At 72.0% G+C, this 115343-nt stretch carries 102 protein-coding genes, 1 tRNA gene and 1 pseudogene (2 of these 104 running past the window's edge); 84 read left to right on the top strand and 20 right to left on the bottom strand.

Annotated elements, in window-relative coordinates; translation table 11 throughout:
- The 37 genes from ACZ7MY_RS17220 to ACZ7MY_RS17040 all read left to right on the top strand — a co-directional run.
- A protein-coding gene (locus tag ACZ7MY_RS17220) for an SDR family NAD(P)-dependent oxidoreductase (RefSeq protein WP_499602760.1) crosses the window boundary here: on the top strand, positions 1–2540 show its 3' portion. The gene continues 538 nt to the left of window position 1, outside the view; 2540 of the gene's 3078 nt are visible here — the last part of the coding sequence; its start codon lies beyond the left edge, outside the window; the stop codon is at positions 2538–2540.
- Between the two features lie 50 nt (positions 2541–2590).
- A complete protein-coding gene (locus ACZ7MY_RS17215; RefSeq protein WP_499602629.1) occupies positions 2591–10096 on the top strand; it encodes a beta-ketoacyl synthase N-terminal-like domain-containing protein in 7506 nt (2501 codons plus the stop codon).
- Between the two features lie 28 nt (positions 10097–10124).
- On the top strand, positions 10125–11747 hold the full coding sequence (locus tag ACZ7MY_RS17210; protein ID WP_499602627.1) for a PfaD family polyunsaturated fatty acid/polyketide biosynthesis protein: 1623 nt from the start codon (positions 10125–10127) through the stop codon (positions 11745–11747).
- Between the two features lie 227 nt (positions 11748–11974).
- A complete protein-coding gene (locus ACZ7MY_RS17205; RefSeq protein WP_499602625.1) occupies positions 11975–13735 on the top strand; it encodes an acyl-CoA dehydrogenase family protein in 1761 nt (586 codons plus the stop codon).
- Positions 13732–15489, top strand: coding sequence for an acyl-CoA dehydrogenase family protein (locus ACZ7MY_RS17200; RefSeq protein ID WP_499602624.1), 1758 nt, complete (start codon positions 13732–13734; stop codon positions 15487–15489). The genes ACZ7MY_RS17205 and ACZ7MY_RS17200 overlap by 4 nt, the downstream gene beginning before the upstream one ends.
- Positions 15490–15511: 22 nt before the next feature.
- Positions 15512–16282, top strand: coding sequence for a 4'-phosphopantetheinyl transferase family protein (locus ACZ7MY_RS17195; RefSeq protein WP_499602623.1), 771 nt, complete (start codon positions 15512–15514; stop codon positions 16280–16282).
- Positions 16279–20607 (top strand): non-ribosomal peptide synthetase, encoded by a 4329-nt coding sequence (locus tag ACZ7MY_RS17190; protein ID WP_499602620.1) that lies wholly within the window; start codon positions 16279–16281, stop codon positions 20605–20607. Before ACZ7MY_RS17195 ends, ACZ7MY_RS17190 begins: the two co-directional genes overlap by 4 nt.
- A complete protein-coding gene (locus ACZ7MY_RS17185; protein ID WP_499602618.1) occupies positions 20604–20864 on the top strand; it encodes an acyl carrier protein in 261 nt (86 codons plus the stop codon). Before ACZ7MY_RS17190 ends, ACZ7MY_RS17185 begins: the two co-directional genes overlap by 4 nt.
- A complete protein-coding gene (locus ACZ7MY_RS17180) occupies positions 20861–21607 on the top strand; it encodes a thioesterase II family protein (RefSeq protein WP_499602616.1) in 747 nt (248 codons plus the stop codon). Before ACZ7MY_RS17185 ends, ACZ7MY_RS17180 begins: the two co-directional genes overlap by 4 nt.
- Positions 21601–22206: a LysE family translocator gene (locus tag ACZ7MY_RS17175; RefSeq protein ID WP_499602614.1), complete on the top strand. Its 606-nt coding sequence runs from the start codon at positions 21601–21603 to the stop codon at positions 22204–22206. Before ACZ7MY_RS17180 ends, ACZ7MY_RS17175 begins: the two co-directional genes overlap by 7 nt.
- A 292-nt stretch (positions 22207–22498) precedes the next feature.
- The gene (locus tag ACZ7MY_RS17170; RefSeq protein WP_499602613.1) at positions 22499–22687 is read left to right on the top strand and encodes a lysine biosynthesis protein LysW; all 189 of its coding nucleotides are present in this window, start codon (positions 22499–22501) and stop codon (positions 22685–22687) included.
- On the top strand, positions 22684–23574 hold the full coding sequence (locus ACZ7MY_RS17165; protein ID WP_499602611.1) for a RimK family alpha-L-glutamate ligase: 891 nt from the start codon (positions 22684–22686) through the stop codon (positions 23572–23574). The genes ACZ7MY_RS17170 and ACZ7MY_RS17165 overlap by 4 nt, the downstream gene beginning before the upstream one ends.
- 26 nt (positions 23575–23600) lie before the next feature.
- Positions 23601–24236, top strand: coding sequence for a degT/DnrJ/EryC1/StrS aminotransferase (locus tag ACZ7MY_RS17160; protein ID WP_499602609.1), 636 nt, complete (start codon positions 23601–23603; stop codon positions 24234–24236).
- Positions 24233–25552 (top strand): DegT/DnrJ/EryC1/StrS aminotransferase family protein, encoded by a 1320-nt coding sequence (locus tag ACZ7MY_RS17155; RefSeq protein WP_499602608.1) that lies wholly within the window; start codon positions 24233–24235, stop codon positions 25550–25552. Before ACZ7MY_RS17160 ends, ACZ7MY_RS17155 begins: the two co-directional genes overlap by 4 nt.
- Positions 25545–26609, top strand: coding sequence for an N-acetyl-gamma-glutamyl-phosphate reductase (gene argC / locus ACZ7MY_RS17150; RefSeq protein WP_499602607.1), 1065 nt, complete (start codon positions 25545–25547; stop codon positions 26607–26609). The genes ACZ7MY_RS17155 and argC overlap by 8 nt, the downstream gene beginning before the upstream one ends.
- Positions 26606–28468, top strand: a complete 1863-nt coding sequence (locus tag ACZ7MY_RS17145; RefSeq protein ID WP_499602606.1) for a M20/M25/M40 family metallo-hydrolase — start codon at positions 26606–26608, stop codon at positions 28466–28468. Before argC ends, ACZ7MY_RS17145 begins: the two co-directional genes overlap by 4 nt.
- Complete coding sequence (locus tag ACZ7MY_RS17140) at positions 28465–29277, top strand: thiamine pyrophosphate-binding protein (RefSeq protein ID WP_499602604.1); 813 nt, start codon at positions 28465–28467, stop codon at positions 29275–29277. The genes ACZ7MY_RS17145 and ACZ7MY_RS17140 overlap by 4 nt, the downstream gene beginning before the upstream one ends.
- A 451-nt stretch (positions 29278–29728) precedes the next feature.
- Positions 29729–30673, top strand: coding sequence for a transketolase family protein (locus ACZ7MY_RS17135; RefSeq protein ID WP_499602603.1), 945 nt, complete (start codon positions 29729–29731; stop codon positions 30671–30673).
- Positions 30661–31914, top strand: coding sequence for an ATP-grasp domain-containing protein (locus ACZ7MY_RS17130; RefSeq protein ID WP_499602601.1), 1254 nt, complete (start codon positions 30661–30663; stop codon positions 31912–31914). Before ACZ7MY_RS17135 ends, ACZ7MY_RS17130 begins: the two co-directional genes overlap by 13 nt.
- Positions 31911–33260 (top strand): hydrolase, encoded by a 1350-nt coding sequence (locus tag ACZ7MY_RS17125; protein WP_499602599.1) that lies wholly within the window; start codon positions 31911–31913, stop codon positions 33258–33260. Before ACZ7MY_RS17130 ends, ACZ7MY_RS17125 begins: the two co-directional genes overlap by 4 nt.
- On the top strand, positions 33257–34480 hold the full coding sequence (locus tag ACZ7MY_RS17120; RefSeq protein WP_499602597.1) for an MFS transporter: 1224 nt from the start codon (positions 33257–33259) through the stop codon (positions 34478–34480). Before ACZ7MY_RS17125 ends, ACZ7MY_RS17120 begins: the two co-directional genes overlap by 4 nt.
- A 165-nt stretch (positions 34481–34645) precedes the next feature.
- Positions 34646–35335 (top strand): RNA polymerase sigma factor, encoded by a 690-nt coding sequence (locus ACZ7MY_RS17115; RefSeq protein ID WP_499602596.1) that lies wholly within the window; start codon positions 34646–34648, stop codon positions 35333–35335.
- A 5-nt stretch (positions 35336–35340) separates the two neighbouring features.
- On the top strand, positions 35341–35751 hold the full coding sequence (locus ACZ7MY_RS17110; RefSeq protein ID WP_499602595.1) for an acyl carrier protein: 411 nt from the start codon (positions 35341–35343) through the stop codon (positions 35749–35751).
- Complete coding sequence (locus ACZ7MY_RS17105; protein ID WP_499602594.1) at positions 35744–36166, top strand: hypothetical protein; 423 nt, start codon at positions 35744–35746, stop codon at positions 36164–36166. The genes ACZ7MY_RS17110 and ACZ7MY_RS17105 overlap by 8 nt, the downstream gene beginning before the upstream one ends.
- Positions 36163–37575 (top strand): aldehyde dehydrogenase family protein, encoded by a 1413-nt coding sequence (locus ACZ7MY_RS17100; RefSeq protein WP_499602592.1) that lies wholly within the window; start codon positions 36163–36165, stop codon positions 37573–37575. Before ACZ7MY_RS17105 ends, ACZ7MY_RS17100 begins: the two co-directional genes overlap by 4 nt.
- A gap of 75 nt (positions 37576–37650) precedes the next feature.
- A complete protein-coding gene (locus tag ACZ7MY_RS17095; protein WP_499602591.1) occupies positions 37651–38115 on the top strand; it encodes a DUF4188 domain-containing protein in 465 nt (154 codons plus the stop codon).
- A 17-nt stretch (positions 38116–38132) separates the two neighbouring features.
- The gene (locus ACZ7MY_RS17090) at positions 38133–39845 is read left to right on the top strand and encodes an acetyl-CoA carboxylase carboxyltransferase subunit alpha (RefSeq protein WP_499602589.1); all 1713 of its coding nucleotides are present in this window, start codon (positions 38133–38135) and stop codon (positions 39843–39845) included.
- Positions 39829–40413, top strand: coding sequence for an acetyl-CoA carboxylase biotin carboxyl carrier protein (locus ACZ7MY_RS17085; RefSeq protein WP_499602588.1), 585 nt, complete (start codon positions 39829–39831; stop codon positions 40411–40413). The genes ACZ7MY_RS17090 and ACZ7MY_RS17085 overlap by 17 nt, the downstream gene beginning before the upstream one ends.
- A gap of 12 nt (positions 40414–40425) precedes the next feature.
- Positions 40426–41799, top strand: coding sequence for an acetyl-CoA carboxylase biotin carboxylase subunit (gene accC, locus ACZ7MY_RS17080; RefSeq protein WP_499602586.1), 1374 nt, complete (start codon positions 40426–40428; stop codon positions 41797–41799).
- Positions 41800–41827: 28 nt separating this feature from the next.
- Positions 41828–42814 carry a helix-turn-helix transcriptional regulator gene (locus tag ACZ7MY_RS17075; RefSeq protein WP_499602584.1) on the top strand — a complete coding sequence of 329 codons (987 nt, stop codon included), beginning with the start codon at positions 41828–41830 and terminating at the stop codon, positions 42812–42814.
- Between the two features lie 119 nt (positions 42815–42933).
- The gene (locus ACZ7MY_RS17070; protein ID WP_499602583.1) at positions 42934–43533 is read left to right on the top strand and encodes a cobalamin B12-binding domain-containing protein; all 600 of its coding nucleotides are present in this window, start codon (positions 42934–42936) and stop codon (positions 43531–43533) included.
- Complete coding sequence (locus tag ACZ7MY_RS17065) at positions 43533–44837, top strand: methylaspartate mutase (RefSeq protein ID WP_499602582.1); 1305 nt, start codon at positions 43533–43535, stop codon at positions 44835–44837. The genes ACZ7MY_RS17070 and ACZ7MY_RS17065 overlap by 1 nt, the downstream gene beginning before the upstream one ends.
- On the top strand, positions 44834–45760 hold the full coding sequence (locus ACZ7MY_RS17060) for an amino acid ABC transporter substrate-binding protein (protein ID WP_499602581.1): 927 nt from the start codon (positions 44834–44836) through the stop codon (positions 45758–45760). Before ACZ7MY_RS17065 ends, ACZ7MY_RS17060 begins: the two co-directional genes overlap by 4 nt.
- 32 nt (positions 45761–45792) lie before the next feature.
- Entirely contained in the window at positions 45793–46770 is a 978-nt protein-coding gene (locus ACZ7MY_RS17055) for a DMT family transporter (protein ID WP_499602580.1), read from the top strand.
- Positions 46767–47825 carry an aspartate-semialdehyde dehydrogenase gene (locus ACZ7MY_RS17050; RefSeq protein ID WP_499602578.1) on the top strand — a complete coding sequence of 353 codons (1059 nt, stop codon included), beginning with the start codon at positions 46767–46769 and terminating at the stop codon, positions 47823–47825. The genes ACZ7MY_RS17055 and ACZ7MY_RS17050 overlap by 4 nt, the downstream gene beginning before the upstream one ends.
- Complete coding sequence (locus ACZ7MY_RS17045; protein WP_499602577.1) at positions 47822–48925, top strand: amino acid kinase family protein; 1104 nt, start codon at positions 47822–47824, stop codon at positions 48923–48925. Before ACZ7MY_RS17050 ends, ACZ7MY_RS17045 begins: the two co-directional genes overlap by 4 nt.
- A gap of 3 nt (positions 48926–48928) precedes the next feature.
- Positions 48929–49924 (top strand): TauD/TfdA family dioxygenase, encoded by a 996-nt coding sequence (locus ACZ7MY_RS17040; protein WP_499602575.1) that lies wholly within the window; start codon positions 48929–48931, stop codon positions 49922–49924.
- A gap of 152 nt (positions 49925–50076) precedes the next feature.
- On the opposite strand, the gene ACZ7MY_RS17035 is transcribed toward ACZ7MY_RS17040, so the two are convergent.
- Positions 50077–50274 (bottom strand): hypothetical protein, encoded by a 198-nt coding sequence (locus tag ACZ7MY_RS17035; RefSeq protein WP_499602573.1) that lies wholly within the window; start codon positions 50272–50274, stop codon positions 50077–50079.
- Between the two features lie 153 nt (positions 50275–50427).
- Here ACZ7MY_RS17035 and ACZ7MY_RS17030 point away from each other — a divergent pair, with 153 nt between their 5' ends.
- Both ACZ7MY_RS17030 and ACZ7MY_RS17025 read left to right on the top strand, forming a co-directional pair.
- Entirely contained in the window at positions 50428–51471 is a 1044-nt protein-coding gene (locus ACZ7MY_RS17030) for a helix-turn-helix transcriptional regulator (protein WP_499602572.1), read from the top strand.
- A gap of 111 nt (positions 51472–51582) precedes the next feature.
- Entirely contained in the window at positions 51583–52479 is an 897-nt protein-coding gene (locus tag ACZ7MY_RS17025) for a LysR family transcriptional regulator (RefSeq protein ID WP_499602571.1), read from the top strand.
- Between the two features lie 62 nt (positions 52480–52541).
- Here the strand turns inward: ACZ7MY_RS17025 and ACZ7MY_RS17020 are convergent, their stop codons facing one another.
- Together ACZ7MY_RS17020 and ACZ7MY_RS17015 are read right to left on the bottom strand one after the other, a co-directional pair.
- On the bottom strand, positions 52542–53246 hold the full coding sequence (locus tag ACZ7MY_RS17020; RefSeq protein ID WP_499602569.1) for a 4'-phosphopantetheinyl transferase family protein: 705 nt from the start codon (positions 53244–53246) through the stop codon (positions 52542–52544).
- Positions 53243–53692, bottom strand: coding sequence for a RidA family protein (locus tag ACZ7MY_RS17015; RefSeq protein ID WP_499602567.1), 450 nt, complete (start codon positions 53690–53692; stop codon positions 53243–53245). The genes ACZ7MY_RS17020 and ACZ7MY_RS17015 overlap by 4 nt, the downstream gene beginning before the upstream one ends.
- A 119-nt stretch (positions 53693–53811) precedes the next feature.
- Between ACZ7MY_RS17015 and ACZ7MY_RS17010 the strand changes: the two genes are divergently transcribed.
- Both ACZ7MY_RS17010 and ACZ7MY_RS17005 read left to right on the top strand, forming a co-directional pair.
- The gene (locus tag ACZ7MY_RS17010) at positions 53812–54027 is read left to right on the top strand and encodes a DUF6296 family protein (RefSeq protein WP_431965720.1); all 216 of its coding nucleotides are present in this window, start codon (positions 53812–53814) and stop codon (positions 54025–54027) included.
- 185 nt (positions 54028–54212) lie between these two features.
- Positions 54213–55055 (top strand): acyl-CoA thioesterase, encoded by an 843-nt coding sequence (locus ACZ7MY_RS17005; protein WP_499602566.1) that lies wholly within the window; start codon positions 54213–54215, stop codon positions 55053–55055.
- 156 nt (positions 55056–55211) lie between these two features.
- Here ACZ7MY_RS17005 and ACZ7MY_RS17000 read toward each other — a convergent pair whose 3' ends face one another.
- The 6 genes from ACZ7MY_RS17000 to ACZ7MY_RS16975 form a co-directional block, all read right to left on the bottom strand.
- Positions 55212–56297 carry a S1 family peptidase gene (locus ACZ7MY_RS17000; RefSeq protein WP_499602564.1) on the bottom strand — a complete coding sequence of 362 codons (1086 nt, stop codon included), beginning with the start codon at positions 56295–56297 and terminating at the stop codon, positions 55212–55214.
- 354 nt (positions 56298–56651) lie between these two features.
- Entirely contained in the window at positions 56652–57590 is a 939-nt protein-coding gene (locus tag ACZ7MY_RS16995; RefSeq protein ID WP_499602563.1) for a serine hydrolase, read from the bottom strand.
- A 165-nt stretch (positions 57591–57755) separates the two neighbouring features.
- Complete coding sequence (locus tag ACZ7MY_RS16990; RefSeq protein ID WP_499602561.1) at positions 57756–58385, bottom strand: alpha-ketoglutarate-dependent dioxygenase AlkB; 630 nt, start codon at positions 58383–58385, stop codon at positions 57756–57758.
- 34 nt (positions 58386–58419) lie between these two features.
- Complete coding sequence (sigJ, locus tag ACZ7MY_RS16985; protein WP_499602559.1) at positions 58420–59310, bottom strand: RNA polymerase sigma factor SigJ; 891 nt, start codon at positions 59308–59310, stop codon at positions 58420–58422.
- A gap of 123 nt (positions 59311–59433) precedes the next feature.
- On the bottom strand, positions 59434–60144 hold the full coding sequence (locus ACZ7MY_RS16980) for a DUF2470 domain-containing protein (protein WP_499602558.1): 711 nt from the start codon (positions 60142–60144) through the stop codon (positions 59434–59436).
- A gap of 217 nt (positions 60145–60361) precedes the next feature.
- A complete protein-coding gene (locus ACZ7MY_RS16975; RefSeq protein ID WP_499602557.1) occupies positions 60362–60772 on the bottom strand; it encodes a hypothetical protein in 411 nt (136 codons plus the stop codon).
- Between the two features lie 117 nt (positions 60773–60889).
- On the opposite strand from ACZ7MY_RS16975, the gene ACZ7MY_RS16970 reads away from it, so the two are divergent.
- On the top strand, positions 60890–62809 hold the full coding sequence (locus tag ACZ7MY_RS16970) for an alpha/beta hydrolase family protein (protein ID WP_499602556.1): 1920 nt from the start codon (positions 60890–60892) through the stop codon (positions 62807–62809).
- Positions 62810–62821: 12 nt separating this feature from the next.
- On the opposite strand, the gene ACZ7MY_RS16965 is transcribed toward ACZ7MY_RS16970, so the two are convergent.
- Positions 62822–63472, bottom strand: a complete 651-nt coding sequence (locus ACZ7MY_RS16965; protein ID WP_499602554.1) for a cysteine hydrolase family protein — start codon at positions 63470–63472, stop codon at positions 62822–62824.
- A 473-nt stretch (positions 63473–63945) separates the two neighbouring features.
- On the opposite strand from ACZ7MY_RS16965, the gene ACZ7MY_RS16960 reads away from it, so the two are divergent.
- The 5 genes from ACZ7MY_RS16960 (at position 63946) to ACZ7MY_RS16940 (ending at position 71160) form a co-directional block, all read left to right on the top strand.
- Complete coding sequence (locus tag ACZ7MY_RS16960) at positions 63946–65172, top strand: DUF6777 domain-containing protein (RefSeq protein WP_499602552.1); 1227 nt, start codon at positions 63946–63948, stop codon at positions 65170–65172.
- Between the two features lie 103 nt (positions 65173–65275).
- A complete protein-coding gene (locus tag ACZ7MY_RS16955; RefSeq protein WP_499602550.1) occupies positions 65276–67792 on the top strand; it encodes a DUF4132 domain-containing protein in 2517 nt (838 codons plus the stop codon).
- Entirely contained in the window at positions 67789–68142 is a 354-nt protein-coding gene (locus tag ACZ7MY_RS16950; protein ID WP_499602548.1) for a hypothetical protein, read from the top strand. The genes ACZ7MY_RS16955 and ACZ7MY_RS16950 overlap by 4 nt, the downstream gene beginning before the upstream one ends.
- Before the next feature lie 173 nt (positions 68143–68315).
- A complete protein-coding gene (locus tag ACZ7MY_RS16945) occupies positions 68316–70400 on the top strand; it encodes a TPM domain-containing protein (protein ID WP_499602545.1) in 2085 nt (694 codons plus the stop codon).
- 46 nt (positions 70401–70446) lie between these two features.
- On the top strand, positions 70447–71160 hold the full coding sequence (locus ACZ7MY_RS16940) for a PspA/IM30 family protein (RefSeq protein WP_499602544.1): 714 nt from the start codon (positions 70447–70449) through the stop codon (positions 71158–71160).
- A 436-nt stretch (positions 71161–71596) separates the two neighbouring features.
- Here the strand turns inward: ACZ7MY_RS16940 and ACZ7MY_RS16935 are convergent, their stop codons facing one another.
- Positions 71597–72814, bottom strand: coding sequence for a DUF4365 domain-containing protein (locus ACZ7MY_RS16935; protein ID WP_499602542.1), 1218 nt, complete (start codon positions 72812–72814; stop codon positions 71597–71599).
- A 486-nt stretch (positions 72815–73300) separates the two neighbouring features.
- On the bottom strand, positions 73301–74356 hold the full coding sequence (locus ACZ7MY_RS16930) for a hypothetical protein (RefSeq protein ID WP_499602540.1): 1056 nt from the start codon (positions 74354–74356) through the stop codon (positions 73301–73303).
- Between the two features lie 642 nt (positions 74357–74998).
- Between ACZ7MY_RS16930 and ACZ7MY_RS16925 the strand changes: the two genes are divergently transcribed.
- Complete coding sequence (locus ACZ7MY_RS16925; protein ID WP_499602539.1) at positions 74999–75706, top strand: PaeR7I family type II restriction endonuclease; 708 nt, start codon at positions 74999–75001, stop codon at positions 75704–75706.
- An 87-nt stretch (positions 75707–75793) separates the two neighbouring features.
- Here ACZ7MY_RS16925 and ACZ7MY_RS16920 read toward each other — a convergent pair whose 3' ends face one another.
- The 4 genes from ACZ7MY_RS16920 to ACZ7MY_RS16905 all read right to left on the bottom strand — a co-directional run bounded on the left by ACZ7MY_RS16920 (position 75794) and on the right by ACZ7MY_RS16905 (position 80278).
- Positions 75794–76519: a PaeR7I family type II restriction endonuclease gene (locus ACZ7MY_RS16920; protein ID WP_499602537.1), complete on the bottom strand. Its 726-nt coding sequence runs from the start codon at positions 76517–76519 to the stop codon at positions 75794–75796.
- Positions 76520–76531: 12 nt separating this feature from the next.
- Positions 76532–78208: an Eco57I restriction-modification methylase domain-containing protein gene (locus ACZ7MY_RS16915; protein ID WP_499602535.1), complete on the bottom strand. Its 1677-nt coding sequence runs from the start codon at positions 78206–78208 to the stop codon at positions 76532–76534.
- A 323-nt stretch (positions 78209–78531) separates the two neighbouring features.
- A complete protein-coding gene (locus ACZ7MY_RS16910; protein ID WP_499602533.1) occupies positions 78532–79224 on the bottom strand; it encodes a HEPN domain-containing protein in 693 nt (230 codons plus the stop codon).
- On the bottom strand, positions 79217–80278 hold the full coding sequence (locus ACZ7MY_RS16905; protein WP_499602531.1) for a GmrSD restriction endonuclease domain-containing protein: 1062 nt from the start codon (positions 80276–80278) through the stop codon (positions 79217–79219). The genes ACZ7MY_RS16910 and ACZ7MY_RS16905 overlap by 8 nt, the downstream gene beginning before the upstream one ends.
- A gap of 567 nt (positions 80279–80845) precedes the next feature.
- Here ACZ7MY_RS16905 and ACZ7MY_RS16900 point away from each other — a divergent pair.
- Positions 80846–82014 (top strand): annotated as a pseudogene (locus ACZ7MY_RS16900) (IS30 family transposase).
- Between the two features lie 70 nt (positions 82015–82084).
- Here the strand turns inward: ACZ7MY_RS16900 and ACZ7MY_RS16895 are convergent.
- Together ACZ7MY_RS16895 and ACZ7MY_RS16890 are read right to left on the bottom strand one after the other, a co-directional pair.
- Positions 82085–82867: a hypothetical protein gene (locus ACZ7MY_RS16895; protein WP_499602530.1), complete on the bottom strand. Its 783-nt coding sequence runs from the start codon at positions 82865–82867 to the stop codon at positions 82085–82087.
- Positions 82852–83937: a DUF1152 domain-containing protein gene (locus tag ACZ7MY_RS16890; RefSeq protein WP_499602529.1), complete on the bottom strand. Its 1086-nt coding sequence runs from the start codon at positions 83935–83937 to the stop codon at positions 82852–82854. Before ACZ7MY_RS16890 ends, ACZ7MY_RS16895 begins: the two co-directional genes overlap by 16 nt.
- Before the next feature lie 85 nt (positions 83938–84022).
- On the opposite strand from ACZ7MY_RS16890, the gene ACZ7MY_RS16885 reads away from it, so the two are divergent.
- The 14 genes from ACZ7MY_RS16885 to ACZ7MY_RS16820 all read left to right on the top strand — a co-directional run bounded on the left by ACZ7MY_RS16885 (position 84023) and on the right by ACZ7MY_RS16820 (position 93016).
- The gene (locus tag ACZ7MY_RS16885; RefSeq protein ID WP_499602527.1) at positions 84023–84763 is read left to right on the top strand and encodes a GntR family transcriptional regulator; all 741 of its coding nucleotides are present in this window, start codon (positions 84023–84025) and stop codon (positions 84761–84763) included.
- 279 nt (positions 84764–85042) lie between these two features.
- A complete protein-coding gene (locus tag ACZ7MY_RS16880; protein ID WP_499602525.1) occupies positions 85043–85489 on the top strand; it encodes an ATP-binding protein in 447 nt (148 codons plus the stop codon).
- Between the two features lie 101 nt (positions 85490–85590).
- Positions 85591–86319, top strand: coding sequence for a GntR family transcriptional regulator (locus ACZ7MY_RS16875; protein WP_499602523.1), 729 nt, complete (start codon positions 85591–85593; stop codon positions 86317–86319).
- A gap of 137 nt (positions 86320–86456) precedes the next feature.
- Entirely contained in the window at positions 86457–86810 is a 354-nt protein-coding gene (locus tag ACZ7MY_RS16870) for an SCO3933 family regulatory protein (RefSeq protein ID WP_499602522.1), read from the top strand.
- Positions 86811–86815: 5 nt separating this feature from the next.
- Positions 86816–88192, top strand: a complete 1377-nt coding sequence (locus tag ACZ7MY_RS16865) for an FtsK/SpoIIIE domain-containing protein (RefSeq protein WP_499602520.1) — start codon at positions 86816–86818, stop codon at positions 88190–88192.
- Positions 88193–88273: 81 nt separating this feature from the next.
- Entirely contained in the window at positions 88274–88480 is a 207-nt protein-coding gene (locus ACZ7MY_RS16860; protein WP_499602518.1) for a hypothetical protein, read from the top strand.
- A gap of 3 nt (positions 88481–88483) precedes the next feature.
- Positions 88484–89107 carry a DUF2637 domain-containing protein gene (locus tag ACZ7MY_RS16855; RefSeq protein WP_499602516.1) on the top strand — a complete coding sequence of 208 codons (624 nt, stop codon included), beginning with the start codon at positions 88484–88486 and terminating at the stop codon, positions 89105–89107.
- 16 nt (positions 89108–89123) lie between these two features.
- Complete coding sequence (locus ACZ7MY_RS16850) at positions 89124–89309, top strand: hypothetical protein (RefSeq protein WP_499602514.1); 186 nt, start codon at positions 89124–89126, stop codon at positions 89307–89309.
- On the top strand, positions 89309–89500 hold the full coding sequence (locus tag ACZ7MY_RS16845) for a mobile element transfer protein (RefSeq protein ID WP_431965683.1): 192 nt from the start codon (positions 89309–89311) through the stop codon (positions 89498–89500). Before ACZ7MY_RS16850 ends, ACZ7MY_RS16845 begins: the two co-directional genes overlap by 1 nt.
- 10 nt (positions 89501–89510) lie before the next feature.
- Positions 89511–89705, top strand: a complete 195-nt coding sequence (locus tag ACZ7MY_RS16840; protein ID WP_499602512.1) for a hypothetical protein — start codon at positions 89511–89513, stop codon at positions 89703–89705.
- A gap of 14 nt (positions 89706–89719) precedes the next feature.
- Entirely contained in the window at positions 89720–90001 is a 282-nt protein-coding gene (locus ACZ7MY_RS16835; RefSeq protein WP_499602510.1) for a SpdD protein, read from the top strand.
- Positions 89998–91452, top strand: coding sequence for a replication initiator (locus tag ACZ7MY_RS16830; RefSeq protein WP_499602508.1), 1455 nt, complete (start codon positions 89998–90000; stop codon positions 91450–91452). The genes ACZ7MY_RS16835 and ACZ7MY_RS16830 overlap by 4 nt, the downstream gene beginning before the upstream one ends.
- 20 nt (positions 91453–91472) lie before the next feature.
- Positions 91473–91646 carry a helix-turn-helix transcriptional regulator gene (locus ACZ7MY_RS16825; protein ID WP_026251821.1) on the top strand — a complete coding sequence of 58 codons (174 nt, stop codon included), beginning with the start codon at positions 91473–91475 and terminating at the stop codon, positions 91644–91646.
- The gene (locus tag ACZ7MY_RS16820; RefSeq protein WP_499602506.1) at positions 91643–93016 is read left to right on the top strand and encodes a tyrosine-type recombinase/integrase; all 1374 of its coding nucleotides are present in this window, start codon (positions 91643–91645) and stop codon (positions 93014–93016) included. Before ACZ7MY_RS16825 ends, ACZ7MY_RS16820 begins: the two co-directional genes overlap by 4 nt.
- A 109-nt stretch (positions 93017–93125) precedes the next feature.
- Here ACZ7MY_RS16820 and ACZ7MY_RS16815 read toward each other — a convergent pair whose 3' ends face one another.
- Together ACZ7MY_RS16815 and ACZ7MY_RS16810 are read right to left on the bottom strand one after the other, a co-directional pair.
- Positions 93126–93758 carry a hypothetical protein gene (locus ACZ7MY_RS16815; protein ID WP_499602504.1) on the bottom strand — a complete coding sequence of 211 codons (633 nt, stop codon included), beginning with the start codon at positions 93756–93758 and terminating at the stop codon, positions 93126–93128.
- Between the two features lie 525 nt (positions 93759–94283).
- Positions 94284–94355, bottom strand: a tRNA-Arg gene (locus ACZ7MY_RS16810).
- A gap of 249 nt (positions 94356–94604) precedes the next feature.
- On the opposite strand from ACZ7MY_RS16810, the gene ACZ7MY_RS16805 reads away from it, so the two are divergent.
- The 21 genes from ACZ7MY_RS16805 to atpA form a co-directional block, all read left to right on the top strand.
- Positions 94605–95039, top strand: a complete 435-nt coding sequence (locus ACZ7MY_RS16805; RefSeq protein ID WP_499602758.1) for a response regulator — start codon at positions 94605–94607, stop codon at positions 95037–95039.
- Positions 95040–95115: 76 nt separating this feature from the next.
- Entirely contained in the window at positions 95116–96093 is a 978-nt protein-coding gene (nrtL, locus tag ACZ7MY_RS16800; protein WP_499602503.1) for an ArgS-related anticodon-binding protein NrtL, read from the top strand.
- Positions 96094–96112: 19 nt separating this feature from the next.
- Positions 96113–97504, top strand: coding sequence for a diaminopimelate decarboxylase (gene lysA / locus ACZ7MY_RS16795; protein WP_499602502.1), 1392 nt, complete (start codon positions 96113–96115; stop codon positions 97502–97504).
- Positions 97505–97630: 126 nt separating this feature from the next.
- On the top strand, positions 97631–98923 hold the full coding sequence (locus tag ACZ7MY_RS16790; protein ID WP_499602501.1) for a homoserine dehydrogenase: 1293 nt from the start codon (positions 97631–97633) through the stop codon (positions 98921–98923).
- A 7-nt stretch (positions 98924–98930) separates the two neighbouring features.
- A complete protein-coding gene (gene thrC / locus ACZ7MY_RS16785) occupies positions 98931–100019 on the top strand; it encodes a threonine synthase (protein ID WP_499602500.1) in 1089 nt (362 codons plus the stop codon).
- A gap of 262 nt (positions 100020–100281) precedes the next feature.
- A complete protein-coding gene (gene thrB, locus ACZ7MY_RS16780) occupies positions 100282–101205 on the top strand; it encodes a homoserine kinase (protein WP_499602499.1) in 924 nt (307 codons plus the stop codon).
- A 398-nt stretch (positions 101206–101603) separates the two neighbouring features.
- Positions 101604–103535: a transcription termination factor Rho gene (rho, locus tag ACZ7MY_RS16775; RefSeq protein WP_499602498.1), complete on the top strand. Its 1932-nt coding sequence runs from the start codon at positions 101604–101606 to the stop codon at positions 103533–103535.
- Between the two features lie 269 nt (positions 103536–103804).
- A complete protein-coding gene (locus tag ACZ7MY_RS16770) occupies positions 103805–104944 on the top strand; it encodes an LCP family protein (RefSeq protein WP_499602496.1) in 1140 nt (379 codons plus the stop codon).
- A gap of 123 nt (positions 104945–105067) precedes the next feature.
- The gene (gene rpmE, locus ACZ7MY_RS16765; RefSeq protein WP_018563536.1) at positions 105068–105292 is read left to right on the top strand and encodes a 50S ribosomal protein L31; all 225 of its coding nucleotides are present in this window, start codon (positions 105068–105070) and stop codon (positions 105290–105292) included.
- Positions 105293–105407: 115 nt separating this feature from the next.
- Positions 105408–106496 carry a peptide chain release factor 1 gene (gene prfA / locus ACZ7MY_RS16760; RefSeq protein ID WP_499602495.1) on the top strand — a complete coding sequence of 363 codons (1089 nt, stop codon included), beginning with the start codon at positions 105408–105410 and terminating at the stop codon, positions 106494–106496.
- 16 nt (positions 106497–106512) lie between these two features.
- Positions 106513–107358 carry a peptide chain release factor N(5)-glutamine methyltransferase gene (prmC, locus tag ACZ7MY_RS16755; RefSeq protein WP_499602494.1) on the top strand — a complete coding sequence of 282 codons (846 nt, stop codon included), beginning with the start codon at positions 106513–106515 and terminating at the stop codon, positions 107356–107358.
- A 31-nt stretch (positions 107359–107389) separates the two neighbouring features.
- Positions 107390–108037, top strand: a complete 648-nt coding sequence (locus ACZ7MY_RS16750; protein ID WP_499602493.1) for an L-threonylcarbamoyladenylate synthase — start codon at positions 107390–107392, stop codon at positions 108035–108037.
- Entirely contained in the window at positions 108034–108666 is a 633-nt protein-coding gene (locus tag ACZ7MY_RS16745) for an arsenate reductase/protein-tyrosine-phosphatase family protein (RefSeq protein WP_499602491.1), read from the top strand. Before ACZ7MY_RS16750 ends, ACZ7MY_RS16745 begins: the two co-directional genes overlap by 4 nt.
- 192 nt (positions 108667–108858) lie before the next feature.
- Positions 108859–110163 carry a serine hydroxymethyltransferase gene (gene glyA / locus ACZ7MY_RS16740; protein WP_499602489.1) on the top strand — a complete coding sequence of 435 codons (1305 nt, stop codon included), beginning with the start codon at positions 108859–108861 and terminating at the stop codon, positions 110161–110163.
- 118 nt (positions 110164–110281) lie between these two features.
- Positions 110282–111589, top strand: a complete 1308-nt coding sequence (locus ACZ7MY_RS16735) for an MraY family glycosyltransferase (RefSeq protein ID WP_499602488.1) — start codon at positions 110282–110284, stop codon at positions 111587–111589.
- Positions 111590–111844: 255 nt separating this feature from the next.
- Positions 111845–112258: a Cg1360 family ATP-synthase-associated protein gene (locus ACZ7MY_RS16730; RefSeq protein ID WP_499602486.1), complete on the top strand. Its 414-nt coding sequence runs from the start codon at positions 111845–111847 to the stop codon at positions 112256–112258.
- A 210-nt stretch (positions 112259–112468) separates the two neighbouring features.
- A complete protein-coding gene (gene atpB / locus ACZ7MY_RS16725) occupies positions 112469–113299 on the top strand; it encodes a F0F1 ATP synthase subunit A (RefSeq protein ID WP_026251816.1) in 831 nt (276 codons plus the stop codon).
- A gap of 78 nt (positions 113300–113377) precedes the next feature.
- Complete coding sequence (gene atpE / locus ACZ7MY_RS16720; protein ID WP_018563527.1) at positions 113378–113620, top strand: ATP synthase F0 subunit C; 243 nt, start codon at positions 113378–113380, stop codon at positions 113618–113620.
- A 44-nt stretch (positions 113621–113664) separates the two neighbouring features.
- On the top strand, positions 113665–114210 hold the full coding sequence (locus ACZ7MY_RS16715; protein WP_499602484.1) for a F0F1 ATP synthase subunit B: 546 nt from the start codon (positions 113665–113667) through the stop codon (positions 114208–114210).
- On the top strand, positions 114207–115022 hold the full coding sequence (locus ACZ7MY_RS16710; RefSeq protein ID WP_499602483.1) for a F0F1 ATP synthase subunit delta: 816 nt from the start codon (positions 114207–114209) through the stop codon (positions 115020–115022). Before ACZ7MY_RS16715 ends, ACZ7MY_RS16710 begins: the two co-directional genes overlap by 4 nt.
- 89 nt (positions 115023–115111) lie before the next feature.
- Positions 115112–115343, top strand: the beginning of a protein-coding gene (gene atpA / locus ACZ7MY_RS16705) for a F0F1 ATP synthase subunit alpha (RefSeq protein ID WP_499602481.1). Its footprint extends 1340 nt past the window's final position; the window shows 232 of its 1572 coding nt (coding positions 1–232); it begins with the start codon at positions 115112–115114; its stop codon lies off the right edge, out of view.

Genomic DNA, 115343 nt, shown 5'->3' with positions numbered 1-115343 from the left:
CTGCCCCCGCCGCCCCCGCCGCTCCTGCCGTTTCGAGCCGTTCGGAGGCGCCGCTGACGGTGACGTACCCCGCCGCGCCCGGGATCGGCCGGACGTTCGCGGCGTTGCGCGAACTGCCCGCGCCGTACGCGGTCGTGGGGGCGTACGCCGAGCAGCGGACCGCGCTCGTGGTGGACGACGGGTCGACGCTGACCCGGCCGGTGGTGGCCGCGCTGCGCGCGGACGGCTGGCGGGTGGAGGTCGTGGGGCTGCCCGACGGGGTGGCGACGGCCGCCGAGGCCGACGACGTACGGTCGCTGCGGACCTGGGACGCCGGTGAGCTGGCCCGCGTCGTGACGGCGGACAGGCTCGACCTCGTCGTCCAGGTGGCGGCGGCGTCCGGGGTGGAGTGGGCCGACGCCGCCCGGCGGCTGGCGCACACCGTGCTCGTCGCCCGGCAGACGCAGCCCGCGCTGAAGGCCGCGGCCGCCGGTGGCACACGGGCCGCGTTCGTCGCGGTCACGCGGCTGGACGGGGCCGGCGGCTACCGCGGCGGCGCGACCGGCGCGTCCGGCTCGGCGCTGCTGGGCGGGGTGAGCGGACTGGTGAAGACCCTCGCCATCGAGGTGCCCGAACTCTTCACCCGGACCGTGGACTTCGCACCCGGCCTGGACGACCACGCGGTCGCGGCCCGCTTCCTGGGCGAGATCAAGGACCTGGCCGCCGACCTCGCCGACGTCGGGCACGACGCCCAGGGCCGTCGCACCGTCGTGCCGTCCGCGGAGGCACCCGCCGGGCCCGCGGCGGCCGTGCCGGAGATCGGCGCGGACGACCTGCTCGTGGTGACCGGCGGGGCGCGCGGGATCACGGCGGACTGCCTGCGGGCGCTGGTGGAGGCCCGCCCGGCGGGGCTGCTGCTGCTCGGCCGCAGCGAGGCCGCCCCGGAGCCCGGCTGGGCGACGGGGCTGGAGGGCGCGGCGCTGAAGGGCGCGATCGCCCGGCGGATCGCCGACCGCGGCGAGAAGCCGACCCCGCGCGGGGTGGAGGCGGTCTACCGGGAGGTGGCGGGCAGCCGCGAGATAGTGGAGAACCTGCGCCGGCTGCGGGACTGCGGCGGCAGCGTCGAGTACGTCGCCGTCGACATCACCGACGCCGCCGCCGTGCGGACCGCCCTGGCCCCGTACGCGTCCCGGGTCACCGGGGTCGTGCACGGCGCGGGCGTGCTGGCCGACCGGCTGATCGCGGACAAGACGGCGGAGGAGGTCGACCGGGTCATCGGCACCAAGGTCGTGGGCCTGGGCAACGTGCTGGACGCGCTGCGCGGCACCGCCGACCTGCGGCACCTGGTGTTCTTCTCCTCCGTCGCCGGGTTCTTCGGCAACCGCGGCCAGTCCGACTACGCCGCGGCCAACGAGGCGCTGAACCGGCTCGCCGTGCGGCTCAAGCGGGAGCTGCCGTCGGCCCGGGTGACCTCGGTCAACTGGGGCGCCTGGGACGGCGGGATGGTCACCGACGACCTGCGCCGGATGTTCGCCTCGCGCGGGGTGGAGCTGGTGCCGGTCGCGACCGGCGCGGGCATGTTCGCCGAGCAGTTCACCGCGGGGCGCGGTCACGACACGGTCGTCGTGGCGGGCCCGCTGAAGCCGCTGTCGGCGCCGCCCGCGACCGGGTCGGACGCGCCGGTGTCGCTGCTGGTGGACCGCGGGCTGGACCGGCTGGCCGCGGAGGCGGTGCTGGCCGACCACGCGATCGGCGGCAGGCGGGTGCTGCCCGCCACCGCCGCGGTGGGTGCCCTGCTCAACGCCGTCGAGACGGCGACCGGCGGGACGGCCGGCGAGGTGAGCGGGTTCAAGGTCTTCAAGGGGGTCGTCCTGGACGGCGCCGAGGGCGAGGTCCCCGAGCGGCTGCGGCTGTTCGTGGAACCCGGCCGCGACGCCGGCCCCGGCACCCTGGACGTGCTGGCCTCCGCCGTCGACACCACCGGGCGCAGCCGTCCCGCGTACGGCGGCACCGTCGGCACGGCCGGACCGGGCCCGCGTCCCGCGGACCGTACCGACCTGGCGCAGGCGGCCCGCGCGACGGGCGGCACCGACGCCGGCTACCTCTACCGCGACGGCACCCTCTTCCACGGTCCGACGCTGCGCGGACTACGCAGGATCATCGCCTCGGACGAGCACCGGCTGCTGCTCGGCGCGCGTCTGGGCGACCCCGTCCCGGCGCACGGCGCGTACCACGGCCTGCGGCACAGCCCCGTCCTGGCCGACCTGCTGCTGCAGGCCGGGCTGGTGTGGGTGCGGCTGTTCCGCGGCCGGGCGAGCCTGCCGATGGAGGTTTCCCGGATCCGGTTCTTCGCCCCCCTCCCCGCCGACGAGGACTTCCTGGTCGCGGTGGAGGACGTCCGGCCGGCCACGACCGGGGTCACCTGCACGATCACCGCGCTGGACCGCGAGGGCCGGGTCCTGCAGGTGCTCGACGGGGTGACGTTGGTCGAGGACCCGGAACTGGAGGGCAAGTTCGGGCCGTCCGCACGGACCGGCGCGACCGCCGTCGTCCCGGTCTGACGACCGCCGACCCGACCGGACCGACTCGGACACTCGGAGGCTGACCCACCATGGGCAAGTACGCGATCGTCGGCCTGGCCTGCCTCTTCCCGGGGGCGGCGACACCCGACGACTACTGGCGGAACCTGACCGGCGGCGTGGACTCGCGCACCGACGGGGACAGCCGGATCTTCGGGCAGGACCCACGGGTCCGCGAGACCGACCCCGACGACCGGCACCGCATCTACTGCACCCGGGGCGGGTTCCTCGCGGAGGGGGACGCGACGGCCTTTGACCCGAACGGATACCTGCTCCCGCCCGACTACCTGGCCCACCTGGACCGCTCGTTCCACTGGGCGCTCCGGGTGGCCGGGGACGCCCTGGCCGACGCGGGCTCTCCCCCCGGCGCCGCGGCCGGCCGGAGCGGACGGAGGACCGGGGTGGTGTTCGGGAACTACCCGTTCCCCACCCCGGCCTCCGGCAGGGTCGCCGGCGAGTTGTGGGACTCGGCGGTGGCCCGGGGACTGGCGGACGCCGGTCTCCCCACGGCGGCTCCCGGCGGCGACCCCGCCGGGGCCGCCGGCCCGGCGGGCACCGCCACCGCCCACAACCTGTGGGCGGGCGGCATGCCCGCCCAGGTGGTGGCCGCGGCCCTCGGCCTCGACGGTCCGCGCTTCACCCTGGACGCCGCCTGCTCCTCCGCGCTGTACGCGCTGAAGCTGGCCTGCGCCCACCTGGAGACGGGCCGCGCCGACCTGATGCTGGCGGGCGGGGTCTGCGCCCCCGACCCGACCGTCATCCACCTGTCCTTCTCCGACCTGCGGGCCTATCCGCCGGACGGGTTCAGCCAGCCCTTCGACGCCCGCTCGCGGGGCATCGTCACCGGTCAGGGCGCCGCCATGGTCGCCGTGAAGCGGCTGGCCGACGCCCGGCGCGACGGCGACCGGGTGTACGCCGTCGTCGACGCGCTGGCGCTCACCAACGACGGCCCCGGCAAGCACATGCTGGTGCCCAACGCCGCCGGGCAGCTCGCCGCGTACGAACTCGCCTACCGCGAGGCGGGCGTGGACCCCTCGGCCGTCCAGTACCTGGAGTGCCACGCCACCGGCACCCCGCTCGGCGACAGCACCGAACTCGGCGGCGTCGAGGCGTTCTTCGGGCGCGGGCCGCTGCTGGGCTCGGTCAAGTCCAACATCGGCCACCTGCTGACCGTCGCCGGCATGACCAGCCTCATCAAGGTCGTCCTGGGCCTGACGCACGGCGCGATCCCACCCACCATCGGTGTCGGGCAGCCCCTGCCGGGCACCGTGGCCGACCGGGTCGTCCGCGAGACGGTGGCCTGGCCGGAGCCCGCGGGCGCCGGGCCGCGCCGGGCCGGCGTCTCCGCCTTCGGCTTCGGCGGCACGAACGCGCACGTCGTCCTCTCGGCCCCCGACCCCGACCGCGCTGTGGAGCCGGCACCCCCGGCGACGCCGGTGCCGCCGCTCGCCGTCATCGGCATGGGCGCGCACTTCGGCTCGTTCACCACCCTGGACGCCTTCGAACGCGCCGGGTACGAGGGCCTGGACGCCGTACGCGCCCTGCCCGGACAGCGGTGGCGCGGCTTCGAGGACGTCGGGGGCGGCCCCCTGGACCGGGCCGGGCTCGCCGGCGCGCACGCCCCGCGGGCCGCGTACGTCGAGGAGTTCGAGGTCGACGCGACCTCGTACCGGATCCCGCCCAGGGACCTCGACCACTTCAACCAGCAGCACCTGCTGATGATGCGCGTCGCCGAGGAGGCGCTGCGCGACGCCGGGTACGAGCGGCCGCGCCCCGGCGCCGGCACGGACGCGGGGCCGCGCCGGGTCGCCGTCGTCGTCGGCATGGAGATGGAACCGAGCGCGCACGGCCACGGCTCCCGCTACGAACTGGGCCGCAAGATCGCCGACTGGTGCGCGGAGGCCGGCGTGGAGCCCGCGCCCGGGCAGCTCGCCGAGCTCACCCGGGCCGCCCGCAACGGCGTCCACGACTCCATCGAGCCCAACGAGGTGCTCAGCTACATCGGCAACATCATGGCCAGCCGGGTCTCCTCGCTGTGGAACCTGACGGGCCCCTCCTTCACGCTCTCCTCCGACAGCTCCGTGGGCGTCGACGCCCTCGACGTGGCCCGGCTGCTGCTGCTCGACCCGACCGTCGAGGCCGTCCTCGTCGGCGCCGTCGACCTCGCGGCCGGCCCCGAGAACACCCTCGCCCGCGAACTGCTGGAACCCGGCTCGGTCCGGGACGGGCTGCGGGTGCTCGGCGAGGGTGCCGGGGCCGTCGTCGTCACCCGGCCCGCGTCGGTGCCGCGGGGACGGACCGTGTACGCCACCGTCGAGTCCGTCGCCGTCCACCACTCCGGCGACGTGACCCCCGGCGCTCGCCCCGAACTGGTCGCCCGCGCAGCCGAGGACGCGCTCGCCGCCGCCGGGCTCACCCCGGCCGACGTCGAACTCGTCGAAGCAGGCGCCGCGAGCGCCGCCGAACTCGACGGCCTGGCCGGGGTCTGGACCCGCGAGCGGGCCGGCGGCGAACTGCGCACCGCACTGTCCGGCGTCCACGCCTGCGTCGGCGACACCGGCTGCGCCTCCGCGCTCGCCTCCGTCATCCGGGCCGCGCTGTGCCTGCACCACGCCTACCTCCCGGCCGTCCCGGGCGGCGGATCCGTCCCGGCGCCTCCGGACGGCTCCGCCTTCTTCCTCCCCGCCGACTCCCGGCCCTGGCTGCGGGCCCGGCGCGAGGGACGGCGCGCGGCGTCGGTGAGCGTCACCGGCACGGCGGGCAGCCACGCCCACGTCGTCCTGGGCGGCGCCACGGTGCGCGGCGAGGTCACCGGGACCGACTGGGCCCGCTCGGGCGGCGGCCTGGTCGTCCCCGTCGGCGCCGACGACATCGACGGACTGCTGCGCGGGCTCGGCGAGCTGCGTGCCGCCCTCGACGGCGACTGGACGGCCCTCGCCGAGGACCGCCCGGCCCGGCTCAAGGCCGTCCTCGTCGCCGCCGACACCGCCGGGCTCGCCCGGCAGATCGACCAGGCCCTCAAGGACCTGCCGCAGGTGTGGCGGTCGGGCGGGGAGTGGACCTCGCCCTCCGGCAGCCACTTCACCTCCCGGCCGATCGGCGCCGGGGCAGGGGCAGGCGCCGGAGCAGAGGCCGGCCCGGGCGCGGGCTCCGGCCCGGCGGCCAAGGTCGCCCTGGTCTTCCCCGGTGCCTTCAACTCCTACCTGGGACTGGGACGTTCCCTCTTCCGCGCCTTCCCCGGGCTGCTGCCCCGCTTCGAGGCCCAGGCCGAGCTCCCGGCCGAACTCCTGCGCAGCGCCGCCCTCTACCCGCGCTCCCGCGAGCCCCTCGGGCGCCGCGAAATGATGCGGCGGGAGGGCGAACTCGTCGAGGACATCCCGCTGATGCTGGCCGCCGGCACCAGCTACGCGCTGCTCTCGACGGACCTGGTGCGGGAGGTCCTGGGCGTCCCCGTGCAGGGCGCGTTCGGCTACAGCCTCGGCGAGAGCAGCATGCTCTTCGCCACCGGCGGCTGGGTCAAGAGCGCCCGCGGCGACGCGAAGATCAGCGCCTCACCGCTCTTCGACGACATGCTGCGCGGGCCCAAGCGCACGGTGCGCGAACTGTGGGGACTCGGCGACGACGTCCCCGACGCGCGGGTGTGGGCCACCCATGTGCTGCTGGCCCCGGCCGACGACGTACGGGCGGCCGTCGAGCGCTTCGACCGGGTCTTCATCACCCACGTCAACACCCCGCAGGAGGTCGTGGTCGCCGGCGACCCCGCGCAGTGCGAGGAGCTGATCGCCGGCCTGGCCTGCCGCAGCGCCCGCTCCCCGGCCAACCACGTCATGCACTGCCCGGTCGTCGACGGCGTCCTCGGCGAACTCGCCGACCTCAACCGCTACCCGACGGGCGACGTCGGCGGCCTGACGCTCTACAGCAGCCGGCACTACGCGCCCGTGACCGACCTCGGCGCGGACGCCGTCGCGGCCAACATCGCCGTCACGCTGCGGGAGACCGTCGACTTCCCGCGGCTGGTGCGGCGGGCGTACGAGGACGGCTTCCGCTGCTTCATCGAGGTCGGGCCGAGCAGCACGTGCGCCCGCTGGATCCACGAGACGCTCGGGGACCTGCCGCACGTGGCGGTCTCCGTCGACCGGCGCGGGGCACGCGGCGCCACCGACATCGCCCGCCTCGTGGCCCGTCTCGCCTCCCACGGCGTCCCCGTCGACCTCGGCGCGTTCGCGCCCCCGCCGTCCGTGTCCGCGTCCGCCGGGCGGCGCCCGGTCGGGCTGCGCACCTTCACCGTGGGCGGCGCGCCCGTCGCGCCGCTCGTCGCGGAGGGGGCCCGCCCGGTGGTGGCGGGGCTGCGGCGGGGTGCGGTCGCGGAGGCCGGCCCGTCGGCGGCTGGCGCCGGTGGGTCTCCCGCCCGGTCGCCCCTTCCCGGTGAGCGGGTGCCGGATGGCGGTGGACCCGTTCCGGTCGCCGCGGCAGTTCCTGCCGAGCCGCCCGTGCCCGTCGCGGTGGAGCGCGTGTCCTTCGTGGCCTCGCCCGGGGGCCGGGCGCTTCCCGGTGCGCAGACGCCGGACGCCGACGCATCCGTGCCCGCCGTCGTGGGGCGCGTCGCACCTGCTTCCGCCGAGGCGCCCGTGCCCGTCGCGGGCCGTACGCACGGCGGGACGGCCGGGCCGTCCGCCGAGAACGTCATCCCTGCCCCGGCGAACGCCGTGGGTGCCGAACCCGCCACGGAATGGGACACCGCGATGCCGACCAGCCCCGCCGCACAGCCGCCCGCACCAGCGCTCGTGCTGGAGCGGGAGCCGATCACGATGATCCCGGCCGCCGCGACCGCGGCCCCGGCCGCCGACGCCCCGCCGGCCCCGGCCGCCCCGCGGCGGGAGCCGCACGAGCCGCCGGGGCCCGCCATCTTCGGGGCGCCGCTGCCCGTGCAGCCGCCGAAGCAGGAGACGACCGCCGCACTCGTGCGGGGGCTGCGCAGCGAGATGCTGGAGGCGCACCGCGAGGTGCTGGACGCCCAGCGGGCGCTGCGCGACCAACTGGCCGCCCTGCTGGCCGCCCCGGCCGCTCCCGCCGCGGTGGCCCCCGCCACCCCCGCCGTGACGCCCCCCGCCCCCGCCCCCGTGCGTCCGCCCAAGCCGGAGGGCGTCGTCTGGGACGAGCACGACCTCCTGGAGTTCGCCACCGGGAAGATCGGCAACGTCTTCGGCCCGCGCTTCGCCGAGATCGACGCCCACCGCCGCCGCGTCCGGCTGCCCGCCCCGCCCTACCATTTCGCCACCCGCGTGACCGCGCTGGAGGCCGAACCCGGCGAGTTCAAGCCCTCGTTCATCCGCACCGAGTACGACGTGCCGCTCGACGCCTGGTACGCCGTCGACGGCCAGGTGCCCCCGGCGGTGACGATCGAGGCGGGCCAGTGCGACCTGCTGCTGATCAGCTACCTCGGCATCGACCTCACCAACCGCGGCGACCGCGTCTACCGCCTGCTCGACAGCAGCCTCAGCTTCGTCGGCGACCTGCCGCGCGTCGGCCAGACGCTGCGTTACGACATCTGGATCGACCAGTTCGTGCGGCAGGGCGACACGACGCTGTTCTTCTTCCACTACGACTGCTACGCCGACGGCGAGCTGATCCTGAAGCTGAACAACGCCTGCGCAGGCTTCTTCACCGACGACGAGCTGGAGAACTCGCTCGGCATCATCCAGGGCAGGGCCGTACCGCCCAGGGGCGACGCCGCGTTCTCCGGGGCGAGCTCCTTCAAGCCCGTGCAGCCCACCTCCCGCACCGCCCTGACCGCCGGCGACCTCGCCGCGCTCGCCGAAGGCCGGATCGCGGACGTCTTCGGCCCCGGCCACCGGCAGCCCGCGGGGTGCAACAGCTCGCTGCGCCTGCCCGGCGAGCGGCTGCGCATGGCCGACGAGGTCACCCTGCTCGACCGCAGGGGCGGTACGCACGGGCTCGGCCGGATCGAGGCCGTCAAGCACCTCGTCCCCGACGGCTGGTACTTCACCTGCCACTTCCCGGACGACCCGGTGCTCGCCGGCTCACTGGTCGCCGAGGGCGCGGTGCAGCTGCTGGAGGTGTACGCGATGTCCCTCGGCCTGCACCTGTGCTTCCCCGACGCCCGCTTCCAGCCCGTCCAGGGCCTCACCACGGAGGTCAAGGTCCGCGGCCAGATCACCCCGGCCACCGAGCGCATCGAGTACCGCATCGACGTCACCGGGCTGACCCTGCTGCCCCGTCCGGCCGTCACCGCGGACGTGGTCGTGCTGCGCGACGGCAAGCCCTCGATCGGCGTCACCGGCCTCGGGATCCGCCTGGTCGAGAAGCCCGGCACCCCGTACCGCCCGGAGACCGGCGGCACGGTGCCGCACTTCCTCGGCCGGCTCAGCCCCGCGAGCGGGAGGCCCGCGCTGCTCAACGAGTTCCACATGGCGCACGCCGCCAAGGGCGACCTGGCCGTCGCGATGGGCCCCGAGTTCGAGGTGTACGCCGACAGCCGGGCCCCGTACATCCCCAACGGCGACTTCCTCTTCGTCGACCGCGTCATGGAACTGGAGGGGACCCGCGGCGTGCTGAAGAAGGGCGCCGTCATGGTCACCGAGTACGACGTGCCGGAGGACGCCTGGTACTACGCGCACAACGGGCACCCCTCCATGCCGAACTGCGTCTACATGGAGTCCAGCCTCCAGGCGGCCATCCTCCTCGGCTACTACCTGGGCGCCACGCTGCCCTTCCCCGACGAGCAGTTCAGCATCCGCAACCTCGACGGCCGCGCCACCCTCGTCAAGGACGTCGACCTGCGCGGCAAGACCGTCCGGCACCGCTCGACGCTGCTTTCCAGCGACCGGATGCCCGGCTCGATCCTGCAGAACTACGCGTACGAACTCTCCGCCGACGGCGAGGTCTTCTACCGCGGCGAGTCCCTCTTCGGCTACTTCAACGCCAAGGCCCTGGAGAACCAGGTCGGCCTCGACAAGGGCGCCCACGTCCTGCCCTGGCTGGACCGGCAGCCGGCCCGCCCGGCCGGCGTCCGCCGCGTCGGCCTGGCCGCCCACCGCGCCGCCGAGGCCGCCCGCGGTACGACCCGGCTGGCCGGCGGCCACCTCGACCTCGTCGAGTGGGTCGACGTGCTGCCCGGCGGCGGCGAGCACGGCCGGGGCTACCTGCGCGGCCACCGCTCCATCCGCCCCGACGACTGGTACTTCAGCTGCCACTTCCACCGCGACCCGGTGATGCCCGGATCGCTGGGCGTGGAGGCGCTGCTGCAGGGCCTGCAGGTGTACGCCGTCGAGGCCGGGCTCACCGACGGGCTGGTCAACCCGCGCTTCGCGCTCGCCGCCGGCACCGAGACGACCTGGAGCTACCGCGGCCAGATCCTGCGCACCGACCCGGACATGGAGTTCGACGTGCACGTCAAGGAGGTGCGCCGCGAACCGGGCCGGATCCTGCTGCTCGGCGACGCGAGCGTCTGGAAGTCGACCCTGCGGATCTACCGGCTGGGCGACATCGGCATCGAGATCCACCACGACCAGGCCTGAGCAAGCGGCGAGCGACAGGAGACGCAGCATGACCACCGACCTCCACCGGCCGCGGTGGACCGGACCCCAGCCGCCCGCGGTCGGCGACACCGGGGTCTACGAAGCCCTGATGCGGCTCGACGAGCCCGTCTACATCCTCCGCGGGCCGCACGGCCTGGGCGCCGCCACCGGCGGCACCGTGGGCGCCGACGGCGAGCACGAGGTCGTCGCCGCCGCCCCCCCGCTCGGGCCCGAACGCCTGGGCAGCGCCGCCTTCCTGAAGGCGCACGGCCTGCGCTACGCCTACATGAGCGGGGCCATGGCCAACGGCATCGCCTCCGCCGACATGGTCGTCGCCATGGCCCGGGCCGGCTTCCTCGGCTCGTACGGCGCGGCCGGGCTGCTGCCGGAGGCCGTGGAGAAGGCCCTGGTCCGCTTCCGCGACGAGATCCCCGGCCTTCCCTACGCCTGCAACCTCATCCACAGCCCGAGCGAGGAGCGCCTGGAGCGCACCGCCGTCGACCTGTACCTGACGTACGGCGTGCCCTGCGTGGAGGCCTCCGCCTTCCTCGCCCTCACCCCGCACCTGGTGCGCTACCGCCTGGCCGGGCTTCGGGCCGGCGGGCCCGGTGGCGTGACCGCGGGCAACCGGGTCATCGCCAAGATCTCCCGCCCCGAACTCGCCGAGCTGTTCATGCGGCCCGCCCCCGAGGCCATGGTGCGCGCGCTCGTCGCGGAGGGCGCGATCACGCAGGAGCAGGCCCGGCTCGCCGAACGCGTCCCGCTCGCCGACGACATCACCGTCGAGGCCGACTCCGGCGGGCACACCGACCGCCGCCCGCTGCCCGCGCTGCTGCCCGTCATCATCCGGCAGCGCGACGCCGTCCAGCAGGAGGAGGGCTACGCCGAGCGCATCCGCGTGGGCGCCGCCGGCGGCATCGGCACGCCCGAGGCGGCGGCCGCCGCCTTCGCCATGGGCGCGGACTACGTGGTGACGGGCTCGGTCAACCAGTCCTGCCTGGAGGCCGACACCTCGCCCCGCGTCAAGGAGATGCTGGCCCAGGCGGGCATCGCCGACTGCGAGATGGCGCCGGCGGCCGACATGTTCGAGATGGGCGTCGAGCTCCAGGTGCTCAAGCGGGGCACCTTCTTCCCGATGCGGGCCAAGCAGCTCCACGAGCTGTACCGGACGTACGACGGCATCGAGGCGATCCCGGCCGCGGTGCGGCAGAAGGTGGAGCAGCAGGTCTTCCGGCGTCCGCTGGACACGGTGTGGGACGAGACCGTCGCCTACTTCCGGCGGCGCGACCCCGACCAGCTGGCCCGCGCCGAGGGCAACCCCAAGCGGCGCGCGGCGCTGGTCTTCCGCTGGTACCTGGGCATGGCCTCGCGCTGGGCCAAGACCGGCGAGGCCGACCGCGCCGTCGACTACCAGATCTGGTGCGGGCCGGCCATGGGCAGCTTCAACGCGTGGGTCCGCGGGACGTACCTGGCGGCCCCCGAGCACCGGCGGGTCGCGGACGTGGCCCGGCAGATCATGACCGGCGCCGCCTTCCACCAGCGCCTGGCGTTCCTGCGGGCGGCGGGGATCGCCTTCCCGGCGGGCATCGCGACCCGTCCCGCCCCGGACGACGCGAACGCGCCCGGCCCCGCGGTGGAGGCCCGGCCGTGACGGCCCCCTCGCCCTCGCCGGGCGGTACCCCCGCGGCCCCGCACGACGCCCCGCCGCCGTCCGCGTCCGCGGGGAACACCCGTGAGGCCGGACGGGGGACGACGGGGCGGGGCTTCCGGGCGGGCCTGCCGGGCGTGGCTTCGCCGGCCGGGGTGGACGGCGTCGTAGCAGCTTCCCCGGATGCGGAAGGCTCTCGGGTCTCCGGCCCGGTGTCCGGAGTCGGGGACGTGCCCGCGGAGCGCCCGCACCGGCCGTTCGCCGCCGCCGAGGTGCTGGACGCCGCGCTCGGGGACCCGTGGGAGCGGGGGAACCCGTACGGGTTCGCCGCGGGGGCGGCGCGGGACGCCGAGGAGGCGTACCCGGCGGGGTGGGAGGCACGGCTGCGTGGGGAGGACTTCCACGTCGCCTACCTCCCCGCGGGGCTGGGCGGGAGCCTGCGCACGCTGGAGGACACCCACGTCCTGGTCCGCGTCGCCGCCCGGCGGGACGTGAACGTCATGCCCGCCACCATGTTCGGCATCTCCGCCGTCATGACCGTGCTGGCCGCCGGCACGCCGGAGCAGCGCAAGACCGTCGCCGCGTGGGCGTGCGAGGGCCGGACCGTCGCGTTCGGGCTGTCCGAGGAGCACGCGGGCAGCGACGTGCTGGCGAACACCTGCCGCCTGGACACCGCCGCCATGACGCTGACCGGCACCAAGTGGCTCGTGGGGCGCGGTGCGAGCGCCGACGCGGCCGTCGTGGTGGCGAGGACCGCCGACCGGGGCCCGGCGGCGTTCACGGCGCTGCTGCTGGGCCCGGAGACCATGGCGGACGCCCGCGTACGGCGGCTGCCCGCGCGCCGCACCACCGGGATGCGGGGGATCGACTTCGCGGACCTGGCCTTCGACGCGGTGCCCGTGCCCGCGGAGGCGGTGGTCGGCGGAGCCGGCACCGGGCTCGCCGCGGCCATGCGAGCCCAGCAGATCGTCCGGCTGATGAGCACCGCGGGCTGTCTGGCGACCGCGGACACCGCGCTGCGCACCGCGCTGCGGTTCGCGCGGGCGCACCGCACGGGCGGCGAGCCCGTCGCGGACACCCCGTACGGGGCGCGGGAACTGGCGGTCGCCGCGGCGGAGTTGATCGCCGCCGACCTGACCGCGCTGGTCGCGGCCCGGTACGCCCACCTCGCGCCGAGCACCTTCGGCCTGGCCTCCTCCGTCGTCAAGCGGGTGGCGACCCGGCTCACCGCCGACTGCGCGGCCCGCGCCCGCGCCCTCGTGGGCGCCCGCGCGGTGCTGCGGGACGGCGACGGCCCGGGCGCCGTCCTCGACAAGGCCGTCCGGGACAACGCCATGGTCGAGGTCATCGACACCAGCGCCCCGGCCACCCTGCGGGCGGTCGCGATGTTCCTGCCGGCGTACGCCACGCCCCGGGACCCGGAGCCCGGGCGGGAGCGCCGGCTCGCCGCCCTCTTCGGCCTCGGCGGCGCCGCCCTGCCGGAACTCGACCCCGCCGCCCTCGACCTGGGGGCCCGGCCCGGCGACGACGTCCTGCTCGGCTTCGCCTCGCATGCCGACACCATCGCCGCCGAGCTCCACCGCAGGGGCGCGACGCGCGCCGCCACGCTGGTCACCGGGGTGCAGACGTCCCTCGCCGGCGCCTTCCGGGAGGCCGCCGCCGCGCCGCGGCAGCGGACCGCCCCCGACCTGCTCGACCTGGCCGACCGCCTGTGCCCGCTGTACGCGGCCGCGACGGCGGCCCTGGCCTGGTGGCACCACCGCGACCGCGGCGGGCTGTACGGCGAGCCGGAGCCCGGCGGCGCCGGATGGCTCACCGCCGTGACGGCGCTGCTGCTCGCGGTGGCCGAGGGTCGCGACCCGCGCACCGCCGGCCGGGACCTCGCGCCCGCGGGCCGGCTGATCGCCCGACTCGACGCCGCAGGACGACTGTTCACCGCGCTGCCGGTACGGCTGTGCGACCGGCCGGGACCGGAGGACGAGGAGACATGACCGATCTGCCCGCGCTCATGGCCGCCCTGGAGCACCACCTGGGGAACCCCAACGACCCCGCCGGCCCGATGCCGTTCGCCCGCGTCCTCGACCTTGACGAACGCGAGGCGTACCCCCATGAGTTCGTCGACCTGCTCGCCTCCTGGGGCCTGTACGACTGGATCGTGCCCGCCGCCCACGGCGGCAAGGCCGTCGACGTCCAGGACGGCTACCACCTGTTCCGGCTCGTCGCCCGCCGCGACCCCACCACCGCCACCGCCATGGTGATCACCAGCATCAGCTACATGCCGTTGTGGATCGCGGGCAGCGACGAGCAGCGCACGGCCTTCGCCGGCCACGTCCGCGCCGGCGGCAAGATGGCCTGGGGCCTGTCGGAACGCCGGCACGGCAGCGACGTGCTCGCGGGCGAGCTGGCCGCACGGCCCGTCGAGGGCGGCTGGCTGCTCGACGGCGAGAAGTGGACGATCGGCAACGCCACCCAGGCCGACGTCGTGATGCTCTTCGCCCGCACCTCGCCGCAGGGCGGCCCCGGCGGCTACTCGATCCTCGCCCTGGACAAGCGCGCCCTGACCCGGGGCAGCTGCGAGCCGCTGCGCGACGAGCCGCTGCACGGCCTGCGCGGGCTGGACATGAGCGGGGTGCGGCTGCGGGACTGCTTCGTGCCGTCCTCCGCGCTCGTCGGCAGGGAGGGGCAGGGCCTGGAGATCGCGCTGAAGGCGGGGCAGTTCGCGCGTGTCCTGATCAACCTGATCGCGCTGAGCACGGTGGACACCGCCCTGCGGACCACCCTGGACTTCGCCACGACCCGGGAGATCTTCGGCACGACGGTCGCGGCGATCCCGTACTCGCGGCGGCAGCTCGCGGAGTCCTACGCCGAGCTGCTGATCGCCGACGCCATGACCTCCACCGCGGTGCGCGCCCTGCAGTCGGCCCCGGCGCAGATCAGCATCTGGTCGTCGGCGGTCAAGTACTTCGTGCCCACGCTGCTGGAGGGCACGCTCGCCCGGCTGGGCGTGGTGCTCGGCGCCCGCCACTGGCTGCGCGACCACCCCCGGCACGGCATCTTCCAGAAGGCGCGGCGCGACTTCGGCGTGGCGGGGTTCGCCGACGGCAACACCGTGGTCAACCTGAAGAACATCGCGCTGCAGCTGGGACCGCTGCTCGCCTCCGCCGTCAGCCCGCCGCCGGGGCTGGTCGAGGAGGCCGCGGGCAGGGTCGCCGCGCTCTTCGACCCGGCCTCTCCCATGGAGCCCTACCGGCCCGCCGGCCAGCAGCTGTTCAGCCGCGGCGTCGACGACCCGGTGGTCACGCTGCGCGCTGCCGTGGCGGAGCTGCGGCGGGCGGCGGCGGCCGGGAGCGGCCGCGAGGCGGCCGGGCTCGCGGCCTGCGCGGCGACGGCGGACGCCCTCGCCGGCGAGCTCGACCGGATCGCCGAGGAGCACCGCAAGCTGACCTCCGCCCTCGGCAAGGCCGCCGGCCAGTCGGCCGAGCTGTTCGACCTGGCCGAGCAGTACACCACGGTGTCCGCCGCCGCGGCCGTCGTCCACCTGCACCTGCGCGGCCGGGAGAGCCTGAGCCCGCCGCTGCGCTCCCCGGCGGTGCTGCTGCTCTGCCTGGAACGGCTGCTGCGGCGGTTCCACCCCACGCGCCGGGTGACCGGCCCCGAGGAGGTCGACGAGGTGGCCGCGGCACTGGAGGCGGCACACCGCGACGGCCTGCTCTTCTCGTTCCGCGCGTTCCCCGTCAACTGGTGACCCACCGATGGAGGCAGTGCTCATGGACACCGCGGTACCGTCCGCCGACCCGCTCGCCGACAGCGCCGACGTGTGGCTGCTGGCCGAGGAGGACGTGGACCGGTTCGCCGAGGCGACGGGCGGTCTGGAACTGCTGACCGACGAGGAGCGCGCCCGGCACGACCGGCTGCTGTTCCCCGCCGCCAGGCGCCGCTTCCTCGGCGCCCGGCTGCTGTCCCGTCAGGTCCTGTCGCTCTACACCGACGAGCCACCGGACTCGTGGCGCTTCCGCAAGGGCAAGTACGGCCGGCCCGTGGTCGACGGCGCCGACTGGGGCCTGGACTTCAACATCACCCACACCAACGGGCTGATCGCCGCCATCGTCGTGCGCGGCCGCACCGCGGGGGTGGACGCCGAGACCACCCCCGCCCGGCCCGAGGCGATGCAGTTCGCGCCGAAGGTCTTCACCCCGCTGGAGAACGAGGTGCTGCGGCGCGACCGCGAGGACCAGCGCGGTCACGCCTTCGCCGACTCCTGGGTCGCCAAGGAGGCGTACACCAAGGCCACCGGCATGGGCATGTGCCGGGGCTTCGACGCCTTCTCCGTGCACCGACTGCGCGACGGCGGCCTGGCCGTCGTCGACGACGAGATCCCCGAACCCGAGCGCCCCCTGTGGCAGGTGCAGGTGCTCCAGGTGTGGGACCGGTTCGCGCTCGGCGTGGCCATCCGCGCCAGCGAGGACGACCAGGGGCCGCTGCCGGTACGGCTGCGCTCCGCCATGGCAGAACTCCTCCCGGAGGGGACACCCCGATGACCGCGAACGACGACGCCAACGCCCCCTTCCCGCTGACCGAGATCCAGTATGCGTACTGGGTCGGCCGCGGCCCCAACTTCGTGCTCGGCAACGTCGCCCCGCACGCCTACTTCGAGCTGGAGGGCCGCCGCCTGGACCCGGCGCTGCTCTCCCGCGCCTGGACCCGGCTCGTCGCGCGGCACGGCATGCTGCGCTGCGTCGTCGGCCAGGACGGCCGGCAGCGCGTCCTGCCCGAGGTCCCCGCGTACGAGGTCCGCTGCACCGACCTGCGCGAGGCGCCGCCGGAGGAGGCGGAACGGCACCTGGCCGAGGTGCGCGAGCAGATGTCGCACCACGTCTACACCGCCGCCGACTGGCCGCTGTTCGACATCCGCATGTCCCGGCTGCCCGGCCACGACCGGCTGCACGTCAGCCTCGACCTGCTCATGGTCGACCTGGCCAGCATCACCGTGCTGTTCAGCGAGTGGGCGCAGCTGTGCCAGGACGAGGAGCGGGAGCTGCCGCCGGTCGAGGTGGGCTTCCGCGAGTACGCGCTCGCCCTGGAGCGCGGCGACGAGTCGCCGCGGCACCGCAGGTCCCGGGAGTACTGGACGGCGCGCGCCGCCACGCTGGCCCCGCCGCCCGACCTGCCGCTGGCGAAGTCGCCGGTCGCCGTCCACAAGCCGGTCTTCACGCACCGCGAGTTCCACCTGCCGCCGGAGGAGTGGAAGCGGCTGCAGGGGCGCTGCGAGGAGCGCGGCCTCACCCCGACCGCGCTGCTGGCCACCGTGTTCTCCGAGGTCCTGGCGATGTGGAGCGGCACCCGCCGGTTCACCCTCAACCTCACCCTCTTCAACCGGCTCCCGCTGGTGCTCGCCGGGGACGGTGCCGGGCACCGCGGCGTCCACCCCCATCTGCGCCGGGTGGTCGGCGACTTCACGTCCATCTGCCTGCTGGAGACGGACGCGGGCGGCGGCGTCCCGCTGGCCGAGCGCGTGGGCCGGCTCCAGCGGCAGCTGCGCAAGGACCTGCGGCACCGCCACGTCAGCGCCCTCCAGGCCCTGCGCGAACGCCGCCGCCTCGGCCTGCAGAACGGCTTCGAGACGATGCCGGTCGTCTTCACCAGCGGCCTGGGCACCGCCGCGGACGTCTCGTCGGCGATGGACCACTTCGGCTCCATCACGTACCGGATCAGCCAGACCCCGCAGGTCTGGCTCGACCACCAGGTCGTGGACATCACCGGGAGCCTGGACCTGACCTGGGACGCCGTCGAGGAGCTCTTCCCCGAGGGCATGCTCGACGACATGTTCGCGGCCTACACCGGCGCCGTGGCGCGGCTCGCCGCCGACGACTCCCCGTGGGACGAGGAGCTGGTGATCACCCTCCCCGCGCACCAGCTCGCCGCGCGGGAGGCCGCCAACGCCACCGAGGGCGAACTGCCGTCCGGGCTGCTGCACTCCGCGCTGCTCGACCGGGCCGCGCGGCACCCCGCGCGGCCCGCCGTGATCAGCGGCGGCGGCACCGTGACGTACGGTGAACTCGCCGCGTGGGCCGCCTCCGTCGCCGGCGCGCTCCCCGGCGGCGACCTGCGCGACCGCACCGTCGGCATCACCCTCGACAAGGGCCCCGCCCAGGTCGCCGCGGCACACGGGGTGCTCATGGCGGGCGGCGCCTACCTTCCGGTCGGGCCGCAACTGCCCGCCCTGCGCCGCGAGCGCATCCTCACCGACGCCGGGGCGGTCGCGGTCGTCACGGACACCGGGGTGGACGCCCGGCTGGAGTGGCCCGCCGGCCTGCCGCGCGTCCTCACCCGCCCGCCCGCCGGCACCGCCGCCGCGGACGCCGCCGCGCCGCACGGCCCGGCCGAGCCCGCCGACCTGGCGTACGTCCTCTACACCTCGGGCTCGACCGGCACCCCCAAGGGCGTGATGATCGAGCACCGGGCGGCCCTCAACACCGTCGTCGACATCAACGAGCGCTTCGGCATCGGCCCCTCGGACCGCCTCTTCGGCCTCGCCGACCTCGGCTTCGACCTGTCCGTGCACGACCTGTTCGGCACCTTCGCCGCGGGCGCCGCCCTGGTGCTGCCCGAGCCGGACCAGCGGGCCGAACCCGCGCACTGGGCGGAGGTGATGGCCGCGCACGGGGTGACGGTGTGGAACTCGGTGCCCGCGCAGATGCAGATGCTGGTGGAGCATCTGGAGGCCGTGGACGGCGGCGCGGACATCCCGCGGGACCTGCGGCTGGTGCTGCTCAGCGGCGACTGGATCCCCGTCGACCTGCCGGGTCGCATCCGGGCGCTGTGGCCGGACGCCCGGGTGGTCGGTCTGGGCGGCGCCACCGAGGTGTCGATCTGGTCGATCTTCCACCCGGTGGAGGAGGTCCCGGCGGGCGCGACGAGCGTGCCGTACGGCAAACCGCTGCGGAACCAGACCTTCCACGTCCTCGACGAGCGGTACGCGCCCTGCCCGGTGTGGACGGCCGGCGAGCTGTACATCGGCGGCCACGGCCTCGCGCGCGGCTACCGGGGCGACGCCGAGCGCACCGCCGCCGCCTTCGTCACCCACCCGGTCAGCGGCGAACGGCTCTACCGGACCGGTGACTTCGGCCGCTACCTGCCGGACGGCGCCATCGAGTTCCTGGGCCGCAGGGACGGTCAGGTCAAGATCAACGGGCACCGGGTGGAGCTGGGGGAGATCGAGGCGACCCTCGCCCGGCACCCGGGCGTGGACAGCGCGGTGGTGGTCAAGGCCGAGGGCGAGGCGGGCGCGGCACGGCTGCTGGGCTACGTCGTCCCGGCCAGGGACTCCGCCGGGGCCGGCGGGCTCTTCGTCACCGAACACGCCGACCCCGAGCGCGCCGGGGCCGACTGGCGGGCCCTGTGCTCCGCCGCCGAGGTCCCCGCCCCCGGCCCCTCCCCGCAGGAGTTGCGCACCGCCTGGGACGTGCTGGACGAGGTCTACGCGACCGCCGCCGGCACCGCCTTCCGCCGGCTGGGCCTGCCCGACAACGCCGCCGCGGGCGTCGCCCCCCGCTACGGGCGCTGGCTGGCCCGGGCCGCCGCGGCGCACCCGCCCGCCGCGGACGGCATCCCGGACGCGCTCGCCGCCCGCAGCCGCACCGTGCTGCGCGAGGTGCTCGGCATCCCCGAGGACGTCACCGACTGGATGCTCGCCCTCGCCGGGGACGTCGCCGGGGTCCTCACCCAGAGCGTGCACTCCGCCGAGCTGTACGCCTCCGACCGCACCCCCGGCGTCTACGAGCGGCTCTTCGGCCCGACGTACGCCGTCGCCACCGAGGCGGTGCGCCGCCTCGCCGCCGGGTGGCCGGACGACCGGCCGCTGCGCGTGCTGGAGGTCGGCGCGGGCTACGGCTCGCTCACCCGCCACCTGCTGCCGTTGCTGCCCGCCGGCCGCACGACGCCCACCGAGTACCTGTTCACCGACATCTCCCGCTACTTCACCGACCGGGCCCGCGAGGTCCTGGGCGCGCGGTACCCCTTCCTGCGCTGCGACCTGCTCGACCTGGACGCGCCCCCGCAGACCCAGGGCTTCGAGGACCACTCCGCCGACCTGATCGTCGCCGCGAGCGTGCTGCACGACACCCGCCACGTACGCCGTACGCTGCGCACCCTGCGGGGGTTGCTCGCGCCCGGCGGGACCCTGCTGATCGTCGAGCAGACCGCCTTCCACCCCTGGTTCGACCTGGTGATGGGGCTCCAGCAGGGCTTCGACACCTTCGAGGACACCGAGCTGCGCACCACGCACCCGCTGCTCGACCGCGCGCAGTGGGCGGCCGAACTCGCAGCCGCGGGCTTCACCGGCAGCGCCGTGCTCACACCCGCCGACGGCGGCCCCGGCTCGGTCGGCTTCGACGTCCTCGTGGCACGCGGCCCCGACCGGTGCGGCCGCTTCGCCCCCGACGCGCTGCGCGACTTCGCCGCCGGTCACCTGGCCGCCCACATGGTGCCGGCACAGCTGTTCGCCCTGCCGGAGCTGCCGCTCAGCGGCACCGGCAAGGTCGACCGCGCGGCGCTGGCGAAGGCCGGCGCCCGCACCGCCGCGCGCGGGCGGCCCGCGAAGCCGCCGCGCACCGACCGGCAGCGCAAGCTCGTCGAGATCTGGCGCGAGGTGCTCGGCCTCGGCAGCGCCGACCTCGCCGACGACTTCCTGGAGGCGGGCGGCGACTCGCTGCTGGCGGCCCGGCTGGTCGCCGGCCTGCGGACCGCTTTCGGGATCACCGTGCCCGTCGGCACGGTCCTGCAGTACACGACGGTGGAGGCGCTCGACGGCCACCTGGAGGGGCTGCTCGGCCCGTCCGAGCCGCTGACGGAGGAGACACGATGACGCACGAGCAGATGCGGGAGTGGATCGTCGCCTTCCTGGCGGAACTCCTGGACGTCGCGCCGCACGAGATCGACCCGGAACTGCCGCTGGACCAGCTGGGCTTCGACTCGGCCACCACCCTCGACCTGTGCGGGCGGCTGGAGGAGGAGCTCGGGATCGACACGACGCCCAAGGCGATCGCCGACCACCCGACGGCCGACGCCCTCGCGGCCCATCTCGTCGCCCGCCCGGCCGTCCTGGGGAGGCAGTCGCCGTGATCACCCGACTCTCGGCCCGCTGGCTGGTCAGCGGACCCGCCCGGCCCGGCGCCCCGAAGCTGTACTGCTTCGCCCACGGCGGCGGTTCCGCCGCCGAGTACGTCCGCTGGGCGCGCACCCTGACCGGCGCCGAACTGCACGCCGTACAACTGCCCGGACGCGGCTCGCGGTTCGGGGAACCCCCGCTGACCTCGATGGAGACCCTGGTCGAGGCGCTCGCCGGGCAGGTGGAGTTCGGCGCCCCGTACACGTTCTTCGGGCACAGCCTCGGCGCCCTGGTCGCGTACGAACTGACCTGCGCCCTGCGGGAGGCCGGCCACCTGCCGCCGGAGCGGCTGGTCCTGTCCGGCTTCCCGGCGCCCCACCTGCCGCGCACCTCTCGGGGGCTGCACCTGCTGCCGGACGACGAACTGCTGGCGGAGGTCTCCCGGCTGCACGGCGGCATCCCCCGGGAGGTGCTGGACGAGCCCGAGATGCGGGCGCTGGTCGCGGTGCCGCTGCGCGCGGACTACACGGTCGTGGAGACGTACCGGTGGCGGGACCGCCCGCCGCTGGACGTCCCGGTGACCGTCTTCGGCGGCCGCGACGACCGGGTCGGCGAGGACCGACTGGCGGCCTGGCAGGAGCTGACGACGGCCCCCGTGGACGTGCGCACCTTCCCCGGCGGCCACTTCTACCTGCGCGAGCACAACGCGGTCGTGCTCCGCGCGCTCGCCGCCCGGCTGCGGAGGCCGTCGTGCTGACCTTCGCCGCCGCCTCGCTCGTCCTCATCGTGATCCCCGGCCCCGACCAGGCGCTGATCACCAGGAACGCCCTGGCAGCGGGGCGGACGGGCGGGCTGCTGACGATGGTGGGCGGGGTGCTCGGGCTCGGGGTGCACATCGCCTCGGCCGCGCTCGGCGTCTCGGCACTGCTGACGGCCTCGACGGTCGCCTTCACGGTCCTGCGGACCGCGGGCGCGGGCTACCTGCTGTACCTGGGCTTCACCACCCTGCGCGCCGCCCGCCGCGCCGGCCCCGCGGAGCCTTCGGACGCCGGATCGCCGCCGGCCGGCGCGGCCCAGCTGCGGCAGGGCTTCCTGTCCAACTCGCTCAACCCGAAGGTCGCGCTGTTCTTCGTGACCTTCCTCCCGCAGTTCCTGCCCTCCCAGGGCAGCGCCCTGCCGCGCGCGCTCCTGCTCTCCCTCGTCTTCGCCGTGCTGTACGTGACCTGGTTCGGCGCCTACGTCCTGGTGGTCGACCGGGTCGGCGCGGTGCTGCGCCGGCCCCGGGTGCGGGCCCGCGTCGAGCGGGTCACCGGTCTGCTGCTCATCGGCTTCGCGCTGCGGCTCGCGGTGCACTGAACACGCGGTGCACTGAGCGCGCGGAGCACTGAGCGCGCGGTGCACTGAACACGCGGTGCACCGCGAGCGCCGTCCACGCCGTTCCGGACACGCGGTGATTTCCCCGTTCCCCATTGCGCGGGAACGGGAAATCCCGCGTGTCCGCATGCGTTCGGGACGGTCCGCTCCGTCATTGAGAATCCCGATGGCCGTATCAGGAGAAGGGCGCCGATCCGGCTGGACCACCGAGTTGTCGGCAGGGGATTCTGAAGTTGCTTTTTCCGCCCGGTAATTCAGTGGAAAGGAAAGAGAAATGACTGCTCCTGTCGCCGCGCTCCAGTGCCTGGTGTGCGACACGGACATCCCGGTCCAGCAGGACTGGCTGAGGGGCGAGATCACCGAGTGCGCGGCCTGCGGCCAGGAGCACGAGGTCGTCGAGAAGTCCGAGGCCGGCGCCCGCATCGAGCTCGCGCCCGAGGTCGAGGAGGACTGGGGCGAGTGACCGGGTCCGACGCCGGGTTCGAGGTGCTGCTGTCGGCCACCGTCCTGCGCCCCGACGAGAAACTCCTCCTGGAGGCGCTGCGTTCACGGGGGCTCGCCGTCCGCCCGGTCCTCCTGGAGGACCTGGCGGGTCTGGTCACGGGCCGCAAGAAACCGCCCGCCCTCGCGCTCATCCGCAATCTCTCGCACCGCGAGGCCGTCAATGTGGCGCGTCGGCTGGAATTCAGCGGAGTTCCCGCGCTGAATCGCGCGACGACGATCGAGACCTGCAACGACAAGGGCCTGCAGGCCCTCCTTTTCGGCCGCCACGGCGTACCGCACCCGGAGTCCTTCCACGCGTTCAGCTACGCGCAGGTCCGGGAGTCGGTCGGTCAGGTCGGTCTGCCCGCCGTCATCAAGCCGGTGAGCGGCTCCTGGGGCCGCGGCGTCTCCCGGATGACCAGCGGCGAGTGCGTCGAGGCCTGGATCGGCGGCCGGGAGTCCGCGGACGCCGCGGGCAAGCTCTTCCCCGTCCTCGTCCAGCGGTACGTCGACAAGCCCGGCCACGACCTGCGGGTCGTGGTCGTCGGCCGCACGCCCGTCGTCGCCATCCGGCGGGTCTCGCCGGACTGGCGCACCAACACCCACCTCGGTGCCGAGGTCGTACGGGTCCCGGTGACCCGCGAGATGGAGAAACGCTGCAGCCAGGTCGTGGACGTGCTCGGCGAAGGCTTCTACGGGGTCGACCTCGTCGAGGACCGCACCACCGGCGAGCTGATGGTCCTGGAGGTCAACGCGAACCCCGAGTTCGCCCGCTCCTCCGCCAAGCACGGCGTGGACGTGGCCGGCCACCTCGCGGACTACGTCGCCGAGACCTACCGGCCCGAGTCCGCCGCCCCCGCCGCGTAGCCGGCAGACGGAGGAGAACCCCACCCATGGAAGCGTTCGACACCGCCACGGTGCTCACCCGGGTCCTCACCTCGGGCGTCGTGATGAGCATCGAGAAGAGCGACCGGGAACTGCCCGGCCTGGAGCGGTTGCTCACCAAGCGCACCGGCCGGGCCAGGGCGGCGCTGTTCAACAGCCGCAGCGGCGCCCTGCACGGGGCGCTCGCCGGCCAGGACATCGGCCACGGAGACCGGGTCGCCGCCCGGCCCGGCGCCGGCGACCGGGAACGCGCGTTCCTGGACTGGCTGGGCGTCACCGCCGACGCCGCCGCCCCGGGCCCGGCCCCGTACGACCTGGTCGCACTCGACCCGGGCAACGCCCACGACCTGACCCGGCTGGCCGCCGCGGGCACCGCGCCGGTGCTCGTCGCCGACCTCACCGGCCTCGGCTTCGGCCCGGCCGCCGCGGTCCTCACCGACGACCCCGCCGTGTGGGCGCGCGCCGAACGCCTCAAGATCTTCGGCGCCTACGACCTGCGCACCATGTGGACGCAGGAGGAGGCCGACCCGCGGCTGGTGCCCGGCGTGCAGTTCAACTACCGGCTGAGCCCGCTCGTCGCCGCCTGCGTCCGGATGGCCCTCACCCAGGCCGCCCGGCCGGCCCTCTCGGGAGCTGACTCATGATCACCGACTTCCCCGCGGCCCCCCTGCCGCTGCCGCGACCCGGCGACGTGACCGCCGAACTGGCCGCCCTCGGCGGCGAGGCGATCATCCCCGGCAACCTGCGCCGCACCCTGTTCCCGGTCATCACCAAGGAGGACGTCTTCAACCTCCTGCTGGCCCAGCGGCAGGACCCGGACAAGGTCGTCGCCGACTTCGCCGAGGCCTACCGGTCCTACGTGGGCGCGGCGTTCGCCCTGCCCACCGCCAGCGGCACCTCCAGCCTCCACATGGCGCTGGTCGGCGCCGGGGTGCGGCCCGGCGACGAGGTGATCGTCCCGGCGTTCACCTTCATCGCCACCGCGCAGGCCGTCGTCGCCGCGCACGCGATCCCCGTCTTCGTCGACGTCGACCCGCGTACGTACTGCATGGACCCGGCCGCGGCCGAGGCCGCCGTCACCGAGCGCACCCGCGCCCTGATGCCCGTCCACGTCCACGGCCTCCCCGCCGACGTGGCCGCGCTGCGCGCCCTCGCCGACCGCCGCGGCCTCGCCCTGGTCGAGGACGCCTCGCACGCCCACTCCGCCCGCGTCGGCGACCGCGTCGCCGGCTCCATCGGGGACGCCGCAGGGCAGAGCCTCATGGCGGACAAGAACTTCCCGCTGGGCGGCGAGGGCGGCATCGCCTTCTTCGCCGAGCGGGAGTCCCACGACCGTGCCGCGGACTACCTGGAGCGGCACGGCATCGACTACGGCATGGCCTGGATCGCCGCCGCCTTCGGCGCGAGCCAGCTGCAGCGGCTCCCGTACTACGACGCGGTCCGCGCCCGCAACGCGGCGCTGCTCGGCGAGGCGCTGGCCGGCACCGGCCTGTTCACCCCGCCGTACGTGCCGGACGGCCACGTCCACGCCTACAACATGTACCGGGTCACCCTGCACCCCGAGGCGGTCGGCCTGGCGGACCTGCCCACGTACGCGGTCAAGGAGGCCGTGCACGAACTGCTGGTCGCCGAGGGCGTGCCCGCCCGCGAGTGGCAGAACACGCCCATCCCCTGCCACCTGCCCTTCGTCCACCGGGCCGGCTTCGGCGGCGGCCACCCCTTCACGCTCAACCCGGGCGCCGTGCGCGACCACACCCCGCAGGACTTCCCGGTGGTCCGGCACATGCTCGACACCACGCTCGTGCTCTGCCGCGAACTGCGCTCCCCGGTCGAGTACGAGCGCATCCTGCGCTACGCCGACGCCTTCGCCAAGGTGGCCCGGCGCCCCGACGCGATCCGCAAGCTCGTCCAGGAGGGCGACTTCCGCCGCCCCTACGAGAAGGCGGCCCGCCTTGGCTGACACCACACCCGGCACGGTCCGGGTCGCCGTCGTCGGGGCCAGCGGCTACAGCGGGGGAGAGGTCGTCCGGCTGCTGCTGGACCACCCCGGTGTGGAGCTCGCCTTCCTGTCCGCCGAGCGCGCCGCGGGCGCCGCGCTCGGCGCCGTCCACCCGTGGCTGCGCAACCACCCCCGCGCCGCCGGGCTGACCCTGCGCCCGCTGCGGGAACTCGCCGACGCCGGCACGGACGTCGACGTCGCCATCTGCTGCCTGCCCACCGGCACACTGCCCGGACTGCTGCCGCTGCTGTCCGGGCACGCCAAGCGGATCCTCAACGTCGCCGGCGACTTCCGGCTGCGCGACCCCGGCGAGATCCGCGCCCACTACCCGCGCACCGCCGAGCACCCGGCCGCCGAGGACTTCGCGTACTACGTCCCCGAGCTGTCCCCGGCACTCCCCGAGAGCCGCTTCGTCAACCTGCCCGGCTGCATGGCCGTCGCCTCCGTCTACGCCCTGCACCCGCTCTTCGCGGACGGGCTCGCGCTGCCCGAGGTCGTCGTCGACGCCAAGACCGGCTCCACCGGCGGCGGACGGGACAGCGGCGAGCACCCGGCGGAACGGGCCGGCAACTTCCGCATCCACAAGCCCTTCGGGCACCGGCACGCCCCCGAGATCCGGCAGGCCCTCGCCGACCTCACCGGCACCACGCCGGAACTGCGCTTCACCAGCCACAGCCTCGACGTGCCCCGCGGCATCCTCGTCACCGGCTACGCCCGGCTGCGCGAGGGCACGACCGGACTGGACGTCAAGCGCGCCTACGCCCGCGCCTACAAGGGCCGCCCCTTCGTCAAGGTGCGCCCCGCGCCCAGGGCGCCGCAGGACTTCCCGATGCTCAAGGCCGTCGTCGGCTCCAACGTCGCGGAGGTCGCCGTCGTCGTCAAGGACGACCAGGCCGTCGCCGTCGCCGCCCTGGACAACCTCGTCAAGGGCGCCGCGGGCCAGGCCGTCCAGGCCGTCAACCTGCTGTGCGGACTCGACGAGACCGCGGGCCTGCCCCGGACGGCGGTGGCGCCGTGACGGACCCGTACCGGCCCCTGTACGTCGTCAAGGTGGGCAGCGCCACCCTCGCCCGCGGCGCGATCCTGCACGAGCTGTCCGACCTCGTCGCGCGCGGCGCCCGCGTGCTGCTCGTGGCGGGCGGCGCGGTCGGCATCGAGCGGCACTACACCGCGATCGGGCGCGCCATGCCCGAACTGCGGCTCGCCGGCGGCGACACCGTGCGCTACTGCCCGCCCGAGGAGATGACGCACATCGTCGACGCCTACGAGCGGGTCACCCTGCCCGCGGTCGAGGCGGGCCTGCGCGACCTCGGACGCACCGTCCACACCACCGTCGCGGCCCGCGGCGGACTGGTCGGCGGGCGCGCCAACCGGCCGCTGAAGACCGTCACGCCCGAGGGCCGCAGCCGGGTCGTCCGCGACCACCGGGCGGGAGTCCCCGAGGACGTCGACACGAGGGCGCTGCGCGCGCTGCTCGACGCGTACGACGTGGTGTGCGTCTCGCCGCCGGTGCGCGACCGCGACGGGGGCGCCCCCCTCAACGTGGACGCCGACGTGCTGGCCGCCGCCCTCGCGCGCGCCCTCGACGCCGACCACCTCCGCCTGGTCACCGGCACCGCGGGGCTGCTCACCGACCCCGCCGACCCGGCGTCCACGCTCCGCCACGCCCACGCCGGCGAGGCCGCGCGGTACGCGGGCGGCCGCATGCGGCAGAAGGTCCGCGCCGCCGAACTCGCCCTCGACGGGACCGGGGACGTCGCCGTCACCGGCCCCCACACCCTGGCGGAGCCCGCGGGCTGGACCCGGTTCTGGCGCGCGGCGCCCCCCGCGGAGGACCTGACCCTGCTCAGCCGCGCCGCCGGCATCCCCTCCGTCTCCGGGGACGAGCACGAACTCGCCGCGTACCTGCGCGACTGGTGCGCCGACCACGGCGTCGACGCGCACCTCGACGCCGCGGGCAACCTCGTCGCCACCCGCGGCGACGGACCGCGCCGCCTGCTGCTCCTCGGCCACCTCGACACCGTGCCGCACCACTGGCCCGCCGGCTGGCGGGACGGCGAGCTCTCCGGCCGCGGCACCGTCGACGCCAAGGGGAGCCTCGCGGCCTTCCTGGAGGTGCTGGCCGCGGCCGACGTCCCACGCGACGGCCAACTGCGCGTCGTCGGCGCCGTCGAGGAGGAGGTCTCCTCCGCCAAGGGCGCCTTCCACGCCCGCGACCACTACCCCGCGGACGCCGTCGTCATCGGCGAACCCAGCGGCTCCGGCACCCTCACCCTCGGCTACTTCGGCCTGTTCAAGCTCCGCCTCACGGCCACCGCCGCCAGCGGCCACTCCGCGGGCATGGGCGCCGTCACCGCGCCCGACCTGCTGCTGCGCGCCGTGGCCGGCATCCGCGCCGCCGTCGCCGCCCACGCGCCCGACGCGCTCAGCGCCCTCATCGACGTCCGCACCCACGACGCGCGGGAGGCCCAGCGGGCCGTCGGCACGCTCAACTTCCGCGTCCCGCCGGACGCCGACCTCGCCACCGTCCGCAAGGCGGCGCTCGCGCTCGACGCCCCCGGCGACGGCCTCGCCGTCGAGGTGCTCCGCGCCACCCCGGGCGTCGCGGGCGGCCGCGCCACCACCGTGGCCGCGTCCTTCGGCCGGGCCTTCGCCAAGGCCGGCATCCGGCCCCGGCACGTCGTCAAGAAGGGCACCTCCGACATGAACACCCTCGCCACGACCTGGCACGGCGTCCCCATGGTCGCCTACGGGCCCGGCGACGCCGCCCTCGACCACACGGACGCCGAACGGCTCCCGGCCGACGAGTACCGCCGCGCCCGCGGCGTCCTCGCCGACGCCGTCCGCCACTGGTTCGCCTCCGGCGGTGCGGCATGACGCCCGCGACCGCCGTACGGGAGACCGCGCACGCGCCGCTCGCCGAACGGGCCCGCCGCGCCCGCGAACTCGTCGTCGACATGGCGGCGAGCCCCCGCGGCTGCCACCTGGGCGGGAGCCTGTCCGTCCTCGACATCCTCGTCGCCGCCCTCGACCACGCCACGACGGCCGGCGACGGCACCCAGGTCGTCCTGAGCAAGGGCCACGCCGCGGCCGGCCTGTACGCGGCGCTCCACGTCACCGGCGTGATCCCGGAGGACCCCGCGCCGCACTACGGCCTGGCCGGCCGGCCCTACACCGGCCACCCGGGCCCCAAGGTGCCCGGCGTGGTGTTCCCGACCGGCAGCCTGGGGCACGGCGTGGCCTACGCCGCGGGCTGGGCGCTCGCCCAGCGGCTCGGGGGCGGCACGGGCAAGGCGATCGCCGTCGCGGGGGACGGCGAACTCCAGGAGGGCCTGGTCTGGGAGACCTGCCAGGTCGCCGCCGCCCAGCGACTCGGCGGCCTCGTCCTCGTCGTGGACCGCAACGGCGGCCAGAACGACGGCATGGTGGCCGACATCTCGCCCCTGCCCCACCTCGCGGACCGCTTCGCGGCCTTCGGCTTCGACACCGCCGAGGTCGACGGCCACGACCTGGCCGCCCTGTCGGCCCTCTTCGCCGCCGACCGCCCGGCCGCCACCCGGCCCCTCGCGGTCGTCGCCAACACGGTCAAGGGCAAGGGCGTCCCACCCGTCGAGGGCAAGGCCGCCTCGCACTACGTGACGATCGACGCCGCGCGCGCCGCCAAGTGGAAGCGACTGATCCGATGACGCCCCCCACACCCCGCCCAGCCCCCCACGCCCCGTGCGCCCCGCCACGGCGGTCCGGGCCGCCCAGGCTCGGGCCCGTGGTGCTCGCCGCCGGGGACGGCGTTCCGTCCCTCCGGGCTGTCCGGTCCGGCAGAGGCCGTCCCGGTCGTCCCACGGGCCACGTCCGCGACCGTTCCCGGCGGTTGTCGGCCGGCGCGTTCCCGTCCGTGGTGCGCGCCGCAGCGGACGACGGCGTCCTGTGTCCGCGGGCCGCCCGGTCCGGTTGCGGCCGTCCCGCGGGCCACGTCCCGTGCGTTTCCCGGCGGTTGTCGGCCGGCGCGCTCTCCTCCGCGGTGCTCGCCGCCGGAGTCGGCAGCGGCCGCGCCGGTCACACTCCGGGCCTGCCCACGGGGTCGCCCGGGCGCGGGGGCGTCGTTGCCGTGCGTGCCGACGAAGGGAAGCGGGGGATCCGATGACGTTGTCCGGGCGCGACGCCTACCGCGCCGAACTGACCGCGCTCGCCGTCGAGGACGACCGGGTGCTGTGCCTGGAGGCCGACCTGGGCGGCAAGGGGCACCCGTTCCAGCAGGCCCACCCCGGGCGGTTCTTCAACCTGGGCATCGCCGAGGCCGCGATGGTCGACATGGCGGCCGGACTGGCGGCCGCCGGCTGGAAGCCGTTCGTGTCGACCTTCGCCCCGTTCGCAGCGCTGCGCGCCGCCGAGAGCCTGAAGCTGGCCCTCGGGTACCTGCGCGCCGGGGTCACCGTGGTCGCCCCGTACGCGGGCGTGTCCGGGGCCTGGTTCGGCACGACGCACCACTGCCTGGAGGACCTGGCCGTCCTGCGCAGCGTCCCCGGCGTGACGATCGCCGCGCCGTACGGGGAGGCCGAGATGCGCTCCGTGGTGCGGGCCGCGGTCCGCTCCGGCCGCCCGCACTACATCCGCACCGGCCGCAACGCCGCGTACGAGAGCCTGCGGGCGCCCGTCGCGGAGGGCGGCACCGTCACCTGGGAGCACCACGGCTCCGGTGCCGCCGGCGAGCCGTGCCTGGTCTCGGTCGGCGAGGAGGGGACCCGGCTGGCGCTGGCCGCCCGCGCGGAGCGCCCCGGCACCGCGCACGCGCACCTCACGTACCTGGACCACGCGCACCTCTCCCGCGCCGCCGCCGAACTCGCCCGCCACCACCGCCGCTTCGTCGTCGTCGAGGAGCACCGCACCGAGGGCGGCGTCGCCGAGGCCCTCGCCCTGCTGCTGCCCGCCTGCGAGGTCACCTCCGTGGCCGCCGGCCACGGCTGGCCGGCCGAGGGCGGCGACCACGGGGAGGTGATGGCCGCGCTCGGCCTCCACCTGCCCGCCGTGCTCCGCGCACTGAATCCGATCCCGCACCAACCGAGGGGGTTCTCATGCACGTACTGATGGTCGAGTGCAATCCGAACGGCGTCGCCGGCATCGCCAACGCCCTGTCCCTGGGCCACGAGGTGACCCTGGTCAGCGCCGACCCCGGCTTCTACCTCGCCGCGTCGCCGCTCGCCGAGCCGGCCTTCTCCCACCCGCGCTGCCGGGTGATCACCAGCGAGTCCGCCTTCTCCATCGACGCGCTGGAGCAGCTGGCGAAGGAGGTGAACGCGCAGAGCCCGGTGCACGGCGTGACGACCTACAGCGAGTACCACACCGTCCACACCGCCTCCGTGGCCCGCGCCCTCGGCCTGCCCGGGATGAGCGTGGAGGGCGCCCTCAACGCCCGCCACAAGCACCGCACCCGGCTCACCCTGGCCGGAACGGACGTGCGCCAGCCGCGCTTCGCGCACGCCCGCGCCCTGGACGAGGTGGAGGCCGCGATCCGCGAGGTGGGCTTCCCGTGCGTGGTCAAGCCCTCGGACGGCACCGCGAGCCTGCACGTCCTGCACCTCACCGGCGAGGAGGACCTGGCCGCCTACCTGGCCGACCTGGCGCAGGTCGCCGACTACGGGCGGGGCGTCACCCGCATCCCGGACGTCGTCGTCGAGGAGTTCGTCGAGGGCGAGCTGGTCTCCGTCGAGGCCGTGGTGCTGGCCGGCGGGGAGATCGTCAACCTCGGGATCACCGACCGCTGCCTGAGCGGCTTCCCGTACTTCATCGAGATGGGCGCGACCTACTTCCGCGGCCACCCGCTGCAGGACGAGCTGTTCGAGACGAACGAGAAGGCGCTGCGCGCCCTCGGCATCGACTTCGGCTTCATCCACGCCGAGTACATCCTCTCGGCCGACGGCCCGGTGCTCTGCGAGGTCAACGGCCGGCTGATCGGCGGCATCGTGCCGCAGCTGATGAAGATCTCCAGCGGGGTGGACCCCTACCTGGAGGTCATCCGCCAGGCGCTCGGCGAGACCCCGGAACTGCCCTTCCCCGGCACGGTCACCGCGAGCGGCCGCTGGTTCGGCTCGCCGGTCGAGGGCGTCCTGCGCACGGTGGACTTCACCGCCCTCAACGAGCGGCCGGGCTTCGTGGAGGCCCTGACCTACCGCGCTCCCGGCACCACGGTCGCGCGGCTGTCGAAGAGCAACTTCGACTGGCTGGGCCACGTGATCTTCACCGGCGCCGGCCGCGAGGAGGCCCGGGGCCGCTGCGAGTCGGCGCTGGACCGGATCGCCGTCGACCTCTCCGTCCAGGTCGCCCGGTGAGCGCGCTCCGGCGCGTCGCCGTCCCCCTCCTCGACCCGGAGACGCTGTACGACGTGGAGGTCGCGGAGGGGGTCTTCACCCGGATCGAGGCGGTCGCCGACCGGGACGTCCGGGCCGGCGGCGAGCCGGAGCTGTGGCCGGGCTTCGTCGAGGCGCACGCGCACCTGGCGCTGCCCGCCAACTTCGACGACTCCCTTGACGACGCGCGGATCTCGGCCCTGTCGTACCTCTTCCACGGCGTCACGCACGTCGTCGACATGTTCGGCTTCCCGCTGGTCGCCGACGCCTGGGAGGCCGGCCGCGCCACCTCCCCGGTGCCGTACCCGCGGCTGGCACACTGCGGCTACGCGGCCACGTCCATGCGCGACGGCGAGGGACTGACCGGGCACGGCGTGGAATTCCCCGCGCCGGTCTTCATGCTCGGCACCGGCGACGACCTGGAGCCGCTGATCACCGCGAACCGGGCACGCGGCGCGACCTTCCTCAAGGTCATGTTCACCGACGGCACCGAACAGCCCGGCACGGACCGGCGCTTCGCCCGGCTGCCGGGGCCCGTCCTGGAGCACGTCGCCCGGGTGGTCGGGGCGCACGGCCTGCCCGCGATCCTCGACTGCAACACCCGCGCGGAGGTCCTGCAGGCGTACGGCTACGGCTTCCGGCTCTTCGCCCACCCCGTGCGCGACCTGGAACTGACCGCGCAGGACTGGCGGGACCTGGAGGGGGCGCGCTTCGTCTCCACCCTCGGCGGGCTGTACCCGATGGTCATGGACCGGGAGGACTTCCTGCGCGAGTACGGCAGGCCCGGCTTCCGCGAGACCCAGGACCCGGCCAACCTCGACTTCGCCGCCGGCGTCGAGGAGCCCTTCGGCATCCGCTTCGGCTGCCAGGACACCCGTACCGCCGCGCTCGCCGCCATGCGCGCCAACAGCCTCGCGGCCCTGTCCCGCCGCCGCATGCTCGTCGGCACCGACTGCGGCAACACCGGCGCCTTCCACGGCTACAGCCTGCTCGGGGAGCTGGACCGGCTCGCCGGCGACGACCCGGGCGAGCGGGCCGCGCTGCGGCACGACCTGCTGCGCGCCGCCACCGTCGACAACCGGCTCTTCTTCGACGAGGTGTCCGGCTCGGCACCCTCGCCGGATCTTCTTCACGAAGGCGCCCCCGCGACCTTCAACCTGCTGCCGGCGGCCGCCAAGGGCGAACCGCCGTCCGCCCTGCCGGAACTCACCGTCGCGGCGGGCGTGGTCGTCGACCGCCAGGCCGTGGCACAGGAGATCAGGTCCCTGCGGGCGACCCCCACGGGAGGGAAGGTCGCCCTGCACCACGACGAGAGGTCGGACTCGTGAACGCAACGGCGAAAAGGACGCTCGCCGGTGTCTGCGTCGGCATCGCGCTGGCGCACGTCGGCAACTACATCTATTTCCCGCACCTCGTCTCCACCCTCGGGGTCGAGTACAGCGGCTTCTGGGCCGGGTTCGTGATGTTCCTGACCTACGTGGGCCGGCTGTCGTCCACGTTCTTCTACGAGGGGCTGGGCGTCCGCCTGGGCACCCGCGGCAGCGTCGTCGCGGGCATCGCCCTGGAGGCCGTCGCGCTCGGCCTGATGGGCTTCGCGGACGGGCTCGTGGCGTACGGCCTGTGCGCCTTCTTCGTCGGCTTCGGGTCGGGCATGTCCTTCCCGGGCCTGAAGAACATCCTCGGCGCGCTGCCCGAGGAGCACCGCACCAAGGCCTTCTCGTACTTCCAGATGGCCTGCCAGACCGGTGTCATCGCCGGCGCGGTCGTCGGCGGCCTGTTCCTGTGGGCCGACATGCGGGTGCTGTTCGGGGTGGTCTTCGCGCTCTTCGCGGGCTACTGCCTGGCCGCGGTCTTCGTCATCCCGCGCGACGGGGAGCGGGACCGGGCGGCCGCCGCGGCGACCCCGCTGGTCAACTTCGCCGTCCTGAAGGGCCTGAAGGCGGGCGCGGGCACGCGCTACTTCTTCCTGTCCAGCCTGTTCTGGATCATGTCCATCAGCTTCCTGGTCGGCATGCCGCTGTTCATGGAGGAGTACGTCAAGGGGCTGCCGGTCTCGGCGCCGTTCTGGATCAGCGGCATCACGCTGATGGCGCTGCAGTACCCGGCCTTCCGGTTCATGATCAAGCACTTCCGTCCGGGGCAGGTCATGGCGGTCGCGTTCGGCGCGATGGCGCTGGCGTTCGTCATGTTCGGCGCGGGGCGGAACGTGCTGTGGGTCGTGGCCGGCTGCTTCGTGGTGGTCTTCGGGGACATCCTCTTCACGCCCTCGTTCGACCTGTGGGTCACCAGGCGGATCCCGGCGGACCGGCTGGCGCGGGCGATGGGCGCCATGCACTTCTTCCGCAGCTTCGGCAACATGGCCGGCACGCTGGTCGCGGGCGCCCTGTTCGACCTGGCCCGCAACACCGGTGTCCCCGGGCTCAACTGGTACCTCACCGCCGCCCTCGCGGTCGTCTGCGCCGTGGTCAGCCTCGGCGTCTCGGCCCGCGAGCGCACCGCCGAACCCGAGCCCGACACGGCCCCGGCCCCCGCGGCCTCGGCCGCCTGACGTACGTACGCACCCGGCCCGGACGCGGCGCCCCGCGCGCCGCTGTCCAGGTGCGGCCAGACCGCTTGCTGACAGCGGGTGCGGCTTGCCCGAAAACCCCCGCGCCGGGTTGCATGGAATACGCACCCGTCGAAAGACCGGCGATTTCCGGACGGAGGAATCCCAATGACCCGGAAGGGGAATGCGGAGCTTCTGGCGGGGTGTGTGCGAGGGGAGCAAACGGCCTGGGACGAAATGGTCGAGCGATTCGGCCGGCTCGTCTGGTCCGTCATCCGGAGCCATCGGATGAACGACGTGGACGCCGAGGACGTACGGCAGCTCACCTGGTTCCGGCTGGTGCAGAACGTGGACCGCATCCGCGACCCGGACCGGATCGGTGACTGGCTCGCCACCGTGGCGAGACGTGAATCCCTCAAAGTGGTCACACGGGGAAAGCGGCTCGTCATGGTGGGGGACAGCGAAACCCTCGAGGTGCTGTCCGGCCACCACGAGAGCCCCGAGCAGATCACCCTGCGGGCGCACCGCAAGAAGGAGGTCCTGCGGGCCATCGACGGCCTGTCGGACCAGTGCCGCGGCGTGCTGCTGATGGCCCTGGAGGACCCGCCGGCCTCGTACGAGGAGATCTCCTCGGCGCTGTCGATGTCGCTGGGCTCGGTCGGCCCCATCCGCACCCGCTGCCTGCGCAGACTGCGCCGCGCGCTGGCCGCGGCCGAGGAGGGCGAGCCCGTGCCGCCGTCCGGCGCGGCGCCCTGCGGGCGGTGCCCGGCGGGGGACGTGTCCGGTCCGGGGCGGCCGGTGGATCTGGTGGGGGACGGCCCCGAAGCCGCGGCCGGCCGAGCCACCGGATGGGAGTGATGCGCATGCCTCGCTATGACGTCGAGGAATTGGTGCGGTCCGTCGTCGTCGAGGCGACGGGAATCGAACCGGAGAAGTACCACCTCGATCTCGCCTTCGCCGCCGACCTCGGCCTGGAATCACTCGACCTGCTCGACGTGTTCTTCCGGATCGAATGCTGCGTCCCGGTGGTCCTCTCCGTCGAGAAATGCGGCCGGTACCTCCAGGGCGACGTCCCGGACGAGGAATTCTGCGACGCGAACGGAACCATTGCCCGGCGCGGTCTGGAAAGGCTGGCGGTCGTCATGCCGCAACTCGATCCGGAGGTCTGGGCGGGGAAACTCACCCTCGACCGGATGCTGGAACGGCTGACCGCCGGAAACCTCGTCACGATGGTCGAGCACATGCTGGCCGAAGGGCGGCCGGTCCGTGCCTGAGGGAGCGGCGCGGCCGGCCGGGCGGACCAGGACCGTGGTCCGGGTGGGCAGTTGCGACGTCCACGTGGACACCTTCCGCAGGCTGGTGGCCTGGCACGGCCCCGAGGCGCTGCGGCTGCCGGCCGGCGGCGCCTGCCCGGTCGGCTGGACGCTGCGGCAGGCCGCGCTCCGCGCCCTGGCCGCGCCGCCCCGGGTGGGCGGCCGCTGGGGCGACATCGACGTACGGGGCCCCGAGGGCGGGCCCTGGACCCTGCTGTTCAAGGGCGAACTCGCCCGCTTCGCCGAGACCGTGCTCAGCGGCGACGTCAACGTGACGGTCACCGCCGGCGCCGGCCGGGTCACCGCCTTCGCGGTGCTGACCCGCCGCGAGCACCCCGCCGCCCCCACCGACGACGAGACCGAGGTACGCAGGTGAGCACAGCGACCGAGACCGGGCTGCTGGTCAGCCGCGAGATCATCACCGGCGAGGAACTGGGCGGCGTCCCGCTCGCCGGGCCCGGTGCCGTGGCCTCGGCCGCCCGCCGGGCGGCCGCCGCCGCGCCGGGCTGGGCGGCGCTGCCGGCCGCCGACCGGGCCGCCGTGCTGGAGCGCGCCGCCGATGTGCTCGTCGAACGCGCCCAGGAGGTCCAGGACCTGCTCGTCCGTGAGGGCGGGGCGATCCCCGGCAAGGCCTTCTACGAGGTCCACGCGGGCGCCGGGGAGTTGCGGCACGCCGCGGAGCTGGCCCGCGAGCCCGAGGCCCCGCACGGCCCCGGCTCCGACCCCGCCCGGCGGAGCGAGGTGCGTCGGGTGCCGCTGGGCGTCGTCGGCGTGATCGTGCCCTGGAACTTCCCGCTGCTGCTGGCCCTGCGCTCGGTCGCCCCCGCCCTCGCGCTCGGCAACACCGTGCTGCTGAAGCCCGACCCGCACACCCCGCTCTCCGGCGGGCGCGTCCTGGCCGAGGTCCTCGCCGCCGCCGGACTGCCGGCCGGTGTGCTGGAGGTGGTGCACGGCGACGCCGTGACCGGCCGGGCCCTGGTGCAGGCGCCGGACGTGGCCATGGTCTCGTTCACCGGCTCCACCGAGGCCGGCCGGGAGATCGGCGCCGCCTGCGGCCGCCTGCTGAAGCGGGTGGTGCTCGAGCTCGGCGGGCAGAACGCCTTCATCGTCCTGCCGGACGCCGACCTCGAACAGGCCGCCTCCGCCGGCTCCTGGGGCTCCTTCCTGCACCAGGGCCAGATCTGCATGGCCGCCCGCCGCCACCTCGTCCAGCGCGACGTGGCCGCGGAGTACACCGCGGCGCTCGCCCGGCACGCGCGGGCGTTGCGGATCGGCGACCCGTACCGCGAGGACGCGCAGATCGGGCCGGTCATCGACCAGCGGCAGCTCACCTCGATCGCCGCCGCCGTGGAGAACGCGGTCGCCCAGGGCGCCCGGCTGGTCACCGGGGGCCGGGCCACGGGGCCGTACTTCCCGCCGACCGTCCTGGCCGACGTCACCCCGCGGATGGACATCTTCAGGACCGAGGTCTTCGGCCCGGTCGCCACCGTCACGGCCTTCGCCGACGACGGCGAGGCGGTGGCCCTGGCCAACGCCTCCGACCACGGGCTGACCGCCGCCGTCTACACCTCCGACGCCGCGCGCGGCCGGGCGCTGGCCCGCCGGATCCGCTGCGGCGTCGTCCACGTCGGCGACCAGACCGTCGGCCACGACCCCCGGCTGCCCTTCGGGGGCGTCGGCGCCTCGGGCAACGCCTCCGGGTTCGGCGGCCGGGCGAGCCTGGAGGCCTTCACCCGCTGGCACACGCTCACCAGCAGCGAGCCGCCGCGCGGTTACCCGTTCTGACCCCGCACGCCGTTCCGCCCGCACCGCCCCGCACCGCCCTGTTCCCAGCCGAGCAGATCCGAGAGGAGCGCCCCCGTGGCAGGCAAGGTCGAGACCGTACCCCAGGTGGCGGACCCGCCCGAGGGCACCGTCCTCTTCCTCATCGGGATGAGGATCAACAGCTTCTGGAAGGTGCACCGCTGGGTGCCCTCCTTCCTCGCCATGTTCCCGATGCTGATCGAGCTCAACAAGCAGAAGGAGCACGGCTTCCTGGGCTCGCGCACCTGGCTCAACCGCACCGTGATCATGGTCCAGTACTGGGCCAGCATGGACGACCTCATGGCGTACTCGCGCAACACCGAGGCCGCCCACCGGCCCGCCTGGGCCCGCTTCAACCGCGCCGTCGGCAACAACGGCGCCGTCGGGATCTACCACGAGGCCTACGTCGTCGACCCGGCCCGGATGCACACCGTCTACCGCAACATGCCGCCGTTCGGCATCGCGAAGGCCACCGCCGGCCGGCCGCAGCGGCCGTTCGCGCAGGTCACGGACCGCGGATAGGGGAGGAGGACACCGCCGTGACACAGCAGCAGGAGCCGGTGCGGGCCGGCCAGGACGTCCAGTGGCGCAGGTGCGGGGCGTGCGGCGCCTTCATCTACGGCAAGCGGCTGGACCGCAACCGCAAGGTCTGCCCCGAGTGCCGGTTCCACTTCCGGATACCGCCGCACACCCGGATCGAGCAGCTCGCCGACCCGGGCAGCTTCCGCCCCTTCCCCGACGACCACATACCGCGCGACCTGCTCGGCTTCACCGACAGCAAGCCGTACCGGGACCGGCTGCGCGACGCCCAGGCCAGGACCGGCCGCAACGACGCCGTCCTCGCCGGGCGCCTGACGATCGAGGGCCGCCCGCTGGTCGCGGCCGTCCTGGACTTCAGCTTCATGGGCGGCAGCATGGGATCGGTGGTCGGCGAGGCCATCGCCGCCGCCGCCCGGCACGCGCTCGCCGAGCGGCTGCCGCTGCTGCTGGTCGCCGCCTCCGGTGGCGCCCGCATGCAGGAGGGCGCGCTTTCCCTGATGCAGATGGCGAAGACCTCGCAGTGGATCGCCGCCCTGCGCGAGGCGGCACTGCCGGTGATCAACCTCAACACCGACCCGACCTTCGGCGGCGCCAGCGCCTCGTTCGCGATGCTCGGCGACGTCATCCTCGCCGAGCCGGGCAGCCTGATCGGTTTCGCCGGGCCGCAGGTCATCCGCAACACCATCCGCGAGGAGCTGCCGCCCGGCTTCCAGAGCGCGGAGTTCCTGCTGGAGCACGGGATGATCGACGCGGTCGTGCCGCGCGAGAACCAGCGCGAGCACCTGGCGCGGCTGCTGACCCTGCTCGGCCCCTCGGTGCCCGAACTCCCGGAGCCGGCGGGCGCCGAGCCGCTCACCGAACCCGTTCCGGCCGTGCGCGGCACGCGCGAGACGGTGGCGCTGGCCCGTACCATCTCGCGGCCCACCACGCGGGAGTACATCGGCTACGTCTTCGACGACTTCGTCGCGCTGCACGGCGACCGCGCCTTCGCCGACGACCGGGCGCTCGTCGGCGGGGTCGCCCGGCTCGGCGGCCAGAGCGTGGTCGTCCTCGGCCACCAGAAGGGCCACGACACCGCCGAGCTGGTGAGCAGCAACTTCGGGATGCCCAACCCCGAGGGCTACCGCAAGGCGCTGCGGCTGATGCGGCTCGCGGAGCGGTTCGGGCTGCCGATCGTCGCCTTCGTCGACACCCCCGGCGCCTTCCCCGGCATCGGGGCGGAGGAGCGCGGCCAGAGCCTGGCCATCGCCGAATGCATCCTCGAACTCTCGCGGGTGCGCGTGCCCGTGGTCTCCGTCGTCACCGGCGAGGGCGGCAGCGGCGGGGCGCTCGCCCTCGGCGTCGCCAACACGGTGCTGATGCTGCAGAACGCGTACTACTCGGTGATCAGCCCGGAGGGCTGCTCGACCATCCTGTTCGGTACCGCCGAGCAGGCCGGCCGGGCCGCCGACGCCCTCCGGCTCACGGCCTCGGACCTGCTGCGCCTCGGCGTGGTGGACGCCATCGTGCCCGAGCCGCCGGACGGCGCGCACACCGCGCCGTACCCGACGGCGCTCAACGTCAAGACCGCCCTGGTACGGGCGCTGGCCCCGCTGCTCGACCTGCCGGGGGACCGGCTCGTCGAGGTGCGCCGGGACAGGTTCGACCGCTTCGGGCACCCCGAACGTCAGCCGGTAGTGGACTGGGAGAAGCGTGATGAGCACGAGCACTGAGGCCACGACGACGCCGAACGGCGTGGGCACCGCGGACACCGCGGACAGCGCGGACACCGTGACCGGGCCGGAGGCCGGCGGCGTGACGACGGTGGAGGAGCTGCGGGCGCAGACCCGGCTGCTCGCCGGTGAACTGCCCGGCACCCTGCGGCGGATCACCCTGCGGGCCGGCGGGCTCAGCGTGGACGTCGAGTGGGAGTCCGCCGCGGTCGCCGCCCCCGTCCCCGCCCCGGTACCGGCCGGGGCGGCCCCCGCGCCGCCGGCCGCCCCCGCACCGGCTCCCGCCGCACCGGCCGACGCCGGGGCGCAGGCCCCGCCCGCCGGGCTGGTCAGCGTCACCGCGCCGCTGGTCGGCACCTTCTACCAGGCGTCCTCGCCCGGCGCCGAGCCCTTCGTACGGGTCGGCGACGTCGTCGAGCCGGGCCGGCAACTGGCCATCATCGAGGCGATGAAGCTGCTCAACTCGATCACCGCCGAGACCCGGGGCCGGGTGCGCGCGATCCACGTCCAGGACGGCGAGGTCGTCGAGTACGCCCAGCCGCTGATCGACCTCGTCCCCGTCGACTGAGAGGGCACAACCGTGTTCGACAAGGTGCTCGTCGCCAACCGCGGGGAGATCGCGCTGCGCATCATCCGCTCCTGCCGCGACCTCGGCGTGCGCACGGTGGCCGTGTACTCCACCCCCGACGCCGACGCGCGGTTCGTCGCGGCCGCGGACGAGGCCGTGCACATCGGCCCCGGCGCGCCCGCCCGCAGCTACCTCAACATCCCCAACATCATCGGCGCCGCCGTCAAGACCGGCGCCGAGGCCATCCACCCCGGCTACGGATTCCTCTCCGAGGACCCCTACTTCGCCGAGATCTGCGCCGACGACGGCATCACCTTCATCGGCCCGCCGCCGGACGTCATGGAGAACGTCGGCGACAAGGCCACCGCCCGCAGGCTGATGACCGAGGCCGGACTCCCGCTGCTGCCGGGCACCATCGAGCCGGTCGACTCGGTGGAGGCCGCCGAGGCGGTCGCCGCCGAGATCGGCTACCCGGTCATCATCAAGGCCGCGGCGGGCGGGGGAGGCCGCGGCATCACGGTGGTGCGGCGCCCCCAGGACCTCCGGGACGCCTACACCGCCACCCGGGCCAGCGCGCAGGCCGTCTTCAAGAACAGCGCCGTCTACATGGAGCGCTACCTGGAGAAGACCCGGCACATCGAGATCCAGGTCGTCTGCGACGACTTCGACGGCGCCGTGCACCTGGGCGAGCGCGACTGCTCGGTGCAGCGCCGCCATCAGAAGCTCGTCGAGGAGTCCCCCTCGGCCGGCGTCTCCCCGCAGCTGCGCGAGCGGCTGGGCGCGGCCGCCCTGGCCGGTGCCCGTGCGGTGGGCTACCGGGGCGCGGGCACCGTGGAGTTCCTGCTGGAGGCCGGTGACGGGGCGGGTGACGGCGGCGAGGACGTCTTCTGGTTCATGGAGATGAACGCCCGCATCCAGGTCGAGCACCCGGTCACCGAGCTGGTCACCGGCGTCGACCTGGTCGGCGAGCAGCTGCGGGTCGCCTCCGGCAGCCCGCTGTCGGTCAAGCAGGAGGACGTGGAGATCCGCGGCCACGCCATCGAGTGCCGCGTCAACGCCGAGGACCCGGCCAGGTCCTTCGCCCCCACCCCCGGACTGCTGGAGCGCTACCGCGTCCCCGGCGGCCCGTGGGTCCGGGTGGACACCGACTACGTCCCCGGCGCTCGCGTCAGCCCGTACTACGACTCGATGATCGGGAAGCTGATCGTCTGGGGTCCCGACCGCGGCAGCTGCATCGAGCGCACCCTGCGCGCGCTGTCGGAGTTCGAGGTCTCCGGGCCCGGCGTGCACACCACGATCCCGTTGCACCAGGAGATCCTCGGCCACCCCGAGTTCCGCCGGGGCGACGTGGCCACCGACTTCCTGGAGCGCCACTTCGCCATGTGAGCAGCACGACCAGCAAAGGGGAGCCGCCGTGTCGGACCAGGAGCTCACATCCCAGGACGTCGGCGTCTACCGGCACCTGCTGCAGGTGTCGCCGGACGCCGGCCACTGCGCCTCCGAACTCGGTCTGCCGGCGGAGGAGTTCGACGAGTCGGTCAAGCGGCTGATGGCGCACCGGCTGCTGCACCCGGACGGTCCATGCCGCTACGAGGTCGTCTCGCCCGGCCTCGCGGCGGCCGAACTCACCGCCTCCCTCAGCCTGCAGGCGCACCAGCTGCTGCGCCAGATCGACACCACCCGGCGTGACCTGGGCCCGCTCGGCGCCCTGTACGACGCCCACCAGCGGCAGCGGCTGGCCGGCACCACCACCGAACTGCTCACCGACGGCGACGCGGTACGGCACCGGCTCTCCGACCTGTCCTCGCAGGTCCGGCACCGCGTGCTCACCGCCCACCCCACCCTCGGCGGCCCGCAGACCCTGCGGGCCGCCCTCGACCTGGACCGGGACCTGCTCGACCGGGGCGTGCGCTACCGGACCGTGGTGCCGCACACCGCCCGGCGGCAGCGGGAGGCGTTGCGGCACATGACGCGACTGGGCGACCTGGGCGCCCAGTTGCGCACCGCGGCGGTCATCCCCGGCCGGATGATCCTGCTGGACGGCGTCGTGGCACTGGTGTCCACCGGAAAGGGCGGCGGTGCGGCGCTCTTCCGCGACCCGACCGTGGTCTCGTTTCTCGAAGTCATATTCGACCACATCTGGGAGCACGCGAAACCGGTCGGCGGCGATTTCGACGGCGACGTCTTCGAGGACGTCGAGGTGGCCATTTTGCGCCAGCTGGAACTCGGCAGGTCGGATGAATTCATTTCCCGGCGGCTGGGTATCTCCACCCGTACGCTCCGCCGCTACCTGTCGGGCATGTGCGAGAAGCTCGGTGTGGAGACCCGCTTCCAACTGGGCATGGCGGCGACCCGGCTGGATCTGTTCGGGAACGGGGACGATCCGGACAGTGCGGGATAGAAATTCCTGATCGCGACCTTCGGGTATTTCCACCCGGCACCGCTGGACCCTCCGGCGGCGCGCCGCGGATGATTTCCCCGGCCCACTCCACATTCCTACCGAGGGAATCAATGACTGGCATGGCTGCCGCCTCCCGGAGGCGGATCATTGTTTCCGGTGTCTCCTCCGACGCACACATGTGGAACCTGGTGTTCCTGCAGTTGCTGCTGGAGGAGCACGGTCACGAGGTGTCCAACCTCGGCAGCCTCACCCCTGACGCGGAGATCGCCCGCGCCTGCCGCGCGCTCCGCCCGGACCTGCTGGTCATCGGCACCGTCAACGGCCACGGGCACCTCGACGGGCTGCGGCTGATCCGCGCCCTGCGCGCCGAACCGGCCCTCGCCGCCCTGCCCGTCGTGATCGGCGGCAAGCTCGGCGTCCACGGCCGCGACGACGCCCGCCCCGCCGCCCGCCTGGCCGCCGCGGGCTACGACGCCGTCTTCGACGACGGCGACGACACCGGCGGCGGCGCGCTCGCCCGCTTCGAGACCTACCTGCGGGCCCTGCGCACCCCGCCCGCCCCGGGCCCCGTCGGCGTCCCCTTCCCGGGCGCCGGCCGGCGGCACCCCCGTCCCGCGTCGCCCGCCCGGCTCCTCGCCGCGGCGCCGGACCGGCCGGCCGGCCCACGACGAGGACGGGACTCCGCCCCGCGCCGCACCGCGCCCGGGGAGGTGGCCTGATGCCGCACAGCGCCGACCGCTTCTCCGCGTTCGTCCGCCGGGCCCGTGCGGCCGGACGGCTGGTCGTCCAGCCCCGCATGGGCTTCGGCGACCTCGGCCGGATGCGGGCCGGACTGCGCGCCGTACGCGCGGCCCGCGCCACCGCGGCCGGCACCATCACCCTCGACAGCTACACCCGCTGCCACGACTACGCCGCCGCCCGCCGCGCCCTGCGCGACCGCGCCGCCGACCTCAACGGCTTCCCGCTGCTCGCCCACGGGCCCGCCGCCGTACGGCGGTTGCTGGCGGAGACCGCCGCCCCCGACTTCCCCGTGCAGCTCCGCCACGGCACCGCCCTGCCGCTGCGCCTGCTGCGCGCCGTGGCCGCGGCCGGGGTCGACGCCACCGAGGGCGGCCCCGTCTCGTACTGCCTGCCTTACAGCCGCACCCCGCTCGCGGCGGCGGTCCGCGAGTGGCGGGCCGGCTGCGAACTCCTGGCCGGGCAGCCCGTCCCCCCGCACCTGGAGACCTTCGGCGGCTGCATGCTCGGCCAACTGTGCCCGCCCTCGCTGCTGGTGGCCCTCAGCGTGCTGGAGGGGATGTTCTTCCGCGAGCACGGGCTGACCGGCATCTCGCTCAGCTACGCCCAGCAGGTCCACCCCGGCCAGGACCTGGAGGCCCTGGCCGCGCTGCGCCGGCTGGCCGCGGAACGGCTGCCCGGCACCGACCGGCACGTCGTGCTCTACACCTACATGGGCGTCTTCCCGCGCACCCCGATCGGCTCCTACCGGCTGCTGGAGCACAGCGTCCGGCTCGCGGTGCGCGGCGGCGCGGAGCGGCTGGTGGTCAAGACGCCCGCCGAGTCCCGCCGCATCCCCACCGTCGAGGAGAACGTCGAGGCCCTGGAGTTCGCGCACGCCGTGGCGGAAGCGGCCGCCCGCCCCGGCGCCGCCGCCGGGCCCCGGCCCACCGCCACCGGCCTGTACGAGGAGGCCGGGACCCTCGTCGACGCCACCCTCGCCCTCGCGGACACCGTCGGCGACGCCCTCGTCGCGGCCTTCGCCCGCGGCGTCCTCGACGTGCCGTACTGCCTGCACCCCGGCAACGCCGGCCGCGCCCGCGCCGCCGTCGACCCGTACGGCATGCTCCGCTGGACCGAGGCCGGCGCGATGCCGGTGACCACCGGCCCGGCCGGCGGCCCCGCGGCGCCCGTCACCCCGCTCACCGCACGCGGCCTGGGCGAGATGCTCTCCTTCAACGAGCGCCGCTACGACCGCGAGGACCTCACCGGCACCGCCCGCCCGCTCCACGGGTACGCCTCATGACCGCCCCCGCGCGCACGACGCCGGCGACCCTGGACGCCGTCCGCGCCCGCGGCGTCCTGCGCGCCGCCGTCTCCCTGGGCATCCGCGGGCTGTCCCTGCGCACCGCCGACGGCCGTTGGACCGGGCTGGACACCGACATCGCCCGCGCCGTGGCGGCGGCCGTCCTCCACGACCCGGAGGCCGTCGACTGGCGCCCCGTACGGGCCGCCGACCGGCTGTCCGTGCTCGCCGCGGACGAGGCCGACCTGACGGTGTGCAACCTCACCTGGACACTGGGCCGGGAGGCCGCCCACCCGGTGCTCTTCGCCGGGATCACCGCCTACGACGGCGAGGGCTTCCTGGTGCGCGCCGCCGACGGCGTCGACGACCCGGCCCGGCTCGCGGGGCGGCGGCTCGCCGTCCACACCGGCTGCACCACCCCGGTCAACCTCGCCGCCTGGTACGGCCCGCGCGGCCTGACCACCGTCCCGGTCGGCTTCGACGACCCCGCGGGCGCGCTGGCCGCGTACGCCTCCGGCGACTGCGCCGCCTACGTCCTGGACCGCATCGCCCTGGCCGGGGCCCGCGCCGGACTGCCCGACCCGCGGGCCCACCGCATCCTGCCCGCCTCGATCTCCCGCGAGCCGATGGCGGCCGCCGTACGCGACGCGGACCCGCACTGGTTCCGGCTGGTCCGCTGGGTGCTGCAACTGCTGCCCGCCGCCGAGCACGAGGGCACCGGCAGGGCCGCCGCGCTGGCCGGCCCGCACGGCCCCGCGGTCGGACTGGACGAGGGCTGGGCCGCCCGCGTGCTGGCCGCCGTCGGCAGCTACGCCGACGTCTACGAGCGCAACCTGGGCGCCGCGTCCGGCCTCGACGTGCCGCGCGGCCCCAACGAACTGTGGACCAGGGGCGGGCTGCACTACGCCGTCCCCCTGCACTGACCCCCGTCCGCCGCGGAAGGAGCCGACAGCGCATGAGCAGTGACGCCACACCCGCCGCACGGGCGCGCCGGGGCGCCCTCGAACTCACCGCGGCCATGGGGCTCTCCGGCACCCTCGGCGTCTTCGTCCTGGAGTCCGGGGTCTCCTCCACCACCGTGGTGCTCTTCCGCTGCGTCTTCGGGGCGGTCGCGCTGGCCGCCTACTGCCTGCTGCGGGGCCACCTCAGGAACACCGGGCTGACCCGCCGCACCTTCGCGCTCGCCGCGCTCGGCGGGGTGTGCATCGTCCTCAACTGGGTGCTGCTCTTCGACGCCTACCGCCGCACCTCGATCTCGGTGGCCACCGTCGTCTACCACACCCAGCCCTTCTACGTGGTGCTGCTGGGCGTCGCGCTGTTCCGGGAACGGCTCGACCGGCACCGCGCCGGCTGGATCGTGCTGGCCTTCGCCGGGGTGCTGCTCGTCGCGGGCCCGCCGGGGGCCGGCCCCGGCGGGGGCGGCCGGCCGCTCGGCATCGCCGAGGCGCTGGCGGCGGCCCTGCTGTACGCCTTCGCCACCGTGATCGCCAAGCGGCTCACCACCGTCCGCCCGCAACTGACCGCGCTGATCCAGGTCCTGGTCGGCATCCCGCTGCTGCTGCCGTTCGCCCGGCTCGGCGAGACCGCCGGGCTGGGCGCGCGCTGGGGCTGGATGGTCGGCCTCGGCGTGATCCACACCTGCCTGATGTACGTCCTGCTCTACTCCTCGTACCGGAAGCTGTCCACCGACCGCATCGCGGTGCTGTCGTTCGTCTACCCGGCCGTCGCGATCCTGGTGGACCTCGCGGTCTACGGGCACCGCGTCGGGCCGGTGCAGGCCCTCGGAGTGCCGCTGATCGCCGCGGCGGGACTCGGCGTCAACCTCGGCTGGCCGCTGCTGCCGCGGCGCCGTCGTCCCGCCGCGGCCGGCGGCACCGGACCGGAAGCCACGGCACCCGCGGCCGGGCTCGTCCAGATCGGAGATCCCCGATGACCCTCGTTACCGATCCCGCCGCCCCGCGCATCGCCATCGTCGGCGCGACGGGGGCCGTGGGCAGCACCCTCATCGAACTGATCGAGGAACGCGGACTGCGCTACCGCGAGGTGCACCTCGTCGCCTCGGCGCGCAGCGCGGGCCGCCACGTGGCGGTCGACGGGCGCGCCCGCGAGGTCGTCGCCCTGGAGGACTTCGACTTCGGGCGGGCCGACATCGCGTTCTTCTCGGCCGGCACGGCGGTCAGCGACAAGTGGGCCAAGTCCGCCGTCGCCCAGGGCGCCCTGGTGATCGACAACACCAACGCCTTCCGCATGGACCCCGACACCCCGCTCGTGGTGCCGCAGGTCAACGCCGCGGAACTGCACCGCCGCCCGGGCGGCGGGATCGTCGCCAACCCCAACTGCTCCACCATCCCGCTGGTCCGCGCCCTGCTGCCGGTGCAGCGCCGCTGGGGGGTCCGCCAGGTGGTGGTCAGCACCTACCAGGCCGCCTCCGGCCAGGGCCACCAGGGCATCGAGGAACTCCTGGAGGGCAGCGAGGTCGCGCTGCGCGACCCGGACGCCGACCTGCCCTCCGAGCGCTTCCGGCCCGCCCTCGCCTTCAACGTCGTCCCCTCCATCGACCGGCTGCTGGACGACGGCTTCACCCTGGAGGAGCAGAAGATGCTCCAGGAGTCCCGCAAGATCCTCGGGCTCCCGCACCTGGACCTGACCGCCACCTGCGTGCGGGTGCCCGTGGTCAACTCCCACTCCGAGGCGGTCTGGGTGGAGGCGGGCGCACCCGTGGACCGCGGGGAGCTCGTCGCGCTGCTGGCCCGGCTGCCCGAGGTCACCGTCCACGACCGGGAGCACCCGGGCGGCTTCCCGACCCCGCTCACCGCCGGGCACCCCGACCACGTCCACATCGGGCGGATCAGGGTCGCCCCGCACAACCCGCGGGGCTTCTGGATGTGGCTGGTCTCGGACAACCTGCGGGTCGGCGCGGCCCTGAACGCCGTCCAGATCGCCGAGTACGCCCTGAGCCGCGGCTTCCTGGCGGGAGGCGCGCGATGACGGCCCCGGCGGTACTGAAGTTCGGCGGCTCCACCTTCCGCACCCCCGCCGCGTACCACGACCTCGCCGCCGGCCTGGACGAGCGCATACGCCGCGAGGGCCGGCCGCTGGCCGTGGTGGTCAGCGCGATGCAGGGCGAGACCGAGGGGCTGCGCGGCCGCCTGCACGAGGTCAACCTCCGCCCCGAGGACGCCACCGCCGCGGGCATGCTCTGCACCGGCGACCTGCTCAGCGCCCACCTGCTGGCCAGCGCCCTGCACCGGGCGGGCCGCAGCGCCACCGTGCTGGCCGGGCACCAGGTCGGGCTGGTCACCAACTCCTCCTTCCTGTGGGCCCGGGTGGTCAGCACCGACCCCGGCCCGCTGCGCAGGGCGCTCGAGCGGCACGAGGTCGTCGTCGTCCCCGGCGGCCAGGCCGTCGACGGCCAGGGCCGGCCCACGTGGCTGGGCAAGAACAGCTCGGACCTGTCGGCGCTGGCCGTCGCCCGCGCGGTGGAGAGCCACGTCTGCGAGATCCACTCCGACGTCGACGGCATCTACACCTCCGACCCGCACCTGGTCACCGGGGCCCGCCTGCTGCCGCAGGTCTCGTACAACATGGCCGCCCTGATGTCGCTGTACGGGGCGAAGGTGCTGCACCGCCGCGCCGTCCAGCTCGCGCTGCGGCACCGCATCGAGATCGTGCTGCGCTACAACCGGGCCCCGTACTCGCCGGGCACCCGGATCAGCGCGGTCGGCAACCAGATGGCCGCCGTCGTCCTCGACCGGCGCTCGGTGGTGCTGGACTTCCCCGACGACGCCCACGCCGACGCCGCGCACAACGCCTTCCACGTGGCCGGCATCGACACCGTGCGGCTCACCGGCGAACCCCGCGTGGCCGTCATCGGCGGCTTCGTCGACCTGGAGGCCGTCCAGCTGCGGCAGGGCGTCACCCCGGGCCGGCGGGTGGGCGTGCCGGTGGCGGAGGTGCGCGGCAGCAAGGTCACCACCCACATCGCCGAGAGCGCCGAGGACGCCCTGCACCTCGCGCAACGGCTGCACGACCGGCTGGACTTCGCGGCCCCCGCCGGCGCCCCCGACGCCCGCCTTGTAGGAGTGTGAGCCGTGCAGGACACCTTCGCCGAGCTGGAACTGCCCGACGCGGTACGGGACGACATCGGGGAGCGGCTCGCGGCGCTCCCCGACCCGGCGCGGGACATCGACCGGGCGATGACCCACTACCACCGGATCTTCGCCGCGCTGCCCACCGCACTGCTGCAGCGCGTCCTGGACTTCGGCCGCCACGTCGACACCCCCGGCGTCGCCCTGGTGCGCAACCTGCCCGTGGACCGGGAGCTGCCGCCCACCCCGGTGGACGGCGGCCCCAGCCGCGCCAAGCGCGGCTTCGTCGCCGAGGGGGTGCTGCTGGGCCTGTCGGGGCTGCTGGGCGAGCCGGTCGGCGTGCTCACCGAGAAGGAGGGGCGGCTGATCCACGACGTGGTGCCGGTCCCGGGCGGCGAGAGCACCCAGACCAACCAGGGCTCCGCCGTCTTCCTCAACTTCCACAGCGACATCACCCACGACCCGGCCGGGCGCTGGGACGTGGCCAACCCGGACTTCCTGGTCCTCAACTGCCTGCGCGGCGACCCCTCCGGGACGGCCGCCACCTACTACGCGGACGCCCGCGACATCTGCGGGCAGCTGGCGGACGGCGCGCTGGAGACGCTGCGCAGTCCGCTGTTCCGGCTCAACGCGCCGGGCAGCTACACCCGCGATGTCGCGGGCGGTGCGGAGGTCCTGTCGGACCCGGTGCCGATCGTCAGCGGCTCCCGGGACTTCCCCGGGATCGCCGTCTCGGCCAACGGCGTGCGCCCGCTCACCCGCGGGGCCGCGGCGGCCCTGGAACTGCTGCAGGAGGCCTGCCGTGCGTCGGCGCACGCCGTACGGCTCGAACCGGGCACGGCCCTGCTGGTCAACAACCGCAAGGGCGTGCACGCCCGCTCGCGGTTCACCGCCCGCTACGACGGCCGGGACCGCTGGCTCCAGCGCACGTACGTCCGGCGCAACCTGTGGGACATCAGGTACCGGGTCACCCCGGGCGACCGCCGCGTGCACCACTGAGCAGCCGGGCCCGGCCGGGGCCCGGCCGCGGCGGCGGCTAGCGCCGCCGCGGCCAGTGCAGAGTGCCGGATTCCTCTTCCGGGCCGCCCGGGGGCGTGGTCATGGGGTCATTCGACGACATGTTTTCTCCTTCAACCAATTACCGTGACGAATCAGGCGTGGTGGTCGCCGGCCGAATGCGTGTCGGCGCCACCGATCGGAGCCTCGTCCCACTTGTCATCCGCCAGCGTCACGTTCCGCGGGCCGTCGCCGGAAACGACCGCGGTCCCCGGAGCGGCGGAGTAAACAACTCCGGCCGCCAGGACGATCACCGCGAAGCCCCGGGCGAGTAAATGACGAGTGCTCACCATCGTGGATCCCCCCACATCGCTTGTCTGCCGCGCCCTTTGTGGGCACCAGAACAAGGTGTCAGTTCCGGAGATCGAGTTCGACCCGCCGGAAGTGTCCTATGATGGAGCGGCAACAAGTGGATAGCGGCAAAACGGGCATGGGGTGGGTGATCGGTGGACGAGCATCGCCTGTTGGACGACCTTGCTGTTGATGCATACGAATGCGCTCTGCGAGCCGGTGCCTTCAGGGATGACGAGATCGCCGCCGAGCTGGGCGTCGACGTCGACCTGGTCGCCGAGGCCCGCAAGACCCTGGAGGAGCTGCGGCTGCTCGGCCGCGTCGGCGCCGGCCGCTCCGTCGTGGCGCTCGACCCGGACGTCGCGGAAGCGGAACTGGTGACTCCGCTGGAGCTGTCCATCGCCCACCGCCGGCAGGAGATCGCCGCGATACACCGGCAGTTACGGGCGCTGTCCGCCGTCTACCGCACGAGCGACCGGGCCGCCCCCGACGACGTGCCGGTCAGGGTGCTGGACGACTTCGAGGAAGTGCGCAGGGAGATCGACCTGGCGCGGCGCCGCTGCACCGAGGAGCGGATGAGCCTGCAGCCCGGCGGCGGCCGCAGCGCCGAACTCCTCGAGCAGGACCTGGTGCAGACCCTGGAGATGCGGCGCCGCGGGATCCGCATCCGCACGCTCTACCAGCACACCGCCCGCACCAGCCTCGCCACCCGCACCTACGTGCGGCAGATATGCGAGGGGGGCGCCGAGGTCCGCACCGCCGAGGAGCTCTCCGAGCGGCTGATCATCTACGACCGCAAACTCGCGTTCATACCGAAGGAGCGGAAGGGAAAGGAACCGCCGGGTGCGGCGATTGTCTCCGATCCCACCCTGGTCGCCTATCTGTGCCGGTCGTTCGAGTCCATATGGCAGGCCAGCCAGCCCTTCGACGTGGGCCGGACCGCCGAATACCACCAGGTCACCGAGGACTTGCGGCTGTCAATTCTGCGCTTGATGGCCATGGGATTGAAGGACGAGGTGATCGCCCGGCGGCTCGGGATGGCGACCCGTACATGTCGTCGCCACATATCCGTAATCATGGAGGAACTCGGCGCCACCAGCAGATTCCAGGCGGGATTGCTGATCGGCCGCCAGGGATTGATCCCCGACGGCGACGTCGTTCCGGCCGATCCCGGCGAGGACGATGTGTCCCCATGCTGACGGGGGTTGTCCTCGATCAGACAACCCGGAGTTCTGGCGCCCGGCACCGGCCACTTGATTTCCTGTGGAGGGAGTATTGATCCGGCGTGAGCCGAACCACGGGAGGGGTCAATGGACATTCGGCAGCTGGCGACGTTCCACAAGGTGGCGACGCTGCTCAGCTTCACCCGGGCGGCGACGGAACTGAAGTACGCGCAATCCAGCGTCACGGCCCAGATCAAGGGGCTGGAGATGTCGCTCGGGGTCGACCTCTTCGACCGTCTCGGGGGCCGCATCCAGCTCACCGAGGCCGGCCAGCGGCTCCTGCCGTACGCCGAGCAGATGCTCTCGCTCGCCGGGGAGGCGCGCGGTGCGACCCTGGGCTCCGAGGAGCCCTCGGGAGTGCTGACGATCGGTTCGATGGAGAGCATCACCTCCTACCGGATGCCCCCCTTGCTGGAGTTCTTCCACCACCGCTACCCGGCCCTGCACATCGTGCTGCGCCCCAGCCTCTGCGCCGAGACCTGCCACGCGCTGCGCCAGGGCATGTTCGACATGGGCTTCCTGATGGAGGCCGAGACCCAGCACCCCGGCGTGCAGACCGAGGTGCTCGGCTCCGAGCCGCTCACCGTGGTGGCCGCGCCCGACCACCCGCTGACCGGGTTCGACAAGATCACCACCGATGACCTCCGGCAGGTCCAGGTGATATCCGCCGAGGCGGGCTGCGCCTACCGCGAACTGTTCGAGGCCGAGCTCAACGACGGCACGGGCGAGTCGCTGCCCTTCCTGGAGTTCGGCACCATCGAGTCCATCAAGCGCGGGGTCGCCGCCGGCCTGGGCATCAGCCTGCTGCCCACCGCCACCGTCGTCGACGCCCTGGAGGCCGGCACCCTGGTGACCCTGCCGTGGCCGGTGCCCTTCGAGGTGCACACCCAGATCGCCTGGCGGCGCGGCAAGAACCTCTCCCGCGAGATGCGGGTCTTCGTCGACCAGACGATGCGCTTCCTCGCGGAGGAGTACGCACGCTAGGGCAGCCCTGGAACCGGTTCCCGGGCAGGGGTGAACGGGAACGGCCGCGGGGCCGGAGGGCGTCAGCCCAGTCGTACGGCGACGGCCGCCCGGTGGCCGTCCCCGACGGCGACGTCGGAGAGCGACCAGCCCTCGGGGCCCGCGGCGGGAGCGGGGCCCGAGCCGACGTAGTCCTCCGACAGGTCCCTGGCCAGGCCCGTCCCCAGACCCTTCAGGTATGCCTCCTTGCGCGCCCAGGCCCGCGCGAAGGCCTCCCGGCGCTCCACCGGCGGCAGCGCCCCCAGTTCGGCCACCTCCGCCGGGTGCAGCGAACGCCACACGCCGTCCACGGCCTCCTCGCCGGGCAGCGCCTCCACGTCCACCCCCACCGGGCCCGCGGCGAAGGCCACCAGCGTCAGCTCCCGGGAGTGGGAGAGCGAGAAGTGCGGGGCGCCGCCCTCCACCGCGGGCCGGCCGTGCGGGCCGCCGCAGGCCGGGCAGTCCTCCCGGACCAGCGGCACCGAGCCGGGCGGGGTCCCCAGGTACGCCGCCAGCAGCAGGCGCAGCGCCACGTGCGCGGTGACGTAGCTGGTGCGGTCGCGGTCGAAGTGGAACGCGGAGGCCCGCTCGCGTTCCTCCCGGTCCAGCAGCCCGGGCGCCAGGTGGACGGCGGCGGCCGCGTTCGCCGCCGTGTCCACCAGGCAGACCCGCGGCGGGTCGCCGGGCCCCGGCGGGGTGAGCCGCCGGGCCGCGGCCGTCACGGAGAACCGCTCCGGGACCAGGGTCACGGCCGGTCCGCCCCTCCCGCGGACGCCGCGGGGACGATCGCGAACGCCTCGACCTCCAGCAGCAGTTCCGGCCGGAAGAGCGCGGCCACCTGCACCGCCGAGCTGGCCGGGGGCCGCTCGGTGTCGACGTACGCGTCGCGCGCCTCGCGGACCGCGGGCAGGAAGGCGACGTCGGTGACGAAGAAGGTCAGCTTGACCACGTCGCCCCAGCCCGCCCCGGCGGCCGCCAGGCAGCGGTCGAGGTTGGCGAAGACCTGGCGCGCCTGCGCCGCCGGGTCGCCCGGCCCCACGAGCCCACCGTGCTCGTCCACCGCGATCTGGCCCGAGACGGCGACGAAGCGGCCCTCGCCCCACACGACGTGGCTGTAACCGGTGCCCGGGAGGACACCCTCCGGAGCGGCGACGTGGGTGAGGTGCGGCACGTGTTCCCCCTTGATGATCGACACCGCTCCATGCTCTCCCACGGGGTCGATCCCGCGCCACAGCGGACGTCATGACCGGTGTCATTGGCCAGTGATTCTCTGGGCATAAATCGTCATATGGGCGGAGACAGGAGGTTCCCCTCATGAGTCATGCCGAAACCTACGAGCTGACCTTCCCCGTCTCCGGCGACACCGTGGTCGTCAAGCGCACCGAGCGCAAGGGTGCCGGGGGACACCCGGTGTACAGCGACGACACGGGCATCGTCCAGGCGGAGATCAGCGACCGCGGGGAAGTCCGCATGCTCGCGACGGGCGGGCACCAGCACCACGACGTCCCCTCGCGGGCGACGCCGCACTGAGCCTCCCGCCGCCGGGCGCCCTCGTGCCCAGCCCGGCCCCGGTCGCCGTGCGTGACCGCGCGGACCGGACCCGTCGCCGCCCGCCCGGCCGACGTCGCCGGCCGGGTTCCGACTCGATTTGAACATCCAACCCACTGCACTACCGTGGACCGGGACACCGCACCCACACCCCGCAGGGGGACGTCATGCCCGGCCCGATCCCCGACACGGGCGCGGACACCGCGGATGCCCCCGGCACCGCACGGTCCGCGGACGACGCCACCTTCCGCATCGACCGCTCCTGGTGGTCCTGGAACGGAGCGCAAGGCGGCTACGTCGCCGCCCTCGCACTCGCCGCCATGTGCGACGACCTGGCCGCCCGCACCGGCGAGCGGCCTCCGGTCCGCACCCTCGGCGCGCACTTCCTGGCCCCGGTCGACGAGCGCCCGCTGCGCCTGGCGGTGAGCCCCCTGCGCGAGGGCCGCCGCACGTCGGTCTCCTCGGTCACCGCGCTGCAGGACGGCTCCGCCGCGCTCACCGGCACCGCCGTTTTCGGGCGGAGCGAACCCGGCCCCGCCCACGCCGCCACCCCCGCGCCCGGCGTCCCCGGGCCCGGTGCGTGCCCGCCGCTCACCCTGCCGCGCTCGCTGGCGGCGTTCGCCGCCCACCTGGAGATCCGCCCGGCCGACGACGCGCGCCCCCTGGGCGGCGGGGAGCGGGCCGAACTCACCGCCTGGATGCGCTTCGCCGACGGCCGGCCGCTGGACCCACAGGCGCTGGTCGTCCTTGCCGACGCCCTGCCGCCCGCGCTGTTCGCGGTGTGGACCGAGCCCCGCCCGGTGCCGACGGCCGAACTGACCGTCCACTTCACCGACGTCCTGGACGCCGGGCCCGCACAGGGCTGGGCGCTGGTCCGCAGCCGCACCGAGCACGCGGGCGGCGGCTGGGCCGTCGAGGACAGCGCCGTGTGGGCCGAGGACGGCGAGCTGCTCGCCCTCGCCCGCCAGGCGCGCGCCGTACGCGACTTCCGCCCCGGCCGGCGGGGCTGACCGGTCCGGCTCCCCGCGCGTCACCGTCCGTCCCCACACGCACGGCGGCGCCGGACCCCCTCCCGGTCCCGGGGAGGGGTGTCCGGCGCCGCCGCGGTGGTGCCGCGAGCCGTGGTGCCGCGAGCCGTGGTGCCGAGATCGGCGCGCCGCGGGGCGTCAGCCGATCTCGGCCCCGTACACCTCCAGCGCGTCCGTCACCGGCTGGAAGAAGGTCTCCCCGCCGCCGCCGCAGTCACCGCTGCCGCCGGAGGTCAGGCCGAGGGCGGTGCTGCCGGAGAAGAGGGCGCCGCCGCTGTCGCCGGGCTCGGCGCAGACGTCGGTCTGGATCAGCCCGGAGACCGAGCCCTCCTGGTAGTTGACGGTCGCGTCGAGTCCGGTGACCGTGCCGTCGTGCACCTGGGTGGTGCTGCCGCTGCGCCGTACGGCCTGGCCGACGGCCGGCGTGGCTGCCGAGGTGATCGCCTGCGTGGAGCCGTCGTAGAGGTCGACCGCGCTGGGGTGGTCGGCGCCGCCGGTGTACTTCACCAGCGCGTAGTCGTGACCGGGGAACGTCGCGGCCTCGACCGAGCCGATCTCCGCGCCGCCCGAGCTGTCCGACCAGCTCTTGATGTCCACGCCGCAGTGACCGGCGGTGAGGAAGTACGGCTGCCCGTCCTTGACGACGTTGAAGCCGAGCGAACAGCGGGCGCCGGAGCCGAAGATGGCGTCGCCGCCGGCGATGAAGGGCTTGAACGCGCCCTTCGACCTCTGGATCCGGGCCGTGCCGGCGCCGAGTCCGTCCACCGCCTCGTCCAGCCGGTCCATCTCGGCCGCCGACACGGTCCGGTCGGCCGTCACGACGACCTGGTTGGTCCGCGGGTCGACGGACCAGGCGGTGCCGGGGATGCGGGCCCGCGTCGCCAGGGTGCCGGTGGCGGAGCGCAGTTCGGCCATGGTGCGGTCGACCGTCCTCGGCACGGCGCCCGCCGCGCGGACGGTGTCGGCGGCCTCGGCGCCGAGCACGTTGACGACGAGCCGGTCGCTCCCGGCGTCGTAGTACGACCCCGCGGTGTCCTCGGTACCGAGTTCCGCGGTGAGGTGCGCGGCCAGGCTCACCGCGGCGGAGGGCGTGAGGCTCCTGGGGGCGGGAGCGGGGCCCGGCGCGGCGTTGGCGTGCGGCAGCACGATCAGTGCCGCCAGTACGGCCGTCGCGCCGCTGCCCGCGAGCACGGCCTTCCGTCCGGATGTCCGACGGTGATTCAAGTCCTGTACCTCCGTGTGGGGGGACGGGCCGGCCCAACGGCCGCCGGCCCGGAGGAATGTGCGGTCCGAGGCGGCACATCGCGAAAGGAATGCGTGTCCACGCCAAGCAACGCCGTCGAGTATTTCGACGCCGTTCCGCGACCGGCAAGGCGGGATTCCGGTCTCCACAGCCGTCTCACAGGACATCCCGATTCCCGGTGTGGAACCTTTCATTCCGCTGCGCGGGCGGCCTTCGCCGCACTGCGCGACGGGCCGGGCACGCCGGGTGAGGACTACACCTGTCCGGAAACCGCCCCCGGAACGCCGACAGGCGCCCCCGCGAGGGCGCCTGTCGGTGCGTCGGAAACCGGTCCGCTACGTGCCCGGCGGGACGGCGGGCACCGCCTCCTGCGGCGTACGCGTCGTCGACTGCGTCCCCGCCGCGGTGGCGGCCGGTGCGAGGTCCCGGTGGACGACGCGGGCGACCGCCTCGATCGTGGCGACCCCGGCGTTCATGGTCTTGTTGTCCTGGGTCAGCACCGTGAGGGAGTAGTCGTGGCCCGGGCCGGTGAACGCGCCGAGGCTGTGCACCCGCCAGCCGTGGGTGGCGCGCGGCAGCCAGCCGTTCTTGACGTGAACCGTCACGCCGCGCGGCGCCCCGGCGGGGGTGCCCCAGCGCTGCGCGGTGACCACCTTGTTCATCAGCTTCAGGATGTAGGCACGGGAGTTGTCGCTCAGCACGGAGTTCTTCGCCGTCACCAGGTCGAGCAGCCGCTGCTCGTCCTTCGCCGTGACCTGGGTGAGCCCCCAGTAGCCGTTGCTCCCCGGCACGGTGCGGGTCATCCCCGCGGCCTTCAGGAAGCCCTTCACCTTGGTCACCCCGAGCTGCCGCCACAGCTGCGTGGTCGCGGCGTTGTCGGACTTGGTGATCATCGCCGTGGCGAGCTTGACCTCACGCGCCGTCAGGTAGCGGTTGTGCTTCTTGTTGTCCCACAGCAGGGTGGCCAGCACCGTCACCTTCACCGTGCTCGCCGAGTCGAACCGCTGGTCCGCGCGGAGCGTGCACACCGTCTTCGTCCTGCGGTCCCGCAGCGACAGCGCCACCGTCCCCGTCCTGCCGCGCAGCGCGGCGGCGACGTCCTTGCTCAGCTTCGCCGCGAGCCCCGCCTTGCCCGAGGTGCACACCACCGCCGGTGCCGCCGCCGTCGCGCTGCCCGCGCCCGTCCCGACGACCGCCGCCGGCACGACCGCGCCCACCACGACCGCCGCCGCCACCGCTCTCCCGGCGCGCCGCGCCGTCCGTTCCCGCCCCATGGCCCCTCCCCGTGGTCCCCCGTACCCGTCGCCGGGTCTTCGAGGACGTTGACTCGCGGCGCGGGGAAAGGTTGTACGGGGAAAGGCCGTACGGGGACTGGTTGTACGGGGAAGCGTTGTACGGCGAAAGGCCGTACGGGGAAGGCGCCGGGGCGGCGGCGCGGTTCAGCGGACGCCGCGCGTGCGGAACTGGACGCTGATCCGCGGCCCCACGGCGCGCGAGCTCTTGGGGATCGCGTGCTCCCACGTCCGCTGGCACGAGCCGCCCATCACCACGAGGTCACCGTGCCCGAGGGGCAGCCGCATCGCGGCCGCGCCACCGCCGCGGGGCCGCAGCGCCAGGTCGCGCGGGTCGCCGACGGAGAGGATCGCCACCATCGTGTCCTGGGTCGCCGACCTGCCCGTCCGGTCGCCGTGCCAGGCGACGCTGTCCCGGCCGTCCCGGTAGAAGCAGAGCCCCGCCGTGACGAAGGGCTCGCAGAGCTCGTCCGCGTAGTGGGCGTCGAGGGCGGACCGGGCCTCGTCGAGGACGGGGTGCGGCAGCGGATCGCCCTCCCCGTAGAAGGACAGCAGCCGCGGCACGTCGACCTCCCGCTCGTACATCTGCCGGCGCTCGGCCCGCCACGGCACCGAGCCGGCGAGTTCCCCGAACAGGGCGTCGGCCCCCTGCAGCCACCCGGGCAGCAGGTCGAGCCACGCCCCGCTGCCGAGCCCGGTCCGCCGGAGGCCGTCCAGCGGAGCGAGCAGCAGCTCGTCGGTCTGGTCGAAGAGCGATCCTTGGAGCGGTGCGGTCATGCGTCCAGGGTAACCCCGCAATCGAACATGTGCTCTATTGGGTGAACGCGGCCAGGTCGAGCCCCGTCAGCCGGTCCGGGTCGGCCAGGATGTCCATCTCCACGACGAGCCCGTCCACGACCGTGAAGCACAGGACCGACACCACCCGGCCGTCCGCCACGGTGACCACCCCCGGCGCCCCGTTGACCAGCGCCGGCCGCGCGTGCAGCGCGGCCTGCCGGAAGGTGAGCGCCTGGCTCGCGACCGTCCGCGCGCCGCGCACCTCCCGGGCCACCCCCGGGAAGGCGGCGCCGGTGTCCGCGCGCAGCACGACGTCCGGGTGCAGCACCGCGACCAGGCCCTCGAAGTCACCCGCGCGCGAGGCCGCCAGGAACGCCCCGACGACCTCCCGCTGCCGGCCGAGGTCCGCGTCCGGCACGGGCGCCGCCCCCTGCACACGGCGCCGCGCCCGGCTCGCCAGCTGCCGCGCGGCCGCCGGCGTGCGCCCGACCATCGGTGCGATCTCCTCGAAGGGCACCGCGAACATGTCGTGCAGCACGAACGCGAGCCGCTCGGCGGGCGACAGCGTCTCCAGCACGACCAGCAGCGCCAGCCCCACCGAGTCCGCCAGCAGCGCCGCCCGCTCCGGGTCGCCCGCCGCGTCGTCCGGGCTCACCACCGGGTCCGGCACCCGTACGTCGTCCAGCGACGACTCGCCCCGGGAGCTCCGCGAGCGCAGCACGTCCAGGCACACCCGGCCCACCACGGTCGTCAGCCAGCCGCCCAGGTTCCCGATCCCGTCCGCCCCGGCCCGGTTCAGCCGCAGCCACGCCTCCTGCACGGCGTCGTCCGCCTCGGCGAGCGAGCCCAGCATGCGGTACGCCACCGCCCGCAGGTGCGCACGGTTCTCCTCGAACCGCTCCGCCAGGAACTCCGTGTCGTCCATCGGTCCCATTCCCTCGTCGCGTCCCCTTGGCGCACTGACGAACCGGACGCCTCCAATGTGACAGAGGCGTCCGACAGCGCCGGCGCCCGCGCCTGCGCGGACCCCCGGGGGATGACGCCGGGTTCACCAGCCGGCGAACAGCCGTCCCCGGTGCGAGGCCCGCCGGGCGCTGTTGAGCAGCGCCTGGATCTGGCTCCCCGCCCGGTCCGCGCTCTCCAGCGGGGACAGGAAGGGCAGCCGGGCGTCGGTGTGGCCGTTCTCGTACTCCACGCGCAGCGTGATCCCGTAGCGGTCGACGGCCACGGGCAGCACCCGCCACGCGCCGGGGGCGGGGGCCGGCTGCACCAGCCGCAGCAGCAGCGGAACCAGCTCCGCGTGGTCGTCCACGAGGTGCGTCAGCATGCCCGCCTCGGCCGTCGCCAGCGGGTCGGCCTCCGCCGTCGTCAGCTCGGCAAGGCCCACAGGGACGGTGCCCTCCGCCGTCTCCAGCGTCGCGTGCACGAACTGCACGCACTGGCTGTCCTGGGCGTCCGGCCGGTAGGGCGCCGCCGTCCAGCCCGTGACCGTCACGCGGGCGCGCACCCGGTCCCGTACCGCGGTGGGGGCGACGTCGGTGAACTCCAGCGAGATCGGGGTTCCCTCGGGGCCGAAGGCCGTCTCCAGGGGGTGCAGGTGGACGTGACCTGCGAGCGCCTGCGCGGTCAGCCGGGCCACCTCCGTGCGCTCCCGGTCGGTGACGACGGTCATGGAGTGGGCCGAGGCGAGGACGGACCGGATGCGTTCGGCGGGCGTCGGCCGAGCGGGAGCGAGGGGGACGGTGGTCTTGCTGCGCATCCGGGTCTCCGCGAAGTTAGGTTAGGTTTACCTAACTCAACCATACGGGTCCGGTGCCCCGCCATCCCCCGCGGGGTGGCGGAGGGGTGACGGTGCGGCGGTCGGCGGACCCCGTGTGGGAGCGACCGAGAACCAGGGGCCGGTACCGGGCAGCCGGCACTTCGCCTCCGGCACTTCGCCTCCGGCACTTCGCCTCCGGCACTTCGCCTCCGGTACCTCACCGCCCGCCGGCCCAGCGCCGCAGCCGCTCGACGGCGTACTCCTTGCGCTCCCGAGCCGCCGCGCTCTCGCCCGGGCCCGTCACGAAGGCGGTCACCGGCGTCCACCGCGCCCGCCCCGAGGGGCCGGTCCAGCGGACCGCGGGGAAGGCGGTGACGGTCGTGATCCGCTCGCGCGGGATCACCCGTGTGCGCAGGTACCCGCGGGTCGTCAGGCGCCCGGCGGAGCAGGTCACCCCGAGCCGGTACCCCCGTACCGCGAGGGCCGCGAAGACCACGGCGAGGACACAGGCGGCGAGGCGGGGGAGCGCGGCCGGCGCCTGCGTGGCGTACGCGACGCAGGCGGCCGCGGGAAGGGCGCCGAGGCAGCCGTTCGCGAGGCGGTTCGTCCTCGTCGGCGACAGCTCCATGGTCCTCCCATCCTGGGAACGGGCCGCGGGCTGCGGCAGGATGTGCCCGGTTCCCAGGAGGAAGGCGAGACCCAAGTGGACGCTGTGGAGGGCACATTGACGGGACAGAGCGAAATCGTGGCACGTACGGTCGTGGACAGCGTCATACCGATGTTCCCGGCCCTCTCCCCGGACGGCCGCACGGTCGTCCACACGGCGCGGCCCCTCGCCGTCGCGGACCGCCTCGCCAGTGCCCTGTGGGCGGTACCCGCCGACGGCGGCGCCCCGGCCCGTCGGCTGACCGACGGCACGAGCTGGATCGGCGCCCCGCGCTGGACCCCGGACTCGGCGGCGGTCCTCTTCATCACCGCCGGGCAGCTGCACCGCGTCCGCCTCGCCGCCGCCGGCGGACCGGACGGCCCCGCCGAGGCCCTCACCACCTGGCCCGGCGGCATCGCGGACCACCTGCCGCTCGCCGACGGCCGCACCGTCGCCCTGATCGCCGCCGGCGAACCCGACGAGGCCGAGGACGACGACGTGATGGTGTGGACCGAGCGGACGGGCCCCGAGCCCTCCGCCCGCCTGCGCCTCCTCGACCTGGACAGCGGCGCCGTCCGCACCGTCGACACCCTCGGCGACCGGCACGTCGTCGAGGTGGCCGAGCGTCCGGACGGCGGCATGCTGGCCGTCCTCACCTGGGACTGCGCGGAGGAGGACCCCGGCGCACTGACCGCACGGCTCCATCTCGTCGACACCGCCGCCGGCGCCGTCCACGACCTCGGCCCCGCAGGGCACGCGGCACGCTCCCCGGTCTGGTGGCGTGCCGAGGACGGCTGGCACCTCGCCCACCTGGCCACCACCCCGCCCGGGCTGGTCGGCTCCCCGGCCGTCCTGGACCGCGCGGTCCCCGACGACCCGGGGCACCAGGCAACGCCCGAGGCACGCGACCTGACCGCCGGCATGACCGTCTGCCCCAGAGAACTCCTCCAGGTCGAAGCCGGCCCGCCCCTGGCCGTCTTCGCCGACGGCCTGGACACCGCGCTGTTCCGGCTGGACCCCGGCGAGCGGCGCTTCCGCCGCCTCCACACCCGCCCGGGCATCGTCCACGCGCTCACCGCGAGCCGCACGGGCGGGACGGTCGCCGTGCTCGCGGGCACCGCGTACGAGCCCAAGGACGTCCACGCCGGACCGCCCGACGGCCCGCTCACCCGGATCAGCGACACCCGCCCCGAGATCCGCGACATCCCCTGGGGCCGCCAGGAACGCCTCTCCTACAAGGCCTCCGACGGCCTCGCCCTCGACGGCCTGCTCCTCCTGCCGCCCGGCCGCACCCGCGCGGACGGCCCCTTCCCGATGATCACCATCGCGCACGGCGGCCCGTACGGGCGCTACACCGACGAATGGCAGTTCCACATCGACCTGCCCCCCGGCCAGCTCCTCGCCACCGCCGGCTACGCCGTCTTCCTCCCCAACTCCCGCGGCGGGGAGGGCCACGGCCACGCCTTCGCGGCCACGGCGGTGGACGGCGCCATCGGCGGCGCCGAGTGGACCGACATCACCGAGGGCATCGACCTCCTCGTCGCCCAGGGCGTCGCCGACCCCGACCGCCTCGGCATCGGCGGCTGGAGCCACGGCGGCTACCTCGCGGCGTGGGCCGTCACGCAGACCGACCGCTTCAAGGCCGCGATCGTGGGCGCCGGCATCAGCGACTGGGGCATGCTGGCCGCGACCGGCGAGCAGGGGGCCGTCCGTGAGTCCGCGGGTAGCGGCAGCATCGGCTGGGAGGGCCCCGGACCCCACGTCCACGACCGCGTCAGCCCGATCGCGTACGCCTCCCGCATCCGCACCCCGGTCCTGATCCTCCACGGCGAGAACGACACGAACGTGCCGGTCAGCCAGGGCCTCTTCCTCCACCGCGCCCTGCGCCACCACGGCGTCCCCCACGAGTTCGCCGTCTACCCGGGCGAGGGCCACATGATCGGCGGACGCGCCCACCTGCTGGACCTGATGCGCCGCAGCGTGGCCTGGTACGACCGCTGGCTCACCCCGCAGCCCTGACGTCCGCCGCCGCTACCGCCCCGCCCCGTACTCCTCGGGGCAGGGCGGCAGCAGGTCCAGGAACTCCTGCGTGGTGAGGATGGCGTGCGCGTAGACCGGCGCGTTCACCTCGAAGGTCGCCTCCATCTCCGCCGGGCTGAAGGCGGCGATCGCGTCCCGCACCAGGGTCACGTGGTAGCCGAGTTCCTGGCCGAAGCGTGCCGTGGTGTCGACGCAGGTGTTGGCCCGCATGCCGATCAGCACGATGCGCGACACCCGGTGCTGCTTCAGCTGGAAGTCCAGGTCGGTGTTGGCGAAGCCGCTCGACGACCAGTGCTCGTGCACCCGGATCTCGCCGTCGACCGGCTGGAAGTCCGGGTGGAACTCGCCGCCCCAGGAGCCCAGCGCGAAGACCTGCCCCTTGACGGTGGCCTCCTGCGCCGGGGAGAGGTGCTCCCACTCCCGGTAGTCCCCGGGGGCCGTGCGGCGGTGCGCGACGAAGAACGTGACGATGCCGCGGGCGCGGGTGGCCGCGAGCACCTGCCGCATGTGGTCGAGCAGGCCCACCTGCTCGGCCACGGTCTTCGCGCGTGGCCAGAGTTTCCCGCCGTCCGACAGGAAGTCGTTGTACGGGTCCACGAGCAGAAGACCGGTGTTCGTGCCGCTGTATCCCACTGCTTCCATGTACCGATTCTCGTCCCGGACCCGCGGCGCCACCTGCGCAGCAGGTCAGGGCAGGTCAGGACGGGTGCGGGCGGTCAAGCCGCGAAAGGACGGGACATGCCCCGCGGCACGCTCCCGTGTTCCCTGGAGGAGGGAGTCCCGTGGATGCCCCACTGCCGAAATGCCCGTGAAAAATCGAGCCTTCAAGGATTCCCGTGGCCGATTCACCCCTCCCGGCGAGGGCGCACATAATGGAATCGGAGGCCTGATGCCCCACGTCCGGGGAGAGTGCCGTGAGTTCCCTACCTCCTCCGCCCGAACACCCCGCCGGCCCTCCGTCCGGACCGCTGTCCGGCCGGCCGCCGGGCGAGCACCCGCCGGTGACACCGGGACCCCCACCGCCACCGGCGGCGCCACCACCCGGGCCGCCACCACCGCCCGGACCACCGGGTCCGCCGGGTCCACCGGGCGGCGCGGGGCACGGCGGCGAACCGGTGGAACCCGGCCGCCACCGGGGACCGCCCGCCCCGTGGTGGCGGAACCGTCGCACCCTCGTCACCGCGGGCACCGCGATGGTCGTGGCGGTCGCGGTGATCTTCGCCTTCTCGTTCCTCGGCGGCACCAAGGGCGGCGGCGAGATCTTCCTCCAGAACGCCTCCGCCGCCGGCCCGGACCCCTTCACCCCGTCCACGGCGGGCGAGGCGGGCACCGCGGTCACCCCGACGATCACCCCCAACGAGTCCTCGGCCCCGGGCGGCACCCTGAAGGTCAGCGGCGCCCACCCGGGGCTCTACAGCGCCAAGCAGAACGAGGCGGCCTGCGACGTCGAGAAGCAGATCACGTACCTCTCCCAGGACCCGTCCCGCGCCCGGGCCTTCGCCGGCACCCTGAAGGTCGCGCAGCGGGACCTCCCCTCCCACCTGCGCTCGCTGACGCCCGTTCAGCTCAGCTGGGACACCCGTGTCACCAGCCACGGCTTCAAGGACGGCAAGGCCACCGCGTACCAGGCCATCCTTCAGGCCGGCACCCCCGTGATGGTCGACGACCGCGGTGTGCCCGTGGTGCGCTGCACGTGCGGCAACCCGCTGAGCGCCCCCGACGCCGTCAGCGGTACGCCGACGTACAGCGGGCGGCAGTGGGAGACGTTCCGCGCGGCGGGGCTGGTGGCGGTCGTGCCGTCCGAGAAGCCGATGAAGACGCTCACGCTCTACGACCAGGACGGCAAGCGCTGGTTCGAGCGGCCCAGCGGCACGGTGGACGGCAAGCGCGACCACGAGGTCGAACCGCCCGGGGGCGTGCGGTCCGGCTCGCCGGTGCCGGTGCTGCCGTCGCCGTCCACGGGGTCGCAGCTGGAACCGCCGGGGAAGACGGCGCCGCCGCCGAGCGAGGAGAAGAAGCAGGAGGAGCCGAAGTCGCCCGGCACGGAGGAGCAGCCCAAGTCCCCGGACGGCACGGAGAAGCCGGAGAAGCCGCAGAGCCCGGAGACGTCGGAAGAGCCCCGCGGCCCGGAGGAGCGGAAGCAGCCGGAGGAACCGCAGAAGCCGCAGAGCCCGGAACAGCCGCAGGAACCCCCCTCCGAACCCCCGCAGCAGGAAGAGCCCGAGAAGCCCCCGCAGCAGGAGCAGCCCGAGCAGCCCCCACAACAAGAACAGCCCCCGCAGCAGGAACAGCCCCCGGCCCAGCCCAAGTCGCCCGCCGAACCGGCCCCCCTCCCCAGCTGACCCCCCACCACGACGGCCCCCCACCACGACGGCCCCACCTCGACGGCCCCGCCCGCACTCCCGCCAAGGCGCCGTTGTCGTACCCCCCTGCCACCATCCCCGCATGCTGTACGACACCGTGCTGGCCGAAGCCCGCAGGAACGACGCCTTCGACGACGTGCGCGCCGCCGCCCTCGACCGCGCCCGCTGGCTCGTCGACCTCCTCGACCGCGGCCGCGCGGAGTTCCGCCTCGCTTTCGGAACCCGCACGGGGGAGTACCGGCGCCTGGGGGAACTGCACGCCGCGACCCGGACCGAGATCGACCAGGGCCTCGCGGCCCGCGGCGGCGACGAGACGCGTGCCGCCGCCCTGACCCTGCTGCTCGTGGCCCGCCCCGACGGCACGGGCGTGTGGCACTACCGCGAGCAGGTCGCGTCCCTGGTGTCCCGACGGCGCGGATGGACGCCCGACGAGGTCGCCGTCATGCTGCTCCGCGTCGCCGAGTACCGCACGGGCCACTGGCTCGCGGAAGCGCTCGGCGCCGTGCTGGACGCCGTCGACCGGCTCGACGCCGACGGCCGCCGCGCGGTCACCCCCCACCTCCGCCGGGCGTACAGGGAGCTCATGGCCGCGGACGTCGGCGCGGGCGTACGCGGTCCGCTCGGCCGGCGCCTGCGCGCGCTGCTCGCGGACGACGACGCCGCTCTCGTGCCCGACGAGCTGATCCCGCCGCACGCGCTATGGGCCACGGCGCTGCGCGAGCGCGCCGACACCGCGCCCACGCCCGGGCTGGCCGGCTTCGTCCGGCATCTGGTGAGCCTGTCGGGGCCGCGCCCGTCACAGCGCTGGCGGCGCACCTGCCTGGAGCTGAGCGACGCGGCAGCGGCACGGGACACGACGGCGGAGATGCTGCGGGCACTCGCCGAGGACGCCCCGCAGTGCAGCAGGACGCACGGGTCGCCGAACCCCTGGCTCGGTGACACCCCCCACCTCCACTACCTCGTGGCCCAGAACGACGGCGACCTCGCGCGCGGCGTCGTCTGGGCCGCCTCGCTCACAGCGGGCCCGGCCACCGTGGGCCGGCTCGTCACCGTCGCGCTGCGCACCGGCGGACCCGGATCGGACGTGATCGAGGACGTCAAGCTCGCGGGGGCGGCGATCAACGCCCTCGCGGACGTGGACGACCCCGCCGCGCTGGAGGGCCTGTGGCGGCTGCGGGCGAAGCTCAGGCACCGGGCGCTCCTGAAGCAGCTCGACACCGCCCTCGCCACGGCCGCCGCCCGGCAGGGCATCACGCCCGCACAGCTGGTCGAGCGCAGCGTCCCGGCGCACGGCCTGGCCCCGGACGGCACGTACGTCCGCGAACTGGCGGGATACCGGGCCCGGGTGGCGATCGAGGACGCCGTGACCGTACGGCTCACCTTCACCGGTCCCGACGGACGCACCTCCCGTACGGCCCCCGCGGCTGTCAAGGAGCGGTGCGCCGAGGCGCACCAGGCGCTGAAAGCACTGGTCAAGCAGGTGCGTGCGACACTGTCGGGGGAGCGGGCCCGCCTGGAGACGCTGATGTCCACCGGGCGCACCTGGCCGCACGACGAATGGCGCCGCCACTACCGCGACCACCCCGTCACCGGAGTCCTCACCCGGGGCCTGATCTGGGAGGCGCGGGACGCCGAGGGCACCTGGCACGCGGTGGCGCCCACGGCCGAGCCCGATCGGGCGCCCACCGGGGAGCCCACGCGCATCCGCCTGTGGCACCCGGTCCACGCCTCGCCGGACGCCGTCGCCACGTGGCGCGCCCAGGTGGTCGCCGCGGGGCTGCGGCAGCCGTTCAAGCAGGCGTTCCGGGAGATCTACCTGCCCACCCCGGCCGAGGCGGAGACCGGCACCTACTCCAACCGCTTCGCGGCGCACATCGTCGACTACCCGCGGCTGTACGCGCTGTTCAAGGAACGCGGCTGGCACGCCGGCTTCCTCGGCGACCACGACGGCGGTCAGGACGGTCTGGCCCGGCGCGAGTTCGGGGACGGCCGGTGGTGCGCCTGCTTCCACCACGAACCGGCCGGGGAGGACGCGGGCCACGCCCCGGAGCGCGCGGCGACCGACCGGGTACGGTTCGAGCGCCGCGACGGGCGGCGCAGGCAGGAGGTCCCGCTCGCCGAAGTGCCGCCCTTGGTCTTCAGCGAGGCGATGCGGGACGTCGACCTCTTCGTGGCCGTCACCTCGATCGCTGCGGACCCGACGTGGACGGACCGGGGCGAGGACCGCCACGCGGCGTACTGGCGGGTCGCGTCCTTCGGGGAGTTGACGGCGAACGCGGAGGTCCGCCGGGAGGCCCTGCAACGGATCCTGCCGCGCCTGAGGATCGCGGAGCGGTGCACGCTCGACGGCCGCTACCTGACGGTCCGCGGGGACCTCACGACGTACCGCATCCACCTGGGCTCGGCGAACGTCCTGATGGCACCGGACGACGCCTACCTCTGCGTCGTCCCCGCCCGCCGCACGGCCGAGCCGAAGGTCTTCCTGCCCTTCGAGGACGACCGGCTCGCGCTGATCCTGTCCAAGGCGGCACTGCTGGCAGCGGACTCGGCGATCACCGACCCGGCCATCCGGCGCCAGATCGAGCGGGCCGCGCGATGACCACGGTGACCTTCCAGGACGAGACGGCCGGGGGCGAACCCGCCCCGGCCCTGCGGCTCACGGGCCTCCCGGAGCGGATGACCGTCCGGGCCCTGCTCCACCTCCGCGTCCACGAGGAGGTGACCCGCCACAACGCCGCGCGCCCCACGACCGCGCACCCCACGACCGCGCGGCCCGCCACCCCGCTCGACGGCCCCACGGAAGCCGCACGGGCCGAACGCGCCTTCCTCTCGAACGCCCTCTTCGTCCTGACCCCCACCCACCAGCTCACCGACCTCGACGAGGAAGTCGACCTCACGAGCACCCCGACCCTGACCTTCCTCCGCCTCGTCCCGCTCGCCGGCGGCTGACCCCGGCCACCGGCACCCCGCCACCGGCACCCGGGAACCGGCCCGCGGGCCGGGCCCGTACGGGGAACGCGGCCCCCGAAGGGGCAGGTCCCAGCCCCGGACCGGTCCCGGTCGCGGTGGGCCAGAAGGGGTAATACGCTCACAAAGTGAGGCCGCACCGGAGCCGAGAACCGATGCACAGTGGCGTTCGCCCCTCGCACACCCTGCGTGCCGCGTACGCCCTCATCAGCGCACTGGCAACGCTGTGCTGGCTGTTGCAGCCCGCCGCGGACGCCCGCGCCGACGACCCGATCGTGCTGTCGCGTACCGGCCAGATCACCGACAGGGTGGACGCGCTCGGCGACCGCAAGGCCGCCGTCGCGACGGCTCTGCGGGGCCTCGACGACACGCACCGCGTGCAGCTCTACGTCGCCTACGTACGCGACTTCTCCGGCCGCTCCGCCCAGGACTGGGCCGACACGACCGCCGAGCGCAACGGCCTCGGCCTCAACGACGTACTGCTGGCCGTCGCCACGCACGACCGGCAGTACGCGTACTCCGTGGACCAGGACTCGTCACTGACCGACGCCCAACTGCGGGACGTCGCGCGGACGGCGGTCGAGCCGGCGCTGCGGCAGAACGACTGGGCGGGGGCGGCCGTCGGCGCGGCGGACGGCATCGGCGCGGTCCTCGCGGGCAAGCCCGTGCCCACGCCGGCGATCACCCCGGGCGCGGCCGACCCGGGCGGGGCCGGCGGCCTCGGGGTCACGGGCGGCGAACTCATCCTGCCGGTCGTGCTGCTGGGAGGCCTGCTCGCCCTCGGCTGGTACGCGTACACCCGGCGCAGGCAGCGCCCGGGAACCCGTACCACCCCGACCGGGGGAGGCTGGGGCAGGCGCGGCGAGCAGGCCGTGCCGCTGCCCGACCTCGACCGGCGGGCCAGGGAACTGCTCGTCGAGACGGACGACGCGGTGCGCACCAGCAGTGAGGAACTCGGTTTCGCCACCGCCCAGTTCGGCGAGGAGGCGGCCGCACCCTTCGGGAAGGCGCTGGGGCACGCGGAGTCTGAGCTCACGGCGGCCTTCCGGCTACGGCAGCAACTCGACGACGCGATCCCGGAGGACGACGCGGCCAGACGCCGCATGCTGGACGAGATCATCGCGCGCTGCACCGAGGCCAACCGGCGGCTCGACGCGGAGGCCGAGGGCTTCGACCGGCTGCGCGCGCTGGAGGAGAACGCGCCCCAGGCGCTGCAGCACGCCGAGGCGGAGCTGCGGGAGGTCACCGGCCGCACCGACACGGCGCGGACCACGCTCACCACGCTCGGCACGCGGTACGCGCCCACCGCGGTGCTGCCCGTCGCGGGGCACGTCGAGCAGGCCAGGGACCGGCTCGTGTTCGCCGCGGCCCAGGTCGACCAGGCCCGCGAGGCCGTGGCGGCGGGCGCGGGCGGAACGGCCGCGGTGCACCTGCGGGCCGCCGAGGGCGCCATCGACCAGGCAGGCACCTTCGTGGACGCCGTCGGCCGGCTGGGCACAGAACTCGCGGAGGCGGCGGGCAAGCTGCCGGGCGCGCTGACGGAGACCGAGACCGACCTCGCGGAGGCGCGGGGCATGCTGCTCGGCACCCCCGAGGGCACCTCCACGGCGGACCTGCACGGCCGGATCGCCCGCGCCGAGTCGGTCGTCGGGGAGGTGCGGACGCAGATCGCCGCGGGCCCGTACGACCCGATCGACGTGCTGCGCCGCGTGGAGGAGGCGGGCGCGGCCCTCGACGGCGCCCTCACCGGAGCGCGTGAGCACGAGGTGAGCAACCAGAAGGCCCGGGCACTGTTCGACCAGGCCCTGCTCACCGCGCGCAGCGCGTTGGGCGCCGCTTCGGACTTCATCACGACCCACCGGGCGGCGGTGGGCAGCGAGGCCAGGACGCGTCTGGCCGAGGCGCTGCGCCACCTGGAACTGGCGCAGGAGTCCGCGGATCCCGTCGCGGCGCTCACGGAGGCGCAGCGGGCGGATGAGCTGGCCAGGGCGGCGCAGCAGCTGGCCGAGGGCGATGTGCGCATGTACGGCAGTCCGTACGGCGACGCCATGGGCGGCCGCCGCGGGGGCGGCGGCATGGGAGGGGCGGTGCTCGGCGGCATCCTGCTCGGGGAGATCTTCGGCGGTATGGGCCGCGGGACGGGCGGGGGCATGTTCGGCGGCGGGTTCGGCGGGGGCGGCCCGGGCAGCTTCGGTGGCGGGGGGACGCGCGGCCGAAGGGGTGGCGGCGGCAGGTTCTGAGCAGGACGAAGCCACTCGGGGAAAGCGAGAGCGAGAGGTTGGCCCCATGACCAAGCAGACGATCCTCGGCCGCGTCGCACAGCTGGCGAAGGCGAACATCAATGCGCTGCTGGACCAGGCGGAGGACCCGCAGAAGATGCTCGACCAGCTGATCCGCGACTACGGCAACAACATCAGTGAGGCCGAGCAGGCGGTCGCCACGACCATCGGCAACCTGCGCCTGCTGGAACAGGACCACCAGGAGGACGAGGAGGCGGCCACGGAATGGGGCACCAAGGCACTGGCCGCCAGTAGGAAGGCGGACGAGCTGCGCGCCGCGGGCTCGGGTACGGACGCGGACGCGTTCGACCGCCTGGCAAAGGTGGCGCTCCAGCGGCAGTTGCAGGCGGGCCGGGAGGCGAAGGACGCCGAGCCGACGATCGCCACGCAGCGGGAGGTCGTCGACAAGCTGAAGGCCGGCCTGGACCAGATGAAGGTCAAGCTGACGGAGCTCCACTCGAAGCGCGACCAGTTGGTGGCCCGATCGAAGACCGCCCAGGCACAGAGCCAGATGCTGGACGCGGCGCAGAACATCAATGTGCTGGACCCCACAACGGAGTTGAGCCGCTTCGAGGAAATAGTCCGCCGCGAGGAGGCCAGGGCCCTGGGCCAACAGGAACTCGCCGACTCGTCCCTGGACGCCCAGTTCGAACGCCTCGACACGATGGGCGACGCAGCCGAAATCGAAGCCCGCTTCGCCGCCCTCAAGGCCCACGCCTGACCCCCCGGCCCTGAGACGCTCACCGTGGACACTCCGGAGTCGGCGGCAGCCGTCGCCCCGAATCGTCACCCCGGCGCAGCCGTATGGCCCCATCACGCAGGCTGAGTCGTCGCGGGTCGGCAAACCGGCCGCCATGGGAAGCCGGCGGTGCGAGCTGGCGGGGGTTGCGAGCCGATCGGACACGAGACACGGCAGGCAACCTGGCCTTCGGGTAGCCCCCGGCAGGATGCCAACCTGCGCACACGGCTCCGGAGGGCCCTTCGCATCCGAGTGAAACAGCAGGTCAAAGCTCTGCGCGGGGCAGATCAGCCAGGACGAGTCCACGAATAGTCCACGGCTGGCTGGCCACCGCTTTAGGTGTGCGATCAAGGAGTTCTCATGAGCCTTCGGTGCTTGAGCCACGATGTTCTTGTGGGTTAGTCATGGCCTTTGCCGCCTATCGCGTTGGATCCCGGTGGCCGCTATCCCGGACCCGGCCCGACGTCGTGGATCCAGGCACGGGGATTCGCCAGTCGATTCGAACCTGTTCGTCGAGGGGGAGCGAGGGACCACCGACGTAGACACAGCGGATGAGGTAGAGGATGGCCAGGCGGAATGCCTCCGGCTCGATGTCGTCCACCGTTGCCACCACCGCCCGGCTCATCTTGTTCACCTGGCGGACGATGCGTGGTTCGGTTTCGAGAGGGCCGAGTTCGGCGACAATCTCCGGTTCAAGCTCGCCGTCCTCGCGTGTGGCCAAGATCGAGCGCTGCATCAGGTCGGGCTCGGCTTCGATGCGGTCGAGAATGCGGGCGAGGACGTATTCGTGGATCACATCCGCCTCGATGCTGCCATGCTCTTCGCCCGTGCAACTCGGACACCCGTCACACTCGACGGGGCCGACGAAACCGTCTTCCGGTCCTTCGTCAGCTTGCCGAGTGGACATAAAGCACGAGGCTGCCCACATAGTCTCGGAGCGGCTCAGGCCTAGGTCTTTGGCGGTCCACAGGTCAACATCGGCCGGTTCGCCGCCGCTTCCGCCCTCCGGCATCGGAATCTCGGAGCGCATCAGGGACCCCAGGGTGACGAGAGCCGGTTCCCAGTCTTGAGTGCTGAGCAGCAGTGTCGCCACCGCGGCCCCTGGCTGTTTCCAAAAGATGAGGTCCTCGTCTTCGCCGTTGACGAAGTGCAGCACGTGGTCCGTCGGGTCGAATTCGACTCCGGACATCTCCCCCAGGTGGGTGAGGACGGCCTGCCGGCCTCGGTAGCGTCCGACGTAGCGGCGGGCCTGGGCGACGAAGGACTTCATGGTGATGTCGTCCAGCACTGCGTTGGGGCTGACGCCGATGAAGCGTGGCGGATTCAGCGACCCGAGCCGGCGGAGTTGCTCGGTGGCGTTCGCCCAGTGCAGTCTCCTGGTGTCTGGGTCATACACCACGCAGTAGACAGGGATGTTGCCGTTCGCCCAAGTGTCGCCGTGCCGACGGACAGGCACTGCGTAGCCGTTGCCTCGACGCCAGCTTTCCCCGCCCTTGACCTGGACCTTGATGGTGTCGCTGGTGACATCTCCATTGTCGGTGAAGGTGACGTAGAGGTCCTCGCCGAAGTCGTTTTGCCCGGATATCTCTTGAACGATGTGATCATGCTCTTCAAGCAAGGAGCGCAGCACGTTCACGGCAGCCTGTCCCACGCGCCGCCCTCTCGATATCTTCGGCATATAGCTCCCCCGGAGATTCTTCGCCTGCCCTGCATGAGCCCGAGCAGGATCTGCCCTAGTTCACTCTGCCCCACGCCTCTGACATCGCGCCCTGGAGGCGCGGAACATTGGAGCCCGCCGCGGGCTTGGCTCGGCGTAGTTCGTTAGCGACGAGGGGGCAGTCACGACCTTGCGGATGCAGCGCCTCTCTACGGCTCCCCGTGCGAGCCCTGAGACTGCGCCTGTGGATGACCGCCCAACGCCCGGCACTCTAGCCCCCAATCGTCACTCCGTCCTGGAAGACGCCCTGGCTCTGTTTGAGGTGTCCCTCAACACGGACAATCCGGCGCGTCGTCAAGCGGCGCAGCTCGCCAACCTGTGCGTGCAGGTCTTCCGCGGAACCCGCGCGTGGTCGGGAGCGTACCCGTGCCAGTTAGGCGAGTGCGCTGCGGCGACTGTGCCGTGTTACTTAGCCAAGCGGCCGGTGTTGCGCAGAACGAGAGCGATGAGTGAGGCGAGCCGCAGGAATAGGTAGTCGACGGTGGAGTCGCCAGGGAGATCGTGCTTGCCGTGCTCGTAATGCCGAATCATGAAGTCGTTGCCGAGGTTTGTCAGCGCCTTGAACTCCGCGTCCAGAACCTCGCGAAACGCCTCCGATCCAGGGACAGCACGGATGAGAAGCTGCTCGACAGACGCCCTCTTCTTGTTTGGGGTCCCGAGTTCGAGGGTCTTGAGCCGCTCAAATCCGTCCCAAAGTTTCTCAAGAGCATCTCGTCGGTCGGCCGGGGTCCTGGATAGGAAGCGAGTCATCGCCTCGTTGAACTTGTCATCGAGCGGCTGGTCTCCGGTATCGGGCTTGAAATCGGAGATCAACGCTCGTGCTTCGGGTGGTCCTAGCCGTCGGGTGCGAAGGTCATCGCCGATCGTGAAGGCGATCCCGTTTCTGGCGAAGAGGAGATCGATGTCTTGCTGGAACTGCACCTGCCCGGGGGTGAGTCGTCGATCGAACGGTGAGTCGTGTTGCTGCTCATTGAGGAAGGCGTAGTCCGTATGCTCGAACACCCAACTGTGGGACTTGCTCCACGGGCTCGGTGTCACGATGTGGCGTGCGACAAAGTCAACGACATCCAACACTGTTGCCGTGTCCGGCAGCCGCTTCGGATCTAGCGGACTCGTCGGTAGGTCCGGGGGCTGGGGGTTGGCAGAAGCCGAGTGGATGAGTACCGCCGTGTCCTGGACCTCCTGCCCGCCGTCCGGTGTTGCCGGGCGCTCGATCAGACTCGGGACATGAGCTCTGAGGTCGGCGAGGAACATTTCTTCGTCCGTGCCGATGATCGTGCTGTGGCCGGTGGGATCGTCCGGGCAGCCGTATCTGGGAAAGACACGGGCAAGCGAACCGTCGGTGATCCGCCGACGGATCAGGGTGATCAAGCCTGCCCACACGTCGGTGGAGATGTCCTCACTAATGCGAGGGCGAGGAGGGCCGGCGCGGTCGGAGTAAAAGTTGTCCCTGGTGGTCACGGCACACACTCTCGCAGTAGTGCCCGTGACCGACCAAGTGACTTTGTGATGCTCTCGCCAGAGGGTGGGTCGGTGTTCGCGGTACGCGGTTCCGACGTAGCGCATGGTGCCGACTACGCGACTCCGGTGGCCAGATGGAGCGACGGGGGTCGTGCCACGACATTGCTGGCGCTGGAGATGTGCACTCGGGAACTGCGTGGAAGGCCTGTTGCGACGCGGCGCGCTTCTGGGGCAGCCGGGAACCCGCTCCGGAGACCCCGTGTGTCTCAGGCGTCTACCTGGCGGGCGGTGGGCGTCCGAGCACGTCCGGTACCAGTCCAAGAGAGGTCCACCGTTACACCGTGGGCGTCTGACTGGTGGGGATGCATACAGCAATGACCCCATACAGCGTTGATGCTGAGTTTGTACCCGCCGCCGTTCGCTTTGAGGCTGACGGAGCTCGCGGAGACTTCGTTGGGGACGAAGCCGGCGACGGGCGCCTTGCCCGTGGCTGGCTGCCGATCCTCTATGCGGACATTGCTGTTCCGGCCGGAAGCCCGGAAGGATGAGGCTTCCGGCCTTGAGTAACCTAAGCGAGAGTGTTCATCGGCCTTGCAGAGAACGAAGTTGGCGCAGAGAGCATCGCGCAGGGGAGGAGCGTGCGTGGACAGGAAAGCGGTTCAGCAGGCGGTGGAGGACTTCTGGTTTGCACGGACAAGCCAGAAGAGCAAGCTGGAGGACGAGGGTAAAGCTGGGGGCGAGGCCCGCGCTAACGGGCATATGAAGACCCTGGAATCCCTCGTGAAACAGACGTTCATTGAGTGCGGAATCCCGGAAGACTGCATCAAAACGGGACAACCTTACTTGCCTGGATACTATCGCGTTCGAAAGCAATGGGACCTGGTGGTTGTTTACGAGGGAGTCCTCGTCGCTGCTTTCGAGTTTAAATCCCAGGTTGGAAGCGTCGGAAAAAACTTCAACAATCGGTTCGAGGAGGCATTGGGGAGCGCCACCGATCTTGAGGCCGTGCAGAAGAAAAACGAGCGCAGCCCATTTGGGGATATTCGCCCCTGGCTTGGTTATGTTTTCGTTCTCCAGGAGACGGAGGAAACCGAAAAGGAGGGTCGGGCGACGAAGGCGCTATTTTCGACCGATTCCACCTTCTCTGGCTTTTCCTACAATCAACGCTATCAGGAGATGATCAGCCGCTTCATCGCTGAGGGCGTTTACGATGCAGGATGGCTTATCACTACACAGCGCGACGGCGACGAGATCACTTATAAGGAACCGCTGGTCGCCGCCAGAGCTGATGTTCTTCGCGTGGCCATTGAGGGGCGCGTAAACCTCGTTAAAGCTATGTTGAAGGGATGAAACGTCAGACCATCTAGATCCGACCGAATGGCTGAGCACCCGGGATGCATGTACACTCCGGGTGCTCTGTTGGCCGGGCATGAAAACTTACCCCGGGAGCCCCAGATCTTTCAGATATGAAAGACGAGCGCTTATTGCCGCAGAGAAGTGTCTCCAGTCGAGCTTTTCATTGGGCTCGATCGGCTCGGGGTTCGACGCGGACGAGGTCACGTAGCAAGCCGCATCGTAAAGCCGCTCCTGCATAAGGCGCTGACAGAATATTCCGAATCGATCCTGGTAGGAGGTTCCATTCCAGATCGGGTCGACCGGCAGCGCGCCAGGAGCTGTTTTCACTGAACGCCGGGATCCTTCTTCGTCCTGCATTATGAAGAAGTATCCGAGCCACGGATCTTCTCCTGGGTAAAGGTCGGCAAGGGCGGCATGCCGAAGGTCGATTGCGCTTCCCAGCGCCTCTTCGACTCGATTGTTGTAGTTGTTGCCGAATGAAGGTCCACCGAGTGCCTTGAGCTCGAAGGCCGCCACGAGAGTCTCTCTATGAACAACTACAAGGTCCCATTGCTTCTGCGGGCGATAGTAACCAGGCAACTCCAGACCCTGCGATTTATTGACTCGGATACTCTCCGGAGGATAACCAGCTTCCAGGAAAAACTTCGAAAGCAGAACTGCGATGGCGTCGAAGTGTTTTCCGCCTCGGACCGAGCCTGCAGTTCCGGCTCCCACCGCAGCCTTGATCGTCGACTGCTCTCGTTGTAGTTCTTTGGCGCCCCAGTACGCGGCGATGGCATCCTCGAAATCTTGGCGAGTGACCGTCAAGTTTAACTTCTCCTAGTCAGGGAGTTCGGCGATTCGATAGACGCGTAGGGCGGCTTCCGTAGCAGCCTCCACGTCACGCTTATCAAAAGCTTCGGCTAGAGCGGTCAAGTCGTCTTCGCAGATGGATTTGGGATCAGGCACGCGGATCTTGCGGAGGTATTGCGCCTGGAAACGGAGAGTTCCCCCTCGCATCTTCACGGCATAAGCGTCGACAAAAGCCTCGGCAACCTTAGAGAGGAGGAGACCGCCCAAAACGCGCATGTCCCAGATGTCCGAGACGATGAAGTACAGGTTGTGGTGAGGGTACAGTCCACCCTGATCGAGGACAGGATGGATCGTCAGCTTCATATCTGGGAAGAGCAACTTGGGGCGTCGAGTCAGAGCGTGGTCGACTTTGTCGATGGTCTTGTACCAACGCTGGGGTTGCTTGACCGCAATGTAGCGCTTGCGCAATGCGGTCACGTGTTCCTCGAAGTAGGCAGCGAGCCGCGGGTAGGCAGCGAGATCAACCAGGTTCCCGTCCGCTGCCCATGGATTGACTAGGTAGGTGCCGTTCCAGTGGAGGACGCCGCTTGTGGTATCGCGCACCATGGCCATGGGGAGTAGCCGGTCATTTTCGACGAGATCGTCATCATGAGTGAGGAAGATCTTGTCGGCGCCAGTGGCGACTCCGATGCCGACTCGTGTGCCCGTCTCTGCGGCTTCTAGCGGCAGAAAGCGCTCAGTGAGGTCTTCCAACATGGCCAGCCTTGCGGGTGACGCGGCCGGCCACGAGTCCTCGTCGGGGAACCAATGCGCCATCCGAGCGGCTTGGAATGCATCGGTTGTAACCGATGCCGAACAGGTGTTGACGTACCAGCTCGCGAAATCCCGGGCCTGAGTGGCTGTGAATGACCGAGTAGCATCGGCAGCTACGGCGGACCCCTGATGGCGGTTCGAGATGATCGTGATGGCGGGGTAAGCCGAAACCTGATCGTCAAACGCATCGACATCATGCATGACCAGCGCTAGGTCCATGCTGAAACGGGTAGTCACAAGTTGTCGCAGCCGGCGGCCGTACTGATTCCGCATCCAGCGGTCCGCACAAATGAAACCCAGCTGCCCGTTAGAGGCGAGACTCCGCAAGGCAACCTCGTAGAAGCCAATGTAAATGTCTGCCCGACCGCCCATCGTGGAACAAGCGCCGCGGTAAGCCGCCATCCGGTCGTCAGGTACATCCTCAAGGCGGATATATGGAGGATTACCCACGATGTAGTCGGCGCGGTGGTCCGTGTCGGTTTGGAGGAGATAATCACCCTGGGTGATCCATCTTGTGGCTACTTGGGTGGCTTCTTCTGGTTGCCATCCATCAGATACCAACTGATGCTCCACCACTGCACGGCTGCGCTGCACATTGCGATCCAGCAAGTCGAACGCGGAGACAGCCTCGAGCGCATCATCGATGGGGCGCCCGTGGGAACGGCAGGATGCGCTGATCCGCGACGCGACGGCGATTAGAAACGCCCCCCTACCACAGGCTGGCTCCACGAGCTTGACCTCACAGAGGTCCTTGTCGGCCGTGTAGCCGAGGAGGTCAAGGATCAGGTCGACTACCCAGCGGCGCGTGAAGACCTCGCCGTGCTCCACCACCTCTGACGGGAGGTTGGGCAGGCTTTGTTCGTCGGTGACAGGAGTTGAGGAAGTACCCACGAGCACGACCCTACCGCGGAAGGTTCCAACCACAGTATTTGTAGATGGGGTGGAAGGCGAAGATCGCTTGAGACGCCACCCGTGCTGGCACTGGCCGATGAAGCGCACGCCCGTTGACGCTGACCGGGGAATACTACTGACGAGCGAACGGTTGGACCGTTCTTGAGTCCGGCGCTCGTCAGTACGACGTGGTGACGAGCGTACTATGGCGCGCCATCCTGAACTCCTTAAGGATGGGAGCTGGCTCCGGCGAGGTTCCGGGTAGCAAAATGACTGCGAAGAGCGTACGACTTGGTGATCGTTTAATTCCCGTGAGCGTAATTTCACCTGGGATCTCTGTAGAAGTCTCTCTTGACAGCTTTTGACTCCACGTCAATCAAGAAATCGCACCAGCGTCTCTCCCAGATATCCACTAGTTTTCTGATTTCACCGATTGAGTAAGCCCGGCCAACTTCTTCGGGAGTCCTCTGTCCATGGGCTACGCTGTTCCTTTCGGAAACTACGGTATCGATTCGCCCCCATGCTTCACGAAGAATTGGCCCCGGCGCGGACAGTCCGAAAGCCTGGCAGAACGTCACAACTTGCGGAGTTTTCATGTGACTACCATCGTTGGGGAAAATATTTGCATTTATGGAGCAGGCCCTGTCGATGAGGGCGTCCACAACGCCTCGGCCTGACCCTCTCCAGATTTGAGCGGCAGATATATCGGTTAGGGCTTGCAGTTTGGAATGAATCGCAAATACTTGAAACTCAGGCCTAAGCCTCTTGTTGCCCAGTCTCAGTTGAACCGCGGCCTCAAGCAGTGTGCGAGAGATCCCTTTGAGAAGGTTTTCGTATGCCGCATAGATCAACACAATGCTGAGGCCCCTAGCCTCTCGCGAAATGTCGATCGGCGAGTTACTGCCCGCGGCTCCCGGTGACGAATCGGTCGCGTCGAGCATCTTCCGAACTACGTCGATGCGCTGCCGAAATTCCTTTTCTAGAGGAGTCCGGTCGAATATGGGGCGCCTAGCCAAGGAATTTGTCCCTAGCGAACTCGATGCGGCCTCGCACGCGGGAGCGACTGTTGGTCGCCCCTGTCACCAGAGCGCGAAGCTCCTCCGAAGATACCCAACTAGTATCTCGTACGGCGAGCTTGGGGGAGATGTGAAGAGCCAAGGCGGCGCCCACTGAAATTGCCTCATACAGGTTGACGGGCGTTTGCCCCTTCCTGGTTTTAAGGCCGTCAGGAAAACACTTGGAAAGGTATGTAAACGTCTTTTCGAAAATTGCCTCGCGTGCCGCAATTTTGGGCGTCTTGTGGGCGTCTGCGATGAAATCATCGAGAAATTCCTTGACCGAGTGCTCAAACTTTTGGTACCTGTCAAGAAATGCAAAGAATCGCAGGATGAAATCCTCGCGGGTGCCGTCCTTTTGGCGGGCCGTGGGGAGTTTCACCACCGTATTAAAGTCTTCATTTTCGGCGAGCTTGGTAAGGAGGTTTACGAACTCACCCCTGTATACGCACTCGCGGATCTCTTGGTTGGTAAGTTCGATGCCTCCAGTATTCAGACGCTCGAAAAGGTCGTAACGCACCTGGAGCTCGCTCTTGTCGTTGAGGATGATGATCTTCAGGGGGCGATCCTCAAAGGTTGAGCGAATGTCCTCGGGTAGCTCGTCGAAGGAAAAATCTTCAAACGTTGTTAGCTTTTCAAGGTTGGACAGGCGTAGCGGGTACCCCGTCAGGTTGGCTGCGTTTCTGGTTTGCGTGTCTCCTGCAAAATTCACCAGAGTTAGAAGTCTTTGGAGTCCGTCAACTACTTCCCATCGCGTCAGCTCTCCGCTGACGCTATTGGTTGCCATAAAGAGAGGCGGTACGGGGATCCCCAAAAGGACTGATTCAATCAGTCGTGACTGGCGATATCCATCCCATCGGAACTGTCGCTGATACACGGGTGCGATGTCAATGCGTTTCTTGTAGACTCGACGCAGCAATTCATCGACGGTTACGTCATATGTATCGAAATCGACTTTTCGGCGCTGGGATGCGAGCTGAGTCCGCTGTTCTGTCGGGGCGATTGGCGTGGTCAAATGACGAGTTCCTGTCTGGGGTGCTGGTTCTGATCCGGGCCGACCACACCAAACATACTCATGCACGGCCGTTCTCAGGGACCCTATGAAGGGATGGATCTTGTCACCGGTGCGAGCTGCACCTGAGGGGCACGATCCGAGCGAGGTCGGTGGAGCGGGTTTGGTCGGTGGCCTGCCTGGGTTGGGGCCGGGCATGAGCAGGGGGCCGTACGCTGGTTGGCAACTCGGGGAGGCTTGTCCCTGCCCGCAATGTGTCCGAGTGGCCCCCTGGTCTTGCTCGGCGCGGGTCCCGGATCGGGGAGGTGGCTAAAGCCGCGGAGCCGACCGCCCCAGCCAAAGCGGGTTTCTCTCCACTCCACCCCTCGCTGTTTGGCGTGCGGCCGGCGGCCGGGCCGGAGCGGGGCGAAGACAGGAGCGGCGGCCCGAGGCGCCGGCCGCACGCCGCCGCGCTCTGCGCGGCGGGAGCGCCTTGAACCCGTGGAGAAGGTTGTAACTCAGCGACTGACGGCGTGCCTGGGCGGATTCAGTCGGTCGCCGCAACGCCTTGGTGAGTCGAGAAGATTCTCGATGAGCTGGGGAGGTTCGGGATTGCGTCCACATCTGACGGTGGAACAGCGGCAGTTGGCGTTGCGGCTGAAAGCCAGGGGCTGTCCTTACGGGAGATCGGCTTCCAGGTGGGCTGCTCGCATCAGACGGTGGCACTGATCGCGAGCCACGCGTCGCGGCGGCCGCTTCGCTGGGACGGGTGGGTGCCCGGACCGGGACGGCTGACATTGGCCGACCGGGAGGAGATCACCCTAGGCCTACATGCCGGGGAATCGTTCACCCTGATCGCCGCCCGGCTGGGCAGGGCGACGTCCACGGTCTCGCGGGAGGTCACCGCGAACGGCGGCCGCGTCGAGTACCGGGCGTGGCGGGCGCATCAGCGTGCTCGCGAGCAGGCCCGGCGGCCCAAGACCGGCAGGCTGGCCTGCCCCCGGTTGGCGGCCCAGGTCACCGCCTGGCTGGCCGACCGGTGGTCGCCGATGCAGATCTCCCACCGCTTGCGTCTCGAGTTCCCCAGCGATCCCCTGATGTGGGTGAGCCACGAGACCATCTACAAGGCGCTCTACGTGCAGGGCTGCGGCGAGCTGCGCCGAGAGTTGGCCCGCTGCCTGCGCACCGGCCGGGTCAAGCGCCGGCCCCGCGGCCGCGGCGAGAACACAGGTCGGATCCGCGACATGGTGATGATCAGCGAACGGCCCGCCGAGGTCGAGGACCGGGCCGTGCCCGGTCACTGGGAAGGCGACCTGATCATCGGCAAGAACGGCAAGTCCGCGGTCGGCACTCTGGTCGAGCGCACCACCCGCTACCTACTGCTGCTACATCTGCCCGGCGGCCGCGACGCGCACCTGGTCGAACACGCCATACGGCAGGCCATCACCGCGCTGCCCGCCGAGCTGACCCGCACCCTCACCTGGGACCAGGGCAAGGAAATGGCCCACCACGCCGACTTCACCCTCGCCACCGGCATCCCGGTCTACTTCTGCGACCCGCACAAGCCCTGGCAGCGTGGATCCAACGAGAACACCAACGGGCTGCTGCGCCAGTACCTACCCAAAGGCACCGACTTGTCGGTGCACTCGGCCGACGACCTCGCCCGAATCGCCCGCAGCCTCAACGGTCGGCCACGCGAGACCCTCGGCTACCTGACACCATCAGAAAGGCTCGCCGAACTTACTGCGCACACCGGTTGAATGCGCCCTCTCAAGAATCAACTGAGCCTAGACAGACTGACGGCGTGCCTGATCATGGCCAGCGGGGCCGTCAAAACGGTGGTTCGTCTGCGTCGCTTGCACTGGACCAAGGGCCCGCAGACCACACTGACGTTCCAATGGGTGGCAGATCGCTGTCGCAGAATTCGAAGGGGTTCTGCTGACCTTCGAGCCCTGAGGAGTCTTCGCCCCATGCGTCGAGGGCGTCGATGGCTCGTTCGCGGTGCTGCCATAGTTCGCTGGTGCCGAGGACCTGGCGAACCAGGGGGACCAAGGCGGTTCGGTGGTGCTGCAGTTGGGGATCGTCCACCAGCGGGATGCACGCGGCGATGGCTGCTTCGCGAATGCGGAGGTCGGGGTCCTCTGTGAGGTCGAAAGCGGTTGTGAACAAGAGCGGTCGCATCTTGCGGATGTCGACTGCCTGCGGGTAGTCGTCGAGCGGGAATCCGTTCTCTCGGCGTGAGTCTTCTAGGTCGTCCGAAGCCGTTTGTCCTACTGAGGCAATCCACGCAAGCAGCTCGGCACGCAAAGGGAGCCGCTGATCCGTAGCGATGTTCGTGCGTGGGTCTCGCAGGACGGATGCGACGTACAGCGCTGCCGGCACGGTTGCCTCGTAGAGAGTGCCCTGGTGGTGCACGGTGCCGAACAGGAACTGCAGCGCCGCTTCTCTGGCGTGTCCATCGTCGCTGAACAGTGCGGGCAGCTGCGCGGGTACATCTACGGCCAGCCCGTAGGCGTGCCACAGGGAGGCCCAATCGGTGTCCAACAAGACGCTCTCGGGCGTGGGCAAGCCTCCCGAGGGGGAAGACTCTTCGCCCGTCACGAGATCCGCCATAGGGGCGCTGTGTACTGGTTCGGGTACGTATCGATGAGGAGTGCGCGGAGTTCTTGGCGCTGCGATCCGGGGAGACCGAGGGATTCCGTCAACCTGCGGAACGTCGTGTGGGTGACCCCGCGGCCCCGGGCCTCTGCTTCAAAGCGGCTGAGCTCGCCGAGGACGTTGTCGGGGTCCAAGGGCACGGCACGCTGCTCGGAGAGCCACAGTGCCTTGTTCCGCTCGTAGTCGATCTCGGAGTATCCACAGATCTCGCGACTGTGCTGCTCGGCCTCTTCGAGACTGCTCGTTGATACGAGGGCACGGGACAGCGTGTTGCGATGCAGCGCGTTGTCGAGGTCAGCCTCGTGGACAGTCGGGCCTTCGTCGGTCAGATGGACCGGGAGGCCGGCGTCTCGGATCTCGCACAGGCCGCGCACACCTCGCGCCGCGGCACCGAGCATCGCGGTGGCTTCGGAGGGGTGCCACTCCAAAACGGACGCGATGGGCTCCACGTCCTCTGCTGTGAGGGTGTGGGTAATCGGCCCGAGAGCTTCGATGAGGTCCCGGGCCGGAAGCTCTCCGTCGAGGCCGGGGCCAGCGATCAGGAGACGGACAGGCATCTTGAGCTGTGCGCAGGCAGCGAGGGTGAGGGCGTCCGCAAGAGGGCTCTTGAGAGTGGGCTCGTCGCCGCGAGCGAGGATGTCGCCGCCCACGTCCAAGAGGTCAACGGACTCGGGGGACAGCTCGGCTATGAGCTCATCGAGTTGCTGGACTATGCCGACTGCGCCGCGGCGTGGGTCGATCAGAGCCAGGGAGTGCGGCAGTGCGGCGGCCAAGCGCGGGAGGGTTGAGCCGGCGGGGGCGACGGGCTCGGCATCTGGGGGGACGGCGTACACGCTTGGCGTCAGCTGACGCAGGCCGTTGAAGTCGGCCGGACTGCGGGGCCCCGGCAACGGGTCGACGATCAGGCGGTCCCAGGCGTAGGTAAGGATCACCGCCGGGTCTCCGTCGCCGTACAGGGCGGCGTCCAACATTGCGGCGGCGACAGCGTCGCCCCCTCCTCCGGCTGCCACGATCAACCGCGTCACGTGGCCAGCGTACGGGTTCAGGTATTGGCCACTCACCCTATAGTGGCCAGAGGTAATAGCCACTTGAAGGGGATGGGAGGCTGTGATGCCGCAGATCGAGGAGGCTCAGCCGAAGTACCTCCAGATCGCGCACCACATCCGCGATCAGATCTTGCGCGGTGACCTCAGGCCGGGGGACGAGGTGCCGTCGGAGCGGCAGTTGGCGACGGACTGGAACGTGTCGCGGCCGACAGCTGCCCGCTCGCTGGAGGCGCTGAGCAATCAGGGCCTTGTGGAGAAGCGGCAGGGGTCGGGGACGTACGTGCGCGGCGTGGAGGTCAACCGGCGGGCCCGGGAGCTCTACGGTCGGGCACGGCAGACGGGGAAGATTTACACGGCTGGCGAGTATGCGGTGATTACGTCTGCGGGATGGCTTGATGCGCCGGACTACGTTGCTGATGCTCTGGGCTTGACGAAGGAGCGCCGGGCTGTGCATCGCCGGCGGGTGACCAGCAACCAGACTGGGCCTATCACCCTGTCGACGTCGTGGTTCGCGCCGGACATGGCTCAACGGGCACCCAGGCTCATGGACCCCGAGCGTATCCAGGAGGGCACGCTGCTGTACGTGGAGCAGATGACGGGGCGCCAGGGGAGCTATGCGGAAGACCGCATGAGCGCCCGCACCGCGACGGAGGAGGAGACGGCGGACCTCGGCCTGGAGGCTGGATCAGCTGTCCTTATCGTGCACCACGTGGTCTATGACCTGCAGGACCGGCCGTTGGAGTTCGCCGAGGCCACCTACCCGCCCAACCGGTGGGCGTTCGAACAGGGTTACCCGCTGACCTGATCGATTCGGGCCAAGTGCCCCGAACCCCTTGCCTGACCTAAGTGGCTAATGCCACTATCCACGAAGTGGCTAATGCCACTTCGAGGGAAGGGGCGCGGTGTGAGCGGTGAAAGGCCGTTAGGGAACCGGAGATCTGCCTGCCGGGGGTGCCGCGGTCGGGGCTGGAAGTTCGTCAGCTCCCGCACGTCGTTGGCGTTATCCGTTGCCAATGGGCGCCCCCGCGCCGTCTCCAAGCGGCGCTGCCTTGACTGCGATGGGACTGGCAAGGAGTAACCGCGGATGGATGGCATCAGCAAGGGGCGCCGTGACCACGGCGCTGAGGACGGCGAAGTGCTCGGCTCGATGACCCTGTACCCGCTGCCTGAGTCGGTGTGCCGGGCTCGTCGCTGGTTCAGGCACTTCATCACCAAGCACGAAGTGGCCTGTTCGGTCGACGACTGCGTGTTGATGATCTCGGAGCTGGTGACGAACGCGATTCTCTACGGGCGAGCCGAGGAGGAATGGCTCGTGCGAGTGGAGTGGCGGCGGGACGGGAAGTCCCTGCGGGTTGACGTGCACAACCCGGGCTTCCCGGCGAGCGTCCGGCTGCGGTACCCGGCGGCCAATGAGGCCCATGGGCGTGGGCTGGGCCTGGTCGATGCCTTGTCGGACTCCTGGCGTGCCGGCCCGAGCCGCTTCGGCGGGACGGTCGTGTCGTTCGAGATGTCCGACGCCTGGCCGTCGTGAGTGGGCTGCGGTCCGGCTCGTCAGCCAGCTAGCGTGCGTGTCAGCCAGCTGGGTACGCTGGTTGACCAGTTGACTTGACCGATCCCGACTAGGCGGCGCCCGTGGCGTACGAAGTGGCTGCACCAAAGTACGTGCGGCTCGCGCAGACGATCCAAGGTCGGATCGAGGACGGCACCTACCCGCCGGGATCGCTGGTGCCGAGCGAGAACCAGCTCGTGCAGGCATTCGGGATGTCGCGGCCGACTGTTGTTCGGGCCCTCGAACTGCTCAAGCGGGACGGCTGGCTGGAGTCCCGGCAGGGTTTCGGGACGATCGTGCGTGGCCGTCCGGAGGTCGTCGAGCAGCGTGACCGCCGAGGCCGTGAAGCCTTGGAGCGGGACGAGTCGCGGATTCCGGGGCGCCTCGTCGAGGTGGGGGAAGTCCAGGTACCGCGCCGAGTCGCGTCCTTGCTCGGCCTGCCGCAGGGAGCCAAAGCGCTCGTGCGCCGCCTTCTGGTCGAGGAGGACGGTGAGCCCGTGGAGCTTGCTTCTTCCTACTTCCCGGCCGGCCTGGTCGAGGGGACTGAGCTCGGCAGCTCCGAACTTCTGGCTGAGAGCCCGCGAGCGCATCTCGAAGCGCGCAAAAAGGTGCGCTTCGATCACGTCACCGAGCGCGTCTCGGCGCGTCTTGCGGGCGACGAGGATGCGGGCCTGCTGGGTCTGGCCGCGGGGGACCCCGTGCTCGGCGTTCTGGTGGTGGCGCGTGATGCCTCTGGGAGGGTGTTGCAGATCGTCGATGTTCTGCTCCCCGCCGACCGGCAGGAACTTGAAGACACCTATCGAGTCAACTGACCTGCGGCTAGGCCTCGGTTGAGGTCTTGCGGCCCTTCAACTCCACTTGACAAGTCAACCTGGCGTCCTTAGTTTTGAACTTGCTAAGTCAACCTGTCAGGTGGCGGGTTGATGTGACCCGACAAGGGAGATCTGTTGTGCGTGTGATCCGTGTCGAGACCTCGGCGGCGACGATCCTGCTGACCGAGGCACCTTCGCCCAAGGTCCGGGACCGGCAGACCGGCGAGATTGCCAAGGACGCCGTAAGCGGCGAGGTCCTGATGACCGTGGGCGTCGTCTACATCGACGAGGGGGAGTCCTCGCTGATCCAGGTCACCGTGCCGGAGAGCGGGGTGACCGAGGGGCTGTCCGTGGGCTCGCCGGTTGCGCTGCCCGGCCTGGTGGCCCGTCCGTGGGAGAGCGTCTTCAACGGGCAGAGCCGCCATGGCATCGCCTACCGGGCTCTCGCCGTGGCGCCCGGCGTGTTCGCGACGGCCGGACAGGAGGCCTGACACCAGTGTCCGACCTGCTGACGCTCGTGGAGGTGGGTGGGCCGCTCGCTGCGGTAGGTGGCGCGGCCTACGCCCGGCACGCGCATCCGGCGGCGTACTGGTCCACGGTCGGGCTGCCGTTATCGGTGGCCCGGCTGCTGGCCTCCTACTCCTCCACCATGGAGGCATGCGGCCTGACGGTCGAGCCGTCCCGCTGGCGGGCTCTGGCCATCAGGGCGACCACTCGTCGAGAGGTCCGTCCCGTGCCGCCGCGCCGCGGGCTGGTTCGGCCGACATCGACAGGCTTCCGCATGCGGCTTCGCCTGGCCCCGGGACAGGAGCCGGCAGACGTGGCCGCCTCCACCGAGCGACTGCGCCATGCCTGGGGCGTCCATGCGGTCCACGTCCGGGACATCAAGCCTGGCGTCGTCGAACTGCGGCTGGTCGGCTACGACGTGCTGCGGAAAGTGCGGATGCCCCGGAAGACGGGCGCCGACTTCCTCAAGATCCCGGTGGCACTACGGGAGGACGCAACCGCCTGCGTCCGTGACTACCGCGTCGTGCCGCACCAACTCGTCCTCGGCGCGACCCTGTCGGGCAAGTCCATGTTCCTCCGGAATCTCTTCACCGGACTGGCCCGACAGCCCGTCGTCCTCGTGGGGATCGACTGCAAGCGCGGAGTGGAGTTAGCGCCCTTCGCCGCTCGGCTCTCGGCTCTGGCGACCGATCCGGCGCAGGCGGCGGAACTCCTGCCGGCGCTCGTCCGGGAGATGGAGGACCGCTACGACCTGATCAAAGCCCGGCAAGGAATTGCCCCCGGTGCGTCGGACGAGGAGATCACCTCGGACATCTGGGGTCTCCCCGAGGACAGGCGCCCGCCCCCGATCGTGCTGTTCATCGACGAGGTGGCCGAACTGTTCCTCGTCGCGACCCGGAAGGACGAGGAACGGCGCGACGAGATGGTCACGCATCTCATCCGGCTCGCCCAACTCGGCCGCGCCGCAGGCATCTACCTGGAAGTCTGCGGCCAGCGCTTCGGTGCCGAACTGGGTAAGGGAGCCACCATGCTCCGGGCCCAGCTCACCGGCCGCGTGTGCCACCGGGTCAACGACGAGGCCTCCGCGAAGATGGCGCTCGGCGACATCGCCCCTGAGGCTGTCGAAGCCGCGTGCGCCATCGCACCGGAACGCCCCGGGCTCGCCGTCGTCGGTGACACCTCCGGCGGCTGGTCCCGCATCCGCACCCCCTACCTGTCCCTCGCCGAAGCGGCTGCCATCTGCCGTGAGACGGCCGATCTCGCGCCGGATGTGCCCGCTCTTGTGCCGTTCCGCCCTGACGTGCCCACAGCTGCACTGCAGAAGCTCCCGACGGCGGCCCCTCTGCATCGTCCGGTGACCGAGTAGCCGCTCCTCAACCCTCCGCCGGCACGAGCAATTCGCGCCACGTCCCTACCCAGCCACGCCCTGAGTCCGGAAGGAGAACCTGTGTCCCGTCCCTCCGTATCCGAGGTCTCCGCCTTCGTCGCCGACCTGGTCGCCTACCGCAAGTTCGGTGCCGGTGACCTGTCCGATTTGATGTCGCGCAAGGCCGACTTGCTGGAGCGCATCGCCGCCGAGTCCCCAGGCGACGCCGCAAAGGCGGAGATCGCTGCCGAGGCCCGTGCCTACGCCGACCGGCTGCGGGGCGAGTAGCCCATGCGTGCCCTTCTGGCCCGAGTCGATGCGGTGCTGATTCAGGCGGTCATCGCTGCCGCGCTGTCCTTCGCCCACCTGCACGACATCGCCGCGGCGGCCGGACAGGACGGCTGGAAGGCCTGGGCCTACCCCATCTCCGTCGACCTCCTGTTGGTGGCGGCCTGGAGGCGGTTGCGATCCGGGAGCTCCCGGGCGGCTGGCTGGTGCTGGTTCCTGATCTCCCTGGTCGCCTCACTGGGCGCCAACGTCGCCACCGCGGGACTGCTCGACCTGGCCGACGTACCGGCGTGGCTGCGCATCCTCGTCGCGGGCTGGCCGGCGGTCGCCTTCCTCGGCGGCACGCTGCTCGCCCACACGGCGCCGATGCCCTCCACCGCCGACGAACCGCACGACGACGCGGACGCGGAGCCGTTGCCGGAACCACGGGCCGAACTGCCCGCACCCCCTGCAAACCCTCCCGCCCGGCCGAAGGCGGAGGTCCCGCCCGCCCTCGTCGAGCACGCCCGCAAGATCGCCGACGACCACCGGGTCCGGACCGGAACCGCCATCGACACGCCCACACTCCGCGCCCGGCTCGGCGTCGCCGCCCCACTCGCCGAAGCCATCGCCGCCCAACTCACCTGACCTGGAGCAACTGCCCTTGCGCCCGACCACCCTGCGCGCCCTCAAGCGCGCCGCAGAACTCGTCCGACAGAACCAGTTCACCGAAGCCGTGCTCGTTGCCGAGCCGGTCATCCTCGCCGCCGACCACGCCGAAGGAGCCGAGATCCGCCGCTGGCTGACCGAGCACGTCCACGACTTCACCAACCACCAGGAGGCCTCTTAATGCCCGCCAATCGCCGGTTCCGCAACGTCCGCCGCATCGGCCCCGTACAGGTCGCCACCTACTTCGACGGCCGCGGCCGCACCAAGCACACCGCCGCATGCACCGTCCCGCGCTGCGGCTTCTCCACCGACTACGACAGCCGCCCGGCCGCAGAACTCGCCGCCCGCACCCACCGCTGCTCGGCCCGCTGAGGAGGCACCCGTGACCGTCACCCTGCCGCTCGTCGCCGTTCTGGGCGTCACTGCCTGGGCCGCGATCAAGTTCCTCGGAGTCCGCATCTGGGTCGCCGTAGTGATCGCCCTCTTCGGCTTCTACCTCGCCGACACCTTCCTCGCCCCCGCCATCGACTCCGGCACCCGCTCCGGGGTCGAGATCGTCAACGGCACCCACGACTGAGAGGAGCAGCACCCATGCTCCGCCCCAAGCTCCCCGTCATGCCCGACACCCCGGCGGTCCGGGACGACCACGCGCAGGCCTGCTCCTGCCGTCACTCGGCAGCCCAAGCGGTGACACAGGCGACTGCCCGCACCGTCACGCCCTACGTGAGTGCCGGGGCCAGCCTCGTCGTGGCCCTGGTCGTCGTCGGCATCGTCCTGACCGCGCTGCTGGCCACCGTCGCCCTCACCGCTGTGGCCGTGGCCATCGCTGCCCTGGTACTGCGCTCCCTGTTCAACACAACCACCGAACGATGACGGCCCGCCGGGGCGGCAACACGCCGCCAAGCATCCGACCGCCCCGGCAGGCCCAGCCCCTCACGAGCGAAGCCGAAAGGACAGAGGACATCATCACCCGCCCCGCAACACCCCCAGTAGCCGAGCTCGGGCAACTCGCCTCCCTCGGCACCCTCCCCGCCCTCGCCCGACAGCTGTCCGGGCTCGGCGGCTGCGCACGACCGGTACGACTCGACGGCTACCAAACGGAACACCGAGTCGACCCGGCAACCGGCGAGATCGGACCCGTCCTGCACCACATCGACTCGACGACGCTCCCCGCCGGCCGACTCCTCGTGCCGTGCAAGAACCGTCGGGCGACTCGATGCACCGCCTGCGCGGAGACCTACCGCCGCGACACCTACCACCTGATCACCGCAGGCCTGCGCGGCGGCAAGGGAACCCCCGAGCACGTGGCCACGCACCCCCGGGTGTTCGCCACCTTCACCGCGCCTGGCTTCGGGCGCGTCCACAACCGGCCCACCGACAGCCGCGGAGAAGTGCGCCCCTGCCGATGCGGCCTGCTCCACCACCAGGAGGACGACGTCCTCGGTACACCGCTTGACCCGGACACCTACGACTATGAAGCGGCCGTTCTGTGGAACGCGCACGCCGGAGTCTTATGGCGGCGCTTCTCCATTTACCTGCGCCGCGAGGTCGCCAAGCGCGCCGGACTGACCCAACGCGCCTTCCGCGACCACGCGCGGCTGTCCTTTGCCAAGGTGGCCGAGTACCAGAAGCGCGGCGCCGTACACTTCCACGCGGTCATGCGCCTCGACGGCCCGGAGGGCGGCTCCACACCGCCCCCGGCCTGGGCCACCCCCGAGCTACTGGCCGACGCGATCCACGCCGCGGCTGCACTGGCCTCTGTCGACGGCCCGATGATCGACGGCCGCGCGTACTCCTTCGCATTCGGTCGCCAACTCGACGTCCGCACTATCCGCGGCGCGGACTTCGACGGTGGCACCGAGCTGACGGAGCGCGCTGTCGCGGCCTACATCGCCAAGTACGCCACCAAAGGCGCCGAGGCGGCCACCGGCACCCTCGACCGCCCGCTGAGGCTGCTGGCCGAACTGGGGCATCTGCCGATCTCCGACCACGCACGCCGCATGATCCGCACCGCCTGGACCCTCGGCGCACGCCCCGAACTCGAAGAGCTCCGGCTGCGCGCCTGGGCCCACATGCTCGGCTTCCGCGGCCACTTCTCCACCAAGTCCCGCCGCTACTCCACCACCCTCGGCGCCCTGCGCAACGCCCGCGCCGAATGGCGACGCACTGAGGCCCTGACCGCGCTCGGCATCGACCGTCACGACGAGACGACTTTCGTCATTTCCCACTGGGTCTTCGCCGGCACCGGCTTGACGCCGGGCGAGGCCTGGCTCGTGGCCTCACTCGCCCCCGCCCTCGGAACGGAAGGAGAACCAACACCGTGACTGGCAGCCGCGACGAACTGATGACCGTCCCGCAGATCCTCGCCGAACTCGGCGGGGTGTCCCGGCGCACCTTCTATCGCTGGCGTGAACTGGGCCACGGCCCGGATGCCTTCAAGTTGCCGAACGGCGAGCTGCGAGTGTGGCGCAGCGACTTCGTTGCCTGGCTTCGGCAATTGGAAGGGACCGCGGCATGAAGTCTCTGCAGGTCAAAATCTGGGGCGTCCGTAAGGGGCCCTACAAGACACCGTCATACGACGTGCGCTGGTCGGTGGCCGGCCAGGTGTTCTCCGAGACGTTCAGGACAAAGGGCCTCGCCGACCACTACCGCTCCAAACTGCTGCGGGCCTCGCACGACGGTGAGGAGTTCGACGTCGAGAGCGGCCTCCCCGAGTCAATGGCGGAGAAGAAGGCCTTACTGACCTGGTACGAATTCGCGCTCAGGTACCTCGCCATGAAGTGGCCGCATGCAGCGCCGAATACTCGCGTCAGCATCAATGAATCCCTGGCGTCGGTGACTGTGGCACTCCTCGATGACCGTCCTGGCCGTCCGGCCGCGGAGGAGCTGCGGAAGGCCCTTCGCAACTGGGCATTCGTTCTGCCGGGGCCGAATGACCGGGAAATCCCACCGGACATGGGAAACGTACTTCACTGGGTCGCCAAGGCCTCGCGCCCCCTCGCTGATCTCGGTGACCCCGTGATCGCTCGCGCCGTACTGGATTCCCTCAAGCTCAAGCTCGACGGCACTGCCGCAGCTGCCGAGACCGTACGTCGGAAGCGACGGACCCTCGTCAACGCCATGCATTACGCGGTCGACCTGGGCGAGTTCTCCGAGAATCCGCTCGCCGGCGTGCGGTGGCAAAAGCCCAAGGTTTCCAGCGAAGTAGACCCTCGGGTTGTCGCCAACCCTCACCAGGCCCGCTCCCTGCTGTGCGCCGTGTCCTATGTCGGCGGCTACCGGCGTGCCCGTGGTCGACGTCTGGTCGGCCTGTTCGCGGCGATGTACTTCGGGGGCCTGCGCCCCGCTGAAGCGGTCGGGCTTGCCGAGACTGATCTCACCCTGCCCGCCACCGGATGGGGCTCCGCCCTGCTGCACCGAACGCGCCCGAGTGTCGGGAAGCTGTGGACCGACTCGGGGGAGAGCCATGACGATCGCGGGCTGAAGAACAGGCCGGCCGAGGACGTGCGGCGGGTTCCGATCCCTCCGCAGCTCGTGGCGATCTTCCGGGAACACGTGGACACGTTCGGCACGGCCGACGGCGGACGGCTGTTCTTCAGCGAGGGTGGAGGAGTGGTCTCCTCGTCCTCCTACTACCGGGCCTGGCAGGAGGCTCGCCTGCTTGCGCTACCGCCGGCCGTGGCCGCATCGCCCCTGGCCCGGCGTCCGTACGACCTGCGGCACTCGGCGCTGTCGACGTGGCTGAACGCGGGCGTGGATGCCACGGAGGTTGCCGAACGAGCGGGCAACAGTGTGGAGGTGCTGCTGAGTCGGTACGCGAAGTGCATCGACGGGCGGCAGGAGGTTGCGAACCGCCGTATCGAGGACCTGTTGCGCGAGTACGAATGATCTATGGCGTACTCCCGTGCCCGTGAGGCGCGGTGCGATCTCGACGATGCCGATGTTGCAGGAGGCTTGCGGTGCCCTCGTTATTGCGAGGCACCGCAAGCCTTTTGGCTTATTGAGAGTTGTAAGCCTTGATGCTTACTGCCGGGCCGTTGGAGTTGCGTGCCACCGCGGCGGCCGCTTTGCCGGTCACGCGCACGACTGTCGTGCCGTGGGCAGGTACCTTCGCCAGGCCACCGATCGCAGTGACCTCGACGGCTTGCTGCGTGACTCCCTTGGGCGGCTGGTCCCACAGGATGTAGGCGATCCGTACGGAGACTGGGAGGTCGTCTTCGTTGGTCAGCCTGACTGCCGAGAAGCGTTCGAACCTGCTTATCTCGCGGCCGCGACTGTCCAGTGCCTGAGTCGTCACGTCGTGTGCTCCAGCGGGAACCCGTGCGATGGCCGTGCTCCGCACCGTCACCCGCACGTCCGCCACGTCGTGCGCACCCGAACCGGAGAACCGAAGAATGTCGATGCCCGCCCCCCAAGGCACCACGAGGGTGCCTCGGTCACTGCCGTAAATCGTGCTCACCTTCACCTGAGGCAGTACTTGATCATTCTTGTCCAGCGCCTCGAAGGACAGCACCGGGACCACAGATCCCGGAGAATCGTTTTGGATCTCCAGTTGTTGATTCATGGTCTCGTCCACGCCGGAGTCGCCGACGTAGTGAAACGACAATGCCTTGGACAGTACGCGGCTCACTGATGCAGCCTCAGAACGGCGTACTTCCGGTGCTTTATTAGCCTGTGCGGCCGGACCGCACCCTGACAAAAGTGCCCCGCTCGCAACCACCGACATACTCCCGGCAAGCAATCTTCGCCGACTCTCGTTCACGGCACGCACCCCTCCCATTGATCACTGCCGGCCGGACGCTACCTGATCCTCTGGGCCCTGGTTGCGGCGCCCCCATCTCGGACTCGTGATTCACGTGAGTACTGCACGTTCTGCACTGGGCTGCCTCAGGCGAGTGCCTTCATCTGCCATGTGCTGCTGGATACGCATCGCAGAAGCTGCGCATCCTCGACCATGACGTGAGGGCGGGGCCAGGGGCCGCAGCTCTCGTTGTTTCTCACCGCTGACCTGGGCCGATGCCTCAAGATCCCGTCCACGGATAGTCCACAGGCCCCGTCCTACGCCCACTTCCCGCGGCACACGCCTGCGCATACGCAAAGACCCCGCACTCAGCGTCTTGGCTGGTGGCGGGGTCTTTTGGCACCTCGTGCGAGGTGCCCCCGGCAGGATTCGAACCTGCGCACACGGCTCCGGAGGCCGTTGCTCTATCCCCTGAGCTACGGGGGCGTGTCGTCCGCCGTGGCGGCGACGGGTGAAACCTTACCAGCCTGGAAGGGGTGTCCGTGTACAGGGTTTCCGGGGAGGCGGGTTGTGGACCCGGGACCGCCGGCGGAGGCCCCGCGCGGCGTGCCCCGCGCCGCGTGCCCGTGGCATAGCCCATGGCGGCGGGGCGTGTCCGGTGCACCCGTGCCGGGTCGCCCGGTCGGGGAAGGAATGGGGAAAACGCGGACGCATCCGATCCTGCGCGCCTAGCATCTGAATGTGCCGGGCGTGTCCGGCCGGGTGCTTGTCGTCGACGACAACAAGGTGATCCGGCAGCTGATCAGGGTCAACCTCGAGCTGGAGGGCTTCGAGGTCGTGACCGCGGCTGATGGTGCCGAGTGCCTGGACGTCGTGCAGCAAGTGCGTCCCGACGTCGTCACCCTCGACGTCGTCATGCCCCGCCTCGACGGCATAGGGACGGCAGCCCGCCTGCGCTCCGACCCCCGCACCCGTGACGTGCGGATCGTCGTCGTCAGCGCCTGCACCCAGGCCGAGGTCGAGCGTGCCGTCGCCGCCGGCGTGGACGCCTTCCTCAGCAAGCCCTTCGAGCCCGGCGAGCTGATCCGTGTCGTACGGCGGCTCGTCGGCGGCGTCGACACCGACACCCCGCAGGAAGGCGCGCCCGCCGCCACCCCGGGGCCTGCCTGACCGGCGGTGACCAGGGATGACCAAAGGGTGAAACCCGTTCGCGTCCGCACCCCCCTCCTCGCCTACGCTTGCGCTTGTGACCCCCGCTGAGCTCTCCCGCACCGTGCTCGCCACGGTCCGTCGTGCCGTGGAGGCCGACGAGCTCAGCCTCGCGGGCCCCGTCCCCGAGCGGGTCGTCGTACGCCGCCCGCCGCGTCCCGGGTGCGGGGACTACGCCACCAACGTGGCCCTGCAACTGGCCCCCCTCACCGGCGCCGCGCCGCTCGCCGTCGCCGACGTCCTCCGCCGCCGCCTCGCCGCCGCCCCCGGCATCGCCCGGGTGGACGTGGCCGCACCCGGCTTCCTCAACATCACCCTCCAGGGGGAGTCCCACGAGGCCCTCGTCGACCTCGTCCGCGCGCAGGGCAAGCGTTACGGGGTGGGGGAGTACGGGGCCGGCGACGTCCCCGCGCCCACCGGCGAGCCCCGCGCCGACGCCTACGCCGCCGCCCTCCACCGACTGCACGCCGCCACCGGCATCGAGCCCCCCGCCCGCCGGCCCCACCCCGTGGCGCAGACCCCGGACGAGCTGCTGCGCACCCTCGGCGCAGACGCCACCGCCTGGGCCCTGCTGCGCCCGCCCGCCGAGGACGCCCCCCGCACCGACCCCGCGACGCACCTGGCGCAGCGCGAGGGCAACCCCCTGTTCCTGGTCCGGTACGCTCACGCCCGCAGCCGGGCCCTGCTGCGAGGCGCCCACGACCTGGGCCTGGGACCCGGCGCCGCGTCCGGCCCCCGGGACCCCGCGGAGGCCGAACTGCTCGGCCTGATCGCCGACTTCCCCCGCACCGTGGAGGCGGCGGCCCGGCACGGCGCGCCCGACCGGGTGGCGCGGCTGCTGGAGCGCATCGCCGACGCCTTCCTCCGCTTCCACGAGGAGTGCCCGGCGCTGCCGAAGGGCGAGGAGAAACCCTCGGCCGTTCACGGGGCCCGCCTGGCGCTCGCCGACGCCGCCGGGACCGTGCTCGCCAACGGCCTGACCCTGCTCGGCATCAGCGCCCCCCGACACCTGTGAGAGCAGAGAGCACACGACGATGAGCCGTTCCGCACACCCCGCCGGGCCCCGCTACGCCGACGTCCTCCCCGAGGGCCACTACGCGGCGCCGCCCGCCGACCTGAACGTCCTGGACCCCCGGGTCTGGGCCCGCACCGTCACCCGGGACGCCGAGGGCGTCGCCACCGTGGGCGGTCTGGACGTCCGCGCCCTCGCGGAGGAGTTCGGCACCCCCGCCTACATCCTGGACGAGGCCGACTTCCGGGCCCGCTGCCGTGCCTGGCGCGAGGCCTTCGGGGCGGACGCCGACGTCTTCTACGCGGGCAAGGCCTTCCTGTCCCGCGCCGTGGTGCGCTGGCTGCACGAGGAGGGCCTCAACCTCGACGTGTGCTCCGGCGGCGAGCTGGCCGTGGCGCTGTCCGCGGGGATGCCGGCCGACCGGATCGCGCTGCACGGCAACAACAAGACCACCGCGGAGATCCGCCAGGCCGTCGAGGCCGGGGTGGGCCGGATCGTGGTGGACTCGTTCCAGGAGATCGTCCGGGTGGCGGACGCCGCGCAGAAGGCGGGCCGGCGGCAGCGGGTGCAGATCCGCGTCACCGTCGGCGTCGAGGCGCACACCCACGAGTTCATCGCCACCGCGCACGAGGACCAGAAGTTCGGCTTCTCGCTCGGCGGCGGGGACGCAGCCGAGGCGGTGCGCCGGGTGCTGCGCCTGGAGTCGCTCGAACTTGTGGGCATCCACTCGCACATCGGCTCGCAGATCTTCGACACCTCCGGCTTCGAGGTGGCGGCGCACCGGGTGATCGGCCTGCTGCGGCAGATCCGCGACGAGCACGGGGTGGAGCTGCCGGAGATCGACCTCGGCGGCGGTCTGGGCATCGCGTACACGCCGGACGACGACCCGCGCGAGCCGTACGAGATCGCCAAGTCGCTGGGCGAGATCGTCTCCCGGGAGTGCCGGGGCGCGGAGCTCGCGGTGCCGCGGCTGTCGGTCGAGCCGGGCCGGGCGATCGTGGGCCCGACGGCGTTCACGCTGTACGAGGTGGGCACGATCAAGCCGCTGGAGGGCCTGCGGACGTACGTCAGCGTGGACGGCGGCATGTCGGACAACATCCGCACGGCGCTGTACGACGCCGAGTACAGCGTGGCCCTGGTGTCGCGGTCGAGCGACGCGGAGCCGATGCTGACCCGGGTCGTGGGCAAGCACTGCGAGTCGGGCGACATCGTGGTGCGCGACGCCTTCCTCCCCGCCGACCTGGCGCCCGGCGACCTGCTGGCGGTGCCGGCGACGGGGGCGTACTGCCGCTCGATGGCCAGCAACTACAACCACGCCCTGCGCCCCCCGGTGGTGGCGGTCAGGGACGGCGAGGCCCGGGTCATCGTGCGGCGCGAGACGGAAGAAGATCTCCTGCGTCTCGACGTCGGATGACGTGGAATCTCACATGGAAGAAGCCTGGTCTCGCGATCCGGACAGTACGTGGAAACTTCCGTCCGGTGCGTGAGACTGGGACCGTCCAAGAAGCTTGCAAGAGCTGAAACCGCGAAGCGAGGTCGGATGATGCGTACGCGTCCGCTGAAGGTGGCGCTGCTGGGCTGTGGTGTGGTCGGCTCAGAGGTGGCGCGCATCATGACGACGCACGCGGACGACCTCGCCGCGCGGATCGGCGCACCCGTGGAGCTCGCCGGCATCGCCGTGCGCCGGCCCAACCGGGTGCGCGCCGGCGTACCCGCGGAACTGCTCACCACGGACGCGACCGCCCTGGTCAAACGCGGGGACATCGACGTGGTCGTCGAGGTGATCGGCGGCATCGAGCCCGCGCGCTCGCTGATCACCACCGCCTTCGAGCACGGCGCCAGCGTGGTCTCCGCCAACAAGGCGCTGCTGGCCGCGGACGGTGCCAAGCTGCACGCCGCCGCCGTCGAGCACGGGGTCGACCTCTACTACGAGGCCGCCGTCGCCGGCGCCATCCCGCTGATCCGCCCGCTGCGCGAGTCGCTGGCCGGCGACAAGGTGAACCGGGTGCTGGGCATCGTCAACGGCACGACCAACTTCATCCTCGACAAGATGGACTCCACCGGCGCCGGCTACTCCGAGGCGCTGGACGAGGCCACCGCCCTGGGGTACGCCGAGGCCGACCCGACGGCCGACGTCGAGGGCTTCGACGCCGCGGCCAAGGCCGCGATCCTGGCCGGCATCGCCTTCCACACCCGGGTGACCATCGACGACGTGCACCGCGAGGGCATCAGCGAGGTCACCGCGACCGACATCGCCTCGGCCCAGCGGATGGGCTGCACGGTGAAGCTGCTCGCGATCTGCGAGCGCAGCGCCGACGGCCGTTCGGTCACCGCCCGCGTCCACCCGGCGATGATCCCGCTGACGCACCCGCTGGCCAGCGTGCGCGAGGCGTACAACGCGGTGTTCGTGGAGGCCGCGGCGGCCGGCCGGCTGATGTTCTACGGTCCCGGGGCGGGCGGCTCGCCGACGGCCTCGGCGGTGCTGGGCGACCTGGTGGCGACCTGCCGCAACAAGTTGGTGGGCACCACGGGACCAGGGGAGTCGGCGTACGCGCAGCTCGCGGTCGGCCCGATGGGCGAGGTGGTGACGCGCTACCACATCAGCCTGGACGTGGCGGACAAACCGGGTGTCCTGGCCCAGGTGGCCACGGTCTTCGCGGAGCACCGGGTGTCGATCGACACCGTCCGTCAGCAGGGGAAGGACGGCGACGCGTCGCTCGTCGTCGTCACCCACCGGGCGGCGGACGCCGCGCTCGGGGCGACCGTCGAGGCGCTGCGCGAGCTGGACACCGTCCGGGGCGTCGCCAGCATCATGCGTGTGGAAGGGGAGTAACCCAGCGATGAACGCAGTCTCCGCCGGCCGTGTGCCGGCCACCCACCAGTGGCGCGGCCTCATCGAGGAGTACCGGGACCGGCTCCCGGTCGGTGCGGCGACCCCCGTGGTCACGCTGCTGGAGGGCGGCACGCCGCTGGTCCCCGCCCAGGTGCTGTCCGAGCGCACGGGCTGCGACGTGTTCCTGAAGGTGGAGGGCGCCAACCCCACCGGCTCGTTCAAGGACCGCGGCATGACCATGGCGATCTCCAAGGCCAAGGAGGAGGGCGCGCAGGCGGTCATCTGCGCCTCCACCGGCAACACCTCCGCCTCGGCGGCCGCGTACGCGGTGCGGGCCGGGATGGTGTGCGCCGTCCTGGTGCCGCAGGGCAAGATCGCGCTGGGCAAGATGGGCCAGGCGCTGGTGCACGGGGCGCGGATCCTTCAGGTGGACGGCAACTTCGACGACTGCCTGGACCTCGCCCGCGGACTGTCCGACAAGTACCCGGTGGCGTTGGTCAATTCGGTGAACCCGGCCCGCATCGAGGGCCAGAAGACCGCCGCCTTCGAGATCGTGGACGCGCTCGGCGACGCGCCGGACGTCCATGTGCTGCCGGTCGGCAACGCGGGAAACATCACCGCGTACTGGAAGGGCTACCGCGAATACTCCGCGGACGGCGTGTCGACGCGCAATCCGCGGATGTGGGGCTTCCAGGCCTCCGGTGCGGCGCCGATCGTGCTGGGCCACCCGGTGCGCCGGCCGCAGACGATCGCCACCGCGATCCGCATCGGCAACCCGGCGTCCTGGCAGTTCGCCGAGGAGGCCCGCGACGAATCCGGCGGCCTGATCGACTCGGTGACCGACCGTCAGATCCTGTCGGCGTACCGGCTGCTCGCCGCGCAGGAGGGCGTCTTCGTCGAGCCGGCCTCCGCCGCGAGCGTCGCCGGGCTGCTGAAGGCCGCCGAGCAGGGCGAGGTCGACCCGGGCCAGCGGATCGTCTGCACGGTCACCGGCAACGGCCTGAAGGACCCGGACTGGGCGGTCGCCGGTGCGCCGCAGCCCATCACCGTTCCGGTGGACGCGGACACGGCCGCGGAGCGGCTGGGGCTGCTCTGAACCCCCGAGGGACAACAGGGGCGCACGGATTCGCACGCGACACGCATCACGCGCTGTCCGTGCGCCCTATGTCGCAGGAGAACCTTCCTTCGATAGGCTGACCTCACACCGGCGCCGCCGCACGCCGTTCTGGCCCATGCCAATGGCATCCTCCTCGCGGGATCCCCTTGGTACGGTCCCCCAAGTCCTCGCCGCCGTACGGCAACGATGCCGCGGCATCGCGGGGCGGACACGCCCTTGAAGCAAGGAGAGTCATCGACCGATGGCCGGACCAGCCTTCCGCGCCGCCGCCGTCCGAGTGCGCGTCCCCGCGACCAGCGCCAACCTCGGACCGGGCTTCGACGCCTTCGGCCTGGCGCTCGGACTCTACGACGACGTCGTGGTCCGGGTGGCCGACTCCGGTCTGCACGTCGACATCGCCGGCGAAGGCAGCGACTCGCTCTCCCGCGACGAGAACCACCTGGTCGTACGCGCCCTGCGGACCGCCTTCGACCTGCTCGGCGGACAGCCGCGCGGCCTGGAGGTGGTGTGCGCCAACCGCATCCCGCACGGCCGCGGCCTGGGCTCCTCCTCCGCCGCCATCTGCGCCGGCATCATGGCCGCCCGCGCGGTGACGATAGGCGGGCAGGACAAGCTCGACGACGCCGCGCTGCTGGAGCTGGCCAACGAGATCGAGGGCCACCCGGACAACGTCGCCGCCTGTCTGCTCGGCGGCTTCACGCTGGCCTGGACCGAGGGCGGGGCCGCCCACGCGGTCCGGATGGACCCCTCGGAGTCGGTCGTCCCGGTGGTCTTCGTACCCGGAAGGCCCGTGCTGACCGAGACCGCCCGGGGGTTGCTGCCGCGCACCGTCCCGCACGTGGACGCCGCGGTCAACGCGGGACGCGCCGCGCTCCTCGTCGAGGCCCTCACCCGGCGCCCCGACCTGCTGCTGCCGGCCACCGAGGACCGGCTCCACCAGGAGTACCGGGCGCCCGCGATGCCGGAGAGCGCGGCACTGGTGAACCGCCTGCGCGCCGAGGGCGTCCCCGCCGTCATCTCCGGTGCGGGGCCGACGGTGCTGGCGCTGGCGGACGAGGAAAGCGCCGACAAGGTCTCCCGGCTGGCGGGCGAGGGGTGGGCGGCGAACCGTCTGTCGCTCGACGCGGCGGGGGCGAGTGTGCTGCCGCTCGCCGTGGGGCAGTGACACGATTGCCGGTCGTAGAGAGGGGGAATGTTTGTTGGATCCGGTAGTGTTAATCTCATTGCTGCACCCGTGGACTCAGGAACCTGCCTGTTGTGCCTGTTGTCCCGGTGCCTTGTGTCCCGCATCGGGACCGCCCACTCTTCCGGGAGCCTCCCACACCGCATAGGCAGCCTGCCTGGGCAGTGCCGAGCACGCTCCGGAGACGGCGCGGGTGACATTTCACCCGAGAGTGAACTCTCACCTCGCCGGTAACTGTGTTTCTTTGTTCCACATCATTTCCTCCGCCATCAGGCGGACCACCGCCCCGGGTCCGGCGCAAGTGATAAGGACCGGATCCGGACAGCACGACCGGTCGCCGAGCCAGACAGGCCGACGTCCGCTCCAGGGAAGGACCCTTCGTGAGCGACACCACCGATCTGATGGGCGTACGCGCAGACAGCCCTGTCGCCGCGTCCGATGCTGCCGCGCCTGCCACCGGTGCTGCCACTGCCCCCGCCGCGCGGCGCCGCCGCGCGGGTACCGGTCTTGAGGGCATGGTCCTGGCCGAGCTGCAGCAGCTCGCCTCCGGTCTCGGCATCAAGGGCACCGCGCGGATGCGCAAGAGCCAGCTCATCGAGACCATCAAGGCCGCGCAGTCCGGCGGCGGCGCCAAGGCCTCCGCCGCCGAGGGCGCGCCCGCCGCCGAGAAGCCGAAGCGCCGGGCCACCTCCCGCACCCGTACGGGTGATTCCGCCGAGGCCGGGAACCAGGGCGCCGAGCAGCAGCCGAAGCAGATCGAGATCCCCGGCCAGCCGGCCGGCGAGAAGGCCGCACCCGCGGCCAAGGCCAAGGCGGAGTCCGCCAAGGCCGAGCAGTCCGCCGAGGGCCGCGCCGAGGCCGCGGTGGACAACGCCGAGGGCAGGTCGGGTGACGCCAAGGGCGGCGACGACCGCCGCGAGAGCCGCCGCGACCGTCAGCGGGACCGGCAGCGCGACCGCCGCAAGGGCGGCGAGGACGGCGGCCAGCAGCGTCAGCAGCAGGGCGGCGGCCAGGGCCAGCAGCAGGGTGGCGGCCCGCAGGGCGGTCAGGGTGGCCAGGACGACTACGACGACGAGAGCGGCGGCCGCCGCCGCAGGGGCCGTTACCGCGACCGCCGCGGGCGGGGCGGCAACCGCCGCGACGACTTCGCGGGCGAGCCGCAGGTCGCCGACGACGACGTGCTGATCCCGGTCGCCGGCATCCTGGACATCCTCGACAACTACGCGTTCATCCGGACCTCCGGCTACCTGCCCGGCCCGAACGACGTGTACGTCTCGCTCGCCCAGGTCCGCAAGAACGGCCTGCGCAAGGGCGACCACGTCACCGGTGCCGTGCGCCAGCCCAAGGACGGCGAGCGCCGCGAGAAGTTCAACGCGCTGGTGCGCCTGGACTCCGTCAACGGCATGGCGCCCGAGAGCGGCCGCGGCCGCCCGGAGTTCAACAAGCTCACCCCGCTGTACCCGCAGGAGCGGCTGCGGCTGGAGAACGAGCCCGGCCAGCTGATCACCCGGATCATCGACCTGGTCGCCCCGATCGGAAAGGGCCAGCGCGGCCTGATCGTGGCCCCGCCGAAGACCGGTAAGACGATCATCATGCAGGCCATCGCCAACGCGATCACCCGCAACAACCCCGAGTGCCACCTGATGGTCGTCCTCGTCGACGAGCGTCCCGAAGAGGTCACCGACATGCAGCGGTCGGTCAAGGGCGAGGTCATCTCCTCGACCTTCGACCGCCCGGCCGAGGACCACACCACCGTCGCCGAGCTCGCCATCGAGCGTGCCAAGCGACTGGTGGAGCTGGGCCACGACGTCGTCGTCCTGCTGGACTCCATCACCCGTCTGGGCCGCGCGTACAACCTCGCGGCGCCCGCCTCCGGCCGCATCCTGTCCGGTGGTGTCGACTCGACCGCGCTGTACCCGCCGAAGCGCTTCTTCGGTGCCGCGCGCAACATCGAGGACGGCGGCTCGCTGACCATCCTGGCCACCGCGCTGGTCGAGACCGGCTCGCGCATGGACGAGGTGATCTTCGAGGAGTTCAAGGGCACCGGCAACATGGAGCTCAAGCTCGACCGCAAGCTCGCGGACAAGCGGATCTTCCCGGCGGTGGACGTCGACCCGTCCGGTACCCGCAAGGAGGAGATCCTGCTGGCTCCGGACGAGCTGAACATCACCTGGAAGCTGCGTCGGGTGCTGCACGCGCTCGACTCGCAGCAGGCGATCGAGCTGCTGCTGGACAAGATGAAGCAGACCAAGTCCAACGCCGAGTTCCTGATGCAGATCGCCAAGACCACCCCGGGTGGCAACAACGACTGACGCCCCGGCGTCGGCACGACCGCGGAGGCCGGTCCCCTCACCTCGGTGAGGGGACCGGCCTCCCGTCGTCCGCGGCCGGGGCGGCGGCTTTCCGTCGTCCGCGCAGGCACCGTCCGGACGGCTCTGACCTGCGGCGGATCCGGCGCGTCCCCCGGCGGGGCGGCCCCGGACCCGCTGTCATTGCCCTGTGCGGCACCCCTCGCGTGGCTGATCGGGCGCGGGACGGGGTATCCCGAAGATAGGGGGACGAATCAGGACAAGAGGAGCCGATGCCCGAGCACGCGGACGACGGACGAGCCGCCCGGCGGCGCCTTCGCAGCCCGAGCCTGCGCAGCCCGCGCCGGCGGGCCCTGCGGGTCACGGCATGGGTCGTGGCGACGTTCCTGCTGCTGACCACCACCGCCGTCGGATGCCTCTACCTCAAGCTCAACGGCAACATCAGGGGCATCGACATCAACGCCCTCCTCGGGCGGGACCGGCCGGCCGACGTCGACAACGGCTCGATGGACATCCTCGTCCTCGGCTCCGACTCGCGTTCCGGCAGCAACCAGAAGGCCGGCGGCGGGCAGGACGACGGCACCGCGCGCTCCGACACCGCGATGATCGTCCACATCTACCAGGGGCACGACCGGGCGAGCGTGGTCAGCATCCCCCGCGACACCCTCGTCGACCGGCCCGCCTGCGCCGAGCCCGGCGGCGGCACCGCCCCGGCCCGGCAGGGCGAGATGTTCAACCAGGCGTACGCGATCGGCGGCCCGGCCTGCGCCGTCAAGACGGCCGAGTCGATGACCGGCATCCGCATGGACCACTACATCGAGATCGACTTCGCCGGCTTCCAGCACCTGATCGACGCCCTCGGCGGGGTCACCGTCACCACCAGCCAGGCCATCAGCGACAACCGCAGCCACCTGCACCTGCCGGCCGGCACCCACCACCTCGACGGCAAGCAGGCGCTCGGCCTGGTCCGCACCCGGCACGGGGTGGGCGACGGCAGCGACCTGGGCCGGATAAGGCTGCAGCAGGCCTTCCTGAAGGCCCTGGTGGACCGGGTGAACGGCATCGGGCTGCTGAGCTCGCCGACCCGGCTGTACACGATCGCCGACACCGCCACGGGGGCCATCACCACCGATTCGGAGCTGGCGTCCGTCAAGAAGCTGGTCGGCCTCGGGGAGAGCCTGAAGGGCCTGGGCTCGAAGGACATCGGCATGGTCACGATGCCCGTGCGCTACGACCCCTACGACCCCAACCGCGTCCTGCCGATCACCGACCAGGCCGAGCAGGTCTGGGCGGCGCTGCGGGCCGACGAACCGATCCCCGAGTCCGCCACCAAGGGCTCCGCCGGTGACGACGTCGACACGAACGGTGTGGTCAGGAGCTCCTCGCAGCCGACCGCCGGGGGATCGGAATAGATCACCGCGGGACCCGGTTTGGGGAGATGCGGCCAGTGCTGGCAGACTGGTACGTCGGCCCCGGTTCACGTGACGCAAGCCCGCAGCACGACCCGGGACCCTCCCGAACACTAGGAGAACCCCTTGAAGCGCGACATCCACCCGGAGTACGTGGAGACCCAGGTCAGCTGCACCTGCGGCGCCTCGTTCACCACCCGCAGCACCGTGAAGGACGGCGTCATCCGTGCCGACGTCTGCTCCGCGTGCCACCCGTTCTACACGGGCAAGCAGAAGATCCTCGACACCGGTGGCCGTGTGGCCCGCTTCGAGGCCCGCTTCGGCAAGGCGGCCGGGTCCGCCAAGAAGTAGCGACCCGAAAGCGCCGGTCCACGGCTGCCCGGATATCCTCCGGCGGCCGGACCGGCGCTTTGTCGTCCCAGGCTGGCAGACCGGCGTCCACCCCTTTTCACGAGCAGGGATCCTGATGTTCGAGGCGGTCGAGGAACTGATCGGCGAATACGCCGACCTCGAGAAGAAGCTTGCCGACCCGGCGGTCTTCGCCGACCAGGCCAACGCGCGCAGGCTCAACAAGCGCTACGCAGAGCTGACCCCCATCATCGGCACGTACCGCGGCTGGAAGCAGACCGGCGAGGACATCGAGACCGCCCGTGAACTCGCCGCGGACGACCCGGACTTCGTCGCCGAGGTCAAGGAGCTGGAGCGGCACCGCGAGGAGCTCACCGAAAAGCTGCGGCTGCTGCTGGTCCCGCGCGACCCCAGCGACGACAAGGACGTGATCCTCGAGGTCAAGGCCGGCGAGGGCGGCGAGGAGTCGGCGCTCTTCGCGGGCGACCTGCTGCGCATGTACCTGCGCTACGCGGAGCGCGCGGGCTGGAAGACCGAGATCATCGACGCCAACGCCTCCGACCTCGGCGGCTACAAGGACGTCCAGGTCGCGGTGAAGACCAAGGGCGGGGGCGGCGCCACCGAGCCCGGCCAGGGCGTCTGGGCCCGGCTGAAGTACGAGGGCGGCGTGCACCGCGTCCAGCGCGTGCCGGCCACCGAGTCGCAGGGCCGCATCCACACCTCCGCCGCCGGCGTGCTGGTGACCCCCGAGGCCGACGAGGTCGAGGTCGAGATCGGCCCCAACGACCTGCGGATCGACGTCTACCGCTCCTCGGGCCCCGGCGGCCAGTCGGTCAACACCACCGACTCCGCGGTGCGCATCACCCACCTGCCGTCCGGGCTGGTCGTCTCCTGCCAGAACGAGAAGAGCCAGCTGCAGAACAAGGAGTCGGCGATGCGCATCCTGCGCTCCCGGCTGCTGGCCGCGGCGCAGGAGGAGGCGGAGCGCGAGGCCTCCGACGCCCGTCGCAGCCAGGTGCGCACGGTGGACCGCAGCGAGCGCATCCGTACGTACAACTTCCCGGAGAACCGCATCTCCGACCACCGCGTCGGCTTCAAGGCGTACAACTTGGACCAGGTCCTCGACGGCGACCTGGACGCGGTGATCCAGGCCTGCGTCGACGCCGACTCGGCCGCCAAGCTGGCGGCCGCGGGCGACGGAAGCTGAACCGGAGGCGGAGAACGTGAACCTGCTGCTCGCCGAGGTCGCCCAGGCGACCCAGCGGCTGGCCGACGCCGGCGTTCCCTCGCCGCGGTTCGACGCCGAGGAGCTCGCGGCGTACGTGCACGGGGTGAAGCGCGGCGCGCTGCACACCGTCGCCGACGCCGACTTCGACGCGCGCTACTGGGAGGCCGTGGCCCGCCGTGAGGCCCGCGAGCCGCTGCAGCACATCACGGGCCGGGCGTTCTTCCGCTACCTGGAGCTCCAGGTCGGCCCGGGGGTGTTCGTGCCCCGTCCGGAGACCGAGTCGGTCGTCGGGTGGGCCATAGACGCGGTGCGCGCGATGGACGTCGCCGAGCCGCTCATCGTGGACCTGTGCACGGGTTCGGGCGCGATCGCGCTCGCCCTGGCGCAGGAGGTGCCGCGCAGCCGGGTGCACGCGGTGGAGCTGTCCGACGAGGCACTGGTGTGGGCCAGGAAGAACGTCGAGGGCAGCAAGGTCGACCTGCGGCAGGGGGACGCCCTGGAGGCCTTCCCGGACCTCGACGGCCAGGTGGACCTGGTGATCTCCAACCCGCCGTACATCCCGCTCACCGAATGGGAGTACGTGGCGCCGGAGGCCCGCGACCACGACCCCCAGATGGCGTTGTTCTCCGGTGAGGACGGCCTGGACACCATCCGCGGCATCGAGCGCACCGCGCACCGGCTGCTGCGGCCGGGCGGGGTCGTCGTGATCGAGCACGCCGACACCCAGGGCGGCCAGGTGCCCTGGATCTTCACCGAGGAGGCCGGCTGGGCGGACGCCGCCGACCACCCCGACCTCAACAACCGCCCCCGGTTCACCACTGCCCGCAAGGCGACGCCGTGACCACGGCGCCGCACGTCATGGAGGTCTGCTGATGGCACGCCGTTACGACTGCTCGGACGCGACGGACCGGGTTGCCGGACTGCGCGAGGCCGCGTCCGCCGTACGCCGCGGCGAGCTCGTGGTGCTGCCGACGGACACCGTCTACGGGATCGGCGCGGACGCGTTCAACGCCGAGGCCGTCGGCGACCTGCTGGAGGCCAAGGGCCGGGGCCGCAACATGCCCTCGCCCGTGCTGGTGGGCTCCCCGAACACCCTGCACGGCCTGGTCACCGACTTCACCGAGCAGGCCTGGGAACTGGTCGACGCCTTCTGGCCTGGCGCGCTGACCCTCGTCGCGCGCCACCAGCCGTCGCTGCAGTGGGACCTGGGGGACACCCGCGGCACCGTCGCCGTCCGCATGCCGCTGCACCCGGTCGCCATCGAGCTGCTGACCGAGACCGGCCCGATGGCCGTCTCCAGCGCCAACCTGACCGGACACCCCTCCCCGCAGGACTGCGACGCGGCGCAGGAGATGCTGGGCGACTCCGTCGCGATCTACCTCGACGGCGGCCCGACGCCCGCGGCCGTGCCGTCCTCCATCGTGGACGTCACCGGCAAGGTACCCGTCCTGCTGCGGGCGGGTGCGATCAGCGCGGAGCAGCTGCGCGAGGTCGTACCCGACCTGGAGGTCGGCAATTGACACCGCCCATACCCGGGCAGTGGGATCACGGCGAGCGCCCGTTCCGCATCCTCCACGTCTGCACCGGCAACGTCTGCCGCTCGCCGATGGCCGAGCGGCTGACCCGGCACGAGCTGACGCTGCGGCTCGGTGACGGCGCCGCGGGGATCGTCGTGGAGAGCGCCGGCACCTGGGGGCACGAGGGCGCCCCGATGGAGGCGCACGCCGCGACGGTGCTCGCCGAGTACGCCGCCGACCCGACGGGCTTCCTCGGGCGCGAACTCCTCGACGACCACGTGATCGACGCCGACCTCGTGCTGACCGCGACCCGCGACCACCGCGCCCAGGTGATCTCCATGGGGCACGCGGCGGGGCTGCGCACCTTCACGCTGAAGGAGTTCACCCGGCTGGTGAAGGCGATAGACCCGGCGACGCTGCCCGAGGGCAGTGTGACCGAGCGCGCGCGGTCCCTGGTGCGCGCCGCCGCGGCCCTGCGCGGCTGGCTGCTGGCGCCCACCGCGGACGCGGACGAGGTGTACGACCCGTACGGCGCCCCGCTGACGTTCTTCCGCAGCATCGGCGAGGAGATCCACGACGCGCTGGACCCCGTCATGACCGCCCTCACCGGGGTTCCGGCGCCGACCGCCTGACCGGCGGCGCGGAAAGGTTTCACCGCGTCCCGCCCGGCCCCCGGGGCGGTCACCGCGGGGGGCACCGGGGCACCGCGCCGCGGCCGGTACCGGGATCGCGGCCCCCGGTGGAGCACAACGCGGCGCGAAATGTCCGGAAGGGTGCAACAGTGGCAGGTGAGAACCTTCCCAGCCGCCCCCGGGAGCGCCGCCATGCCCACCGCGGAAGCGTCTTCACCCCACATAGCCGCCGCCCCCACGCTCCCGGCCGGTGACCGCGGCCTGGACGAGCTGCGCGCCCATGACCCCGAGCTGGCCGACATCCTCCTCGGGGAGGCCCAGCGGCAGGCCTCGTGCCTGCAGTTGATCGCGGGCGAGAACTTCACCTCGCCGGCCGTCCTGACCGCGCTCGGCTCGCCGCTCGCCAACAAGTACGCCGAGGGCTATCCCGGTCACCGCCACCACGCCGGCTGCGAGCTGGTGGACCTGGCCGAGCGGCTGGCCGTGGAAAGGGCCACACGGCTGTTCGGAGCCGCGCACGCCAACGTGCAGCCCTACTCCGGCTCCTCGGCCGTGCTGGCCGCCTACGCGGCCCTCCTGGTCCCCGGGGACACCGTCCTGGCGATGTCGCTGGCGCACGGCGGCCACCTCACCCACGGGTCCGAGTCGAACTTCTCCGGCCGCTGGTTCCGCATCGCCGGGTACGGGGTGACGCGGGGCGCGTCCTTCGAGGAGGGCGGCCTGATCGACTACGCGCAGCTGCGGGAGCTGGCCCACCGGCACCGCCCGAAGGCGATCGTCTGCGGCGGCATCGCCTACCCGCGGCACATCGACTTCGCCGCCTTCCGGGAGATCGCGGACGACGTCGGCGCGTACCTGATCGTGGACGCCGCGCACACGCTCGGCCTGGTCGCCGGCGGCGCCGCCCCCAACCCGGTGCCGTACGCGGACGTGGTGTGCGCCACCACGCACAAGACGCTGCGCGGCCCGCGCGGCGGGCTCGTGCTGTGCGGCGCCGACCTGGCCCAGCGCATCGACCGGGCGGTCTTCCCCTTCTCGCAGGGCGGCCCGCACATGCACGCCGTCGCGGCGAAGGCGGCGGCCCTCGCCGAGGCGGCGCGGCCGGAGTTCGCGCTCTACGCGCACCAGGTCGTCGCCAACGCCCGTACGCTCGCCGGGGCGCTCGCCGCTCACGGCCTGCGCATCGCCACCGGCGGCACGGACACCCACCTGATCGCCGCCGACGTGTCGGCGCTCGGCGTCACCGGGATGCGCGCCCGCGGGCTGTGCGCGGCCGCCGGGATCGTGCTGGACAAGTACACGCTGCCGTTCGACACCGAGCCCTGCACGGCGGGTTCGGGCATCCGGCTGGGCACCGCGTCGGTGACCACCCAGGGGATGCGCGAGGAGCAGATGCCGCAGGTCGCGGACCTGATCGTGCGGGCGCTGCGGGAGGAGCGGGGGCTGGCGGGCGAGGTCGCGGAACTGGTGGAGGCATTCCCGCCGTACCCCGGCTGAGACGCGCTTCACAGGGGGGCCGGACCGAACCCGCGAGTGGTGTGTGCAACCCTGGGTACTCGCTGTGAGTCTTCGTCTGTGTTTACAGTCGCCACCCGGACGCGAATAGGGTGTGCCCGTGCGTGAGTACCTCTTGACCCTGTGCGTGGCAGCAGCCGTGACCTACCTCCTCACGGGGCCGGTGCGGAAGTTCGCCATCGCGGCGGGCGCCATGCCCGAGATCCGCGATCGCGACGTCCATCGCGAACCCACGCCACGCCTCGGCGGCATCGCCATGTTCGGCGGGCTGTGCGCGGGCCTGCTGGTGGCGGCCCACCTGACCAACCTCAAGAGCGTCTTCGAGCTCTCCAACGAGCCGCGGGCGCTGCTCTCCGGCGCCGGACTGATCTGGCTGCTGGGCGTGCTGGACGACAAGTGGGGCGTGGACGCCCTGATCAAGCTGGGCGCGCAGATGATCGCGGCCGGCGTGATGGTGCTGCAGGGCCTCACCGTTCTGTGGCTGCCGATCCCGGGCAAGGGCATCGTGGCGCTCACGCCGGTGCAGTCGACCCTGCTGACCGTGGCCCTGGTCGTGATCACGATCAACGCGGTGAACTTCGTCGACGGACTCGACGGACTCGCGTCCGGAATGGTGTGCATCGCCGCGATCGCGTTCTTCATGTACGCGTACCGCATCTGGTACGGCTACGGCATCGAGGCCGCCGCCCCGGCGACGCTGTTCAGCGCCATCCTCATCGGGATGTGCCTGGGCTTCCTGCCGCACAACCTGCACCCCGCGCGGATCTTCATGGGTGACTCGGGATCGATGCTGATCGGCCTGGTGCTGGCCTCCGGGGCCATCTCGATCACCGGCCAGACCGACCCCGACGCGATCACCAACCTCACCGGTTCGACCCGCGACACCACGCACTTCATGGTGCCGGTCTACATGCCCCTGGTGCTGCCGCTGACGCTCATCGCGATCCCCGCCGCGGACCTGGTGCTGGCCATCGTGCGCCGCACCTGGAACGGGCAGTCGCCGTTCGCCGCCGACCGCGGCCACCTGCACCACCGGCTGCTGGACATCGGCCACTCGCACAGCCGGGCCGTGTGGATCATGTACTTCTGGTCCGCGCTGATCGCCTTCGGAGCGGTCGCCTTCTCGGTCAACTCCTCCAGCCTGTGGATCGTCCTGGGCATCGTGATGCTGAGCGCGATGGGTCTGAGCGCCCTGCTCATGCCGCGCTTCCGGCCCCGGGCCCCGCGCTGGGCCGAGGCGTTCGTCCCGCCGCGGTACCGCCGTACCCAGGCGGAGGCCGCGCAGGCGGCCCACGCCGCCGCGGCGGCCACCATCGCCGCGGGGGAGGCCCCCGGCGTCAACGGCGCGACCGCGCTCAGCGCCCGTTCCCTGGTGGACGCCGGCCGCGGCGCGGGCACCCGCCCGTAGGCCGGCGGTCCGATAGCACACAGTCCTTGCGGCGTCGGCCAGGCGCCGCGAGGATTGCGCCGTCCGTGTGACAGGTCGCACACGAACCGGGTAAAGACCTCATCAAATAGTTTGTGATACCGTTCACGAGAACCCGGAATCAAGCCGAAAGACCCTAGTGCGATGGTCTTCCGGCGTGAGGCATGTCCCCGCCGCCGGGCTACGCTCGTCCTCGACGACCCCTGTACTCCCAACCTCGCCGGAGGAGCTGCCGCCATGCAGTCCAACGACGTCCGAACGCTCCTGAACTGCGCCGTGCCCGCCGCCGCCGCGGGGGTGATCGCGGTCGCTGTGTCCAGCGCGCTCGCGGGCGGCAAGGGGGCGATCGGCGCGGGCTTCGGCGCGGTGGTCGTGATCGCCTTCATGGGAATCGGTCTGACGGTGCTTCAGCGCACCGCCCGTTCCTACCCCTCGCTCTTCCAGGCGATGGGCCTGATGCTCTACACCGTGCAGCTGCTGCTGCTCGCCATCGTGCTGGCCGTGTTCAAGAACACGACGCTGTTCGACACCCAGGTGTTCGCGTTCACCCTGCTCGGCACGACCCTGGTGTGGATCGCCGCCCAGGCCCGTGCTCATATGAAGACCAAGATGCTGTACGTGGAGCCCGGCTCCGCCGGAACCCCGACGTGAAAAGCAGGGCCGGTGCAAGCGGGCTTCCGCTCGTTTGCTATCGTCCGGTCTCAACTGCGGCAGAGCTGGCGCGGGTGGCAGTCATGCCTTCGCAACAGCCCTTCGGCTCAGCGCCCACCCGCCGCCCCCACATCCGTAACACCAGTCCAGTGCCGTTCCGTGGCCGTGCGCCGCGCCGACACGTAGAGGTTGCCGTACCTATGCGCCACGCTGAAGGAGCTCTCGGTGAGTGATGTAACGACGCTCGCCTTCGAGACGAACTGCCACATCTTCGACGGGTGCGGCTTCCCGGCCCCCGGCCTGCACTCCTTCCTCTTCAAGCCGCTGATCGGCGACGGGGACAGCAGCGTCTACTTCAACAAGACGATGCTGCTGGCGCTGCTCGGCAGCATCGTGATCGTCGGCTTCTTCTGGGCTGCCTTCGCCAAGCCGAAGATCGTCCCGGGCAAGCTGCAGATGGTCGCCGAGGCCGGTTACGACTTCGTCCGCCGCGGCATCGTCTACGAGACGATCGGCAAGCGGGACGGCGAGAAGTACGTGCCCTTCATGGTCGCGTTGTTCTTCTTCGTCTGGATCATGAACCTCTGGTCGATCGTCCCGATCGCCCAGTTCCCCGTGACGGCGATCATCAGCTACCCGGCCGCGCTCGCCGCGATCGTGTACATCACGTGGATGTCGCTGACCTTCAAGAAGCACGGCTTCGTCGGGGGCTGGAAGAACATCACGGGTTACGACAAGAACCTCGGCGCGGTGCTGCCGATGGTCGTCGGCCTGGAGTTCCTGTCCAACGTGATCGTCCGGCCGTTCACCCACGCGGTGCGACTGTTCGCCAACATGTTCGCGGGTCACGTCCTGCTGCTGCTGTTCACCATCGCCAGCTGGTACCTGCTCAACGGGATCGGCATCGCCTACGCCAGCGTCTCGTTCGTGATGGTCATCGTCATGACCGCCTTCGAGCTCTTCATCCAGGCCGTCCAGGCGTACGTCTTCGTGCTGCTGGCCTGCTCGTACGTCCAGGGCGCGCTCGCCGAGCACCACTGAGCACCCGCACGACGCACAGCCCCCCGATTGTCCGGTGGCCAACCCCCACCGGTCCGTGAAAGAGAAGGAAGAAACAGCATGTCCGCTGTGAACCTCGCCGCCACCCAGATCCTCGGCAACCTGGGCTCCATCGGCTACGGCCTCGCGGCCATCGGCCCCGGCGTCGGCATCGGCATCATCTTCGGCAACGGTACGCAGGCCCTCGCCCGCCAGCCCGAGGCCGCCGGCCTGATCCGCGCCAACCAGATCCTCGGCTTCGCCTTCTGTGAGGCGCTCGCGCTGATCGGTCTGGTCATGCCGTTCGTCTACCCGACCTCCTGAGTCCGGGCTGACGAGACCAACCCCTTTCGACGGAAGGCACTGATGTGAACGCCCTGGCACAGCTGGCGGCCGAGGAGGCGGAGAACCCCCTCATCCCGCCGATCCCAGAGCTCGTCATCGGTCTCATCGCCTTCGCCATCGTCTTCTTCTTCCTCGCCAAGAAGCTGCTCCCGAACATCAACAAGGTTCTGGACGAGCGTCGCGAGGCCATCGAGGGCGGCATGGAGAAGGCCGAGGCCGCACAGGCCGAGGCTCAGCGGACCCTCGAGGAGTACAAGCAGTCGCTCGCCGAGGCCCGCCACGAGGCCGCGCGTCTGCGCCAGGAGGCGCAGGAGCAGGGCGCCGCGCTCATCGCCGAGATGCGTGCGGAAGGCCAGCGGCAGCGCGAGGAGATCATCGCGGCCGGCCACGCCCAGATCGAGGCCGACCGCCGGTCCGCCGCGCACGCCCTGCGCCAGGACGTCGGCAAGCTGGCCACCGACCTGGCCGGCAAGATCGTCGGTGAGTCCCTCGAGGACACCGCCCGCCAGAGCCGCGTGATCGACCGCTTCCTCGACGAGCTCGAGGAGAAGGCCGAGGCCGCGCGATGAACGGAGCGAGCCGCGAGGCACTGGCCACCGCGCGCGAGCGCCTCGACGCACTGACGGACAGCACGTCCGTCGACGCGGCGAAGCTCGCCGAGGAGCTGGCCGCCGTCACGGGGCTGCTCGACCGCGAGGGTTCGCTGCGCCGCGCCTTGACCGACCCGGCCCAGCCGGGTGAGGCCAAGGCGGGCCTGGCGCAGGCGGTCCTCGGCGGGCAGATCGGCGGCGAGACGTCCGACCTGGTCTCGGGCATGGTCCGCAGCCGCTGGTCGCAGTCGCGCGATCTCGCCGACGCGCTGGAGGAGCTTTCCTACAGCGCCGACCTGGTCGCCGCGGAGCGGGCGGGTCACCTCGACGGCGTCGAGGACGAGCTGTTCCGCTTCGGCCGCATCGTCTCCGGCAGCAGCGAGCTGCGGGCGGCGCTGACCGACCGCGCCGCGAGCACCCGGGCCAAGACGACCCTGCTGCACTCGCTGCTGGACGGCCGCGTCAACGCGGTCACCGAGCGGATCGTGGTCCGTCTCGTGACCCAACCGCGAGGCCGTAGCCTGGAGGCAGGGATCGACGCCCTGTCCAAGCTGGCGGCGACGCGCCGTGACCGCACGGTCGCGGTCGTGGTCTCGGCGGTGCCGCTGAGCGATGGGCAGAAGCAGCGCCTCGGTGCCGCGCTGGCCACGATCTACGGCCGGCAGGTGCACCTGAACCTGGACGTGGACCCCGCGGTCCGCGGCGGCATCTCGGTTCGGGTCGGCGACGAGGTCATCGACGGGACCATCGCGGACCGCCTCGAAGAGGCGAGCCGGCGGATGGCCGGCTGAACCAGCCACCAACTCAAAGAGCAGTATCAGCGGCCCGAGTTGGGCCGTAGCGAATACTTCGGGCCCAACAAGGAGAGCAGGGAACCCAGATGGCGGAGCTCACGATCCGGCCGGAGGAGATCCGGGACGCGCTGGAGAACTTTGTCCAGTCGTACCAGCCGGACGCGGCCTCGCGCGAGGAGGTCGGAACGGTCAGCCTGGCCGGCGACGGTATCGCGAAGGTCGAGGGTCTGCCCTCGGCCATGGCGAACGAGTTGCTGAAGTTCGAGGACGGCACCCTCGGTCTCGCCCTCAACCTCGAGGAGCGCGAGATCGGTGCGA

It is taken from the genome of Streptomyces sp. NPDC111520 (assembly GCF_055635295.1).
This window is presented reverse-complemented; position numbering and strand designations above follow the sequence as displayed.

Bases quoted from the DNA above. Each gene is read 5' to 3' on its own strand.
- glyA (WP_499602489.1), top strand. From the start codon at position 108,859: ATGCCCACCGCGGAAGCGTCTTCACCCCACATAGCCGCCGCCCCCACG.
- ACZ7MY_RS17055 (WP_499602580.1), top strand. From the start codon at position 45,793: ATGAGCAGTGACGCCACACCCGCCGCACGGGCGCGCCGGGGCGCCCTC.
- ACZ7MY_RS17085 (WP_499602588.1), top strand. From the start codon at position 39,829: ATGAGCACGAGCACTGAGGCCACGACGACGCCGAACGGCGTGGGCACC.
- sigJ (WP_499602559.1), bottom strand. From the start codon at position 59,310: ATGGACGACACGGAGTTCCTGGCGGAGCGGTTCGAGGAGAACCGTGCG.
- ACZ7MY_RS16955 (WP_499602550.1), top strand. From the start codon at position 65,276: ATGCTGTACGACACCGTGCTGGCCGAAGCCCGCAGGAACGACGCCTTC.
- ACZ7MY_RS17215 (WP_499602629.1), top strand. From the start codon at position 2,591: ATGGGCAAGTACGCGATCGTCGGCCTGGCCTGCCTCTTCCCGGGGGCG.
- ACZ7MY_RS16770 (WP_499602496.1), top strand. From the start codon at position 103,805: ATGCCCGAGCACGCGGACGACGGACGAGCCGCCCGGCGGCGCCTTCGC.
- ACZ7MY_RS16950 (WP_499602548.1), top strand. From the start codon at position 67,789: ATGACCACGGTGACCTTCCAGGACGAGACGGCCGGGGGCGAACCCGCC.
- ACZ7MY_RS17190 (WP_499602620.1), top strand. From the start codon at position 16,279: ATGACCGCGAACGACGACGCCAACGCCCCCTTCCCGCTGACCGAGATC.
- ACZ7MY_RS17110 (WP_499602595.1), top strand. From the start codon at position 35,341: ATGCCTCGCTATGACGTCGAGGAATTGGTGCGGTCCGTCGTCGTCGAG.
- thrB (WP_499602499.1), top strand. From the start codon at position 100,282: ATGGCCGGACCAGCCTTCCGCGCCGCCGCCGTCCGAGTGCGCGTCCCC.
- ACZ7MY_RS17200 (WP_499602624.1), top strand. From the start codon at position 13,732: ATGACCGATCTGCCCGCGCTCATGGCCGCCCTGGAGCACCACCTGGGG.
- ACZ7MY_RS17195 (WP_499602623.1), top strand. From the start codon at position 15,512: ATGGACACCGCGGTACCGTCCGCCGACCCGCTCGCCGACAGCGCCGAC.
- ACZ7MY_RS16790 (WP_499602501.1), top strand. From the start codon at position 97,631: ATGATGCGTACGCGTCCGCTGAAGGTGGCGCTGCTGGGCTGTGGTGTG.
- ACZ7MY_RS16710 (WP_499602483.1), top strand. From the start codon at position 114,207: ATGAACGGAGCGAGCCGCGAGGCACTGGCCACCGCGCGCGAGCGCCTC.
- ACZ7MY_RS17140 (WP_499602604.1), top strand. From the start codon at position 28,465: ATGACGCCCGCGACCGCCGTACGGGAGACCGCGCACGCGCCGCTCGCC.
- ACZ7MY_RS16990 (WP_499602561.1), bottom strand. From the start codon at position 58,385: ATGACCGCACCGCTCCAAGGATCGCTCTTCGACCAGACCGACGAGCTG.
- ACZ7MY_RS16965 (WP_499602554.1), bottom strand. From the start codon at position 63,472: ATGGAAGCAGTGGGATACAGCGGCACGAACACCGGTCTTCTGCTCGTG.
- ACZ7MY_RS16995 (WP_499602563.1), bottom strand. From the start codon at position 57,590: ATGGGGCGGGAACGGACGGCGCGGCGCGCCGGGAGAGCGGTGGCGGCG.
- ACZ7MY_RS16945 (WP_499602545.1), top strand. From the start codon at position 68,316: ATGCACAGTGGCGTTCGCCCCTCGCACACCCTGCGTGCCGCGTACGCC.
- ACZ7MY_RS17115 (WP_499602596.1), top strand. From the start codon at position 34,646: ATGACCCGGAAGGGGAATGCGGAGCTTCTGGCGGGGTGTGTGCGAGGG.
- ACZ7MY_RS16895 (WP_499602530.1), bottom strand. From the start codon at position 82,867: ATGGCGGATCTCGTGACGGGCGAAGAGTCTTCCCCCTCGGGAGGCTTG.
- ACZ7MY_RS16845 (WP_431965683.1), top strand. From the start codon at position 89,309: ATGCCCGCCAATCGCCGGTTCCGCAACGTCCGCCGCATCGGCCCCGTA.
- ACZ7MY_RS17025 (WP_499602571.1), top strand. From the start codon at position 51,583: ATGGACATTCGGCAGCTGGCGACGTTCCACAAGGTGGCGACGCTGCTC.
- ACZ7MY_RS17185 (WP_499602618.1), top strand. From the start codon at position 20,604: ATGACGCACGAGCAGATGCGGGAGTGGATCGTCGCCTTCCTGGCGGAA.
- ACZ7MY_RS17135 (WP_499602603.1), top strand. From the start codon at position 29,729: ATGACGTTGTCCGGGCGCGACGCCTACCGCGCCGAACTGACCGCGCTC.
- thrC (WP_499602500.1), top strand. From the start codon at position 98,931: ATGAACGCAGTCTCCGCCGGCCGTGTGCCGGCCACCCACCAGTGGCGC.
- ACZ7MY_RS17170 (WP_499602613.1), top strand. From the start codon at position 22,499: ATGACTGCTCCTGTCGCCGCGCTCCAGTGCCTGGTGTGCGACACGGAC.
- ACZ7MY_RS16855 (WP_499602516.1), top strand. From the start codon at position 88,484: ATGCGTGCCCTTCTGGCCCGAGTCGATGCGGTGCTGATTCAGGCGGTC.
- ACZ7MY_RS16825 (WP_026251821.1), top strand. From the start codon at position 91,473: ATGACCGTCCCGCAGATCCTCGCCGAACTCGGCGGGGTGTCCCGGCGC.
- ACZ7MY_RS17155 (WP_499602608.1), top strand. From the start codon at position 24,233: ATGATCACCGACTTCCCCGCGGCCCCCCTGCCGCTGCCGCGACCCGGC.
- ACZ7MY_RS16830 (WP_499602508.1), top strand. From the start codon at position 89,998: ATGACGGCCCGCCGGGGCGGCAACACGCCGCCAAGCATCCGACCGCCC.
- ACZ7MY_RS16835 (WP_499602510.1), top strand. From the start codon at position 89,720: ATGCTCCGCCCCAAGCTCCCCGTCATGCCCGACACCCCGGCGGTCCGG.
- ACZ7MY_RS17060 (WP_499602581.1), top strand. From the start codon at position 44,834: ATGACCGCCCCCGCGCGCACGACGCCGGCGACCCTGGACGCCGTCCGC.
- ACZ7MY_RS16820 (WP_499602506.1), top strand. From the start codon at position 91,643: ATGAAGTCTCTGCAGGTCAAAATCTGGGGCGTCCGTAAGGGGCCCTAC.
- ACZ7MY_RS16980 (WP_499602558.1), bottom strand. From the start codon at position 60,144: ATGCGCAGCAAGACCACCGTCCCCCTCGCTCCCGCTCGGCCGACGCCC.
- ACZ7MY_RS16750 (WP_499602493.1), top strand. From the start codon at position 107,390: ATGGCACGCCGTTACGACTGCTCGGACGCGACGGACCGGGTTGCCGGA.
- ACZ7MY_RS16730 (WP_499602486.1), top strand. From the start codon at position 111,845: ATGCAGTCCAACGACGTCCGAACGCTCCTGAACTGCGCCGTGCCCGCC.
- atpE (WP_018563527.1), top strand. From the start codon at position 113,378: ATGTCCGCTGTGAACCTCGCCGCCACCCAGATCCTCGGCAACCTGGGC.
- ACZ7MY_RS16880 (WP_499602525.1), top strand. From the start codon at position 85,043: ATGGATGGCATCAGCAAGGGGCGCCGTGACCACGGCGCTGAGGACGGC.
- ACZ7MY_RS17160 (WP_499602609.1), top strand. From the start codon at position 23,601: ATGGAAGCGTTCGACACCGCCACGGTGCTCACCCGGGTCCTCACCTCG.
- ACZ7MY_RS17010 (WP_431965720.1), top strand. From the start codon at position 53,812: ATGAGTCATGCCGAAACCTACGAGCTGACCTTCCCCGTCTCCGGCGAC.
- prfA (WP_499602495.1), top strand. From the start codon at position 105,408: ATGTTCGAGGCGGTCGAGGAACTGATCGGCGAATACGCCGACCTCGAG.
- lysA (WP_499602502.1), top strand. From the start codon at position 96,113: ATGAGCCGTTCCGCACACCCCGCCGGGCCCCGCTACGCCGACGTCCTC.
- ACZ7MY_RS17070 (WP_499602583.1), top strand. From the start codon at position 42,934: ATGGCTGCCGCCTCCCGGAGGCGGATCATTGTTTCCGGTGTCTCCTCC.
- ACZ7MY_RS17065 (WP_499602582.1), top strand. From the start codon at position 43,533: ATGCCGCACAGCGCCGACCGCTTCTCCGCGTTCGTCCGCCGGGCCCGT.
- ACZ7MY_RS17130 (WP_499602601.1), top strand. From the start codon at position 30,661: ATGCACGTACTGATGGTCGAGTGCAATCCGAACGGCGTCGCCGGCATC.
- ACZ7MY_RS17210 (WP_499602627.1), top strand. From the start codon at position 10,125: ATGACCACCGACCTCCACCGGCCGCGGTGGACCGGACCCCAGCCGCCC.
- ACZ7MY_RS16885 (WP_499602527.1), top strand. From the start codon at position 84,023: ATGCCGCAGATCGAGGAGGCTCAGCCGAAGTACCTCCAGATCGCGCAC.
- ACZ7MY_RS16940 (WP_499602544.1), top strand. From the start codon at position 70,447: ATGACCAAGCAGACGATCCTCGGCCGCGTCGCACAGCTGGCGAAGGCG.
- ACZ7MY_RS17005 (WP_499602566.1), top strand. From the start codon at position 54,213: ATGCCCGGCCCGATCCCCGACACGGGCGCGGACACCGCGGATGCCCCC.
- ACZ7MY_RS17050 (WP_499602578.1), top strand. From the start codon at position 46,767: ATGACCCTCGTTACCGATCCCGCCGCCCCGCGCATCGCCATCGTCGGC.
- ACZ7MY_RS17045 (WP_499602577.1), top strand. From the start codon at position 47,822: ATGACGGCCCCGGCGGTACTGAAGTTCGGCGGCTCCACCTTCCGCACC.
- ACZ7MY_RS17035 (WP_499602573.1), bottom strand. From the start codon at position 50,274: ATGGTGAGCACTCGTCATTTACTCGCCCGGGGCTTCGCGGTGATCGTC.
- ACZ7MY_RS16975 (WP_499602557.1), bottom strand. From the start codon at position 60,772: ATGGAGCTGTCGCCGACGAGGACGAACCGCCTCGCGAACGGCTGCCTC.